The organism is Streptomyces roseofulvus, from assembly GCF_039534915.1.
GTDB lineage: Bacteria > Actinomycetota > Actinomycetes > Streptomycetales > Streptomycetaceae > Streptomyces > Streptomyces roseofulvus.
Genome location: NZ_BAAAWE010000001.1, coordinates 452,468 through 563,987, shown reverse-complemented (window position 1 = coordinate 563,987; position 111,520 = coordinate 452,468). Strand labels below are relative to the sequence as shown.

General features: G+C 73.9%; 109 protein-coding genes, 2 pseudogenes and 1 riboswitch (2 of these 112 cut by a window edge). Of the genes and pseudogenes, 46 read left to right on the top strand and 65 right to left on the bottom strand.

The features are described from left to right. The 6 genes from ABFY03_RS02750 to ABFY03_RS02725 all read left to right on the top strand — a co-directional run. On the top strand, positions 1–13 hold the 3' portion of the coding sequence (locus ABFY03_RS02750; RefSeq protein ID WP_346169046.1) for a class I SAM-dependent methyltransferase. The gene continues 701 nt to the left of window position 1, outside the view; only the last 13 of its 714 coding nucleotides appear in the window; its start codon lies off the left edge, out of view; it ends in the stop codon at positions 11–13. Positions 14–128: 115 nt separating this feature from the next. Next, complete coding sequence (locus ABFY03_RS02745) at positions 129–1,277, top strand: nucleotide disphospho-sugar-binding domain-containing protein (protein WP_319013396.1); 1,149 nt, start codon at positions 129–131, stop codon at positions 1,275–1,277. Positions 1,278–1,330: 53 nt separating this feature from the next. Further along, positions 1,331–2,140, top strand: coding sequence for a phytanoyl-CoA dioxygenase family protein (locus ABFY03_RS02740; protein ID WP_319013397.1), 810 nt, complete (start codon positions 1,331–1,333; stop codon positions 2,138–2,140). Further along, a complete protein-coding gene (locus tag ABFY03_RS02735; RefSeq protein ID WP_346169045.1) occupies positions 2,137–3,237 on the top strand; it encodes a cytochrome P450 family protein in 1,101 nt (366 codons plus the stop codon). Before ABFY03_RS02740 ends, ABFY03_RS02735 begins: the two co-directional genes overlap by 4 nt. Then, positions 3,234–4,523 (top strand): activator-dependent family glycosyltransferase, encoded by a 1,290-nt coding sequence (locus ABFY03_RS02730; RefSeq protein ID WP_319013399.1) that lies wholly within the window; start codon positions 3,234–3,236, stop codon positions 4,521–4,523. Before ABFY03_RS02735 ends, ABFY03_RS02730 begins: the two co-directional genes overlap by 4 nt. After that, the gene (locus ABFY03_RS02725; protein WP_319013400.1) at positions 4,520–5,488 is read left to right on the top strand and encodes an SRPBCC family protein; all 969 of its coding nucleotides are present in this window, start codon (positions 4,520–4,522) and stop codon (positions 5,486–5,488) included. The genes ABFY03_RS02730 and ABFY03_RS02725 overlap by 4 nt, the downstream gene beginning before the upstream one ends. Before the next feature lie 10 nt (positions 5,489–5,498). Here ABFY03_RS02725 and ABFY03_RS02720 read toward each other — a convergent pair whose 3' ends face one another. Continuing rightward, positions 5,499–5,795, bottom strand: a complete 297-nt coding sequence (locus tag ABFY03_RS02720) for a muconolactone Delta-isomerase (RefSeq protein WP_319013401.1) — start codon at positions 5,793–5,795, stop codon at positions 5,499–5,501. 142 nt (positions 5,796–5,937) lie between these two features. On the opposite strand from ABFY03_RS02720, the gene rfbB reads away from it, so the two are divergent. Both rfbB and rfbD read left to right on the top strand, forming a co-directional pair. After that, positions 5,938–6,933, top strand: coding sequence for a dTDP-glucose 4,6-dehydratase (gene rfbB / locus ABFY03_RS02715; RefSeq protein ID WP_319013402.1), 996 nt, complete (start codon positions 5,938–5,940; stop codon positions 6,931–6,933). Continuing rightward, positions 6,930–7,781 (top strand): dTDP-4-dehydrorhamnose reductase, encoded by an 852-nt coding sequence (gene rfbD / locus ABFY03_RS02710; protein ID WP_346169044.1) that lies wholly within the window; start codon positions 6,930–6,932, stop codon positions 7,779–7,781. The genes rfbB and rfbD overlap by 4 nt, the downstream gene beginning before the upstream one ends. Here rfbD and ABFY03_RS02705 read toward each other — a convergent pair. The 7 genes from ABFY03_RS02705 to ABFY03_RS02675 form a co-directional block, all read right to left on the bottom strand. Further along, complete coding sequence (locus ABFY03_RS02705) at positions 7,774–9,075, bottom strand: activator-dependent family glycosyltransferase (RefSeq protein WP_346169043.1); 1,302 nt, start codon at positions 9,073–9,075, stop codon at positions 7,774–7,776. The two genes, rfbD and ABFY03_RS02705, sit on opposite strands and share 8 nt — an antisense overlap. A 123-nt stretch (positions 9,076–9,198) precedes the next feature. Beyond that, complete coding sequence (locus ABFY03_RS02700) at positions 9,199–9,606, bottom strand: MarR family winged helix-turn-helix transcriptional regulator (protein WP_319013405.1); 408 nt, start codon at positions 9,604–9,606, stop codon at positions 9,199–9,201. A gap of 86 nt (positions 9,607–9,692) precedes the next feature. Further along, the gene (locus ABFY03_RS02695) at positions 9,693–11,003 is read right to left on the bottom strand and encodes an activator-dependent family glycosyltransferase (protein ID WP_346169042.1); all 1,311 of its coding nucleotides are present in this window, start codon (positions 11,001–11,003) and stop codon (positions 9,693–9,695) included. An 84-nt stretch (positions 11,004–11,087) separates the two neighbouring features. Then, positions 11,088–11,876: an SDR family NAD(P)-dependent oxidoreductase gene (locus ABFY03_RS02690; RefSeq protein WP_346169041.1), complete on the bottom strand. Its 789-nt coding sequence runs from the start codon at positions 11,874–11,876 to the stop codon at positions 11,088–11,090. A 114-nt stretch (positions 11,877–11,990) separates the two neighbouring features. Beyond that, complete coding sequence (locus tag ABFY03_RS02685) at positions 11,991–13,214, bottom strand: nucleotide disphospho-sugar-binding domain-containing protein (RefSeq protein ID WP_319013408.1); 1,224 nt, start codon at positions 13,212–13,214, stop codon at positions 11,991–11,993. A gap of 29 nt (positions 13,215–13,243) precedes the next feature. Beyond that, a complete protein-coding gene (locus ABFY03_RS02680) occupies positions 13,244–14,428 on the bottom strand; it encodes a class I SAM-dependent methyltransferase (RefSeq protein ID WP_346169040.1) in 1,185 nt (394 codons plus the stop codon). Between the two features lie 103 nt (positions 14,429–14,531). Beyond that, positions 14,532–15,350, bottom strand: a complete 819-nt coding sequence (locus ABFY03_RS02675) for an NAD(P)H-binding protein (RefSeq protein WP_319013410.1) — start codon at positions 15,348–15,350, stop codon at positions 14,532–14,534. Positions 15,351–15,536: 186 nt separating this feature from the next. Here ABFY03_RS02675 and ABFY03_RS02670 point away from each other — a divergent pair, with 186 nt between their 5' ends. Next, positions 15,537–16,322 (top strand): SDR family NAD(P)-dependent oxidoreductase, encoded by a 786-nt coding sequence (locus ABFY03_RS02670; protein WP_319013411.1) that lies wholly within the window; start codon positions 15,537–15,539, stop codon positions 16,320–16,322. Between the two features lie 59 nt (positions 16,323–16,381). On the opposite strand, the gene ABFY03_RS02665 is transcribed toward ABFY03_RS02670, so the two are convergent. The 3 genes from ABFY03_RS02665 to ABFY03_RS02655 are packed head-to-tail and all read right to left on the bottom strand — an operon-like array spanning position 16,382 to position 18,904. Further along, positions 16,382–17,080: a mycothiol-dependent nitroreductase Rv2466c family protein gene (locus ABFY03_RS02665; RefSeq protein ID WP_346169039.1), complete on the bottom strand. Its 699-nt coding sequence runs from the start codon at positions 17,078–17,080 to the stop codon at positions 16,382–16,384. A 58-nt stretch (positions 17,081–17,138) separates the two neighbouring features. Next, on the bottom strand, positions 17,139–17,912 hold the full coding sequence (locus ABFY03_RS02660; RefSeq protein ID WP_346169038.1) for an ABC transporter permease: 774 nt from the start codon (positions 17,910–17,912) through the stop codon (positions 17,139–17,141). Between the two features lie 2 nt (positions 17,913–17,914). After that, entirely contained in the window at positions 17,915–18,904 is a 990-nt protein-coding gene (locus ABFY03_RS02655; protein ID WP_319013414.1) for an ATP-binding cassette domain-containing protein, read from the bottom strand. A 344-nt stretch (positions 18,905–19,248) separates the two neighbouring features. Here ABFY03_RS02655 and ABFY03_RS02650 point away from each other — a divergent pair, with 344 nt between their 5' ends. Then, positions 19,249–20,934, top strand: a complete 1,686-nt coding sequence (locus tag ABFY03_RS02650) for an FAD-binding oxidoreductase (RefSeq protein WP_386723744.1) — start codon at positions 19,249–19,251, stop codon at positions 20,932–20,934. 56 nt (positions 20,935–20,990) lie between these two features. Continuing rightward, positions 20,991–21,941 (top strand): aromatase/cyclase, encoded by a 951-nt coding sequence (locus ABFY03_RS02645; RefSeq protein ID WP_346169037.1) that lies wholly within the window; start codon positions 20,991–20,993, stop codon positions 21,939–21,941. A 106-nt stretch (positions 21,942–22,047) separates the two neighbouring features. Here ABFY03_RS02645 and ABFY03_RS02640 read toward each other — a convergent pair whose 3' ends face one another. Both ABFY03_RS02640 and ABFY03_RS02635 read right to left on the bottom strand, forming a co-directional pair. Then, a complete protein-coding gene (locus ABFY03_RS02640) occupies positions 22,048–23,271 on the bottom strand; it encodes an acyl-CoA dehydrogenase family protein (protein ID WP_319013417.1) in 1,224 nt (407 codons plus the stop codon). Positions 23,272–23,388: 117 nt separating this feature from the next. Further along, entirely contained in the window at positions 23,389–24,132 is a 744-nt protein-coding gene (locus ABFY03_RS02635) for an NAD-dependent epimerase/dehydratase family protein (protein WP_346169036.1), read from the bottom strand. Positions 24,133–24,264: 132 nt separating this feature from the next. On the opposite strand from ABFY03_RS02635, the gene ABFY03_RS02630 reads away from it, so the two are divergent. From ABFY03_RS02630 to ABFY03_RS02605, 6 genes are read left to right on the top strand one after another with little or no spacing between them, the layout of a single operon-like run. Next, positions 24,265–25,749 carry a cytochrome P450 family protein gene (locus ABFY03_RS02630; protein WP_346169035.1) on the top strand — a complete coding sequence of 495 codons (1,485 nt, stop codon included), beginning with the start codon at positions 24,265–24,267 and terminating at the stop codon, positions 25,747–25,749. Between the two features lie 36 nt (positions 25,750–25,785). Beyond that, on the top strand, positions 25,786–26,997 hold the full coding sequence (locus ABFY03_RS02625; RefSeq protein ID WP_346169034.1) for a methyltransferase domain-containing protein: 1,212 nt from the start codon (positions 25,786–25,788) through the stop codon (positions 26,995–26,997). Between the two features lie 55 nt (positions 26,998–27,052). Beyond that, positions 27,053–27,667 carry a dTDP-4-dehydrorhamnose 3,5-epimerase family protein gene (locus ABFY03_RS02620; RefSeq protein ID WP_319013421.1) on the top strand — a complete coding sequence of 205 codons (615 nt, stop codon included), beginning with the start codon at positions 27,053–27,055 and terminating at the stop codon, positions 27,665–27,667. Next, complete coding sequence (locus ABFY03_RS02615) at positions 27,664–28,611, top strand: NAD-dependent epimerase/dehydratase family protein (RefSeq protein WP_346169033.1); 948 nt, start codon at positions 27,664–27,666, stop codon at positions 28,609–28,611. Before ABFY03_RS02620 ends, ABFY03_RS02615 begins: the two co-directional genes overlap by 4 nt. Next, complete coding sequence (locus ABFY03_RS02610) at positions 28,608–30,095, top strand: NDP-hexose 2,3-dehydratase family protein (RefSeq protein WP_319013423.1); 1,488 nt, start codon at positions 28,608–28,610, stop codon at positions 30,093–30,095. The genes ABFY03_RS02615 and ABFY03_RS02610 overlap by 4 nt, the downstream gene beginning before the upstream one ends. Then, positions 30,092–31,357, top strand: coding sequence for a class I SAM-dependent methyltransferase (locus ABFY03_RS02605; protein ID WP_319013424.1), 1,266 nt, complete (start codon positions 30,092–30,094; stop codon positions 31,355–31,357). The genes ABFY03_RS02610 and ABFY03_RS02605 overlap by 4 nt, the downstream gene beginning before the upstream one ends. An 83-nt stretch (positions 31,358–31,440) precedes the next feature. Here the strand turns inward: ABFY03_RS02605 and ABFY03_RS02600 are convergent, their stop codons facing one another. Then, on the bottom strand, positions 31,441–31,878 hold the full coding sequence (locus ABFY03_RS02600) for a nuclear transport factor 2 family protein (protein ID WP_346169032.1): 438 nt from the start codon (positions 31,876–31,878) through the stop codon (positions 31,441–31,443). Positions 31,879–32,053: 175 nt separating this feature from the next. Between ABFY03_RS02600 and ABFY03_RS02595 the strand changes: the two genes are divergently transcribed. Both ABFY03_RS02595 and ABFY03_RS02590 read left to right on the top strand, forming a co-directional pair. Then, positions 32,054–32,833, top strand: coding sequence for a cyclase family protein (locus ABFY03_RS02595; RefSeq protein ID WP_346169031.1), 780 nt, complete (start codon positions 32,054–32,056; stop codon positions 32,831–32,833). Positions 32,834–32,877: 44 nt separating this feature from the next. Further along, complete coding sequence (locus ABFY03_RS02590; protein ID WP_319013427.1) at positions 32,878–33,588, top strand: class I SAM-dependent methyltransferase; 711 nt, start codon at positions 32,878–32,880, stop codon at positions 33,586–33,588. Positions 33,589–33,599: 11 nt separating this feature from the next. On the opposite strand, the gene rfbA is transcribed toward ABFY03_RS02590, so the two are convergent. Continuing rightward, complete coding sequence (gene rfbA / locus ABFY03_RS02585; protein ID WP_319013428.1) at positions 33,600–34,481, bottom strand: glucose-1-phosphate thymidylyltransferase RfbA; 882 nt, start codon at positions 34,479–34,481, stop codon at positions 33,600–33,602. Between the two features lie 129 nt (positions 34,482–34,610). Here rfbA and ABFY03_RS02580 point away from each other — a divergent pair, with 129 nt between their 5' ends. Continuing rightward, entirely contained in the window at positions 34,611–35,720 is a 1,110-nt protein-coding gene (locus tag ABFY03_RS02580; RefSeq protein WP_346169030.1) for a DegT/DnrJ/EryC1/StrS family aminotransferase, read from the top strand. Here ABFY03_RS02580 and ABFY03_RS02575 read toward each other — a convergent pair. Together ABFY03_RS02575 and ABFY03_RS02570 are read right to left on the bottom strand one after the other, a co-directional pair. Then, entirely contained in the window at positions 35,704–36,132 is a 429-nt protein-coding gene (locus tag ABFY03_RS02575; RefSeq protein WP_346169029.1) for an antibiotic biosynthesis monooxygenase family protein, read from the bottom strand. The two genes, ABFY03_RS02580 and ABFY03_RS02575, sit on opposite strands and share 17 nt — an antisense overlap. 118 nt (positions 36,133–36,250) lie before the next feature. Continuing rightward, complete coding sequence (locus ABFY03_RS02570) at positions 36,251–38,323, bottom strand: AfsR/SARP family transcriptional regulator (protein WP_346169028.1); 2,073 nt, start codon at positions 38,321–38,323, stop codon at positions 36,251–36,253. Between the two features lie 775 nt (positions 38,324–39,098). Here ABFY03_RS02570 and ABFY03_RS02565 point away from each other — a divergent pair. From ABFY03_RS02565 to ABFY03_RS02545, 5 genes are all read left to right on the top strand, one after another. Beyond that, positions 39,099–40,391 (top strand): beta-ketoacyl-[acyl-carrier-protein] synthase family protein, encoded by a 1,293-nt coding sequence (locus ABFY03_RS02565; RefSeq protein WP_346169027.1) that lies wholly within the window; start codon positions 39,099–39,101, stop codon positions 40,389–40,391. Continuing rightward, positions 40,388–41,605, top strand: a complete 1,218-nt coding sequence (locus tag ABFY03_RS02560; RefSeq protein WP_346169026.1) for a ketosynthase chain-length factor — start codon at positions 40,388–40,390, stop codon at positions 41,603–41,605. Before ABFY03_RS02565 ends, ABFY03_RS02560 begins: the two co-directional genes overlap by 4 nt. Positions 41,606–41,651: 46 nt before the next feature. Beyond that, entirely contained in the window at positions 41,652–41,909 is a 258-nt protein-coding gene (locus ABFY03_RS02555; protein ID WP_346169025.1) for an acyl carrier protein, read from the top strand. A 65-nt stretch (positions 41,910–41,974) separates the two neighbouring features. Continuing rightward, the gene (locus ABFY03_RS02550; RefSeq protein WP_346169024.1) at positions 41,975–42,193 is read left to right on the top strand and encodes a hypothetical protein; all 219 of its coding nucleotides are present in this window, start codon (positions 41,975–41,977) and stop codon (positions 42,191–42,193) included. 10 nt (positions 42,194–42,203) lie between these two features. After that, positions 42,204–43,991, top strand: coding sequence for an ABC transporter ATP-binding protein (locus ABFY03_RS02545; protein ID WP_346169023.1), 1,788 nt, complete (start codon positions 42,204–42,206; stop codon positions 43,989–43,991). 102 nt (positions 43,992–44,093) lie between these two features. Here ABFY03_RS02545 and ABFY03_RS02540 read toward each other — a convergent pair whose 3' ends face one another. Further along, positions 44,094–45,350, bottom strand: a complete 1,257-nt coding sequence (locus ABFY03_RS02540) for a DUF418 domain-containing protein (protein ID WP_346169022.1) — start codon at positions 45,348–45,350, stop codon at positions 44,094–44,096. A gap of 260 nt (positions 45,351–45,610) precedes the next feature. Here ABFY03_RS02540 and ABFY03_RS02535 point away from each other — a divergent pair, with 260 nt between their 5' ends. Together ABFY03_RS02535 and ABFY03_RS02530 are read left to right on the top strand one after the other, a co-directional pair. Then, positions 45,611–46,297, top strand: coding sequence for a response regulator (locus ABFY03_RS02535; protein WP_346169021.1), 687 nt, complete (start codon positions 45,611–45,613; stop codon positions 46,295–46,297). After that, positions 46,294–47,415, top strand: a complete 1,122-nt coding sequence (locus tag ABFY03_RS02530) for a sensor histidine kinase (RefSeq protein WP_346169020.1) — start codon at positions 46,294–46,296, stop codon at positions 47,413–47,415. Before ABFY03_RS02535 ends, ABFY03_RS02530 begins: the two co-directional genes overlap by 4 nt. Positions 47,416–47,603: 188 nt before the next feature. On the opposite strand, the gene ABFY03_RS02525 is transcribed toward ABFY03_RS02530, so the two are convergent. The 3 genes from ABFY03_RS02525 to ABFY03_RS02515 form a co-directional block, all read right to left on the bottom strand. Then, positions 47,604–48,335 carry a phosphotransferase gene (locus ABFY03_RS02525; RefSeq protein ID WP_346169019.1) on the bottom strand — a complete coding sequence of 244 codons (732 nt, stop codon included), beginning with the start codon at positions 48,333–48,335 and terminating at the stop codon, positions 47,604–47,606. A gap of 9 nt (positions 48,336–48,344) precedes the next feature. Further along, a complete protein-coding gene (locus tag ABFY03_RS02520) occupies positions 48,345–48,488 on the bottom strand; it encodes a hypothetical protein (RefSeq protein ID WP_346169018.1) in 144 nt (47 codons plus the stop codon). Positions 48,489–48,625: 137 nt separating this feature from the next. Further along, positions 48,626–50,395, bottom strand: a complete 1,770-nt coding sequence (locus ABFY03_RS02515; RefSeq protein ID WP_386723758.1) for an ATP-binding cassette domain-containing protein — start codon at positions 50,393–50,395, stop codon at positions 48,626–48,628. A 521-nt stretch (positions 50,396–50,916) separates the two neighbouring features. Here ABFY03_RS02515 and ABFY03_RS02510 point away from each other — a divergent pair. After that, positions 50,917–51,978 carry a permease gene (locus ABFY03_RS02510; protein WP_386723742.1) on the top strand — a complete coding sequence of 354 codons (1,062 nt, stop codon included), beginning with the start codon at positions 50,917–50,919 and terminating at the stop codon, positions 51,976–51,978. After that, entirely contained in the window at positions 51,975–52,808 is an 834-nt protein-coding gene (locus tag ABFY03_RS02505) for a TIGR03943 family putative permease subunit (protein WP_346169016.1), read from the top strand. The genes ABFY03_RS02510 and ABFY03_RS02505 overlap by 4 nt, the downstream gene beginning before the upstream one ends. Positions 52,809–52,839: 31 nt before the next feature. Here ABFY03_RS02505 and ABFY03_RS02500 read toward each other — a convergent pair whose 3' ends face one another. After that, on the bottom strand, positions 52,840–53,811 hold the full coding sequence (locus ABFY03_RS02500) for a GlxA family transcriptional regulator (RefSeq protein ID WP_346169015.1): 972 nt from the start codon (positions 53,809–53,811) through the stop codon (positions 52,840–52,842). Between the two features lie 98 nt (positions 53,812–53,909). On the opposite strand from ABFY03_RS02500, the gene ABFY03_RS02495 reads away from it, so the two are divergent. The 7 genes from ABFY03_RS02495 to ABFY03_RS02465 all read left to right on the top strand — a co-directional run bounded on the left by ABFY03_RS02495 (position 53,910) and on the right by ABFY03_RS02465 (position 61,645). After that, a complete protein-coding gene (locus tag ABFY03_RS02495; RefSeq protein ID WP_346169014.1) occupies positions 53,910–54,314 on the top strand; it encodes a hypothetical protein in 405 nt (134 codons plus the stop codon). Between the two features lie 252 nt (positions 54,315–54,566). Next, complete coding sequence (locus ABFY03_RS02490) at positions 54,567–55,718, top strand: tetratricopeptide repeat protein (protein WP_319013440.1); 1,152 nt, start codon at positions 54,567–54,569, stop codon at positions 55,716–55,718. Positions 55,719–55,855: 137 nt separating this feature from the next. Further along, complete coding sequence (locus ABFY03_RS02485; protein WP_346172191.1) at positions 55,856–56,866, top strand: polyprenyl synthetase family protein; 1,011 nt, start codon at positions 55,856–55,858, stop codon at positions 56,864–56,866. A 513-nt stretch (positions 56,867–57,379) separates the two neighbouring features. Further along, entirely contained in the window at positions 57,380–58,135 is a 756-nt protein-coding gene (locus ABFY03_RS02480) for a (5-formylfuran-3-yl)methyl phosphate synthase (RefSeq protein ID WP_346172190.1), read from the top strand. An 8-nt stretch (positions 58,136–58,143) separates the two neighbouring features. Next, positions 58,144–59,553 carry an aldehyde dehydrogenase family protein gene (locus ABFY03_RS02475; protein ID WP_346169013.1) on the top strand — a complete coding sequence of 470 codons (1,410 nt, stop codon included), beginning with the start codon at positions 58,144–58,146 and terminating at the stop codon, positions 59,551–59,553. Next, the gene (locus ABFY03_RS02470) at positions 59,550–60,689 is read left to right on the top strand and encodes an NAD(P)-dependent alcohol dehydrogenase (protein ID WP_346169012.1); all 1,140 of its coding nucleotides are present in this window, start codon (positions 59,550–59,552) and stop codon (positions 60,687–60,689) included. Before ABFY03_RS02475 ends, ABFY03_RS02470 begins: the two co-directional genes overlap by 4 nt. Continuing rightward, on the top strand, positions 60,686–61,645 hold the full coding sequence (locus ABFY03_RS02465; protein WP_346169011.1) for an SAM-dependent methyltransferase: 960 nt from the start codon (positions 60,686–60,688) through the stop codon (positions 61,643–61,645). The genes ABFY03_RS02470 and ABFY03_RS02465 overlap by 4 nt, the downstream gene beginning before the upstream one ends. A 69-nt stretch (positions 61,646–61,714) precedes the next feature. Here ABFY03_RS02465 and ABFY03_RS02460 read toward each other — a convergent pair whose 3' ends face one another. The 8 genes and pseudogenes from ABFY03_RS02460 to ABFY03_RS02430 all read right to left on the bottom strand — a co-directional run. Beyond that, complete coding sequence (locus ABFY03_RS02460) at positions 61,715–62,248, bottom strand: EF-hand domain-containing protein (protein WP_346169010.1); 534 nt, start codon at positions 62,246–62,248, stop codon at positions 61,715–61,717. Between the two features lie 233 nt (positions 62,249–62,481). Next, complete coding sequence (locus ABFY03_RS02455; RefSeq protein WP_346169009.1) at positions 62,482–62,667, bottom strand: hypothetical protein; 186 nt, start codon at positions 62,665–62,667, stop codon at positions 62,482–62,484. A 76-nt stretch (positions 62,668–62,743) separates the two neighbouring features. Next, positions 62,744–63,394 (bottom strand): hypothetical protein, encoded by a 651-nt coding sequence (locus ABFY03_RS02450; RefSeq protein ID WP_346169008.1) that lies wholly within the window; start codon positions 63,392–63,394, stop codon positions 62,744–62,746. Positions 63,395–63,565: 171 nt separating this feature from the next. Further along, positions 63,566–64,552 (bottom strand): isopenicillin N synthase family dioxygenase, encoded by a 987-nt coding sequence (locus ABFY03_RS02445; protein WP_319013447.1) that lies wholly within the window; start codon positions 64,550–64,552, stop codon positions 63,566–63,568. A 266-nt stretch (positions 64,553–64,818) separates the two neighbouring features. Further along, positions 64,819–66,147 carry an amidohydrolase family protein gene (locus ABFY03_RS02440; protein WP_346169007.1) on the bottom strand — a complete coding sequence of 443 codons (1,329 nt, stop codon included), beginning with the start codon at positions 66,145–66,147 and terminating at the stop codon, positions 64,819–64,821. Next, positions 66,144–67,487: a uracil-xanthine permease family protein gene (locus tag ABFY03_RS02435; protein ID WP_346169006.1), complete on the bottom strand. Its 1,344-nt coding sequence runs from the start codon at positions 67,485–67,487 to the stop codon at positions 66,144–66,146. Before ABFY03_RS02435 ends, ABFY03_RS02440 begins: the two co-directional genes overlap by 4 nt. A 343-nt stretch (positions 67,488–67,830) precedes the next feature. Beyond that, positions 67,831–68,004, bottom strand: a pseudogene (locus ABFY03_RS37880) (hypothetical protein); the annotation flags it as partial. A gap of 1,118 nt (positions 68,005–69,122) precedes the next feature. After that, a pseudogene (locus ABFY03_RS02430) lies at positions 69,123–69,489 on the bottom strand (hypothetical protein); the annotation flags it as partial. Positions 69,490–69,807: 318 nt separating this feature from the next. On the opposite strand from ABFY03_RS02430, the gene ABFY03_RS02425 reads away from it, so the two are divergent. After that, the gene (locus ABFY03_RS02425; protein WP_346169005.1) at positions 69,808–70,560 is read left to right on the top strand and encodes a YqjF family protein; all 753 of its coding nucleotides are present in this window, start codon (positions 69,808–69,810) and stop codon (positions 70,558–70,560) included. Between the two features lie 544 nt (positions 70,561–71,104). Here ABFY03_RS02425 and exaC read toward each other — a convergent pair. Further along, entirely contained in the window at positions 71,105–72,628 is a 1,524-nt protein-coding gene (exaC, locus tag ABFY03_RS02420) for an acetaldehyde dehydrogenase ExaC (protein ID WP_346169004.1), read from the bottom strand. Positions 72,629–72,737: 109 nt separating this feature from the next. Further along, complete coding sequence (locus ABFY03_RS02415) at positions 72,738–74,033, bottom strand: GAF domain-containing protein (protein ID WP_346169003.1); 1,296 nt, start codon at positions 74,031–74,033, stop codon at positions 72,738–72,740. Positions 74,034–74,235: 202 nt separating this feature from the next. Here ABFY03_RS02415 and ABFY03_RS02410 point away from each other — a divergent pair, with 202 nt between their 5' ends. Then, a complete protein-coding gene (locus tag ABFY03_RS02410; protein WP_319013452.1) occupies positions 74,236–74,691 on the top strand; it encodes an SRPBCC family protein in 456 nt (151 codons plus the stop codon). A 32-nt stretch (positions 74,692–74,723) separates the two neighbouring features. Here the strand turns inward: ABFY03_RS02410 and ABFY03_RS02405 are convergent, their stop codons facing one another. The 7 genes from ABFY03_RS02405 to ABFY03_RS02375 all read right to left on the bottom strand — a co-directional run bounded on the left by ABFY03_RS02405 (position 74,724) and on the right by ABFY03_RS02375 (position 83,777). Next, positions 74,724–75,536 (bottom strand): ABC transporter ATP-binding protein, encoded by an 813-nt coding sequence (locus ABFY03_RS02405; protein WP_319013453.1) that lies wholly within the window; start codon positions 75,534–75,536, stop codon positions 74,724–74,726. After that, a complete protein-coding gene (locus tag ABFY03_RS02400) occupies positions 75,533–76,537 on the bottom strand; it encodes a FecCD family ABC transporter permease (RefSeq protein ID WP_319013660.1) in 1,005 nt (334 codons plus the stop codon). The genes ABFY03_RS02405 and ABFY03_RS02400 overlap by 4 nt, the downstream gene beginning before the upstream one ends. Before the next feature lie 86 nt (positions 76,538–76,623). Then, on the bottom strand, positions 76,624–77,676 hold the full coding sequence (locus ABFY03_RS02395; protein WP_346169002.1) for an ABC transporter substrate-binding protein: 1,053 nt from the start codon (positions 77,674–77,676) through the stop codon (positions 76,624–76,626). An 88-nt stretch (positions 77,677–77,764) separates the two neighbouring features. After that, positions 77,765–77,888: riboswitch (cobalamin riboswitch) on the bottom strand. 113 nt (positions 77,889–78,001) lie between these two features. Next, complete coding sequence (locus tag ABFY03_RS02390; RefSeq protein WP_319013455.1) at positions 78,002–78,664, bottom strand: deoxynucleoside kinase; 663 nt, start codon at positions 78,662–78,664, stop codon at positions 78,002–78,004. A 193-nt stretch (positions 78,665–78,857) separates the two neighbouring features. Beyond that, positions 78,858–79,454: a hypothetical protein gene (locus ABFY03_RS02385; protein WP_319013456.1), complete on the bottom strand. Its 597-nt coding sequence runs from the start codon at positions 79,452–79,454 to the stop codon at positions 78,858–78,860. Between the two features lie 84 nt (positions 79,455–79,538). Further along, entirely contained in the window at positions 79,539–81,533 is a 1,995-nt protein-coding gene (locus tag ABFY03_RS02380) for a calcium-binding protein (protein WP_346169001.1), read from the bottom strand. Positions 81,534–81,671: 138 nt separating this feature from the next. After that, on the bottom strand, positions 81,672–83,777 hold the full coding sequence (locus ABFY03_RS02375; protein WP_346169000.1) for a hypothetical protein: 2,106 nt from the start codon (positions 83,775–83,777) through the stop codon (positions 81,672–81,674). Positions 83,778–83,908: 131 nt separating this feature from the next. Between ABFY03_RS02375 and ABFY03_RS02370 the strand changes: the two genes are divergently transcribed. Continuing rightward, positions 83,909–84,178, top strand: a complete 270-nt coding sequence (locus ABFY03_RS02370; RefSeq protein WP_319013459.1) for a cold-shock protein — start codon at positions 83,909–83,911, stop codon at positions 84,176–84,178. A 42-nt stretch (positions 84,179–84,220) separates the two neighbouring features. Here the strand turns inward: ABFY03_RS02370 and ABFY03_RS02365 are convergent, their stop codons facing one another. Continuing rightward, positions 84,221–84,427, bottom strand: coding sequence for a VOC family protein (locus ABFY03_RS02365; RefSeq protein ID WP_346168999.1), 207 nt, complete (start codon positions 84,425–84,427; stop codon positions 84,221–84,223). A 297-nt stretch (positions 84,428–84,724) separates the two neighbouring features. Here ABFY03_RS02365 and ABFY03_RS02360 point away from each other — a divergent pair, with 297 nt between their 5' ends. After that, positions 84,725–84,853 carry a hypothetical protein gene (locus tag ABFY03_RS02360; RefSeq protein ID WP_346168998.1) on the top strand — a complete coding sequence of 43 codons (129 nt, stop codon included), beginning with the start codon at positions 84,725–84,727 and terminating at the stop codon, positions 84,851–84,853. Here ABFY03_RS02360 and ABFY03_RS02355 read toward each other — a convergent pair. The 10 genes from ABFY03_RS02355 to ABFY03_RS02310 form a co-directional block, all read right to left on the bottom strand. After that, the gene (locus tag ABFY03_RS02355; protein ID WP_346168997.1) at positions 84,850–85,545 is read right to left on the bottom strand and encodes a class I SAM-dependent methyltransferase; all 696 of its coding nucleotides are present in this window, start codon (positions 85,543–85,545) and stop codon (positions 84,850–84,852) included. The two genes, ABFY03_RS02360 and ABFY03_RS02355, sit on opposite strands and share 4 nt — an antisense overlap. A gap of 56 nt (positions 85,546–85,601) precedes the next feature. After that, complete coding sequence (locus tag ABFY03_RS02350; RefSeq protein WP_319013463.1) at positions 85,602–86,339, bottom strand: VOC family protein; 738 nt, start codon at positions 86,337–86,339, stop codon at positions 85,602–85,604. 120 nt (positions 86,340–86,459) lie between these two features. Beyond that, positions 86,460–87,374, bottom strand: a complete 915-nt coding sequence (locus ABFY03_RS02345) for a phosphatase domain-containing protein (protein WP_346168996.1) — start codon at positions 87,372–87,374, stop codon at positions 86,460–86,462. A gap of 2 nt (positions 87,375–87,376) precedes the next feature. Next, positions 87,377–88,594: an RNA ligase gene (locus ABFY03_RS02340; protein ID WP_346168995.1), complete on the bottom strand. Its 1,218-nt coding sequence runs from the start codon at positions 88,592–88,594 to the stop codon at positions 87,377–87,379. Positions 88,595–88,691: 97 nt separating this feature from the next. Then, the gene (locus tag ABFY03_RS02335) at positions 88,692–89,231 is read right to left on the bottom strand and encodes an SMI1/KNR4 family protein (RefSeq protein ID WP_346168994.1); all 540 of its coding nucleotides are present in this window, start codon (positions 89,229–89,231) and stop codon (positions 88,692–88,694) included. A gap of 173 nt (positions 89,232–89,404) precedes the next feature. Further along, positions 89,405–90,643, bottom strand: a complete 1,239-nt coding sequence (locus tag ABFY03_RS02330) for a beta-ketoacyl-[acyl-carrier-protein] synthase family protein (RefSeq protein WP_346168993.1) — start codon at positions 90,641–90,643, stop codon at positions 89,405–89,407. Then, positions 90,640–90,870, bottom strand: coding sequence for a phosphopantetheine-binding protein (locus ABFY03_RS02325; RefSeq protein ID WP_319013468.1), 231 nt, complete (start codon positions 90,868–90,870; stop codon positions 90,640–90,642). Before ABFY03_RS02325 ends, ABFY03_RS02330 begins: the two co-directional genes overlap by 4 nt. After that, entirely contained in the window at positions 90,870–92,507 is a 1,638-nt protein-coding gene (locus ABFY03_RS02320; RefSeq protein ID WP_346168992.1) for a prenyltransferase/squalene oxidase repeat-containing protein, read from the bottom strand. The genes ABFY03_RS02325 and ABFY03_RS02320 overlap by 1 nt, the downstream gene beginning before the upstream one ends. Positions 92,508–92,561: 54 nt before the next feature. After that, positions 92,562–93,098, bottom strand: a complete 537-nt coding sequence (locus tag ABFY03_RS02315; RefSeq protein ID WP_346168991.1) for an NUDIX domain-containing protein — start codon at positions 93,096–93,098, stop codon at positions 92,562–92,564. After that, a complete protein-coding gene (locus ABFY03_RS02310) occupies positions 93,095–94,405 on the bottom strand; it encodes a cytochrome P450 (protein ID WP_346168990.1) in 1,311 nt (436 codons plus the stop codon). The genes ABFY03_RS02315 and ABFY03_RS02310 overlap by 4 nt, the downstream gene beginning before the upstream one ends. A 36-nt stretch (positions 94,406–94,441) precedes the next feature. On the opposite strand from ABFY03_RS02310, the gene ABFY03_RS02305 reads away from it, so the two are divergent. Next, the gene (locus ABFY03_RS02305; RefSeq protein WP_319013472.1) at positions 94,442–95,755 is read left to right on the top strand and encodes a wax ester/triacylglycerol synthase domain-containing protein; all 1,314 of its coding nucleotides are present in this window, start codon (positions 94,442–94,444) and stop codon (positions 95,753–95,755) included. Beyond that, complete coding sequence (locus ABFY03_RS02300) at positions 95,752–97,080, top strand: cytochrome P450 (RefSeq protein ID WP_346168989.1); 1,329 nt, start codon at positions 95,752–95,754, stop codon at positions 97,078–97,080. The genes ABFY03_RS02305 and ABFY03_RS02300 overlap by 4 nt, the downstream gene beginning before the upstream one ends. 94 nt (positions 97,081–97,174) lie before the next feature. On the opposite strand, the gene ABFY03_RS02295 is transcribed toward ABFY03_RS02300, so the two are convergent. From ABFY03_RS02295 to adhP, 6 genes are all read right to left on the bottom strand, one after another. Next, entirely contained in the window at positions 97,175–98,014 is an 840-nt protein-coding gene (locus tag ABFY03_RS02295; RefSeq protein WP_346168988.1) for an aldo/keto reductase, read from the bottom strand. A gap of 17 nt (positions 98,015–98,031) precedes the next feature. Then, the gene (locus ABFY03_RS02290) at positions 98,032–98,397 is read right to left on the bottom strand and encodes a nuclear transport factor 2 family protein (protein WP_346168987.1); all 366 of its coding nucleotides are present in this window, start codon (positions 98,395–98,397) and stop codon (positions 98,032–98,034) included. Then, positions 98,394–98,816, bottom strand: coding sequence for a GlcG/HbpS family heme-binding protein (locus ABFY03_RS02285; RefSeq protein WP_319013476.1), 423 nt, complete (start codon positions 98,814–98,816; stop codon positions 98,394–98,396). Before ABFY03_RS02285 ends, ABFY03_RS02290 begins: the two co-directional genes overlap by 4 nt. A 45-nt stretch (positions 98,817–98,861) precedes the next feature. Continuing rightward, on the bottom strand, positions 98,862–100,064 hold the full coding sequence (locus tag ABFY03_RS02280; protein WP_346168986.1) for an MFS transporter: 1,203 nt from the start codon (positions 100,062–100,064) through the stop codon (positions 98,862–98,864). 131 nt (positions 100,065–100,195) lie between these two features. Then, positions 100,196–100,891, bottom strand: a complete 696-nt coding sequence (locus ABFY03_RS02275) for a CBS domain-containing protein (protein ID WP_346168985.1) — start codon at positions 100,889–100,891, stop codon at positions 100,196–100,198. A 58-nt stretch (positions 100,892–100,949) separates the two neighbouring features. Beyond that, the gene (adhP, locus tag ABFY03_RS02270) at positions 100,950–101,960 is read right to left on the bottom strand and encodes an alcohol dehydrogenase AdhP (protein ID WP_319013479.1); all 1,011 of its coding nucleotides are present in this window, start codon (positions 101,958–101,960) and stop codon (positions 100,950–100,952) included. A gap of 291 nt (positions 101,961–102,251) precedes the next feature. Between adhP and ABFY03_RS02265 the strand changes: the two genes are divergently transcribed. After that, a complete protein-coding gene (locus tag ABFY03_RS02265) occupies positions 102,252–103,949 on the top strand; it encodes a sensor histidine kinase (protein WP_346172189.1) in 1,698 nt (565 codons plus the stop codon). Between the two features lie 21 nt (positions 103,950–103,970). On the opposite strand, the gene ABFY03_RS02260 is transcribed toward ABFY03_RS02265, so the two are convergent. After that, the gene (locus ABFY03_RS02260; protein ID WP_319013480.1) at positions 103,971–104,435 is read right to left on the bottom strand and encodes a pyridoxamine 5'-phosphate oxidase family protein; all 465 of its coding nucleotides are present in this window, start codon (positions 104,433–104,435) and stop codon (positions 103,971–103,973) included. A gap of 147 nt (positions 104,436–104,582) precedes the next feature. Beyond that, complete coding sequence (locus tag ABFY03_RS02255) at positions 104,583–104,909, bottom strand: STAS domain-containing protein (RefSeq protein WP_319013481.1); 327 nt, start codon at positions 104,907–104,909, stop codon at positions 104,583–104,585. A gap of 254 nt (positions 104,910–105,163) precedes the next feature. On the opposite strand from ABFY03_RS02255, the gene ABFY03_RS02250 reads away from it, so the two are divergent. Then, positions 105,164–105,826 (top strand): response regulator, encoded by a 663-nt coding sequence (locus tag ABFY03_RS02250; protein ID WP_346168984.1) that lies wholly within the window; start codon positions 105,164–105,166, stop codon positions 105,824–105,826. Positions 105,827–105,917: 91 nt separating this feature from the next. Here ABFY03_RS02250 and ABFY03_RS02245 read toward each other — a convergent pair whose 3' ends face one another. Beyond that, entirely contained in the window at positions 105,918–106,130 is a 213-nt protein-coding gene (locus ABFY03_RS02245; RefSeq protein ID WP_319013483.1) for a hypothetical protein, read from the bottom strand. A 159-nt stretch (positions 106,131–106,289) separates the two neighbouring features. Next, a complete protein-coding gene (locus ABFY03_RS02240; RefSeq protein WP_319013484.1) occupies positions 106,290–106,472 on the bottom strand; it encodes a hypothetical protein in 183 nt (60 codons plus the stop codon). Between the two features lie 220 nt (positions 106,473–106,692). Between ABFY03_RS02240 and ABFY03_RS02235 the strand changes: the two genes are divergently transcribed. Further along, positions 106,693–107,877: a zinc-dependent alcohol dehydrogenase gene (locus ABFY03_RS02235; RefSeq protein WP_319013485.1), complete on the top strand. Its 1,185-nt coding sequence runs from the start codon at positions 106,693–106,695 to the stop codon at positions 107,875–107,877. Between the two features lie 65 nt (positions 107,878–107,942). Here the strand turns inward: ABFY03_RS02235 and ABFY03_RS02230 are convergent, their stop codons facing one another. From ABFY03_RS02230 to ABFY03_RS02220, 3 genes are read right to left on the bottom strand one after another with little or no spacing between them, the layout of a single operon-like run. Continuing rightward, positions 107,943–108,416: a hemerythrin domain-containing protein gene (locus ABFY03_RS02230; protein ID WP_346168983.1), complete on the bottom strand. Its 474-nt coding sequence runs from the start codon at positions 108,414–108,416 to the stop codon at positions 107,943–107,945. Between the two features lie 45 nt (positions 108,417–108,461). Continuing rightward, positions 108,462–109,097: a hypothetical protein gene (locus ABFY03_RS02225; RefSeq protein WP_346168982.1), complete on the bottom strand. Its 636-nt coding sequence runs from the start codon at positions 109,095–109,097 to the stop codon at positions 108,462–108,464. 12 nt (positions 109,098–109,109) lie between these two features. After that, a complete protein-coding gene (locus ABFY03_RS02220; RefSeq protein WP_346168981.1) occupies positions 109,110–109,670 on the bottom strand; it encodes a hypothetical protein in 561 nt (186 codons plus the stop codon). A 105-nt stretch (positions 109,671–109,775) separates the two neighbouring features. Here ABFY03_RS02220 and ABFY03_RS02215 point away from each other — a divergent pair, with 105 nt between their 5' ends. Continuing rightward, entirely contained in the window at positions 109,776–110,489 is a 714-nt protein-coding gene (locus tag ABFY03_RS02215; protein WP_346168980.1) for an HAD family hydrolase, read from the top strand. Positions 110,490–110,652: 163 nt separating this feature from the next. On the opposite strand, the gene ABFY03_RS02210 is transcribed toward ABFY03_RS02215, so the two are convergent. Both ABFY03_RS02210 and ABFY03_RS02205 read right to left on the bottom strand, forming a co-directional pair. After that, the gene (locus tag ABFY03_RS02210; RefSeq protein WP_346168979.1) at positions 110,653–111,390 is read right to left on the bottom strand and encodes a hypothetical protein; all 738 of its coding nucleotides are present in this window, start codon (positions 111,388–111,390) and stop codon (positions 110,653–110,655) included. After that, on the bottom strand, positions 111,387–111,520 hold the end of the coding sequence (locus ABFY03_RS02205; protein ID WP_346168978.1) for a PadR family transcriptional regulator. 511 nt of this gene lie beyond the right edge of the window; 134 of the gene's 645 nt are visible here — the last part of the coding sequence; the start codon falls outside the window, past its right edge — the gene reads right to left on this strand; it ends in the stop codon at positions 111,387–111,389. Before ABFY03_RS02205 ends, ABFY03_RS02210 begins: the two co-directional genes overlap by 4 nt.

The window sequence follows — 111,520 nt, the reverse complement described above, 5'->3', positions numbered from 1 at the left end:
AACCGCCCCGTGAGACCGGCCCCGCGAGACCGGCCCCGCGTCGCTCCGACCCGCGCGAGCCGGTGTGAGCCGGCCGGCTCCGTGAGGCCCCGACCAAACCCACCCGACGACTCCCGCCTGGGGGCAGCATGCGCGTCCTGTTCGTGACCTCTCCCGGCCTCGGCCATCTCTTCCCGACCGTCCCCCTCGCCCAGGCCTTCCGCGCCGCCGGCCACCGGGTCCGGTACGCCACCGGCGGCCTCAGCCTCGGCGTCGCCGACGCCGGCTTCGACGTCGTGGACGTCACCCCCGGCCTGGACTACCTGCCCGTCTACGTCCCCCAGGAGCCCGGGACCGACGGTCCGGCGGACCATCCGATGTTCGCCGAGGACCCCGACGACGCCGAGCTGGCCACGCTCTTCGCCCGGGTCTCCGGGGTCATGGTGGACGGTGCCCTGGCGGCGGCCCGGGACTGGCCCCCCGACCTGGTGGTCGCACCGCCCCTCCAGGGAGCCGGCCGGCTCCTCGCCGCCGCGGTCGGCGCGCCCCTCATCGAGCCCCGCCTGGGGTCGTACGACAGCGGCGCACGGCTCCGCGCCCTGCTCCGCGCCGGGATGGAACCCCACTGGGCCCGGCACGGCGTCACCGGCGAACCCCCGGCGACGATCCCGCTCACCACCCTCCCGCCGAGCCTCACCGCCCTCCTCCCCGACGACCGCCGGACCCCCGGGGCCCGGCCGATGCGCCCGCTGCCCTTCAACGGCGGGGCCGTGCTCCCCGGCTGGCTCGCGGAAGCGCCCCGGCTGCCGCGCGTCGCCGTCACCCTCGGCACCATCGAGGCCCAGTGGGGCGGCCTCGCGATCCTGCGCCCGCTCATGGAGGCGGCCCGGGGCCTGGACGCCGAGTTCGTGGTCACCCTCGGCGGCGGAGACCCCGCCCTGCTGGCCGACGTACCGCCCAACGTCCGGCTGGTCGACTGGGCCCCGCTCGATCTGCTCCTCGACACCTGCACCGCGATCATCCACCACGGCGGCAGCGGGACCATGCTCACGGCCGCCGCCGCCGGGCTCCCGCAGTGCGTCATCCCGCGCGGCTCCTACCAGCAGACGGGGGCCGACCTGCTGCCCGCCCGGGGCATCGGGATCGTGGCGGAGCCCAGCACGCTCGGCGCCGCCGAGTGCCGGGCGCTCCTGAAGGACGAGCGCCTCCGCGACCACGCCCGTCAGGTCCGTGACGAGCTGTTGGCGATGCCCACGCCGGCCGAGACGGTGGCCGGGCTCGTCGAGACCCTCGGATGAACGCCCTCCCCAGCCCTCCCACGCCCTCCCCTCCGACCAGGAAAGGCGATCACATGCTGACCACCCCCGATCTGACGGAGAGCGGCCTGCCGACCCAGGAGGTCCTCCACCGCTTCCACGACCAGGGCTTCGTCCACCTCCGGTCGGTGCTGTCCCCGGAGGAGGTCGCCGGGTTCCGGGCGGCCGCCGAGAAGCTCCTCGCCGAGGAGGGCCCGGAGATCTGGGGCGCCTCCGCGGACGAGACCCAGGTCCACTACGTCGAGGCGGCCTGGCGCAAACACCCCGACCTGCGACGTCTGGCCCTGCACCCCGTCGTCACCCGGGCCGCCGAGCACCTCGCCGGCGGGCCGCTGCGGCTCTACGGCACCGACGTGCTCAAGAAGGAGCCCGACGTGCACCTGCCCACCGTGGTCCACGACGACGAGCCGGGTCTCCCGCTCGCCGGGCTGACCCGCACCCTGACGGCGTGGATCCCCCTGGTGGACGTGCCCGCCGACCGGGGATGCCTGATCTACGTGCCGGGATCCCACCGGCGGCCCCTCGCGCACCGCCAGGTCCATCTCGCCGGGTTCCAGGACTACCGGCCGATGGAGGAGATCTGGCCCGACTTCCCGTTCAGCCCCCGCGTGGCGGTCCCCATGCGCGCCGGGGACGTGGTCTTCCACGACTTCCGCACCGTGCACATGGCCGGGGCCAACACCGACGGCGAACGCCGGCTCGCCTTCGCCTCCGTCTACATGGACTCCGACGCCACCTACCGGCCCGGCGTCCAGGACCATCCGGTGGCCCACCTCGCGCCCGGCGCGCCCGTCGACGGAGACCGGTTCCCCCTGATCGCCGCCGGCCCCGGCGCCACCCCGTGACCACGGAGCCCGTGGAGCCGGCGGAGCTGGGGGAGCGGTTGCAGCGCGAGCACGGGACGCTGTGGCTGCACCGGCTCAAGGGCGATCCGTACGCCGCCCTGCTCTGCGACATCGACGAGGACGCGGGGCCGCTGCGCGAACGCGTCCTGGCGGCCGGGCCGCTGTGGCGCTCCGGCGCCGGGTCCTGGGTCACCGCGGACCCGGCCACGGCCGCCGCGCTGCTCGCCCACCCGGGCATCGGGCCCGTGACGGTCCTGCCGGGGGAGGCCGCCGTGGCGGACGTACGGGTGCCGACGGCGCTCGACGCCCTCTGCGCCCGACTGCTCGACGCGGCGGGGTCCGAGTTCGACCTGGTCACCGAGGTGGCCGAGCCGCTGGCGGCGGGCGCCCTCGCCGACGTGTGCGGAATCCCGGAGGACGAGCTCGGCCGGTTCTCCGAGGCCCTCGCCGCCTGCGGCGTCGCCCAGGACGCGATCGTGTGCCCGCAGCGGCTCGCCACCACCAGGCGCCTGCGGACGGGCCTCGACGAGCTGCGGACCCTCCTCGCGGGCGCTCCGCCCGGCGCGCCGGGACCGGCGACCGTGGTCGTCGCCGCCCGCACCGGCGCCGACCTCGTCGCCCGGACCGTGCTGCGGGCCCGGCTCCCGCTGGCGGCCCACGAAGCCGGGCCGACGGCCGCGGCGGCCCTGCGCGCGGAACCGCCCGGCTGGATCGTGCCCCTGGTGGCCCGCACCGACGTGGAGACGGGCGGAGCCCGGATCGCCGCGGGCGAGCGGCTCGCGATCGTGCACGACGGCGGGCCGGGGGCGGCGACGGCCCCCGCCCACCGCGCACTGGCCCCGTTCCACCGGGCCCTGGTCGAGACCGCGCTCACGGCACTCGCGGACCGTGACGCCCGGCTCCGTCCCGCCGCCCCCGTGGTACGCCGCCCCAGAGCCCCGCTCACCCGAGGCCCGGCCCGCGCCCGGGTCACGGTCCCGACCAGCCCGACGGCCGACAGCGGGTCCGCCGGGACGACCACCCCCCAGGACCCCCCGAGGGCCACCGCGTTCCCCGCGGCGGTCGCCCCCGGGGCCGGCGGAGGAGAAGCCCGATGAAGGTTCTGTTGACCTCGCTGGAGGGCAGCCACTTCCAGCTGCTCGCCCCGCTGGCCTGGGCGCTGCGCACCGCCGGCCACGAGGTGCGGGCCGCCTGCGTCCCCGGCGTGGTGGAGACCGTCACCCGGTCCGGGATCACCGCCGTCCCGCTGGAGAGCCCGCCGTGGTACGAGGCGCTGGACGCCTTCCACCAGGAGGCCATCGCCCACTTCGGCACCGCCGACCAGGACCGGGAACCGGACCGGGAGGAGACCTGGGAGGAGCAGCTCGGCTACGAGAGCGTCATCGTCCCCGCCCTCAACTCGCGCCTGAACTCCGACACGTTGATCGACGAGGTGGTGGCCTTCGCCCGGCACTGGCGGCCCGACCTCGTCCTCTGGGAGACGCTCTGCCTGGCCGGCCCGGTCGCGGCGCTCACCGTGGGCGCGGCCCACGCCCGTCTGGTCTCCGGGCCCGAGCTGGCCATGCAACTGGGCACCCGTCGGGCCTTCCTGCGCCTCGCCGCCGAGCAGGAGCCCGAGCACCGCGAGGACCCCACGGCGGAGTGGCTGGACTGGACGCTGGAACGCCTCGGCGCCGGGGCCCGGTTCGACGAGTCCGTGCTCACCGGCCAGTGGACCGTCGACACCCGGCCGGCGAGCCTCCGCGAGGACCTGGGCGTCCCGACGGTCCCGGCCCGCTACATCCCGTACAACGGGCGCTCGGTCGTCCCCCGTTGGCTCCGCGAACCCCCGCTCCGGCCCCGGGTCTGTCTGACCCTGGGGGTGAGCATCGACAGCGGCTACGGCCTCTGGGACCTCGACACGGTCCTCACCGGCATGCTGGGCGCGCTCGGCGAGCTGGACGTGGAGGTGGTCGCGGCCCTCTCCGCGCGGCAGCGCGCCCACCTGCCGCCGCTCCCGGACACCGTGCGGGTCGTGGACCACGTGCCGATGCACGACCTGCTGCCGACCTGCGCGGCGGTCGTGCACCACGGCGGCTACCAGACCAAGGCCACCGCCGAGTTCCACGGCGTTCCCCAGGTCCTGCTCACCGGCTGGGAGTGGGTCACCGAGTCCATGGGCGTCGCCTACGAGAAGCAGGGCAACCTCCTGTCCCTGCCGCTGCGCGACTTCACCGCCGACCGCTTCCGGGAGAAGGTCGCGCGCGTGCTGGCCGAGCCGTCGTTCACGGCGAACGCGCGGCGCCTGCGGCGGGAGATCGAGGAGATGCCGACACCCCACGAGGCCGTCGCCGAGATCGAGCGGCTCACGGCCCGCTACGGAAAGGAACGGCGAGGAGCATGACGCTCACGGAGCTACTGGCGGAGCTGGCGGGGTACCTGGAACCGGACGCACCCGAGCTGAGCCTCTCCCCGGCGGCCTTCACCTCCACCGAGCTGTGGCGGGCCGAGCGGGAGCGCGTCTTCGGACGCTCCTGGCTGCTGGCCGGTCACGCCTCCGAACTCGACGTGCCCGGGCGCTCCTTGACGGTCTCGCCCGCCGGCCGGACCGTCACCGTGTCCCGGGGCGCGGACGGGGCGCTGCGCGCGCGTTCCGCGCCGGGCGGCCACCGTCCGGCGCCCGCCGTGGAGGAGTGGCGGGGATTCGTCTTCGTCAATCCCGACCCGGACGCCGAGCCGCTGGGACCGCACCTGCGGCGGATCGGCGAGGAACTCGACGCCTACCGGCTGCCGGAGATGACGCCGATCGCCGGCTGGACCGAGGAATGGCGGTGCAACTGGAAGATCGCGGTCCAGAACGCCCACGAGAACTACCACGCCATGGGACTGCACCCCACCACCGTGGCACTGATCACCCCGCCGGGCGGCGCCATGGAGGTGCGCACCGAGTCGCCGTGGGTCACCCGGCTCCTCAGCCCGTTCCGCGAACCCCTCGCGGCCACGGCGCTCCCGCTCTCCGCCGAACAGCGGGCCACCATGTACAACTGCGCCGTCTTCCCGTGCGGCAGCCTGGCGGCCTTCGGCGACTCCGTCGTCTGGATCACCATGACCCCGCTGACCATCGACCGCGTCGAGGTCCGGGGCGGAGTGCTCATGCACCCGTCCGCCCTGGAAGGCCAGGACCGCGACGCGCTCCGCGAGCAGAACGAGGAGGGCGCCGCGGTGGTCAACCGGGAGGACCGTCTCGGGCTGGAGGCGGTGCAGCGGGTGGTGGGGTCCCGTTTCGCGGAGCGCGGCCACCTCTCCCCGAAGGAACCCGGGGTGACCGCGTTCTACCGGAGCCTCGCCCGCGCCCTCGTCACCGACTGACCCCGGCCCCCTACCGGTTCTCGAAGGCCACCGGGTCGAAGCCGTCCACCCCGGCCAGCGGGATCACCTCGAAGCGGAGGTGCGGGCTGAGCGGGTTCCCGTACAGCAGGGTGTTCAGCTGCTCGTGGGAGTCCACGTCGTAGATGAGCAGGCCGCCCGAGGCGCCGACCCGGACCCAGTTGTGCCGGATGACTCCCTTGTCGACCAGGCCCCTGACGTACGCGAAGCCCTCGGGCAGCCGCCGCCGGAACTCGTCGGCGGGGATTCCGGTGGGGGACTGGGTCGCGAGGACTGCGAACAGCGCCATGATGCCTCCAGCGTTCGGGATCTCGACGCCCGAGTCTCGGCCGCCCCGGTCACCGACGGGTCGACGACGGATGGAGCCGGCGGAGAGCAGCCACCAGGGACCGTCGTCGGATGCTCGACCCGTACCGGACACAATGACTCGCGTGAATCTCCTGGTCACCGGAGCGGCCGGCTTCATCGGCTCGGCCTACGTCCGCACCCTGCTGTCCGAGGATCCGACCGTCCACGTCACCGTGCTGGACCGCCTGACCTACGCGAGCAGCCTCGACAACCTCGACACCTCCCACCCCCGACTGCGGTTCGCGCACGGGGACGTCTGCGACCCGGTGCTGGTCGACCGGCTGATGGCCGGCGTCGACCAGGTGGTGCACTTCGCCGCCGAATCGCACGTGGACCGCTCCATCGCCGGTGCGGAGCCCTTCGTGCGCACCAACGTGCTGGGCACCCAGACGCTCCTCGACGCGGCCGTGCGCCACGGCGTCGGCCCCTTCGTCCACGTCTCGACCGACGAGGTCTACGGCTCCATCCCCGAGGGCGCCTGGACCGAGGAGAGCCCGCTGAGCCCCAACTCCCCCTACGCGGCCTCCAAGGCCGCCTCCGACCTGCTCGCGCTGGCCCAGCACCGCACGCACGGACTCGACGTCCGGATCACCCGCTGCTCCAACAACTACGGGCCGCGCCAGTTCCCCGAGAAGCTGATCCCGCTCTTCGTCACGAACCTGCTGGACGGGGAGCACGTGCCGCTGTACGGCGAGGGCACCCACGTCCGCGAGTGGGTGCACGTCGAGGACCACTGCGCCGGCGTCGACCTGGTCCGCACCCGGGGCCGGGCCGGGGAGGTCTACCACCTCGGCGGCGGCACCGAACTCACCAACCGGGAGCTGACCGGACTGCTGCTCGAAGCCTGCGGGGCCGACGCCGGCAGGATCCGCCGGGTGGCCGACCGCAAGGGGCACGACCTGCGGTACGCCCTCGACGACGCCAAGGCCCGCGCCGAGCTCGGCTACCGCCCCCGGCACACGTTCGCCGACGGCCTCCGGGCCACCGTCGACTGGTACCGGCAGCACCGCGACTGGTGGGAACCGCTGAAGAAGCGCCTGCGCGAGCCGCTGGACACGGCGGCGCGGTTCCGGCCATGACATGGCTGGTCACCGGCGCCGGCGGACTCCTCGGCCGCGAGCTGACGGCGGCCCTGGCGGCCGAGGGAGCGGACGCGGTCGGCCTGGACCGGCGGGCGCTGGACGTCACCGACCCCGACGCGCTCGCCGCGGCCTTCGCCGCCCACCGTCCCCGCCTCGTGGTCAACTGCGCCGCCTACACGGCCGTGGAGGCCGCCGAGACGGACGGGGAGCGGGCCTTCCGCGTCAACGGCGACGGCCCCCGCCACCTCGCCCGCCTCTGCGCCCGCCACGGGGCCCGTCTGCTGCACCTCTCCACCGACTACGTCTTCCCCGGCGACGTCGCCGACCCCTACCCCGAGGACCACCCCACGGCCCCCCTCAACGTCTACGGACGCAGCAAGCGGGCGGGCGAGCGGGCCGTCCTCGCACTGCTGCCGGACCACGGCGCCGTCGTCCGCACCGCCTGGCTGCACGGCGCGCACGGGCCCAGCTTCGTCCGCACCATGACCGAGCGGGCGCGGGGCCGCGAACCCGTGGACGTGGTGGCCGATCTCGTGGGGCAGCCGACCTGGGCGGCCGACGTGGCGCGTTCCCTGATCGCCCTCGGCGGCACCCCCGGGGCGAGGGGCGTCTTCCACGCCACCAACGCCGGACGCGCCAGCTGGTACGAGCTGGCGCGCGAGGTCTTCCGGCTGGTCGGCGCCGACCCGGGGCGCGTCCGGCCGGTGCCGGCCGAGGCCTTCGGCGGGCGCGCCCCCCGGCCCCGCTGCACGGTGCTCGGTCACGACCGGTGGCGCGAGGTGGGCATCCCGGCGCCCCGGCCCTGGCGCGAGGCCCTGGCCGAGGCACTGGGCGGGCTCAGCTGATCCGCCGGTGGTGGGCGGTCAGCCGCTCCAGGACCGGGACCAGCTCGGCGGGCGAGGGGGTGGCCAGGATCTCGTTCCGCAGCCGCGCCGCGTTCCGCGCGTACGAGGGCTCGTCCAGCACCCGGCGCACCAGCCCGCGCAGCTCCGCCGGGCGCAGCGGACCCGGCCCGGTCGGGCGCAGCCCGGCGCCCGACCGCTCGACCAGCGCCGCCCGGGGGTGGATGTCCCACAGGTCGTTGGGGACGACGACCTGCGGCACGCCGTGCGCCAGCGCGTTCATCGAGGTTCCGAAGCCGCCCTGGTGCACGATCGCCGAGCAGGAGGGCAGCAGCGCGTCCAGCGGCACGAAGTCCGCCACCCGCACGTTCTCGGGAAGGCGGCCGACCCCGGCCAGCTGCCCGGCGTCGAGGGTCGCCACCACCTCGGCGTCCAGCTCGCCCAGCGACTCCAGCAGCGCCGGCACGGACGCCTGGTCCCCGCCCATCACCTCGCGGAACGAGAGCCCCAGGGTGAGGCAGACCCGGCGCCGGGCCGGCGGCTCGCGCAGCCACTCGGGCACCACGGACGGCCCGTTGTGGGGGACGTGGCGGACGGGTACCCAGGGAAGGACGGTGGGCGGGCGCAGCGAGGCCGGGGTGGGGTCGACGGTCCACTGGCCGGTCACCAGATCCTCCGTGAACCCGACGCCGTAGCGCTCCGCCGTCCAGCCGAGCCACTCGGCCAGCGGGTCCTCCCGCAGCTCCCGGGGCCGGGCGGCCAGCGAGGCCAGGTGCCGCTCCCGGGCCGCGCCCACCAGGTCGAGTCCGTAGAGGAGCCGCGCGTGGGCCGCCCCGGAGGCGCGGGCGGCGACCGCCCCGCCCATCATCAGGGTGTCCCAGATCACGAGGTCGGGGCGCCACCGCCGGGTGAGCGCCACCAGGTCGTCCACGGTCTCCTCGGCCGAGAAGTTCTGGAAGATGGCCGAGGTCATCACGGTGAACAGCCCGTCCTGGAAGTCGGGGGTCAGCCGTTCGGGCCGGTCCTCCGCGATCCGCATCAGGTCCTGGGCGTCCGGCGGCTCCGCCAGGCGTTCGGCCGCCTTCTCCTGCCGCCGCCGCAGCTTCTCGACGGACTCGTCCTGGGCGAGCCGCGGCCCCACCGGGGTCGCGGACAGCCCGGCGGCGGTGATGGCGTCCACGAGGTCGGGCTGGCTGGCGACCCGCACCTCGTGTCCGGCGGCGCGCAGGGCCCAGGCCAGCGGCACCTGGACGAAGAAGTGGGGTGAGGCGGCCAGGGTGACGAACAGCACACGCATGGCGACGAGGCTAGGGACCGGACCTCGACACGGACTCGACCGCCGGTGGTGCGGGCCGGGTCGGGCGCCGGTGCGGCCCGGGTCCTGGGACGCGCCGGGGCGCCGGCCGAGGCCGGCCGGTCGTCAGCGGGCGGGCAGCCATGCCTCGTCGTCGGTGGCGTGGGCCAGGACGCGCTGCAGCAGGCCGCGCAGCGTCTCGGCCTCCTCCGGGGCGAGATCGCCCAGCAGTTCCGCCTCCACCCGCTCCAGAGGTCCGTCGATCCGGGTGAGCAGATACTGCGCGGTGTCGGTGATCTCCAGCCGGCGCGAGCGGTCGTCGGCCCCCGGGCGTCGGCGTACGTGACCGGACTCGACCAGGTCGTTGACCAGCTGGTGCACCGACTGGCGGGCGATCCCCAGCTGACGGGCCAGCTCCGACATGGTCAGTTCGGGCTCCAGCGAGAGCTGGGCGAGCAGACCGTACTGACGTACCGTCAGATCGTAGTCCGCCAGCCGCTCGTCCACCCGACGCGTGGCGACGGTGCTGGCCACGGCCAAGAGATACGGAATGTGTGTCCGCAAGACGACTTCACCTCAACGCTCGGAGACCGCGGTCCTCTTGCTCCGACCGTATGCCATCAGCCCGTTCGCCGCGGCGCACGGTGGGCGGTCACCAGCCGTTCGAGGACCGGGACGATCCCGGCGGGGGTCGGCGTGCCGAGCATCTCGGTGCGCACCCGGGCCGCCGCACGCGCGAACGAGGGGTCGTCGAGCACCCGCGTCACCATCGCGCGCAGCCGGCCGGCGGTGAGCCGCTCGGGCGGACACGTCAGGGCCACGCCCGCCGCCCGGGCCCCCTCCGCGCGCGGGGTGTTGCACCACATCCGGGAGGGGACGACGACCTGCGGGACCCCGTGGGCCAGGGCGGTCAGGAAGGTGCCCGCACCGCCGTGGTGGATGACCGCGGCACAGCTCGGCAGCAGCTCGTTCAGCGGGACGAAGTCGACCGCCCGGACGTTCGGCGGCAGCGGGCCGAGTGCGGCGAGCTGCCCGGCGTCGAGGGTGGCCACCACCTCCACGTCCAGATCGGCCACGGCCGCCAGCAGCTCGCCGACCGACGCCTGGTCCTTGCCGACCACCTCCCGGAAGGAGACGCCGAGGGTGAGGCAGATCCGGCGCCGCCCGGCGGGCTCGTCCAGCCAGGGGGGCACGCTCGACGGGCCGTTGTACGGGACGTACCGCAGCGGAACCCGGGGGAGGGAGACCGGCAGGGCGAGGGAGGTGGGCACCGGGTCCAGCGTCCACTGGCCGACCACCAGCTCCTCGTCGAAACCGCGGCCGGGGCCCTCCAGACCGTGGCGTTCCAGGACGTGCCCCAGCCACTCCTCCAGCGGGTCGTCCCGCAGCTCCGGCGGCAGCCGGTCGAGGGCGGCCCGGTACCGCTCGCGCAGCAGACCGACCAGGTCGAGCCCGAACATCAGCCGGGCGTGCGCGGCGCCGCTCGCGCGGGCGGCGACCGGGCCCGCGTAGGTCATGGTGTCCCAGACCACCAGGTCCGGCCGCCAGTCCCGGGAGAAGGCGACGAGGTCGTCGATCATCCGGTCGGGCACCGTGTTGCGGTGGACCAGCGGCGTCCAGGCCGCGAAGACGCCCTGCAGGTGCTCGGGCGTCAGCCGTTCAGGACGCACCTCGCCCGGATCGAGGACCCGCAGCCAGGCGCCGTCGCGCAGCTCCTCCACCAGCCGCGCGTCGTCGGGGGCCATCTTGGCGGCGACGTGCAGGGGCTCGCCGACCGGTACCGCCGTCAGGCCGGCCCGGGTGATGTCCTCGACCACGTCGGGCTGGGTCGCGACCCGCACCTCGTGACCGGCCGCGCGCAGCGCCCAGGCGAGCGGGACCTGCGCGGCGACATGGGTCGCCGCGGCGAAGGGCTGGAACAGGACGCGCATCGGCGCTCCCCTCTCGGACGTACGGAACCGGTCGACGCGGGGTCGCGGCGCCGGGCGGGACGGCGGGCCGGCGGCACGGCCGAGTCAGGTCAGGGACAGCCCGCCGTCCACCGCGACCACCGTCCCGTTGGCGTATTCGGCCTCCGGCCGGGTGAGCTGCACGATCCACCAGGCCATCTCCTCGGGGCGGCCCACCCGGCCGCTCGGCGTCCTGGCGGCGATCCCCTTCAGGAAGTCCCGGTACGCGGGGTCGCCGGCGTCCGGCCCGGGACCGGCGCTGACGTCGGTCACCCCGGGGGCCACGCCGACCACCCGGATGCCGCGCGGAGCCAGCTCGACCGCCCAGGTGCGGGTGAGGAAGTCGAGGCCGGCCTTGGCGGCCCCGTAGAGGCCGTTGTCGGGCCAGGACCGCAGGCCGAGGGCACCGGCCGAGCCGATGTTCACCACCGTGCCGGACCGCTCCGCCAGGGGGTCCAGCGCGGCCCGGGTGAGCAGGACCGGAGCCAGCAGATTGGTGTGGAGCTGCCGTTCGGCCTCGGTCCGGTCCAGCGCGGCCAGCGGGCGGTACCCCATCGCGGCCGCGTTGTTCACCAGGACGTCGATCCGGCCGAGGACGCCCAGCGCCGTCTCGACGATCCGGTCGGGGGCGTCCGGCTCCGTGACGTCGGCGACGAGGGTCCGGATGCCGGGGTGCCCCTCGGCGGTCGCGTCGAGGGTGGTCGCCGTGCGGCCGACGACGAGCACCCGGTCCCCGCGCGCGGCGAACGCGCGGGCCGTGGCGCGGCCGATGCCGGTGCCGCCGCCGGTGACGACGATCCCGCGCGCGGCCCCGGGCCGGACCCCACTGTCGGTTCCTTCTGTTCGGGTGGTCATGTCCCGCAGGATCGGCAGCGGACCTCGCAGGCGCCTCGACCTTCGCGCACCGCGAGCCGCCGCCGGATCCGCCGCTGTCGGATCTCCGGCGGTGTCCCGCCGGTGTCCCGCTCCTCAGACGCCGGTCGCGAGCGCCTCCAGTTCGGCGGCGAGCGCGGCGGGGGCCGGGGTCTCCGCCACCTCCGCGCGGAGCCGGTCGGCCGCGGCCCGATGGAAGCCGTCCCCGATCAGCCGCTCCACGCCGGCCCGGATCGCCGCCTCGTCGGCGAGGTGCCCCGGGACGTGCAGCGCGGCCCCGGTGGCGGCCACCCGCTCCCCGGTCACGTGCTGCTCCGACGCGAACGTCGCGACGAACTGGGGGACCCCCGCCCACAGGGCCGTCAGCGTGCTGCCGCTGCCCCCGTGGTGGACGACGGCGGCGGAGCCCGGCAGCAGGGCCGCCAGCGGCAGGTTCTCCGCCACCCGGACCGAGGACGGCACCGGGCCGAGCGCGGCCACGTCCCGCGCGGTCGCGGTGAGCACGACCTCGCAGTCCAGCCCGTCGAGGGCGGCGACGATCCGGGGGAGCAGATAGGAGTCGGGCCCGGAGACGGTGGACAGGGCGGTGGACCAGGTGACGCACACCCTGGGCCCCTCCGGCGGCCGCGCGGTCCATGCCGGGGCCGGTCCGGCCCCGTTGTACGGGACGTAACGGACCGGCAGCCGCTCGGACTCGACCGGCACCTTCAGGGACGGCGGGTTGGGGTCCACCACCCGCTCGATCATGGCGAGGTCGAACGGCCCCAGGCCGTATCGGGCGAACGAGCCGCTGTGATCGGTGGGGACGATCCGCATGTGTTCGGGATCGTGCGGGCTCGCCGGACCCCAGAGGCAGAGCGCCGACGGCACGTCCAGGACCTCGGCCGCGAGCAGGCCCTCGAGGCTGCCCGGGTCGTGCAGCACCAGGTGCGGCCGCCAGTCCCGGGCGTAGGCCACGGCCGCGTCGAAGCTCCGGGCCGCCGACGCGTCCAGCTCCGGCGCGACCTCCCGGGCGAAGTGCCCGGTGTCGAAGGCGTCGAGGCGGTCGAGCCGCTCGCCCGTCAGCGGGTGCGGCGGCAGCCACGGGTACCGCCAGATCCCGTCCACCGCCTCCGCGTGGTACTGCAGCCGCAGCCGCAGGACCTCCTCCATCCCGCCCAGGACCGGCACGGGAACGAGACCGGCCCGGCCCACCGCGGCGGCCTGCGAGGCGGCGCACAGCACCCGGACCTCGTGGCCGGCCGCCTGGAGCGCCCATCCCAGCGGCACCATGGCCGCGTACTGGGTGGGCCACGTGGACACGGTGAACAGCACGCGCATGCCCGGTCCCCTTCCCTCTCCCCGGCGGTTCACTTGGCGCCGAGCGCGGTCCACACGTCCGCGTCCATCCACGTGGGCAGCGTGTCCTCCCCGTTCGTCCCCTTCTCCACGAAGACGATGTTGTGATAGGCGTGCACCGCCGTCACGGTGCCCTGGGTCGGGGTCGGACGGGTGACGGCGGGCTCGCGGTGCTCCCGGTGGTGCAGGTCGTCGATCAGCTCCTTGACGAGCCCGAGCGAGGTGTCGGGACCGGCCGTCCCGCCCGCGCTGCCCCCGAAGTCCGCGAAGTAGGACGTCTGGAGGTCCTCGATCACGTAGAGGCCGCCGGGACGCACGTAAGGGAAGAGGGTCCGGAACGAGGTCCGCACATGCTCGTTCACATGACTGCCGTCGTCGATGACGATGTCGAACGGACCGTGCTCCCGGGCCAGTCCGGTCAGGAACTCCGGATCGTTCTGGTCGCCGACGAGCGCCGTGAGCCGCGGCTCGGTCAGCGCCGTCTTGTCGTAGAGGTCCAGGCCGAAGACGGTGCCCCGGGGGAAGTAGCGCTTCCACATCTTCAGCGAGCCGCCGCCGAGGTCGTCGTCGAAGCCGCCGATGCCGATCTCCAGGACCCGCGTCGGCCGGTCCCGGTAGGGGGCGAAGTGGCGCTCGTAGTGGGCGGTGTACCAGTGGAAGCTGGCCCACTTGTCGGAGCCGTACCGGATCGACAGCTCGCCCAGGTCGGGGCTGCGCCCCGTGCACCCGGCCATCAGGGTGGCGGTGGCCTGGGCGGCCGCGCGCAGCACCGTGTTCATCTCGGCGAGCAGCTCCCGCACCTGCTCCGGGTCCTCCGGCGTCGGCACGAAGGAGTTGTGGAAGTCCCCGGTGCGCGGGGAGTCCGCCGGCCCGTAGAGCCGGCGGACCAGCCCGGCGGCCGTGAAGGTCACCCGGGAGCGCACCCGCGCGGAGTCGTCGCCGACCACGCGGATCGGTTCGTCGCGCACCATGCGCAGGACGGCCGAGTACCGCTCCCCGCCGTGGGTGACGTCCAGGGCCACGTCGACGGGCGCGGTGTTGACCGGGTCCGGGCAGCGGAACAGGACCTCGTCGACGAGGGCGCGTGCCACGGCGGTCAGACCGGCGTCCTTCAGCACGGCGTCGATCTCGTCGTCGGAGCCGGCTCCGGCCCGGACCAGTCGTCGGATCAGGGCGTTCAGTGCGACATCCACCATGAGGGCGTTTCCCATCGGTCCGCGAAGAGGGTCCCGACCACCCTCGGCGGGCCGCCTGGAGCCCCGCTCGACCGCCGCTGAACGCCCCTCGGGGAGCGGTTCGTCAGAAGTCCGCCCGGTGATCCGCCACCCACTGGGCGAAGGTGCGGGCCGGCCGCCCGGTGACCCGTTCGGCGGTGGGACCCACGGGCACGTCCACCGGGTCCTGGAGCAGCCAGTCGACCGCCGCGGCGGGCATGCCCTGGCCCAGCCACAGGGCGCGGGCCCCGTCCGTCGTCAGCTCCTCGAACCGGATCTCGCGGCCGAGGACCTCGCTCAGGACGCGTACCTGCTCGGTCTTGGCCAGGGACTCCGGACCGGCGAAGGAGTACGCCTTCCCCGCGTGCCCGTCCTCCAGCAGCGCCGTCACCGCCACGTCCGCGATGTCGGCCTCGTGCACGGGGGCGCTGCGGGTGGCGCCGAAGGGAGCGCGTACCACTCCCTCGGCCCGGATCGAGGGGGCCCACCAGTCCAGCAGGTTGGCCATGAACTCACCGGGCCTCACGTGGGTCCACTCGACGCCGGACGCCTCCACCGCCCGTTCCACCGCCGTGTGGTGGTCGCCGCTGTAGTCCCCGTCCGCGTACTCGGCCGCCACCGAGGAGAGCACGACGATCCGCCCCACCCCCGCCTTGACCGCGCGCGCGGTGAACTCCTCGGCGGTCCCGGGCAGGGGGAAGAGGTACACGCGGTCGACACCGGCGAGCGCCGCGTCCAGGCCGGCCGGATCGGCGAGGTCGCCCCGCACCGTGGCCACCCCTTCCGGCAGCGCGGCCGTCTCGGGGGAGCGGGTCATCGCGCGGACCTGCTCGCCGGCCGCCAGCAGCCCCGCCACCACGTGCCGGCCCACCTTTCCCGTGGCACCCGTCACCAGAACGGTCATGGTCGCTTTCTCCTTCGTCTCTCTTCGTGTGTCCGGCAGGCCCGTCCCGGACCCGCCGATGTTTCCGGTCCGTTCTCTCGAACGGCTCGAAAAGCGCTGTACGCGGCCCGTCGACCGCCTGTCGAGCGCCCGTTGCCACCCTCGGGCCGCGAACGCACATCCGATGTCACGATCCGGGAGGGACCAATGACCGGCACCGAAGGACGGGTCGCCGTCGTCACCGGGGCGACCAGCGGGATCGGCCTCGCCGTGGCCCGCTCGCTCGGCGGGGACGGGCTGCGGATCTTCCTCTGCGCGCGGGACGCCGACGCCGTCGCCGCCACCGTCGCACTCCTCCGCGAGGAGGGCGTGGACGCCGACGGGCAGGCCTGCGACGTGCGCTCCACCGAGCGGGTGGACGCCTTCGTACGCGCCGCCGTCGACCGGTACGGCCCCGTCGACGTCCTCGTCAACAACGCGGGACGCAGCGGAGGCGGCCCCACCGCCGGGCTGACGGACGAGCTGTGGCTCGACGTCCTCGACACCAACCTGCACAGCGTGTTCCGGGTGACCAGGGCGGCGCTGTCCACCGGCGGCATGCTGGAGAGCGGCCGGGGACGGATCGTCAACATCGCTTCCACGGGCGGGAAGCAGGGCGTGGTGCTGGGCGCGCCGTACTCGGCCTCCAAGCACGGCGTCGTCGGCTTCACCAAGGCGCTGGGCCTGGAACTGGCCAAGACCGGCATCACCGTCAACGCCGTGTGCCCGGGGTACGTCGAGACCCCGATGGCGGAGCGGGTCCGTGCGGGATACGCGGCCGCGTGGGACACCACGACCGAGGACGTCCTCGAACGCTTCCAGGCGAAGATCCCGCTGGGCCGGTACACCACCCCCGAGGAGGTGGCGGGCCTGGTCGGCTACCTGATCACCGACACGGCCGCGTCCGTCACCGCCCAGGCCCTCAACGTCTGCGGCGGTCTCGGCAACTACTGACCCCCGGAGCCCGGAGGAGCCCGCACGCCCCGCCCGCAGGCCCGCCGGCGTGGGCCCGTTCACGCCGGATCGACGTCCCGTCCGGTCACGTCCGGGTCCGGGTCGGCGGGCCTCCCCCTGAGCGTGTGGAAGCCGGGGGTGCCCGCCACCAGCAGCGTCCCGTCCCAGAGCCGTCCCGCCGCGTCCCCCGTCGGCACGCGGGAGATGACCGGCCCGAAGAAGGCCAGCGGGGGGCGGTACGGTTCCGCCGGCTCCCGGACGGCGACCACGGGCGTCCCGGGCCGCGGGCCGAGCAGCGCCACGGCCTCCGCGTGCGAGGCCCGCAGTTCCCCGTCGTAGGCGGTGGAGGTCCCGGCCGCCGCGAGCTCCGCCGGGAGGCCCGCGTCGGCCAGGGCCAGCGCCGGATCGTTGATCCACTTCCCGCTGTCCCCGCCGTGCTCCCCGGGGGCGCCGAGATCGGCCCACAGCGAGGCGTGGTAGCGCCCCAGGGCCTCCTGCCCGTGGTGGTGCCGGACGGCGGTGCCGATCCGCACCGGCACCATCAGGTACCCGTCGGGGTCGCCCTCGGGGTCGTCGTCCCGGCCCTCGTTGAGGAGGGTCAGGCTCATCAGGTGCCAGCGCAGTTCCAGCGGGCGGACCCGGGCGGCCTCCCGCAGCCAGCGGGCGGTCAGCCAGGTGTAGGGGCAGGCGGGGTCGAACCAGACGTCCACGGTGCGGGGTCGGGGACGAGGGGTGCCCGGACGGGCTTCGGCTGTCACGGTGCGGTGCTCCTTCGCGTACGGACTCGGACGGCGGCCGGCTGCCGCGGGCGGCGCGTCACACGGAGGCGTTGCGCATGCCGCGGATGCCCGCGACGACCCCCAGCACCGCGACGGCCGTCGCGGCGAGGAGCCCGTACAGCACGCTCGTCTCGGCGAACCGGCCGTCGAACAGGGCGCGTTCGGCCTCCACCACATAGGTCGCGGGGTTGATCCGGCTCAGCACGTAGAGCCACGTGGGCGCCGAGTCCTGGGTGATGGGCAGCAGGACGCCGGAGAGCAGCAGCAGCGGGAAGAAGATCATCTGCTGCACCCCGTAGAACAGGGTCTGCTGCTTGCGGGAGTGGAGCGCCAGGGTGAACGAGAGGGCCCCGATCCCGATCCCGAAGACGGCCAGCAGCGCGAGCCCCGCCAGGGCCCCGAGCGGCCGGAGCCGGAAGTCGGTCGGCAGCAGCAGGGCCATGAGCAACAGGGCCTGCGCCAGCAGGATCACGACCTCCTTGAGCGCGCGGCCGACGAGCATCGCGGCCCGGTTCAGCGGGGTCACGAGCATGCGCTCGAAGGCTCCCGATGACATCTCGTTGAGCAGCGAGGCCCCGGCCCCCGCGGTGGCGGAGAGGGCGAGCAGGACGAGCATGCCCGGCACGAACCACTGCCAGGGGGAGCCCGTTCCGGTGCCGCCGCCCGACGGGCCCATGCCCGAGAGCAGGGGCGCGAAGAGGGCGAGGAAGAGGAAGGGCAGCAGCATCGTGAAGAGGAGGCCGGCCGGCTGGCGCAGCTCGGGCCCCAGCTCGCGGGCGAAAGCGGTACGGGTGTCGTCGAGCACCTTCATCGTCAGGCTCCGTCGTGCGTGGTGGTCGGGGCGGGGGAGTCGGTGCTCTCCCGCAGGGTGCGGCCGGTCAGGCTGAGGAAGACGTCGTCGAGGGTGGGGCGGGTGAGCCGGGCGGTGAGCGCCCGTACCCCGGCGCCCTCCAGGTTCCGCAGCAGCACCGGGAGCCGGGCGTCTCCGTGCGGGGTGCGCACCCGCACCTCCGTGCCGTCGGTGGTGACCTCGTGGACGGCGGGCAGGGCGCGGGCGAGCTCGGCGGCCCGCTCGGCGTCGGCGCGGTCCGCGGTCCCCAGGGTGATGCGGTCGCCGGCCAGGTCGGCCTTGAGCCGCTCGGGGGAGTCGTCGGCGATGACCCGGCCGTGGTCGACCACCATCACCCGTCGGGCCCAGAGATCGGCCTCCTCCAGGTAGTGGGTGGTGAAGACGATCGTGGTGCCCAACTCCTTGTGCAGCCGCAGCACGTGCTCCCAGATGTTGGCGCGGCTGTGCGGGTCGAGCCCGGTAGTGGGCTCGTCGAGGAAGAGCAGTTCCGGCTCGTGCACCAGCGCCATCGCGATGTCCAGGCGGCGGCGCTGGCCGCCGGACAGCGTGCCCACCGTCCGCTTCGTCAGACCCTCCAGTTCGAGCGCGGCCAGCAGCCGCTCCGCCCGGACGCGGGACTCCGCGCGGGTCAGACCGTACGCGCGTCCCTGGGTGATCAGCTCGTCGCTGACCCGGAAGTTGCTGCCGGCGCTGTTGCCCTGGCCGAGGTAGCCGATGCGGTGGCGGACGCCCGACGGGTCGGTCAGCACGTCGTGACCGGCGACGACGGCGGTGCCCGAGGTCGGCGGGAGGAGCGTGGTCAGCATCCGCAGGCTGGTGGTCTTCCCGGCGCCGTTCGGGCCGAGGAAGGCGACCACGGAGCCGGCTTCGATGTCGAGGTCCAGTCCGCGCACCGCCTCGACGGTCTCTCCCTTGGCGCGGAAGCTGCGGGTGAGCCCGCGGGTGTGGATCATGGGTTCTCCCGTACGGGGTTCATGGGGCGAGCCAGGGGGCTCCCGGCCCGGGCCCGGACCGGCCGGGTCGGCCGCGGGCAGGGTGAGGGAAGCCAGATGCCCTGGGCTCTTGACTTCTTCGAGCTTAGAAGCGTTAATGACGTCTTTGTCAGCCTCCCTGACGGTCTCGATCCGCCTTTCGAGCCGCCCCTCCCACCCGCCTCCGAGCGGTGCGCCGGGCGGCCTTCCGGCCGCGGGTCCGGCCCGCCCGGCGCCGTACCAGCGCGACTCCACCGTCCTCCCAGCGGTCCCGCGCAGTCTGGCCGCCGGCTCGGCGACCGGCCACGGGCCGGACGGGAAGGCAGGTGTCCCCCTTGGCACGACTCACACGCAGACGGTTGCTGGAACTCTCGGCGCTCTCCGGAGGTGCCACCCTCCTCGGCGGCCCCGCCGCCTCCGCCTCCGCCGCCACGGACCCGCACGCCCAGGGAGCGGTGGTGCTGGAGCCGGACGACCCCCGCTACGGGGAACTCACCACCCGCGGACACAACGGCCGCTTCACCGGGTCCCCGGACGCGGTGCACCTGGTCGCCTCCGCCGGGCAGGTGGCCCGGGCCGTCGAGGAGGCGGCCCGCGCCCGCAAGCGCGTCGCGGTCCGCAGCGGCGGCCACTGCTTCGAGAACCTCGTCGACGACCCCGCCGTCCGCGTCCTGATCGACGTCTCGGAGATGACCGACGTCTCCTACGATCCGCGGCGACGGCTCTTCGCCGTCGAGGCGGGCGCCACGCTCGGACGGGTCTACCGCACCCTCTACCTCCGATGGGGCGTCACCCTGCCCGGCGGCGGCTGTCCGACGGTCGGCGTGGGCGGCCATGTCGCCGGCGGCGGCTACGGCGCGCTCTCGCGCCGGTACGGGCTGGTCGTCGACCACCTCCACGGGGTCGAGGTCGTCGTCACGGACCGGACGGGCAGGGCCCGCCTCGTGACGGCCACCCGTGACTCGACCGGCGCCGAACGCGACCTGTGGTGGGCCCACACCGGCGGCGGAGGAGGGAACTTCGGTGTCGTCACCCGCTATCTGTTCCGGACCCCCGGCGCCACCGGAGGCCCGGGCGAGCTGCTGCCCCGGCCGCCCGGCGCCGTGCGCTCCGTCTCCCTCGGCTGGCAGTGGCGGGACCTGGACCGCGCGGCCTTCGCCCGGCTCCTGCGCGCCCACGGCGACTGGCACCGGCGGCACATCGGCTCCGGCTCGCCCTACGGGGAGCTGTCGAGCGGACTCACCCTCGGCCACCGTGCGAACGGGCTGATCACGGTGGACGCCGCGCTCGACGCGTCCCACCCCCGCGCGGCGGAGCTCCTGGACGCCTTCGCCGCCGCACTCACCGGGCCGGTCGGGGCGCCGCACACCTCGACCACGACCACGACTCCCTGGCTGAAGTCGGTCCTCGGGGGCGTCCAGTGGCCCGGCGGCGCCCGTTTCAAGTCCAAGTCCACCCTGCTCCGCAAACCCTGGGACGACCGGCAGATCGGCGTGCTCCACGACCATCTGGGCCGGGGCGGCGAGGAGTTCGCCACCGCCGCCGTCTACCTCACCTTCCTCGGCGGACGGATCAACGACGTACCCCCGGAAGCCACCGCCATGGCCCACCGGGACTGCCTCTTCAGCAGCGTGCACGAGGCCCTCTGGGGCGACGAGGAGCAGACCGCGCGCCAACTCGCCTGGGTCCGCGACCTGTACCGGGAACTCCACGCCGACACCGGCGGTGTCCCGGTGCCGAACGACGCCAACAGCGGCGCCTACGTCAACTATCCGGACGCCGACCTCGCGGACCCCCGGCTGAACACCTCGGGCGTGCCGTGGAGCACCCTCTACCACCGCGACGGATACGAGCGGCTGCGCCGGGTCAAGGAACGCTGGGACCCGCTGGACCTGTTCCGGCACGCCCTCTCCGTCCGCCCGGCCGAGCCGGCGTCCGACGGCGCGGACCGCGGACCGTCGCGCGGCCCGCTCCCCGGGCGGTCCGGCGCCCAGCCGTCGTCGAGCGCCTGACGAGAGACCCCGCCGAAGCTGGCCCCGCTGCCCGAAGCCGAGTTGGAGGAGGGACCATGTCAGACCCCCGCACCACCCACCGCACCGAGCACACGATCACGGTGGCCGCCCCGGCGCGCCGCGTGTTCGAGCTCATCGTCGACGTCGGCCGATGGCCCGAGACCTTTCCGCCCACCGTCCACGTCCAGCACGTCGACCGGAGCGGGACGCGGGAGCGCATCCGGATCTGGGCCACCGCCAACGGCGAGGTCAAGACCTGGACGTCACGCCGGGAACTGGACCACGACCGCCTCCGCGTCTCCTTCCGCCAGGAGGTCTCGCAGCCCCCGGTGGCCGCCATGGGCGGGGAGTGGATCGTCGAGACGGTCGACGCGGGCCACACCCGGGTACGCCTGCTGCACGACTTCCGGGCCGTCGGCGACGACCCCCAGAACGTGGAGTGGATCGAGAGGGCGATCGACCGCAACAGCGGCGCCGAACTGAACGCCCTGCGCGTCGCGGCCGAACGGACCGGGGACGCCGAGGAACTCACCCTGACCTTCGAGGACACGGTGGAGATCACCGGTGCCGTCAAGGACGCCTACGCCTTCGTCGACGAGGCGGGCCGCTGGCCCGAACGGCTGCCGCACGTGGCCCGCACCGTCCTGCAGGAGGACGCCCCCGGGGTCCAGACGCTGGAGATGGAGACCCGGTCGCCGGACGGAGCCACGCACACCACCCGCTCCGTCCGGATCTGCTTCCCGGACGAGCTGATCGTCTACAAGCAGCTGCACACCCCCGCGCTGATGAAGGCCCACGTCGGACGGTGGGTGTTCGCGGAGGACGTGGCCGGGGGCCGGATCACCTCCGTCCACACCGTCGTCCTCGACGAGGAGGCCATCCCGGCCGTCCTCGGGCCGGACGCCACCGTCGCCGATGCCCGCGCCTTCGTCCGCGACGCCCTCGGCCGCAACAGCACCACCACCATGGAGCACGCCGCCGCCCATGCCCGCGGAACGGGCGTCTGAGCCGGGGCAGCCACCCGGCCGGCCTCCGGCGCCGGCCCGGCAGCCGCCGACGAAGGGGAGGGCCGGGAATCCCGGCCCTCCCCTTCCGGCATGCCCCGGCGGTGGCTCAGTCCTTCGGACCGGCCAGCGCCGCCTCGGAGAGCCAGTCCACCGCGTCGGGATAGGTGAACGGGTGCATGAACGAGCCCGCCCTGACGTCCCGGTAGAGACGTGCCAGGGGATGGGACCCCGCGTAGGCGGCGCCGCCGATCACCGTCACGCAGTCCGCGACGATCTCGGGCGCCAGCCGGTTGACCGTCAGCTTGGCCCGCTGGAAGTCGAACATCATGCGCCGGCCGCGCTCCAGCGGATCACCGTCGAACTCGTACGCCAGGTAGTCCGCCACCGACAGCGTGCCCGCCGCCGTGGTGCGCAGGGCGTGCAACCGCGCCTCGATCTCGGCGAGCAGCGTGCGCACCCCCGCCGCCGGCGCACCGCCGCGTCGCGTCAGCTCCGCCACCACGTGGTCCCGGGCGGCCTGGGCCACCCCCACGTAGATCCCCAGCATCGTGATCGAACTGACGGTCTGTCCGGCCAGGACCGCGTCGTCACGCTCCCCGAGCGGCCCGCGCAGGAACACGTCCTCCAGACGGACCGGGCAGTCGTCCAGGACGATGTCCACACTCCCGGAGGCCCGCATGCCGAGCCCCTCCCAGTTGTCCAGGACGGTCAGCCCCGGCGTCCGCCGGGGCAGCACGGCCGCGGCCGACCGCGTCACCCCCGCCACCTCGACCCGCGCCGAGACCACGAAGTCGGTGGCGATGGGTGCCATGCTCGCCAGCGTCTTGCGGCCCGACAGCACCCAGCCGCCGTCCGGTGCCGGACGCAGCCGGGTGACCACCCGGCCCCCGCCGGCGTCCTTCACCGTGGTGCACACCACCGCCTCGCCCGAGCCCATGCCCCGGAGCAGGCGCTCGGCCAGCGCCCGCGCCCGCTCGTCCCCGTGCCGCCACTCGTGAGTGAGCGTCAGACCCCGGCTGAGCTGCATGTGCAGGGCGAGCGCGGTCGACGCGTCCGCCTCGGCCACCGTCGTCAGGGCCAGACACACGTCGTGCAGCGAGGAGACGTCCAGCCCCCCGAGCTCCTTCGGCACGGTGGCCCCCAGCACCCCGCTCCCGCGGAGCCGCTCGAACACCTCGACCGGGAAGACGCCGTCCCGGTCCCCCTGCCGGGCCCCGTCCCGTATCAGGGGAAGGTGTTCGGCCAGCAGAGCGAGCAGCGCGCGCCCCGAGGAGGTCCTCGGCTCGCGCAGATCCGCCGTGGCCGCCCGGCCCCTGTCGTACGTCGCCATCGCGTTCCCCGCTTCCTTCGCTCGACTCCGGTCGCCCGGTGCGATCGGGACGCCCGATGATGACCCGAGCGGTTCGACGACCGTTGGAAAGCCGCTGTCCCACGGGTCCAGCACCGGTCACGCGCTTGTTTCGCGGAGATAGCGGTCCAGGGCGACCCGGTGGTAGCCCGGCCCGAACACCGAACCCGCCGGCTCGGGCACCAGGGCGCGCAGCTTCTCCACCGACGGACAGTGCGAGAAGGCGCTCTCGCCCCCGCCCACCACCTCCTCCTCCGCCTCCAGCCCCAGCCGTCGCTTGAGGTGGGCGACGAGGTCGACGACGTCCACGCAGTCCCCCGAGGCCACGTTCACCGTCTCGTCGCGCACCCCGGAGGCCAGCAGACGGTCGACGAGCCCGACGAAGTCCGCGACGTGCAGCAGATCGCGCCGCGCCCCGGCGTTCACCCGGACCCGCCCCGCGCGCAGCTGCGACACCAGCGCGGGCACCAGCCGGAAGTCGGGCCCGTGCGGCCCCAGCACATACGAGAGGCGCAGTACGAGGTGCGCCACGCCGGACTCGCGGATCGTGGTCTCCAGGGCGAACTTGTGACGCCCGTAGCGGGTGGTCGGGACGATCGCGTCGCCCTCGCGCCCCCGGCAGCCGGGACCGCCGTACATGCTGGCCGTGGAGAAGAAGACCAGCAGCTCGCCCCGGCTCCGGCAGCGCGCGATCGTGCTCCGCACCAGCGCCGCCTCCCGCTCGTGCTCGGAATCCGGCAGCTGCTGGCGCGGAACTCCCGCCGCCAGCACCGTCACCCCGGGATGCGCCTCGCGCAGCGGCCACAGATGCCGGGCGATGAAACCCTTGCCGATGATGTCCATGACCGCGTCACCCTAGGCGACCGGTGCCACGCCCCCCTCGTGTCCGGCTCGACGGGCCGCTCCGGCCGGAGCCACGGGAAGTCGAGAGGGGGTCGAGGGGGCACGCCTAGCGTTCCGGCCATGGTGGCGAGCATGACCGACAGTGCGCTGGGACGCGTTCTGCTGACCCTGCGCGGCGTCCAGTGGATCCTGGGCACGAAAGGCGACCCGTACGCGCTGCTGCTCCGCGCGGCCGGAGACGACCGGGCCGAACTGGGCCGGCGCGTCCGCGAGCGGGGCCCGCTGTACTGGAGCAGCGCCGAGGCATGGGTGACGGCCGACCCCGACGTGGTCGCCGCCGCGCTGGCCGACCGGCGCCTCACGCCCCGGCCCCCCGACGACGGCGCCCCGCCCGGAGGACCGGCCGAAGAACCCGCACCGTGGGACGTGCCGCCCCTGCGGGAGGCGCTGCCGCTGGCCGGGCTGCCCGTGGCGCTCGACCGGGAGGAGTACGAACGCCTGCGGGACTGGGCCGCGCCCGTGCTCGGCGAACCCGCGCTGCGCGGCCGGCACGCGGCGGCCGCACGGGCCTACCGGCACCGTGCGTCGGCGCTGGGGGAGCGGTTCGACCTGATGGACGACCTGATCCGGCCCGCCACGGTGGACGCCGGGCGCGTCCTGCTCGGCGTACCGGAACACCGGGCCGCCCGCTTCGCGGAGCTCTGCGGCGCACTCGCCGGCGTCCTGGACGCCACGCTCTGCCCCCCGCGCCTGGACACGGCCCGCCGATACCGTGCGGCCCTCCCGGAACTCCGGGCCCTGCTCACGGAACCAAACGGCGCGCCCGGGACCTCAGGCGCCTGGGGTACACCGGGCGCTCCCGGTACGCCGAGCACCTCTGGTGAGTCCGGCGCTCCCGGCACCTCCCGTGCGCCCGGGGCATCCCGTACCTCGGTCGGGTCCGGCACTCACCGCGCTCGTGACGCACATGACGCTCAGGGCGCGAGCCGCGCAGCGGGTGTCGGCGCCGGCGCGCGCGCCGGACTGCCTCGCCGTCTGTCGGCGACCCCCGCGGCCGACGGTCCGCCGTCACCCGACGACGTCCTGACGGTGTGCGCCCTGCTCGCTCTGGTCGGCATCGACGTCGCCACCACCCTGGTCGGCAACGCCGCCGCGCTCCTCCTGGACCACCCCGAGCAGTGGCGCGCCCTGTGCGCGGACCCCGGGCTCGCCCCGGCCGCCGTCGCCGAGACGCTGCGGCACACACCGCCCGTCCGCCTGCACCGGCTGTACGCGCGCCAGGACCTGGACCTCGCGGGGATCCGAGTGGCCGCGGACGAGGAGGTCGTCCTGCTCACCGAGGCGGCCCAGCGCGATCCCCGCCGCCACCACGACCCGGAGCGGTTCGACCTCCACCGCCCCGCCCACGAACGGCATCCGCTCCCCGGGGACGGCCACGCGGTCGACGCCCTCGTCGGCCCGGCGGCGCGCCTGGCGGCCGAGGCCGCCCTCAGGGTCCTGGCCGCGGAGGTTCCCGGCCTGACCAGGACCGGCGAGGTGCTGCGCCGCCTCCGCTCCCCGATCACCGGCGGCGTGTTCCGCTTCCCCGTCGCCCGCCAAGGAAACGTCCGGGGGTAGTTCGCCCCCGGACCCTATGAACCCGAGGAAGGCCCCATGTGCCGTGTCTGTGGAGGACCCGTCCGTCAGTTCTTCGACTTCGGGCGCCAGCCACTCTCCGACGCGTTCGTGCACCCCGAACGCGTCGACGACGAGTACTTCTACCGGCTCGCCGTGGGCAGCTGCGAGTCCTGCGGCATGACCCAGCTCATGGACGAGGTCGCCCGGGACCGGATGTTCCACGAGGCCTACCCCTACCACTCGTCCGGTTCGGCCCACATGCGGCGCCACTTCGAGCAGACCGCCGGCCGGCTCTCCCGCGCACACCTGCGCGGCCGCGACCCCTTCGTGGTGGAGATCGGCTGCAACGACGGGGTGATGCTGCGGGCCCTCGCCAAGGAGGGCATCCGGCACCTGGGCGTCGAGCCCTCCGGCGGCGTCGCCGACCTCGCCCGTCAGCAGGGGGTCCGCGTCCTCACGGAGTTCTTCGAGGAGTCGACCGCGGCCGCGATCGTGGCCGCCGACGGCCCGGCCGATCTGGTCTACTCGGCCAACACCATCTGCCACATCCCCTACCTCGACTCCGTCTTCCGGGGCCTCGACCGCCTGCTGGCGCCGGACGGCGCCTTCGTCTTCGAGGACCCGTACCTCGGCGACATCCTGGACCGCACCTCCTTCGACCAGATCTACGACGAGCACTTCTACTTCTTCACCGTGCGCTCGGTGAGCGCCGCCGCCGCCCGCTTCGGCTTCGAGGTCGTCGACGTCGAGCGGCTGCCGGTGCACGGCGGCGAGGTCCGCTACACCCTCAAGCGGGCCGGGCGGAGCACGCCGAGCCCGGCCGTGGCCGAACTGATCGCCGAGGAGGACCGCAAGGGGATCGGCACCCCCGAGGTCTTCGCCGCCTTCGCCGCCGGGGTCGAACGCGTGCGCACCGAACTGACGGCCCTGCTGCGGGGGTTGCGCGCCGAGGGAAAGCGGATCGTCGGCTACGGCGCCACGGCGAAGAGCGCCACCGTGACGAACTTCTGCGGCATCGGCCCCGAGTCGATCGACTGGGTGTGCGACGTCACCCCGGCCAAGCACGGGAAGCTCATGCCCGGTTCGCACATCCCGGTCCGCCCCACCGAGGCCCTCACCGACCCCTACCCCGACTACGCGGTGCTGTTCGCCTGGAACCACGCCGAGGAGATCATGGCGAAGGAACGGCTGTTCCGGGAGTCCGGCGGGCGCTGGATCGTGTACGTGCCCGAGGTCCGCGTCCTCTGACCGCGGAAGACCGCCGGCAAGGCCGGCACCACCACAAGCAACCGAGGACGGTGTCATGCAGTCGCGACAGCTCGCCGTGGACGGCGCGTTCGAGTTCCGGCCGAAGATCTTCACCGACGAACGGGGGCTCTTCGTCTCCCCGTTCCAGGAGACGGCCGCCCGACAGGCCCTGGGGCACCCGCTGTTCCCCGTGGCCCAGACCAATCACAGCCTGTCCCGGCGCGGAACGATCCGGGGCGCCCACTACACGCTCACACCCCCGGGGATCGCCAAGTACGTCTACTGCGCGCGCGGCCGGGCGCTCGACATCGTCATCGACGTCCGGGTCGGGTCGCCCACCTACGGCCGGTCGGAGACCGTCCTGCTCGACCAGGAGGACTTCCGCGCCGTCTACTTCCCCGTCGGCGTGGCCCACGCCTTCGTGGCGCTGGAGGACAGCACGGTGATGTCGTACATGCTCTCCGGGGAGTACGTGCCCGAGAACGAGCTGGCCCTCTCCGTCTTCGACCCGGCCCTCGAACTGCCCCTGCCGACGGACATCGAGCCGGTGATGTCGGAGCGGGACCTGGCCGCACCCACCCTGGAGACGGCGGAGAAGTCCGGCACCCTCCCGGACTACCGGCGGTGCCTGGAGGTCGAGCGGGCGCTGTGCGGCGGCCCGGCCCGGTGACCGCCGGCCGGGAGCCCGCCGTCGCCGTCCTCGGCGCGACGGGCTGCGTGGGCCGCGCGGTGACCGCCGCGTACGCCGAGGAGGGCCGTCCCGTCCTCGAAGTGGCGCGCCGCCGGCCCCCGCACACGCGGGGCCGCCGCTTCCTCGCCCTGGACGCGGCCTCCGCCGACCCGGGCGAACTCGCCGGGCTGCTGGCCGCGGCCGGCGTGGACACGGTGGTCAACGCGGCCGGCGGCTGGGTCACCGGCGAGGCGGAGAACGAGCGCGCCCACGTCGGCCTCGTACGGAACCTGCTCGACGCGCTGGCCCGGATGCCGGGCAGAACGCGCCTGGTGCAGATCGGATCCGTCCACGAGTACGGTCCGCTGCCCGCCGGCGCGGCCGCCGAGGAGACCCGCCCGCCCCGCCCCGACACCGCCTACGGGCGCAGCAAACTCGCCGGAGCCGAGGCCGTGCTCCGCGCCACGCGCGCGGGCCTCGTGGACGGGGTGGTGCTCCGCGTCGTCAACCTCTGCGGCCCGGAGGCCGCGGAGGTCGGCTTCCTCGGCGCCGCCGTCCGCCGGCTCCGCGCCGCCACCCCCGAACGGCCTGCCGAGCTGACCGTCGCCGACGCCCACCGCGACTACCTGGACGTCCGGGATCTGGCCGCCGCCGTCCTCGCGGCCGCGGCCGCCCCCGTCGTCGGGCAGGTGATCAACGTGGGCCGAGGCGAAGCCGTGCCGGTGGCCCACCTGCTCGACCTGCTCATCGCCGCGGCCGGACCGCCGCCGGGCGCGGTCCGGCTCCGTACCGCGCCCGTCGACTCGCGGGGCGGCGACTGGACCCGGGTCGACATCGGCCGCGCGGCCCGGACGCTGGGATGGCGGCCGACCGTGGACCTGCCCGAATCGATCAAGGACATGTGGGACGCGTTCCGCGCGGACCACGCCGTGGAGCAGCCATGACCGCAGCCATCACGCGACCCGCGAGCCGCTCGCGCGACGCCGCCACCCCGTTGCGCGTCGCCGCCTCGGCGTACGCCCGCGACGGGGGGCGCACCCCGCACACGGCGTTCCACGACTGGTACGCCGACGCCGCCGCCCGCACCTTCACCCGGGTGGAACGCGTCCCGCTCGACGCGCTCACCGGCTGGGAGACCGAGCCCGGCACCGGCAACCTGCGCCACCACACCGGCGGCTTCTTCACGGTGGAGGGCCTGGAGGTGCGGATGCCGGCCGGACCGGTCCCGGCCTGGAGCCAGCCCATCATCAACCAGCCCGAGGTCGGGGTCCTGGGCATCCTGGTCAAGGAGTTCGACGGCGTCCTGCACTGCCTGATGCAGGCCAAGGTCGAGCCCGGAAACGCCAACGGCGTCCAGATCTCCCCGACCGTCCAGGCGACCCGCAGCAACTACACCGGCGTCCACGGCGGGCGTCCCGTGCCCTACCTCGACTGGTTCCGGGACCCCGGTTCCCGCGGTCCGCTCGTCGACGTGCGGCAGTCGGAACAGGGCTCCGCCTTCCACCACAAACGGAACCGGAACATGGTCGTCGAGGCGGACGGGGAGGTGGAGGTCCGCGAGGGCTTCCACTGGCTGACCCTCGGCCAGCTCCACCGGCTCCTCGCCGAGGACGACGTGGTCAACATGGACGCCCGGACGGTCCTGTCCTGCCTGCCCTTCGCCCACGCCGACCTCGCCCGGGAGCTGGGTCCGCCCGCCGACCCCTTCCGGGCGGCCCTCTTCCGCTCCTGCGACCCCTCGGCCGAGGCCCGGCACCCGCTGGGCGCCGTCCTCAGCTGGATCACCGAGGCCCGCACGCGCACCGACGTCCACGCCCGTCGCGTCCCGCTGGCCCGGCTGCCCGGCTGGCAGCGCACCCCGGAACGCATCTCACACGTCTCCGGGGCCTTCTTCGACGTCATCGGCGTCCGGGTGGAGGCCGGCGGCCGGGAGGTCGCCCAGTGGTCGCAGCCGATGATCGAACCGCACGGCACCGGCGTCGTCGCCTTCCTCACCCGGTCGTTCGGCGGGGTCCTGCACGTGCTGATGAACGCCCGGGTCGAGGCCGGCTACATGGACGTGGTGGAACTCGCGCCGACGGTCCAGTGCACCCCCGCCTCCTACGAGCACCTGCCGAGGAGCGCCCGTCCGCGCTACCTCGACGCGGTGGAGGGCGCCGATCCCGCACACGTCCGCTTCCACTCCGTCCTCTCGGAGGAGGGCGGACGCTTCCACCACGCGCGCAACCGCTACCTGATCGTCGACACCGACGTCGACGTCCCGCCCGACGACCCCGACTACCGGTGGATGACCGTCCACCAGCTCGTCGAGCTGCTGCGGCACAGCCACTACCTGAACATCCAGGCCCGCAGCCTGGTGGCCTGCCTGCAGAGCCTGCTGATGCCGGGCGAACCGGCACCGACCACGGAGAGGAAGACCCGGATATGAACGCGGGGAATGTACGGCCCGTCACCGGCTGCCGGGTGTGCGGCGCGTCGGACTGGCAGGACGTGGTCTCGTTCGGCGAGGTGCCGCTGGCCAACGCGTTCCTGGAGCCGGCCGCCTCCTACGACGACGAGCCCTCCTATCCGCTCGGCGTGATCTCCTGCCGCTCCTGCCGGCTGATGAGCGTCACCCACGTCGTCGACCCCGAGGTGATGTACCGGACGTACAGCTACGTCACCTCCGACTCGGAGACCATCACCCGTCACATGGAGTTCGTCGCCGCCACCTGCCGGGAGCGCGCCGGGCTCGCCGCCGGTGACCTGGTGGTGGAACTCGGCAGCAACACCGGCCAGCAGCTGGCCGCCTTCGCCCGGCACGGCTGCCGCGTGATCGGCGTCGACCCCGCACGCAACCTGGCGGCCGTCGCCAACGAGCAGGGCATCCGCACCCTGCCCGAGTACTTCACCGAGACCACCGCCGGAGCCGTGCACCGCTCCCACGGCCCCGCGCGCCTCATCCTCGGCCGTCACGTCTTCGCCCACATCGACGACCTCGCCGGCGTGCTCGCCGGGGTGCGCGCGCTGCTCCACCCCGAAGGGGTGTTCGCCGTCGAGGTGCCCTACGCGGTGGACCTGCTGGAGAAGTACGCCTTCGACACCATCTACCACGAGCACCTGTCGTACTTCCTCGTCCGCACCCTCGACACCCTGTTCACCCGGCACGGTCTGAGCCTCTTCGACGTGGAGCGGCTCCCGGTCCACGGCGGCTCGCTCCTCGTCCTGGTCGGCCGCCCCGAGGCCCGACGGCCCGTCACCGACGCGGTCGGCGAGCTGATGGCGGCGGAGGAACGGGCCGAGCTCGGCACCGACGCCGCCTACCGGGAGTTCGCCCGGGGCGTCCGGGCCGTCCGCGAGGAGCTTCCCGCCCTGGTCCGCTCGCTGCTCGCGGAGGGGAAGCGGATCGCCGGCTACGGCGCCTCGGCCAAGGGCACCACGATCCTCAACATCTGCGGGCTCGGGCCCGACGAGGTGGCCTACTGCACCGACACCACCTCGCTCAAACAGGACAAGGTGCTGCCCGGCACCCACATCCCGGTCCGCAGCCCCGACCACGCCCGCAACGACCCGCCCGACGTCTATCTGATGCTGGCGTGGAACTACGCGGACGAGATCCTCCGCAAGGAGGCGGACTTCCTGCGGGCCGGAGGCCGGTTCATCCTGCCCTTCCCCAAACCGGCGGTCGTCTCGGCCGACACCGTCCGCTGACGGGCGCCGCGGGCACGCGCGAGCCCGGTGGGACGTCGCCACGACGTCCCACCGGGCTCGGCCGTTCCCGGGCGGCGCCCCGCTCAGGCCCGGTCGTCGCGGCTCACGTACCGCTCGCGCACCCGCCACTCCCCGTCCTCGACGACCAGGACGTCGTCGCACACGCACATGAGGAGCAGACGCGGCGCCTCGTCCCGCCGGGTCGCCACCACCTGCACGTACGAGCGCACCCGCACCGACCCGTCCGGTCCGGGGTCCTCCACCGCGGCCGTGGTCAGCAGGTGCCGGCGCACCTCGCCCTCGGCGGCCAGCTCCGCGTGCGCCGCGCGGACCCCGGCCGCCAGGGCGGCGCGCCCGCGGACCGGCTCGGGCAGCGACGGCGGTGCGAACAGGCCGTCCTCGGTGAAGGTGGCGGCCCACGCCTCGGCGTCGCCCGAGTCCAGCAGCTGCATCTGCCGGGCATGGAACCGCTGGATCTCGGCGCACAGCGACGCGTACGCCGGGCTGATGGTGTCCCTCACGGATCTCCCTCCTCGCCCGCGCCGACGCGGGCAGCTGCCGCCGATGGTGGCGCGCCGCCTTGGAACCGGGCTCGTGCCCCGTGGGCCCCGGACTCCAGCCCGGCTCGACCGTTGCTCCGGGCCCGGCCGGGAGGATGCCGACCCTGAACCGGCCCCGACCCCATGGAGGCGTGCCGTGAGGCTCATCGACCTGTCCTCGGCGGTGGACGCGACGCTCTGGGAACCCGACCCCGTGGAGCACCACGTCCTCACCCCCCGCGAGGGCGCCCTGCACATGAGCGAGGAGATGCGCGCCCACTTCGGCACCGGCCTGGACCCCGACGAGCTCCCCGGCGGCGAGTTCCTCTCCCTCGACCGCATCACCCTCACCAGCCACACCGGCACCCACGTGGACGCGCCCTCCCACTACGGGTCCACGGCGGGCTACGGCGACGGCGTGCCCCGGCACATCGACCAGATGCCGCTGGACTGGTTCCTGCGTCCCGGCATGGTGCTGGACCTCACCGACGCGCCCACCGGGGTCATCGGCGCGGACCGGCTGGAGAAGGAGTTCGCCCGCATCGGCCGCACCCCGCGCCCCATGGACATCGTCCTGCTGCACACCGGTGCGCAGCGCCACCGGGGGACCGAGCGGTACTTCACCGACTTCGCCGGGCTCGACGGCCCCGCCGTCCACCTCCTGCTCGATCTCGGCGTCCGGGTCATCGGCACGGACGCGTTCAGCCTGGACGCCCCCTTCGGCGACATCATCGCCCGCTACCGGGCCACCGGGGACCGCGACGTGCTGTGGCCCGCGCACATGATCGGCCGGGACCGCGAGTACTGCCAGATCGAACGGCTGGCCAACCTGGAGGCGCTGCCCGCACCGTACGGCTTCCGGGTCTCCTGCCTCCCGGTGAAGATCGCCGGCGCCGGAGCCGGCTGGACCCGCGCGGTCGCCCTCGTCGAGGACTGAGCCCGCCCCGCCCCATCACCCGTGCCCCGACCCGAAGGAGGCCGATGTTCGGCCACGACCTGGCGGACGTCTACGAGCTGGTCTATCGCGCCCGTGGCAAGGACTGGGCGGCCGAGGCCGCCGAGACCACCCGCCTGATCAGGAACCAGCTGCCCGCCGCCGACTCCCTGCTGGACGTGGCGTGCGGCACCGGCGCCCATCTGGAGGCGTTCGACCGCCTGTTCGCCCACACCGAAGGGCTCGAACTCTCCCCGGCCATGCTCGAACGCGCCGCCGGCCGGCTCCCCGGCGTGCCGCTGCACCAGGGCGACATGCGCGCCTTCGACCTCGGGCGCACCTTCGACGCCGTGGTCTGCCTGTTCACCGCGATCGGCTATCTGAGGACCGTCCCCGACATGCGGGCGGCGGTCGCCGCGATGGCCCGGCACCTGAGGCCCGGAGGGGTGCTCGTCGTCGAACCCTGGTGGTTCCCCGAACGGTTCCTCGACGGTTACGTGGCCGGTGACCTGGCGAGCGACGAGCACCGCACGGTCGCCCGGATCTCGCACTCCACCCGCGAGGGCCGGACCACGCGGATGGAGGTGCGGTTCGTGATCGGCGAGGCCGGAGGCATCAGGGAGTTCACCGAGGTCGACCTCCTCACCCTGTTCACCCGGGACGAGTACCTGGCCGCCTTCGCCGACGCCGGGTGCCCGGCGGAGTACGTCCGGCCGCGGTGGACGGCACGGGGGCTCTTCGTCGCGCGCCGCCCCTGACAGCCGGCGTCTCACACGGAGGAGGAGTGTTCGCCGGCGATGGCCATGACGTAGCGGCCGTAGTCCGAGTTCCCCAGCCGCGCGCCCAGCCGGTGGCACTCCTCCGGACCGATGAAGCCCCTCCGGAGCGCCACCTCCTCCACGCAGGCGATCCGCACCCCCTGCCGCTCCTCCAGGGTCCGTACGTACTGGGCCGCCTGGAGGAGGGACTCCGGGGTCCCGGTGTCCAGCCAGGCGAAGCCGCGGCCGAGTTCCCGCAACCGGGCCCGTCCGTGCTCCATGTACACGCGGTTCAGATCGGTGATCTCCAGCTCGCCGCGCGCCGAGGGCCGCAGGGCGGCGGCCCGGGCGACCACGTCGTTGTCGTAGAAGTAGAGGCCCGTGATCGCACGGTTCGAGCGGGGCCGGTCCGGCTTCTCCTCGATGGATATCAGCATGCCGTCCCCATCGGTCTCGCCGACCCCGTACCGCTCGGGATCGTGTACCTCGTACCCGAACAGCAGGCACCCGTCCAGTTTCTCCCGCTCCTGTCGGAGAACCTCGGAGAAGGAATGTCCGTGGAATATGTTGTCGCCCAGCACCAGTGCCACGGAATCGTCTCCGATGTGGTCGGCACCGATGACGAACGCCTCCGCGATCCCGTTCGGCTTCGCCTGCTCCGCGTAGTCGATACGCAGCCCCAGCTGGCTGCCGTCACCGAGCAGCCGACGGAACAGCGGCAGGTCGTGCGGGGTGGTGATGAGGAGGATGTCCCTGATGTCCGCGAGCATCAGCACCGAGAGCGGATAGTAGATCATCGGTTTGTCGCCGACCGGTAAGAGCTGTTTGGAAACGGCCAGCGTGATCGGGTGCAATCGGCTTCCCGTACCCCCGGCCAGAATGATTCCTTTCATGGACGCGATGCTAGCCACGCGGTATCGGGAGCCGCAAGGAAAGGAATTCCAGGTCGAGGTGGAATCGAGCTGGATACGAGTCCGATCCGCTGAACTCGGTGCCCATCCGAGCGGAAATGGAGAATTCCTGTGACCATTCGTGTGTGGGGATATCTGGACGAGTACGCGGCAGAACGCGAGGAGATTCTCGACGCGGTGGACACCGTCTTCGGCTCCGGCCGGCTGGTCCTCGCCGACAGCGTACGGTCGTTCGAGGAGGAGTTCGCCGCCCGGCACGGCGTCCGGCACTGCGTCGCGGTGGACAACGGCACCAACGCCGTGAAGCTCGGCCTGGAGGCCCTCGGGGTCGGCCCCGGCGACGAGGTGATCACCGTATCGAACACCGCCGCCCCCACCGTCGTCGCCATCGCCGGCGCCGGCGCCACCCCGGTCTTCGTCGACGTGCGCGAGGACTACCTCATGGACGTCTCGAAGGTCGAGGCCGCCCTCACCCCGCGCACCCGCTGCCTGCTCCCGGTCCACCTCTACGGCCAGTGCGTCGACATGGCGCCCCTGGAGGAGCTCGCCGCCCGGCACGGCCTGGCCGTCCTGGAGGACTGCGCCCAGGCCCACGGAGCCCGTCATCACGGCCGCGCGGCCGGGACCATGGGCACGGCCGCCGCCTTCTCCTTCTACCCGACCAAGGTCCTCGGCGCCTACGGCGACGGCGGCGCGGTCCTCACCTCCGACGAGGAAGCGGACCGCCGGCTGCGCCGGCTGCGCTACTACGGGATGGAGGAGCGGTACTACGTCACCGACCTGCCCGCCCACAACAGCCGGCTCGACGAGGTGCAGGCCGAGATCCTGCGCCGCAAGCTCCGGCGGCTCGACACGTATGTGACGGCCCGCCGGGAGATCGCCCGGCGTTACGCCGAGGGGCTCGGCGACACCGACCTCGTCCTCCCGGAGACCGCCCCGGGCAACGACCACGTCCACTACGTGTACGTGGTGCGCCACCCCCGCCGGGACGCGATCATCGAGGCGCTCCGGGAGCGGGACATCGAGCTGAACATCAGCTACCCCTGGCCGGTCCACACGATGACCGGCTTCGCGCACCTCGGCTACCGGGAAGGCTCCCTGCCCGTCACCGAGCGGCTGGCGCGCGAGATCTTCTCGCTGCCGATGTACCCCTCGCTGACCCCGGACGCGCAGGACCGCGTCGTCGAGGCCCTGCGCGACGTCCTCAAGACCCTGACCTGACCGTCCGTTCGCCGTGGCCGACGGCGGCCCCGGCCTCGTGGGGCTCGGCCGCCGTGACCGAGAGGCGGGCGGTGAAGAGCCCGTTCTCGCTCCGGCTCAGCGCCCGAAGGGCGGCGGCGTGCGGAGCGAAACCGGGCTGCCGCACCGCCCGCCGGAACGAGGCCCGGTCCGTCCACACGGCGAGGTTCACATAGCCCGCCGGATCGTCCACCTCCCGCAGCAGACTGTGCCGGACGAAACCCGGCTGCCGCGCCATGAACGCCGACGTCCGGGCGAACACCTCCTCGAACTCCTCGGGCGCCCCGTGGACGGTGAACCTGTTGACGAAGGTCACCTCCGGACCGGGCCCCTCCCGGCCGGCGGCACCCCCCGCGCCGACCACGTCGGACTCCTGCTGCTCCCCGTTCGGCATGGGCGGGACCCTTCTGCTCGTCGTGTCCGTCCGACACCTGCGGACGCGTGCCGGGGAGCCTGGCAGCGGCCCGTGGAGAACGTCTCGACACCGGCTGACCCCGGGCGCCGAACCCGCGTCACCTGGCCGCCACCTCCTCGGCCACGGGCGGCGCGGCGAGCGTCTCCTCCAGGCGTTCCCTGGCGTACGCCAGGGTCAGCCGGTCGAAGAAGTAGTGGCCGACGCCGTCGGCACAACGGTCCGTGGCCAGCAGGTGGTGGTCGGCGAGCACCTCGAGGGCGGACTCCAGCCCCTGGAGCGGCAGGCTCAGCGACTCGGCCGCCTGCGACGCCGTGAAGGGGGCCTCGCCCACCATGCTGAGCAGCCGGAAGACCCCCTGCTCCTGACGGCCGAGGACCGCGTAGCTCGCGGCGAACCGCGAGCGCACGTCCAGCTCCCCGAGCCGGGCCACGTCGAGGATCCGCGGCGTCGCCTCCAGCCGGTCGGCGAGCGCCGCCAGCGAGAGCCCGGGCCGGCCCGCGAGCCGCCCGCCCACGCACCGCAGCGCCAGGGGGTGCCGGCCGAGCAGCTCGACGGTCCGGTGCGCGGACTCCGGCTCCCTGTCCACCCGCTGCCGGCCGGCGAGGACCGCGAGGATCTCCAGGGCCTCCTCGGGCGAGGGCGGACCCAGCTCGACGCGCTCGGCCTCCACCAGGGCGGTCATCCGCCGGCGACCGGTGGCGAGGAGGGCGCAGCGCGGGTCGGCGGGCAGCAGGTGCCGGATCTGGGCGGAGGACGCCACGTCGTCCAGGAGCACCAGCACGCGGCGTCCTGCCGTACGGGACCGGAACAGCGCCCCGCACTCCTCCAGGCCCTCGGGGATGCGCGAGGGAGGGACCTCCAGGGCCCGCAGGAAGCCGCGGATCACCTCGGCGGGGTCGCGCGGTTCGGCGCAGGAGCCGCGCAGATCCGCGTAGAGCTGCCCGTCGGGGAAGTGCGGGCGGAGCCGGTGCGCCAGGTGGACGGCCACCGCGCTCTTGCCGATGCCCGGCGGTCCGGTCACGACCCCGATGTGCGCGGCCGTGCCCTCGGCAGCCGGTCCGCCGGGCCTGCGCAACGCCGCCTCCAGTTCCCTGAGGACGTCGTCACGGCCCACGAACCCCGCCAGCCCGGCCGGCAGTTGGGCCGGCGTCCCGATCGCGTCCCGCACGGCGACGGGTGAGGGGGCGGGGACGTGGGCGGTACCGGCGCCGGGCACCGGAAGGTGCGGCGCGGGCGACGGCGGGGCCAGGGAGGAGGGCGCGGCCGGGACCAGGGCCCCCGGCACGGGGACGGGCCGGAGCGGCGGCACGGGCGGTGACGGGGGAGCGAGAGGTGCGGGGTGCGCCGGGGGAGTGAGGGGCGCCGGGACGCCACCCGCCGGCGCGTCCGGGTGCGCGAGGACCTGGGGCACCGGAGCGGGGGCGGGGCCCGGCGGCGCGGCGGGCCCGCTCCGCGGCCGCCGCGGTGGCTCCTCGGGGTCGCCGGGGGAGTCAGACAGCAGGGTGTGCTGAAGACGCGCGAGTTCCTTGCCGGGTTCGAGGCCGAGTTCGTCGATCATCTTCTGCCGCAGGCTCTGGTAGACCTCCAGTGCCTCGTGACGCCGGCCGGACCTGTGCAGGGCCACCATCAGGAGTCCGTGGAGGTGTTCGTGCAGCGGATGGGCCAGCACCAACGCCTTGAGTTCACTGATGAGTTCGCGGTGCCGGCCGTGCTCCAGGTCGGCCTCGATCCGCAGTTCGAGGATGCGGAAGCGCAGCTCCTCCAGCCGGGTCACGTACGAGAAGAGCCGTCCCCCGGTCTCGACGTCGGCGAGCGCGGGTCCGCGCCAGACCGCCAGTGCCTGCTCGAAGCAGGCCAGCGCCCCCGCGGAATCGCCCCGCTGGAGCAGCTCCTGGCCTTCCTCCGCCCGACTTTCGAACCGGCTGACGTCCAGGCTCGACGAGGGAATGGTGAGGCTGTATCCGCCCGGCTGGGTCTGGAGCAGGTTCCCGAGTCCCTGCTTCAGGAGGAGCTTGCGGAACTTGTAGATGTACGTCTGCAGGGTGGTCACCGCACTCGGGGGCGGGAACTCGGGCCATAACTCGTCGATCAGCTCGGACGCCTGCACCACGGTGTTGTGCCGCAGCATGAGCAGGGAGATGACCTGACGCGGTTTGGGCGCGGTCGGCATGATGTTCCGGCCTCGCCAGAGGATTTCGACGGGACCCAAGAGTCGGAACTCCACGATGCTCCTTCCAATTCGGCGGAGACGCGCGCGGCCTGTCGTCGCCACACCGTGGGTGCCTCTCGCCGTCGCCGGTCGCCCCGACGTCACGTTAGGTCCTTGAAATCGACTGGTCAACGTCGGGTCGGGAGAGTGGAGGAGCGCCGATGAATGACCGAGGGGGAGGTGAAATGTCCCACTTGCCGGATCTCGATTCGGGGTCCTGGAAAAGTTCCCATAAAGCCGCGTTCATCGGTGACTGGCGAAGATTCGATCCCGCCGCGGTCCGCCGGCCGGGCTCGTATTCGGAAGGCGCCAACTGGTGGATCGCGGCCTCCGGCCTATGTCGGGGACCCATGCGCGAGGGGGTCGCTTCCCGCCACGTACGGCCGGAACATCGCCCTCCGGATCGACCCCGGATGGCGTCGGACGCGCCTCGGCCGTACGAATGAGCCAGGCAGATCGGCCGGTACGCGCCCTGCCCGGGGCCACGACCGGCCCCCCGGCTCCAGCGTTCCTCCAGCGGGACTCAAACGGAGGGACCGCTCCGCGACGCTCCCGGGCGCCCCGTCCGACACGCTTCCGGCGCCCGTGTCAAGCCTCTCGGCGCTCCTCCAATCGCCATTGAGTCCGCTGCGAGCCAATCCGCGCACGCTCGTCGCGTGGACACTTCCGATAAGGGCGACGCAAGGCTCTGCTCCGTCACGAACAGAGCTGAAAGCACCGGCGAAGGGGGACGCGGATGAATACGACGACGAATCGGCGTGTGGTCATCACGGGAATCGGGGTCGTGGCTCCCGGTGCCATCGGCGTGAAACCGTTCTGGGACCTTCTGACGGCAGGTCGCACCGCCACCCGCGCCATCACGGCTTTCGATCCCGCGCCCTATCGTTCCCGCATTGCCGCGGAATGCGACTTCGACGCCGCGGCGGCAGGTCTCACGCCCAGGCAGACGCGCCGAATGGACCGGGCCACGCAATTCGCGGTGGTCGCCGCGCGGGAGGGAATCGACGACAGCGGGATCGACCGCGAGGCCCTGGACGGCTCCCGGATCGGCGTGGTCATCGGCAGCGCGGTCGGCTGCACCACCAGCCTGGAGAACGAGTACGCCGTCGTCAGCGACAGCGGCAGCCGGTGGCTCGTCGACCACGCCTACGCGGTGCCCCACCTCTTCGACTACTTCGTGCCCAGCTCCATCGCCGCCGAAGTGGCCTACGACCGCATCGCGGCGGAAGGACCGGTCTCCCTGGTGTCCACGGGCTGCACCTCGGGCCTCGACGCCGTGGGCCGGGCCGCCGACCTGATCGCGGAGGGCGCCGTCGACGTGATGGTGGCCGGGGCCACCGAGGCGCCCATCTCGCCCATCACCGTGGCCTGTTTCGACGCGATCAAGGCCACGAGCCCCGACAACGACCGGCCGGCCGAGGCGTCCCGTCCCTTCGACCGCACCCGCCGGGGTTTCGTCCTCGGCGAGGGGGCCGCCGTCTTCGTCCTGGAGGAGCGGGAGCACGCCCGCCGCCGGGGCGCCCAGGTGTACGCGGAGATCTCCGGATTCGCCTCCCGCTGCAACGCCTTCCACATGACCGGGCTGCGGCCCGACGGGCGGGAGATGGCCGAGGCGATCAGGGTCGCGCTCGCCACCGCCCGCACCGAGCCGTCCGCCATCGACTACGTCAACGCGCACGGCTCGGGCACCAGGCAGAACGACCGCCACGAGACCGCGGCCTTCAAGGCGAGCCTCGGGGAGCACGCCTACCGGACACCCGTCAGCAGCATCAAGTCGATGATCGGACACTCGCTGGGCGCCATCGGCTCCCTGGAGATCGCCGCGTGCGCCCTCGCCATCCGCCACGACGCGGTCCCGCCCACCGCCAATCTGCGTGAGCCCGATCCCGAGTGCGACCTGGACTACGTCCCCCTGGAGGCCCGCTCCCTGCCGGTCGACAACGTCCTCACGGTCGGCAGCGGGTTCGGGGGCTTCCAGAGCGCCATGGTGCTGTCCGGATCCGGCGCCCGCGGCAGGGCGGCGGCGTGAACGCGGACACGGTGATCACCGGGATGGGGGTCCTGGCCCCCACCGGGCTGGGTCACGAGGAGCACTGGACGAACACCCTGAGCGGCGCCTCGGCGATCGGCCCCGTCACGCGGTTCGACGCCGAGCGCTACCCCAGCCGACTCGCCGGCGAGGTCGCCGACTTCGTCCCGGAGGAGCACCTGCCCAGCCGGCTCCTGCCCCAGACCGACCACATGACCCGGATGGCGCTGGTGGCCTCCGACTGGGCCCTCGCGGACGCGGGGTTCGACCCTGCCCTGCTCCCGGAGTACGGAGTGGGCGTCGTCACCGCCGCGTCGGCGGGCGGCTTCGAGTTCGGCCACCGCGAGCTGCAGAACCTGTGGGGCCGGGGGCCCGAGTACGTCAGCGCCTACCAGTCCTTCGCCTGGTTCTACGCCGTGAACACCGGACAGGTCTCCATCCGGCACGGACTGCGCGGCCCCGCCGGAGCCCTGGTCACCGAACAGGCGGGCGGCCTCGACGCCCTCGGGCAGGCCCGCAGGCAGCTCCGGCGGGGACAGCCCATGGTGCTCGCCGGAGCCGTGGACGGATCCCCCTGCCCCTGGGGCTGGGTGGCCCAGCTCAGCACCGACAGGATGAGCCGGGAGTCCGACCCGGCCCTCGCCTACCGGCCCTTCGCCGCCGACGCGGCCGGCTACGTGCCCGGGGAGGGCGGCGCCCTGCTCGTCCTGGAGAGCGAGGAGTCCGCACGGGCGCGCGGCGCCCGCCGTCGGTACGGTCGGTTGGCGGGCTACGCGGCGACCTTCGACCCGCCGCCCGGCTCGGGCCGCCCCGCGAACCTCGAACGGGCCGCCCGCGCCGCCCTCGACGACGCCGGGCTCGGGCCCGAGGACATCGACGTCGTCTTCGCCGACGCCGCGGGCACCCCGGAGCAGGACGCCGCCGAGGCCGACGCGCTGCGTTCCCTCTTCGGACCCCACGGGGTCCCGGTCACCGCGCCCAAGACCATGACCGGCCGGCTGAGCGCCGGAGGCCCCGCCGTCGACGTCGCCACGGCCCTCCTGGCGCTGCGCGACGGCGTCATCCCCCCGACCGTCCACGTCGCCCGACCGCTGCCGGACCACACCCTCGACCTCGTGACGGCCCCGCGCCGGGTCCCGCTCGCCGCGGCGCTGATCCTCGCCCGGGGACAAGGAGGGTTCAACTCGGCCCTGGTCGTCACGGCCCCGAACTGACCCCACCCGTCCCACCCCCACACCCCTGACAGGAGACATGGCGATCATGGACCGACTGACGACCGACAGGCTCATGGAGATCCTGCGCGAGTGCGCCGGCGACGGCGACGCGATCGAGACCGACCGCAGCCCCGAGGACATCGAGTTCGCCTCGCTCGGCTACGACTCCCTGGCCATGCTGGAGACACTGAGCCGTCTGGAACGGGAGTTCGGCGTGGCCCTCGACGAGCAGGAGTTCGCCGCGGCCGGGACCCCGGCCGAGCTCACCACCCTGGTCAACCGCGTCCTCGCCGAGGCCGCCTGACGGCGGGGGCGCACCCGCCGATCGGCGGATGGCCGACGGAGCGCCCCGGCTTCCACCCTGGAGGCATGACCCGACGCACCCAGGAGAAGGCGCCCTCCACCATCCGCCGGTCCCCGGCCGCCACGGTGACGCGAGAACCCGTCCGGCGGCCCACGAGCGGGTTCGGGGAGCTCCTCGTGACGGCGTCGGTGGCGTGCGGCCTCTGTCTGGTGGCCGCACGCCCTGATCTCCGCGAGGCCGTGGTGCACCTGATCGTCGCCACGGCCGCCGGACCCCCTCGCTGAAAGGAATCCTGTGAACACCGCATCCGCCCCGGAGGCGACGGGTGCCGAGTCCCTGCGCGTCCGCGAGACGCTCAGGGCGCTGTACACGTACATCCGCCCGCACCGCCGGACCGTGGCCCTGGGCCTGCTGTCGACGCTCGTGGGGGCGGCCGGCGGGCTGCTGCAGCCGCTGGCCACGAAGGCGCTGGTCGACCGGCTCTCGTCCGGCGGCACGCTCGCCACGGTCCTGTGGGCGCTGACCGTGCTGGTGCTGCTGAGCGCGGTGGCCGAGGCGTTCGGCGCGTACGTCCTGGAACGGACGGCGGAGTCGGTGGTCCTGGCCGCCCGCCGCAGCCTCGTCGGCCGGCTGCTGCGGCTGCGGCTCACCGCGGTGGACCGGACGCAGCCGGGCGATCTGATGTCCCGCGTCACCTCCGACACCACGCTGCTGCGGGCGGTGAGCACCCAGGCGGTGGTCAACGCCGCGACCGGGACGGTCACGCTGATCGCGGCCGTCGTGGTGATGGCCTTCCTCGATGTCGTCCTGCTCGGCGTCACGCTCGGCGTGGTCGCGGTCGTCGGCGCGGGCGCCGGCCTCGTGATGCCGAGGATCGGGCGGGCCGCCGAGCGCTCCCAGGCCGCGGTCGGCGAGATGTTCACCGACCTGGAGCGGGTCTTCGGCGCGTTCCGCACGGTGAAGGCCTCCGGCGCCGAGGAGCGGGAGACCGCCCGCGTCGAGGCGTCGGCCCGGCGGGCATGGCGGCACGGCGTGCGCGGCGCCAAGTGGGAGGCGCTGCTGGGGACCGCGGACAACCTCGCCGTCGAGTTGGCGTTCCTCGCGGTGCTCGCGGTCGGCGGGGCGCGCGTGGCGTCCGGCGACATTCCCGTCTCCACGCTCATCGCCTTCCTGCTGTACCTCTTCTCCCTCATGGAGCCGGTGTACAGGCTGGTCGAGGCCGCCACCGCGTACCAGGAGGGCGCGGCCGCGATCGCCCGGATCGCGGAGGTGGACCGCCTGCCGGCGGAGCCGCCGCCGGCGCACGAGCCGGTGCGGACCGAGGCGCGTCCGGCGTCGGTCCGCTTCGAGGACGTGTCCTTCCGGTACGGTCCCGGGCTGCCCCCCGTCCACCGCCAGGTGGACTTCGAGGTGCAGGGCGCCGGGATGACGGCCTTCGTCGGGCCGTCGGGCGCGGGCAAGTCGACGGTCTTCGCGCTCATCGAGCGGTTCTACGAGGCGACCGGCGGCCGCATCCTCGTCGACGGCAGGGACATACGGCAGTGGCCGCTGTCCGAACTGCGGTCCGTCATCGGGTACGTCGAGCAGGACGCACCCGTCCTGGCCGGCACGCTGCGCGAGAACCTGGTCTTCAGCGCACCGGGCGCGACGGACGACGACGTCCGCGCCGTCCTCGCCCGGACCGGACTCGACACCCTCGTCGACCGTCTCCCGCACGGCCTGGACACCCTGGTGGGCCACCGCGGCTCCAAGCTGTCCGGCGGCGAGCGCCAGCGCGTCGCGATCGCCCGCGCCCTGCTGCGCAGGCCCCGGCTGCTGCTCCTCGACGAGGCGACCTCGCAGCTCGACGCGGTCAACGAACTGGCCCTGCGGGACGTCATCGCCGAGACGGCACGGGAGACCACCGTCCTGGTCGTGGCCCACCGCCTGTCGACGGTGACCGACGCCGACCGCATCGTCGTCATGGACGCCGGCCGGGTCCGCGCCATCGGCACCCACGACGAGCTGGTGGCCGAGGACGCCCTGTACGCCCGACTCGCCGCGACCCAACTCCTGACCCCGGCGGGCGGCGCCGCCGGCTGAGGGGCCGGCCCCGGCGCTGCCGCCTCGTGAGCCAGGCCGAGCGCCGGTCGACGGGAGGCGGAGACGGGGCGGGCCATCGAAGACGGCCCGCCCCGGCCGGCGTCAGCGCACGTGCTTCGCGGGCTTCGTCGCGGCGTTGAGCAACGCCTCCAGCGGTCCGCGGCGGAAGAAGCGGGACCATACCGCGGCGAAGGCGATCGCCCCGAGGACGAACGTGAGCACGGGGATCCAGGACGTCTGGGTGCTCTCGCCGGCCGAGACCCCGAGCAGGGACTGGGCGACGAAGTGGCCGACGTAGGCCGTCAGGGACATGGTGCCCACGGCGACGACGGGCTTCGCCAGGGTGCGCAGGCGCGGCAGGCGGTCCATGAGCACCGCCGCACCGACGATGACGAGGATGGCGACGCCGACGCTGCCGATGATGTCGAAGGTGGTGCCGCTGTGCGGCCCGGCGGAGAGCAGTTCCGAGGCCGCCCGCCGCGGGGCCTCGAAGGATCCGCTGCCGGACGACGACGCCTTCTCGAACCCGGCGGACGACTTCCCGTCCTCCGCCATGCTGCGCAGCGCGTTCGGGCCCGCCAGCAGCAGCGACAGGCCGTACGCGCCGGCGGTCAGGGCGGCGCCGAGCGCGGCCAGGCACCGCTGGACGGGGACGGCCGACAGGTCGAGGCGGGCGAGCGCCATGCCGGCGACGACGAACGACATCCAGGTGATCGTCGGGTAGAAGCCGGTGAGCAGCAGGTCGAGCACGCCGACCTCGCTGATCCTCTTGAGCGGGTCGTAGGCGTCGACGGTCTGCCGGACGGACTCGCCGAGCAGCGCGTTCAGGAAAAACGCCAGCTGCGGCGTGACGAGCGCGAGCCCGGCCGCGGTGATCGCCAGTGCCTTGGCGGACAGCCGCAGCAGGGGCAGGGCGAGGAGGAAGTAGACGCCGTAGAAGCCCAGGATGATCACGCCCCCGTACTCCCGCGCCAGCACCGTTCCCAGCGCCAGCAGGATCACGGCGCGGAGCGCGATCCGGGCCTTCGCCTGCCGGCCGGCCAGGCCGGTCTTCGGCTCGCGGCGGCCCGCGATCAGCATCAGCGAGAACCCGGCGAGGGTGGCGAACAGGACCGACGAGTGTCCGTCGGCCAGATACCGGACCCAGGTGCCGACGCCGTGCGTGGACGACAGGGGCGGGCCGATGTGGACGACGTACATCCCGGACACCGCCAGGGCGCGGGCCAGGTCCACGCCGACCAGGCGCCCCGTCGACGAGGCGCCCGAAGGATTCCCGGCGGGGCCGGGCGAGGCTGCGGGTGGGGGAGCCGGGTGCTCCCGCGGAGCTGGGGTCGCCTGCGGAGGCTGTGTCTGTGTCATACGAGGAATCTCCCGGCGCGGTACCGAGGCGGACCATCCGGCAGCTTTCGGCGGCGCCCCCGCCGACCGGCCGGAGCACACCCCCCGACCGGCTGGAGCCGACCCGCCGGGTGTCCACGGGCACCGGGTGATCACGTCACCACGTACCCTGCCGGACGTACGGTCGACGTCAGGCGAGCCCGTACGAGCACGCGAAGCCCCGGGTGTACGGGTCGCCGAGCGGCGGGACAGCGCAGACGAGAGTGTGAGGCGGGACGCCGGTGGTCCGGGTGGTGGTGGTCGACGACGAGGCCCTGGTGCGGTCAGGCTTCGAGATGATCCTGAACGCGGCCGACGGGATCGAGGTCGTGGCGACCGCCCAAGGCGCCCAGGCAGCCGACGTGATCCGGCGCGAGCGGCCGGACGTCGTCCTCCTCGACATCCGCATGCCGGACGTCGACGGCCTGACCGTCCTGCGGCAGCTCCAGGAACTGCCCGACCCGCCGCACGTGGCCATGCTGACCACCTTCGACACCGACGAGTACGTCCTCACCGCCCTGCGCTCGGGAGCGTCTGGCTTCCTCCTCAAGGACAGCGAGCCGGAACAGCTCGCCCAGCTGGTCCGCACCCTGGCCGCGGGCGGCGTCGTGATGTCCCCGAAGGCGTCGCGCGCCCTGCTCCGCGGCCACCCGGGAGCCGGAGCGCCCCCGGACGCGGACGTCGCGCGCGTCGGCCTCCTCAGCGACCGGGAACGCGACGTCCTCGTGCTCGTCGCGGAAGGACTCTCCAACGCCGACATCGGCACCCGCATCCACCTGAGCGCGGGCACCGTCAAGGACCACGTCAGCTCGATCCTGACCAAGCTGCGGGTCTCCAGCCGCGTCCAGGCCGCGCTCCTCGCCGAGCGCGCCGGCCTGCTCACCCACGACGACGCCGCCGACGGCACGGCACGGGGCGACGGACGATGAGCACGGTCCGGACGGTCTGGCGGCGGCTGCCGCCCTGGGCCGTCGACACGGGACTTGTGGTGCTGGCCGCGCTCGACGCGTGGATCAACCTCGTGGGCGAGGGCACCCCCGTGATGTGGGCCTGCGCCGCCGCCGGCTCCGCCGGCCTGCTCCTGCGCAGACGCTTCCCGCTGGCCGTCTTCCTGCTGACCCTCCCCATGACCCTGTTCATGGACGTGGCCGTCGCGCCGATCGCCGCCCTGTACACGCTCGCCGCGGCCACCAGGAACCGCCCGCTGCTCGCCGGCTGCGCCCTGCTGAACGCCGTGGCGGCCACCCTCCTGTGGCCGATGTCCGACGCGTCCGACGGCGAACGGGCCTGGACGCTGGTTCAGTTCGTCTACACGTTGGCCACGGCCGTCGCCCCCGTCCTCTTCGGCCAGCTCGTCCAGGCCAGGCACGACGTGGCCCGCCAGCTCGTCGAGGTCGAGGAGGCCCGTGAGCACGAACGAGCCCTCCACGCCCAGACCGTCCTCGCCCGCGAACGCGCCCAACTGGCCCGCGAGATGCACGACGTCGTCTCCCACCAGGTCAGCCTCATCGCCGTCCAGGCAGGAGCCCTCCAGATGGCCGCCAAGGACCCCGACGCCCGCGAGGCCGCCCGCACCATCCGCACCCTGAGCGCGAACACCCTCGACGAACTCCGCCACATGGTCACCCTGCTCCGCGCCTCAGGCGGCAACGCCACCGAACTCACCCCCCAGCCCACCCTCGCCGACCTCCAGCAGCTCATCGCCAGCAGCGGCATCGAGACCACCCTGACCGGACGGCTCCCTTCCGAGATCAGCACCACCGCCCAGCGCACCGTCTACCGCACGGTCCAGGAAGCCCTCACCAACGTGCGCAAGCACGCCCCCGGAGCCCGCGCCGACGTACGCCTGTGGCACGACGCGCACCACTTCGGCGTCACCGTCACCAACACCGCCCCCACCCGCCCGTCCGTCGCCCTGCCCAGCGCCCGCCACGGCCTCATCGGCCTGAAGGAACGCGCCGAACTCCTCGACGGCACCCTGACCGCCGCCCCCACCCCGGAAGGCGGCTACACGATCGAACTACGGGCCCCCGCCCGGTCCGACTGACACCGCACCGGCGGGCCGCTCGCCTGCCGGGCCGAGGGTACGCGTGAACGCACCGTAGAGGGTCCAGACGGCGGCGATGTGCTTCTCGATGTCCAGCATCAGGTGTTTCGTTCCGTTCGAGGGGCTAGGTGGTCAGGGCCGCAGGGCGCAGCGGCGCGGCACGTCGAGGTCGGCCGCGCGGGCGTCGCTCACGGTCGGTCCTCCCTCATGAGCCGGTCGAGGGTTCGCCGGCCGCGGGCGGTGACCTCGGGGTGGTCGTTATCCGGGCCCCAGGCCAGGCAGTTGACCGCGTCGAGCGCGGTCAGGCAGCGCAGCGCGTGCCGTTCGGCGCCGGTGAGGTCTCGCCCGTACGCCTGGAGGAAGGCCTGCCGGCGGTCGGGGTGGTCGAGCCACTCGGTGGCGGCGAGGATGACGAGGTCCTGTACGCGGGCGGCGGGGCGCGTGCGCTCGAAGTCGACGAGCGCGAGCCCCGTCTCGGACCACAGCCAGTTCCGCGGCTGGTTGTCGCCGTGGATGGTGCCGAGCGGCACCGGTCCCACGCGGCGGAGCCGGGCCGCGTAGTCGCGTACCAGCTGCCGCTCGTCGCCGGTGAGCCGGTCCCCGGCACGGCCCAGGTACGTCTCCGCACCGTCGGCCGCGGCGGTCAGCGACGCTTCGGCCTCCGTCCGGTCGCGGGGGTCGAGCGGACCGGCCTCGTGGAGCCGGGCGGACAGCTCGCCGGCCTGTGCGTGCACGGCCCGCCACGTGGCAGCGGTCAGGTCCAGGCCCGGCGCCGGAGCACCGGGCGCCGCGGTGAGCAGGAGCGCCAAGGCGTCCGCACGGCTGTCGAGGAACTGGGGCGCCCGGTGGTGCCCGAGCGCGGGAACGACGTCTCGGTAGGCCCTCGTCTCGCGGGTGAAGAACTTGACCGAGGGCGACACCTTCACGTACTAGCGGCCGCCGCCCCCGCCCGCCAGCTCCCACACCCGGGAGCGGTGCCAGTCGTGCGATGCGTCGCGTACGGCCACGAGCGGGCCGGTGCGCCGCTCCGCCCAGCGCCGCACGAAGACGGGCAGGGATTTCGTCCGCCTCACGCCGAGCACCTCGCGCTCGGGTGCGATGCGGACGAGGAGCGGAAGGGGACGGCGGGGGCAGCGGTGAGGGACGGGGGCACGGGTCCTCCTTGACAGGCCCCGTCCCGCCGGGGCGGGACGGGGCGGGGCGGGGTCGGTCAGCGGTCCTGCGACAGTGTGAGGAGTTCGGCGAAGGTCCCGCCTCCGTGGGCCAGTTCGTCGTACCGCCCCTGTTCGGTGATCCGGCCGTGCTCCATCACGATGATGTGGTCCGCGATCCGGGTGTTCTCCAGGCGGTGGGTGACCACGAGGGTGATGCGGTCGGCGGCGATGGCCTTGATCTGCTCGAAGATCTGGTGTTCGCCGCGGGGATCCATCTGGGAGGTGGGCTCGTCGAGGATCAGCAGCTCGGGCCGGCGGTACAGGGCCCTGGAGCAGGCGATGCGCTGCCACTGGCCGCCGGAGAGTTCCGTGCCGCCCCACAGGTCCCGGGCGAGGAGGGTGTCGAGGCCGGCGGGGAGGTCCTCGACGGCGTCGCGCAGCCCGACCGCGTCGACGGCCTCCCACACCGGGGCGTCGTCGTGCGTCCGGGGCTGGCCCAGGGTGACGTTCTCGCGGACCCGCAGCGGCCACTGCGCGAAGATCTGCGGCACCAGTCCGGTGTGCGCCCACACCGTGGCGGGGTCCACCCCGGAGAGGTCGGTGCCGTTCCACGAGACGGTGCCCTTGTCCGGCAGGTAGACACCGGTCAGCAGGCGGGTGAGGGTGGACTTCCCCGAGCCGTTGGCCCCGACGATCGCGAGGATCTGGCCGCGCCGCAGGGTCAGGGACACGCCGTCGACGGCGGGCTTGTCCTTGCCCGGGTACTGGTACCCGACCTCTTCCAGCCGGATCTCGTCGACCGGGGCGGCGAGACGACGGGGACCGCGCCTCGGGGCACGGGCGGCGGCGCCGTCGAGGAAGGACTGCATGTCGCCCAGGTACAGGCTGGTGTGGAAGACCGCGGCGGCGCCGACGACCACCTGGGACAGCGCGGCGAGCGTGGTCTGCACGGCGATCACGGCCGTCGCCGCGACCGCGAGATCGATCCGACCGGACACGGCCAGCCACGCCAGCGCACCCCAGGTCGCCAGCAGGAAGACGCCACCGGCCACCGCCGACAGCAGGGCGATCCTCAGGGTCCGGGGCGCGGCGGCCAGACTGCGCCGGTCACACCGGTCGGACAGGGCCCGGTACCAGTAGACGAGGTAGTCCGTCATCGAGTTCGCGCGGACCTCGTCGCTGTACCGGGACTCGGTCGCCCACCAGCGCATCATCCCCCTCACGTTGCGGTCCGCCACGTTCGCGTAGTGGATCTCGTAGTCGACCCGCGCGCTCAGCACCGCGCCGGCACCGGCCGGAAGAACCGCGAGCAGGAGCAGCGGCAGCAACAGCGGGTTCAGCACCGACAGCACGCCCCCGGCGGTGACCATGCGGATCAGCGCCGACACGAACCGCTGGGCGTCGGTCACCATCACATGGGTCCGCGTCACCCCCATCTCGGCCGCCTCGCGCCGGTCCGCGAACCCGTCCTCCGCGTACGCCACCGCCTCCACCCGGCACACCGCCTCCACCAGCGCCGAGTCCGTCTCCGTCGTCAGCCGCGGCGTGACCCGCCGTTCCGCGTACGAGGACACGGCCCCGGCCGCACGGGCCAGCGCGGCGGCGACGGCCACCACCAGCAACGCGGGCAACGCGCCCCGCAGCCGCTCCCCGGCGGAGCCGGCCCCGAGGACGGGCACCATGGCGCGGGCGGTGGCCGTCAGCAGCACGGCGGCCGAGACGCCCGTGACCAACTGGCAGCCGACGAGCAACTGGACGGCCCGCCGGTCGGCCCGCCACGAGAGCCTCGCGATACGGCCCAGGACGGAGGGGATCTGCCCGCACATGCGCCGGAAGGACGCCGCGGCGAGCGGATTGACGCCGTGCGGCCCGCTGTAGGTGATCTCCGCGGGAGGGGGCGGGGGTGGTGCGGTCTGCTGCGCGTTCACGGGAGTCGAGGTCAACGGCGGGTCCTCCTGAGCGGTCGTGCGGCGCCTGTCGAGAAGCTCAACGACCCCCGCCGCAATATCGAACTGGTGTTTTTCGGACTCCGTCGGATCCCCGAGATTCGGCGCGTGTCGGAGGATGGAGGATGCACCGACCCGCGTCCCCCAAGGGGGCGGGTGGACAAGGCGGTTGGCCGAAACGCCGATGCCGCCGCCATCGGGGCGCGGGTGAACGACGGCCCCGCGATCCGGTTGCGCCGCTGCCTGCCGCGCCCCGGTGGCCGCAGGGAGAAGAGGTCACCCCGAGGGCGTAGATGAACATGATTGTCGTCGGCTATTGTGTGCCCGCTCGCGCCGGGTGACCTCCGGGCGGGCTGGACCCGTTCCGCCGACCACGGCGGACCAGAGCGAGGGGGCGCGGCGTGGCCGAGGGCTCGACGAGTACGGCGACGGCATCACCACCACCCGCACCACCCCGTCGCCAGGGAGCTCCCGCTGACGGGAGCGGCGCCGGGGAGCGGCGTGCGGTGCGCAGCGGCCGGGTGGGTTCGGTGCTGGTCGGGGTCGCGTTGGTGATGGTGCCGGTCGGGCCGTGGCTGGAGCGGCTGTTCGGCTGGGCGGCGCTCGGGGCCTGGCGGACTCTGCTGGTGGCCATCGTCGTCCAAGGCGTACCGTTCCTGCTTCTCGGCACCGTCGTGTCGGCGGCCATCGGGGCGTTCGTCCCCGCCCGGGTCTTCTCCAAGGCGCTGCCGCGCAACCCCGTGCTCGCCGTTCCGGTGGCCGGTGCCGCCGGGGTGGTGCTGCCGGGGTGCGAGTGCGCCTCGGTTCCCGTCGCGGGCAGCCTGATGCGCCGGGGCGTGGCGCCGGCCGCCGCCCTGACCTTCCTGTTGGCCGCGCCCGCCGTCAATCCGGTCGTACTCGTCTCGACCGCCATCGCGTTCCCCGGCAGTCCGGAGATGGTGGCCGCGCGGTTCGGCGCCTCGCTCGTCACGTCGGTCGTCATGGGCTGGCTCTGGATCCGGTGGGGGCGCGAGGAATGGCTGCGCCTGCCGACGGGCCACGCCGACCACGCGCCGGGCGGCGGTCGGCTGGTCGCCTTCCGGCGCGGGCTGCAGCACGACTTCCTGCACGCCGGTGGCTTCCTGGTCGTCGGCGCCATGGCGGCGGCGACCTTCAACGTCCTCGTACCGCCTTCCGTCCTCGAGGTGTTCTCGGGTTCCCCGTGGCTGGGTGTCCTCGTGGCGGCGGTGCTCGCGGTGCTGCTCTCGGTGTGCTCGGAGGCGGACGCGTTCGTCGCGGCCTCGTTCACGGGCTTCTCGCCCACCGCCCGCCTCGCCTTCATGGTGGTGGGGCCGATGGTCGACATGAAGCTGATCGCCCTGCAGTCGGGCGCCTTCGGGCGGGCGTTCGCGGTGCGCTTCAGCGCCGCCACGTTCGTCGTGGCCGTCCTGACCTGCGTACTCGTCGGAGGTGTACTGCTGTGACCGGACGACCCGCCCGCGCGGCCCGCCCCCGCCCGCTCGGCGAGCTCGGCCTGCCGCTGCTCCTCGTGCTGACCGGCGCCGGCCTGCTGCGCGCCACCGTGCGCAGCGACATGTACCTCCGGTACGTGAAGGAAGGGCTGTGGCCCTACCTCGTCGCGTCCGGCGTCCTGCTGGTGCTCCTCGGCCTCGCCGGCGTCGGCGCCGAGGTGGCCCGACGCCTGCGCCGGCCGGTGTTGCGGCGCGACGCGTCCGGGCACGGGTACTGGCACGATCCGGCGGACGACCACGTCGCAGCGCACGACGGGCACGGACACGGACACGGGCACGGCGGCGCCTCGCGGGTCGCGTGGCTCCTCGCCGTACCGGCCCTCACCCTCCTGTTCGTCGCGCCGCCGGCGCTCGGCTCCTTCACGGCCTCACGGGACGGCGGGGCGGCCCGCGTCGAGCGGACCGCCTACGAGGAGCTGGCGGACGCGCCGACCACGCCCATGGCGCTGGAGGAGTTCATCGGACGCTCCGTCTACGAGTCCACGAGCCTGCGGGGCCGGAAGATCCGGCTGCTCGGGTTCGCCACCGCCGGCAAGAGCCCGGACACCTGGTACCTCAACCGTCTGAAGGTCGGCTGCTGCGCGGGCGACGCGCGGACGCTGCGGGTGGAGGTGCACGGTGTCCGGGCCCCCGGCGACGACACCTGGGTCGAGGTCACGGGCGTCTGGCGGCCGGAGGACGTCACCGTCGAGGACCCCGTCCCGGCCATGGACGCCGGTGCCCTGAAGCCGGTCGCCGAGCCCCGCAACCCCTACCAGGACGCCCCGCCCACGGGCAGCTGAAGCCGGCCCCGCCCGCCCGTGTGCTGCCGCTTCAGCCCGTGACGCCGTCCCGGTACCGGGACGGAGAGACCCCATAGCGGTCCAGGAACGCCTTGCGCAGCGCCTCCGGAGTGCCGAGGCCGCACCGGGAGGCGACCGACGCCAGCGGGAGCGAACTCGTCAGGAGGAGGTGGGCGGCCGCCTCCGTGCGTACACCCCGGACGTACCGGCCGGGCGGCACCCCCAGGCACCGGGTGAAGAGCCGGGTGAGGTGACGGGGCGTCATCCCGGCGCGGGCGGCGAGGGCGGGCGTGCTCAGGTCCTCGTTCGGGTGTGCGGCGATGTAGGAGGCCAGGACCCGGACGGTGTCCTCGCGCGGTGGCGGCGCGGCGGTGAACACGCTCATCTGCCGCTGGTCACCCGGGCGTTGCATGTGGACGACGAGGTGCCGCGCAACCTGGCGCGCCGGCTCCGGACCGTGATCCTCCTCGATGAAGGCCAGGGTCAGGTCCAGCGCGCTGGTGATGCCGGCCGACGTGTACACGTTGCCGTCGCGGATCCACAGGGGCGCCGCGTCCACCCGGACCTCCGGGTATCCGTCCGCCAGGAGCGGCGCGAACTGCCAGTGGGTGGTGGCCCGTCGGCCGTCCAGGAGACCCGCCGCGGCGAGCACCGCCGCGCCCGTGCAGACGGAGGCGACGCGGCGGCTCTCCCGGCTGAGGCGCCGGACATGGCCGACGAGGCGGGGATCCGCGGCGAACCGCTCGACACCCAGTCCGCCCGAGACGACGAGCGTGTCCAGCGGCCCCTTCGTCCGCTCCAGGGACTCGACGCCGGCCAGCAGGAGCCCCGTACCGCATCGGATCGACGCCCCGCCCGGCGCGATCACCCGCACGCGGTACGGCGTTTCGGGGTCCCCGAGAGCGTTGGCGAGGGCCAGGCCCGTGGTGACGCAGGCGATGTCGAGCAGTTCGGCCGACTCGAAACCGACGACGGCCACCACCCGTTCCGCACGATCCCCCATGCCTCGACCCTAGCCCGCACGGACCTCCATCCCAAGACGACGGACATCCCGGGAACGAACCGGCGACCTGAGGGGGCCCGCGCCGGACAGTGGGACGCATGACGACGATCCGCTTCCTCGCCCACCGCTGGCCGACCTGGCTCGCCCTCGCCCTCGCCGTGGCGACCTTCGCCGACGGGCTCCCGCCCACCGCCTTCCTCGCCGTCCTCCTCGTGGTCATGCCGCTCTGCTACCTGGCCTTCGGAGCCGCCCGCGGCGAGCTCGGCGACCGGCGCGCGCTCACCGTCCAGACCGCCGGGCTCGTCGCCTTCTGCGCATGGGCCGCGGCGGTGCTCCTCCTGGACGGCAGGACCGCGCTGTACGTCGTCGCCGCCGGCTGGTTCGCCCACGCCCTCTGGGACCTCTCGCACCACCTCACCGGCCGGGTCGTCCCCCGCGCCTGGTCGGAATGGTGCGGCGTCGTCGACGCGTCGGGCGCCCTGGCGATCGTCCTGCTGGTCTGATCGCTTCCAGGGCTCTCGGGGGCCCTGGGGAGCCGAGCGAGCGTGGGGGCGGCCGGTGACCGTCGAGTCGGGCCGGGCCGGTACCGCTGGGCGTCCATCTCGCTGACGAGTCGTCGGCGACCGCGTAGCACTTGAGGACGACCCCGCGTCCATAGGGAGGCGGACATCTCGGCCGGGAGGGAACCTCGGCCTGCGGTCACCGTCTTGGGATTCGTGTCGACTTGATCGTCGAGTCGACCGAGGAGGGGTGTGATGGCAGGTCAGGTGAGTGGGACGACGCGGGCCAAGGCGACGGCACCGGAGTACCAGGGTGCTCTCGGATCGTTGTCGGTGAACGCCTCGCTGCCCGAGGTGCTGGCCCGGGGCATGGAGGAGCTGCGGACGGCGGAACGGGCCGGGGACCGGCGGGAGGAGGCGCGCTGCGGGCTGGCCGTCGCGGAGGCCTGCCGCAGGCTCGGGCGCATCGAGGAGGCCGACCGCGCGTGGAAGGCGAGCTACCGGGCGGCGCGTTCGGCCGGCCACGAGGGGGCCATGGCGTGGGCTCTGTGGAGCGGCGGCACGCTGGCCCGGCAGCGGGGTGCGTTCAGGCTGGCGTACCGGTTGCTGCGGCTGGCCGCCGAGACGGGCGAGCGGGGTGGTGACGTCGTCGTGCGCGGCTACTCACTGGCGGGACTCGCCGAGACCGGGCGCATCCAGGGCGATTACCCGGCGGTGAGGAGACTGCACGAGCAGCTGCTCGCCGAGGCCCGCCGCCGAGGCGAGGCCCGTCACACGGTGTGGGCGCTGGAGGGCATCGCGCAGATGCACCGCAACACCGGCGAGTACGACGAGGCCCTGGCCCTGTTCGAGGAGGCGGCCGACACGGCGGCCCGAGCCGAGGACCGGCGCGGGTGGGCATGGGCACTGCGCGGCATCGCGGACGTGGTGTCCGTGCGCGACGGCGACGTGGAACGCGCCCTGGCACTGCTGTCCCAGGCGGAGCGGGCCTGCCGGGAGATGCGGCTCTCCAGCGCCCTCGCCTACAACCACAAGATGCGCGGCAACGTGCTGTACCGGGCGGGCCGCCACGAGCAGGCCCGTGAGATGTACGCGCTGGCCCTTGGGGAGTTCCAGGAGATGGACGAGCCGCGCGGGACGGCGCTGTCGCGGCTGGGGCTGGTCAAGGCCTCCGCCCGTCTGGGGCGCGACGCCGCGCACACGGCCGCGGACCTGGCCGAACTGCGCTCGACGCTGGACCGTATCGGGCTGCGGCATGCCCGGGACATGGTGGACAAGGCAGCGGCCGAACTGGGGGTCGGGCCGCTGCCGGACCACGCCGGCCGCGAGCAGGGCGCAGCGACGCCCCTGCTGCCGCCGGTCGGCGCCGAGGCGCTTCAGGCCGCCGATGTGGAGGGCCTGCGGTGAACGCCGTCCCGACAACCTCCGCGCCGGGTGCCGCGGTCGTGGCCACGGTGCGTTCCTCTCGTGATCACGCCACGGATCGCGAGAGGGATGACAACGCCTGTCACGACGTCGATCACGACGCGGCGCCGGCCCGTGTCCTGAAGCGTTGTCGTGAACTCGTCCGACCCGCGCTGGTAGAGGCGGTGGGCAGCCTCCATCCGTGGGCCGGTGAGATGGCGGCGTACGCGCTGGGCTGGTCCGACGTGGTCGGTACGCCGGATCCCGGCGGATCCGAGGGCAAGGGAGTGCGCCAGGCGTTCGCCGTGCTCGGCGCCGAGGCGGTCGGGGCCGATGGCGCGGAGGCCGTGCCCGGTGCCGTGGCCGTCGAACTCGTGCACACCTTCTCGCTCCTCCACGACGACATCATGGACGGTGACGCCCTGCGTCGGCAGCGGCCGGCGGTGTGGAAGGCATACGGGACCGGCCCGGCCGTTCTCGCGGGCGACGCGCTTCTCGCCCAGGCCGTGACCACCCTGGCCGAGGCCCCGGGCCGGCACGCGGCGTCCGCGGTCCGCTGCCTCTGCCGGACCCTGAATGCCCTGGTGTCCGGCCAGGCGCAGGACCTGCGCTTCGAACGCCGCTCGTGGTACGGCCCCGGCGCGGTCGGACTGGAGCAGTACCGGTCGATGGCCGAACACAAGACCGGAGCCCTGCTGGGCTGCGCCCTGGCACTCGGCGCGGTCCTCGGCGGCGCCCCCGAACCGACCGTGAACGCGCTCGAACGGGCGGGCCGCCATATCGGCCTCGCCTTCCAGGCGGTGGACGACATCCTCGGCATCTGGGGCGACCCCGCGGTGACCGGGAAACCCGTCCACGCCGACCTGCGCAGGGGCAAGAAGACCTACCCCATGCTCGCCGCCCTGGCCGGCGGAGGCCGGGCCGCGCACGAGCTGGCGGCGCTGCTCGACCCTCCCCGACCGCTCGACCACGAGGCCGCCGCACATGTCGCGGCACTCGTGGAGGAGCTGGGCGGGCGGACCGCGACCCGCGAGGAAGCGCGCCGGCACCTGGACACCGCCCGCCGCGCTCTGCGCGAGGCGTCCCTCACGCCCACCGCCGTACAGCACGTGGACATGCTGTTCACGTACGTGCTCGACAGGACCAGGTGAAGACCGTCTCGCCCTTCTGACCACCCCGCCGGTGACGGCCCGACGCCGATCGGACCGGACGCACCGAGACGGGACCACCGCCGGTCGGCCGGATGACGCGGTCGAGAGGCGCTCGACGGGCAGAACCCGGCGCAGGCGCCTCTCTCCGCGTCCAGCGCGCCTTGTAGGGCCTGCCGACCGGCTGACGGCCCCCCGGGGCGTACCGCCACGGCGGACTTCCGCGGGACGGGGGCGTGCGACTCCCGTGGGGCCTTCCGTGCCTGAGGTGGGGGCAGGGCCCCGGAGCACGCAAGTGGGCATCGGGGGCGGTCGGCAGGTCGGGCGTGCGCCGACAGGCGCCGGTGCACAGCGGTGCACACCGCAGCATGAGCGTGCCTTCACGCACCTCCCGTGAGCTCCGTGCGCCCTACCGGTGCCCGCGGAGCGGCGGAAAGGATGGGCACCCCGCACGTGAACCAGGTGATCCGCACCCCTGTCCTCGGTCAGGTGGACATGCGGCGGAAGGAGTTCATGGTGTTGCTTCTCATCTCCCCGGACGGTGTCGAGGAAGCCCTCGACTGTGCGAAGGCCGCGGAACACCTCGACATCGTGGACGTCAAGAAGCCCGACGAGGGCTCGCTGGGCGCCAACTTCCCCTGGGTCATCAGGGAGATCCGTGACGCGGTGCCGGCCGACAAGCCGGTGTCCGCCACCGTGGGGGACGTGCCGTACAAGCCCGGCACGGTGGCGCAGGCCGCGCTCGGTGCGGTCGTGTCCGGCGCCACGTACATCAAGGTCGGTCTGTACGGCTGTACGACTCCCGAGCAGGGCATCGAGGTCATGCGAGCGGTCGTCCGCGCGGTGAAGGACCACCGCCCCGAGGCGCTCGTCGTCGCCTCGGGCTACGCCGACGCCCACCGCATCGGCTGCGTCAACCCGCTCGCCCTGCCCGACATCGCCGCCCGCGCGGGTGCCGACGCGGCCATGCTGGACACCGCGATCAAGGACGGCACGCGACTCTTCGACCACGTTCCGCCCGACGCCTGCGCCGAGTTCGTCCGGCGCGCCCACGCCTCCGGCCTGCTCGCCGCCCTCGCGGGCAGCGTCAAGCGGGACGATCTCGGTCCGCTGACCCGCATCGGCACGGACATCGTGGGCGTGCGGGGAGCGGTCTGCTCGGGCGGCGACCGCAATGCCGGGAGGATCCAGCCGCATCTGGTCGCCGCCTTCCGGGCGGAGATGGACCGGCAGGCCCGGGAGCACGCCGTCGGCACCCCGGCCGTGAACTGACCACCGGAATGCCGACACCGGAAGCCGCTCGTGTCCCCGGGCCGCGTGCCGCACGCCTCGCCGTCGTCGACCCGGCCACCGGGGAGCCGTTCGACGAGGCCCCCGACCGGAGGCCGGAGGAGCTGGACGAGGTGGTCGCCCGGGCCCGGCGGGCCTGGCACGGCTGGCGCTCCGACCCCGCCGCCCGTACCACTGCCCTGCGCGCCGCCGCCGACGCCGTGGAAACGGCCGGCGACGCCCTCGCCCGGCTGCTCACGCGCGAACAGGGCAAGCCCCTGGCCGAGTCGTACGCCGAGATCGCCCGTACGGCGGCCCGGCTGCGCTACTTCGCCGACCTGGCCCCCAGGACCCACCGCATCGACGACGGCCGGCCCGTGCACAGCGAGGTCCGCTGGCGGTCCCTCGGGCCCGTCGCCGCGATCGTGCCGTGGAACTTCCCGATCCAGCTCGCGGCGGCGAAGTTCGCGCCCGCGCTCGCGGCCGGCAACACCGTGGTCCTCAAACCGTCCCCCCACACCCCGCTCGCCACCCGGCTGCTCGGCTCCGTCCTCGCCACCGTCCTGCCCGACGACGTCCTGACCGTCGTCACCGGCCGTGAACCCCTCGGTGCCCGTCTCGCCGCCCACCCGGGCATCCGCCACGTCACCTTCACCGGCTCGGTGCCCACCGGCCGGGCCGTCGCCGGGGCCGCGGCGGCCTCGCTGGCCCGGGTCACCCTGGAACTGGGCGGCAACGACGCCGCCGTCCTCCTGGACGACGTCGACGTCGACCGGATCGCGGACCGGCTGTTCTGGGCAGCGTTCCGCAACTGTGGACAGGTCTGCATGGCGGTCAAACGCGTCTACGCCCCCGCCCGGATCCACGCCGAGGTCGTCGAAGCCCTCGCCCAGCGCGCGAGGACCGTCGCGGTCGGATCCGGACTCGACCCGGACACCCGGATCGGTCCGGTCAACAACGCTCCCCAGCTGGCCCGGGTCGAGGAGGTCACGCGACAGGCCCTGGCGGTTGGCGCCCGGGCCGCGGCCGGCGGCCGTCGACTCGACGGAGCGGGCTACTTCTTCGCTCCCACGATCCTCACCGACGTCCCGCCCGACAGCCCGGTGGTGACCGAGGAACAGTTCGGACCCGTCCTGCCGGTACTGCCGTACCGCAACCTCGACGAGGCACTCACCGCGGCCAACGGCACCGGCTTCGGCCTCGGCGGCTCCGTCTGGGGCACCGATCTCGACCGGGCCGAGGCGGTGGCCGACCGGCTCGAATGCGGGACGGCCTGGATCAACCACCACGCCGCACTCTCCCTCGGCCAGCCCTTCGCGGGAGCCAAGGACAGCGGCGTCGGTGTCGCGGGCGGACCCTGGGGCCTCTACGGCAACCTCCGGCCGTTCGTCGTCCATCGCCCGTGGGAGGAGCAAACGTGACGAGGAGGTTCCAGGCGGCCGTACTGCGCTCGTACGAGGACCCGTTCACGGTCGAGGAAGTGGCCCTGAGCGCGGAGCCCGCACCGGGCGAGATCCTCGTCGAGATCGCGGGAGCCGGGATGTGCCGAACCGATCTCGCGGTACGCCGATCGGCGGGCCGCAGCCCGCTGCCGGCGGTCCTGGGCCACGAGGGCGCAGGGGTCGTGGTGGCGACCGGCGGCGACCCCGCCGACGGGCTCGCCGTCGGCGACCACGCCGTCCTGAGCTTCGACTCCTGCGGACACTGCGGGAACTGCCGCGCCGCCTCCCCCGCCTACTGCGACTCCTTCGCCTCTCTCAATCTCTTCGGTGGGCGCGAGGAGGAACCACCACGGCTCACCGACGCGACCGGAAAAGCACTGGCTCCCCGGTGGTTCGGCCAGTCCTCCTTCGCCGCGTACGCGCTCGTCCCGGCCCGCAACGCCGTACGGGTCGACCCAGCGCTGCCACTCGAACTGCTCGGGCCGCTCGGCTGCGGCTTCCTCACCGGTGCCGGAGCCGTCCTGAACACCTTCGCGGCAGGACCCGGCGACACCCTCGTGGTCCTCGGCGCGGGAGCGGTGGGCCTGGCCGCCGTGATGGCGGCCACCGCCGCCGGCACGCGGACGGTGGCCGTCGACCGGCATCCGGAACGCCTCGATCTGGCCGAAAGGTTCGGCGCGACCCCGCTGGCCGCGGGAACGCGCGGACTGGCCGAACGGATCCGGCGACTGACCGACGGCGGAGCCCAGTACGCCCTCGACACCACGGCCTCGGCCCCACTCATCAACGACGCGCTCCGAGCGCTGCGCCCCACCGGCGCCCTCGGCCTCGTGGCACGCCTCCACACCCCACTGCCGCTCGAACCGGGCACGCTCGACCGGGGCCGAAGCATCCGCCACATCTGCGAAGGCGACGCGGTACCCGGACTGCTGATACCCCGGCTGATCGGCCTGTGGCAGGCCGGCCGCTTCCCCTTCGACCAGCTGATCCGCACCTATCCGCTGGCCGACGTCAACGAGGCCGAACGCGACTGCGACGGCGGGCGCGTGGTCAAACCCGTCCTGCTGCCGGAAAGACCGGAAAGACCGGAAAGACCGGAAAGAGGAGAGCGATGAGCGAGACCTTCACCACCGAGGAGTCCCCCCGCCCCGCCACCGGAGGAGACGGGGCCTCCCCAGCGGCTCGGCAGGCCGACGCGGAGGGCGTGGACGGCGGGGTGGGGCTGACCGCGCTCCTGGTCGCCGCGGCCCGGGCGATCGAGACCCACCGCCGCGACAGCCTCGCCCAGGACGTCCACGCCGAACACTTCGTGCGCGCCGCCGCGGCGTGTGCGGACTGGCCGGTACGCATCGGGCAGGTTCCGGAGGGGGACGAGAACCCGCTGTGGGGCAGGTTCGCCCGCTACTTCGGGCTGCGGACCCGGGTCCTCGACGACTTCGTCCTCGGGTCGGTACACGACGGCGCCCGTCAAGTCGTCCTGTTGGGAGCGGGGTTGGACACGCGTGCCTTCCGCCTCGACCTGCCGTCCGACCGCGTGGTCTTCGAGATCGACAGGGCGGGTGTGCTGGCCTTCAAGCAGCAGGTGCTCACGGACCTGTCGGCCGCCCCGAGGGCGAAGCGCGTCCCCGTACCGGTCGACCTGCGCGAGGACTGGGCGACGGCGCTGACCTCCGCGGGCTTCGACCCGGCCGTACCGAGCGTCTGGCTGGCCGAGGGGCTGCTCTTCTACCTGCCGGGGCCCGTGGAGACGCGCCTCGTCGACACGGTGGACCGGCTGACCACCGGGGGCAGCGCCCTGGCCTTCGAGGCCAAACTGGAGAAGGACCTGCTGGCGTACCGCGACAGCGCGATCTACACGGCGACGCGGGAGCAGATCGGCATCGATCTGCTCGACCTCTTCGACCTGGGACCGCGCCCCGACTCGACGGGCCACCTGGCGGCCCGGGGATGGTCCACGTCGACACGCACGCCCTTTGACTTCACCCGCCGGCACGGACGCGGTCCCCTTCCCGAGGCGAACGACGCCTTGGAGGGGAACCGGTGGGTCTTCGCCCACAAGCCCGGGCCGTGACGCCCGGCGATCCGACGCCGTCCCGGGTCGGCGGACGCCGCCCCGGGACGCGCGCGTGACCGGGCGGTGTCAGACGGCCGGAGCGCCCACCAGCCGGTCACCGGGAATCCCGGCCAGGTCCGGCGCGTAGTAGTCCTCGATGCCGGTGGCCCACGTGGCCACGGTGATGCGGTCCTCGGCGTCGGGGCCGAAGGCGTCGAAGAGCGCGTGGATGTTCGCCTCCTCGAAGCCGATCGCCGTCATCAGCGACAGGAAGAGCGGGCGCTCGATCAGACCGTCCCCGTCCGGGTCGCCGAGTGCGGAGAGCGCCTCGGCGAACTGGCTGACCGTGGGGCCGAAACGCTCGGGGTCGAGCACGAAGGGGCGGAACTCGTCGAGGGTGACCACGCCGTCGCCGTTGGCGTCCAGCTCGGTGGCCAGCGTCGTCCACCACTGGCGGAACGCCTTCCGGATGGCCTCCTTGGCACCGGCGTCCGATGCGACTGCCGCCTCCAGGACGCGTCCCGTCATGAGGTCGAAGTCGTCGGAGTCGATGACTCCGTTGCCGTTGGCGTCGAAGAGGGAGAAGACCAACTCGACTCGCTTGGCGGCCTCAGTACGCATGTTCGTCACCTGTCTCGTGATGGGGCCCGTCGGTCCGGACCCGGCTCAGTGAGTGCTCCTGCACAACCGCGCGGGGAAAGAGCCGTGACGGTGAGGCGGTCGCCGCTACCGGAAGGAGTGAGTTCTCCGACCATCAGTCCGATCTGCTCGTGCCGGGCACCGCCGACAACCGCGGACCCGGCGGTCTGCGGCATGCGCGGGGCTCGGGACGCGCCTCTGGCGCCAGACGGCCGTCAGCCGCCCAGGATCTCGTCGTTCGGATCGAAGGTGTGGTCGTCGACCGGCAGCTTGTCGAGGACGGCGGAGCGCATCCCGCCCGTGAACGGACAACACGAACCGGGCCGGCCGTGACCGTCACCGCCGCCGGCGTCCACGACTCCGCCGCCGGCACTCCACTCCTGGCCAAACTGCGCCGGCAACACCCCGCCATCACCAAAGCCTGGGCCGGCAGTCGACGGGCGCTCCCGGCCGGGGAGTGCCACGGGCGGTTCGGGGTCAGCCGCTGCCCGAGCCGACCGAGGCCGAACCACCGGAGGCCCAGCCGGAGTTGCGCCGAGGCCGATCGCGCGTGCTGCGCTCGGTGCGCAGCACCACCATGACCCCCGCCGGGCCGAGCAGAGCCTTCAACGCGGCGGTGAGCCGCTGCGGGTCCCCGCCGAACGGGAGCGTGAGGTGCTCCGGGGTGCCCTGTAGGGCGAGTTCCAGCGTGAGGGTGGAGACGGCCGGCTTGTAGTCCCCCTGGTACGGCTCCACCACCTTGTGCGTCAGCCGCACTTGGCGCAGGGCCTCGACGGGCAGCCAGGCGTCCGGCCCGGCGGCCCGGACCAACCGCAGGGACGCGGGCACCCCGGCCGGCGTGAACTCCACCCGCAGGACGTCCCGGGCCCGGGACAAGGCCAGCACCGGCCAGCCGATCAGGTACTCCAGCCCGACGATGATCCCCACCACCACGAACACGGTCGACGCCCGCGCCCCGGCCAGCGCCATCCAGAAGGCGACGATGAGTGTCGGCGCGCCCAAGGCGAGGGGAACGAGCAGCGCCGGCCCCGCCGAGGTCAGCGCGTTCCACACCCGCCCGGTCGGCCCGGCGCGCAGGACCAGCTCCGTCGAGTCGGGGCCTTGTCTCAGCGCTGGATCGGTGGCCATGCCTCCAGCGTAGGACCGGCCCGCAAGAAGGCATCGCCCATATCCGGCCGATGGGGCGCGGCTTCCGGTGTACATCACGAGCACGTGCTGGAGCCCCAGCACCGCGAGCCGTCCGAAGCCGGTCCGCCGTCCGTCCTTCGCGGGCATCGTCACGTCGACCACCGGGCCGGCCTATCGGGCGAAGTTGGCGGCGATCCGTTGCTGGATGTAGTCGGCCGCGGTGATCGGCGGGTAGCGGCCCTCCGGGCCCTCGATCACCACGTCGCGGTCGGCCTGGGCAAAGAAGGCGATGCTGTGGCGGGCCGACCGGTCGTCGTCGGGGCCCGGTGACCGGACGCGGTGGAAGTTGGAGGGGAGCCGGTCGTCGCTCCACCGCATCAGCATGTCGCCGATGTTGCAGGTGATCACGGAGTCGGCCGGTTCGACCGGTGTCCACTCCTGGGCCTCCGCCTCCTTGCCGGGGCACACCTGCAGGCCGCCCTGGCCGTCCCGCTGGAACAGCAGGGTCAGGCAGTCGAAGTCGGTGTGGGCGCCGGCCCGCCACACGTTCGCGGGGATCACGGCGTCGGCGGGGACGGCGAAGTAGTGCAGCATCCGCAGGGTGGACTGGTAGTTCGGGCTCGCCGGGTCGTGGGCGCGGGTGAAGAACCCGTCGGGGAGCCCCAGGCCGTCGGCGAAGCAGGACAGCACCCGCATCGCCAGGTCCCGGCAGCGCGCCTCGAAGTCCAGGACGCGCCGCCGGAAGCCGGGCAGGGTGTCGTCGGGCCACAGGCCCTCCATGTGCGGGCGGGTGACCTGGTACGACTCCTTCTGGTCGGGCGTTCTGACCGAGGGGCGGACCTGGGTCATGGATTCCCAGCCGGAGTTGAGGCCCTTCTTCAGGGCGTGCCGGGCCTTGGCGTGCTCGGGGAGGGCGAAGAAGGCCTCGGCGTCGGCGAAGGCGCGGTCCACGACGTCGGGTTCGATGCCGTGGTTGACCAGCTGGAAGAAGCCGATGTCGGTGGCGGCGGCCCACAGTTCCTCGGTGATCTCCCCCTTGCGGCGGTCGAAGTCGGTGAGGTCGATGCGGCGGATCTCCCGGGCGGACGTCTCCGTCCCGGCCCCGCCCATGCGGGTCTCCTTGGCCAGCTCTTCGAGTGTGTGGGTGGTGTGGGTCATGGCGGCTGTCGCTCCTCGGACAGGGAGGGATGTACGGGATGCAGTCACCGCCCCTGCGATCCCCAGCGCGGGTGCTCAGAGACCCGCGTGCACGGTCGCGGCGGACCTCTTCGTGGGTCCGGCGCCGTGGGCTGGCGCGGGTCCCGGTCGCCGGGGCCCGCGCGCGATGGGTTCAGCCTGCACGGTGGGTGTTACCGGTGGGGGGTCGTGCTGTTACGCGGTGGTAAAGCTCGCGGGGCCCCGGCCGGGGTCGTGGGCCCCGCCGGTCAACTGCCGCGGGGGCCGGAGCGGGTGAGGCCCGCCGCCAGCTCGTGCGAGGGGAGGCGGACGTGTTCTCCGTCGCGTACCAGCACCTCGCCGCCGACCAGTACGGCCGCCACCGTCCTGCTGCCGGCGCACGTCAGCAGCGTGGCGCCCGGATCGCGGACGGGCAGGCAGCCGTAGTCGCGGTCGAAGCGGTGCAGGACGAGGTCCGCCCGCATGCCCGGCCGCACGCCGCCGTCGGGGTTCTCCTCGATGCCGAGGACCCGGTTCGCGCCGCCCGCCGCCATGGCGAACATCTCGGGGAACCCGAGCAGGTCCGCCTTGCGGTGTGCGGCGCGCTGCAGATAGGCGCCGATGCGCAGGGCCTCCAGGATGTCCTGGGTGTCGTTGCTGGCGGCCCCGTCGACGCCGAGGCCGACGCCGAGGCCGGCGTCGAGCATCTCGGGGACCGGCGCGATGCCACTGCCGAGCCGCATGTTGCTCAGCGGGTTGTACGAGACGCCGACGCCGTGCCGGGCGAGGGTGGCGCGTCCGGCGGCGTCGAGTTCCACGCAGTGCACGGCGAGGAGGCGGTCCCACAGGAACCCGGCGCGTTCCAGATACTCGACGGCGCCGGCTCCCGTGCGGTCGCGGCACAGCACGTCGTCCGTGGTGGTCTCCAGGAGGTGCAGCGAGACGGGCAGGGCGCGCTCCTCGGCGTACGCGCGTACGGCGCCCATGCCCTCCGGGGTCAGGCACCGGGGATTGGGCACGGCGACGCCGATGTCCACCCGGCTGCCGCGGGTCCGCGCGATCAGCTCGTCGGTGTGGGCGAGGGCTTCCTCCAACGGCTGCATCAGCCTCGGGTCGTAGCCCCATCTGCGGCTGGGGTCGGCGCGGTCGGCGACGCCCCGGCACAGCACGGCCCGTACGCCGCTGTCCTCGAGGGCCCGGAGCACCGCGTCGTGGACCGCGGGCGACGGGTGGGGCCACATGTGCTCGACGAGCGTGGTGGTGCCGCTGCGCAGTGCTTCGGCCGCGGCCGCGGCGGCGGTCGCGTAGGCCCGCTCGGGAGTGAGGAGCGCCGCCTCCTCGCCGACGGCGCCCAGCCAGGCGAGGAGCCCGAGGCCCTCGCCGATGCCGCGCAGTCCCGCCTGGAAGAGGTGGGTGTGGGTGTTGACGAGGCCGGGCGTCAGATGGCCGCCGTGTCCGTCCAGGACCGCGCCGGAGTGGGGGAGTTCGCCATGCTCCGAGATCGCCGTGATCCGTCCGCCGGCGAGGTGGACGTCCCTCCCGGGCAGCCAGCGGTCACCGGTGTGGACGGTGACGTCGGTGATGGTCGCGGGGTTCACCGGGCGGTCTCCTTCGGGTGGCGGGCCGCGCCCGTGTGGTGGAACAGGAGGTTGAGCAGGAACGCCACGATCCCGGTGACGGCGATGCCGCTGTCCAGGACGGTGCGCAGGTGGGAGGGGAGCGGCGCGTAGAAGTCCGGTGCGCCGACGGGGATCATGCCGAGCGCGAAGGCGAGGGCGACGGTCAGCAGGTTCCGCGGCTCGGTCAGGTCGGCGCGCGCGAGGATGCGCAGCCCGACCGCGCCCACGGTCCCGAACATGACGAGCGAGACCCCGCCGAGTACAGGCCCCGGGACGGCGGCGACGGCGGCTCCGAGGACGGGCACGAACGCGAGCACCACCATCAACGCGCCCGACAGGGCGACCACATGGCGGCTTTTCACCCGCGTCACGCTCACCAGGCCCACCGACTGGCCGAACGTCACGATGGGGAAGGAGGCGAGCGCCCCCGACAGCACCGTGGCGGCCCCGTCCGCGCGCAGTGCCCGTACGACGGTGGGCGCGTCGTCGCCGCGGCCGACGATCTGGCCGACCGCGAGGGTGTCGCCGACGGACTCCACCATGTTCACGAGTTGCACGACGAGCATCGCGGCGATGGCGGGCACCACGAAGGTGGGGGCGCCGAAGACGGTCGGGTCGGGGGCGGTGACGAGGCGGGCGTCCGCGACGCCCGATCCGTCGAACAGTCCCAGCGGCAGCGCGGCGGCGGTGCCCGCGGCCATGGCGAGGAGCACGGAGAACCGGGCGAGCGCGGGCGGCGCGAGGCGTTCCACGAGGACCGCGAGCAGCACCGTCCCGGCGGCGAGCGCGAGCCCGCGGCCGCCGCTGCCGGCGGGCTCGTGCCCGGCGACGAGACCGGCCGCCGAGGGCACCAGCGAGAACCCGATGACGGCGATGACCGTCCCGGTGACCAGCGGCGGGAACAGGTGCAGACAGCGGCCGAACCAGGGGGCGACGGCCAGCGTCACCAGACCGGAGACGACGGTCGCCCCGAACACGGCTGCGAGACCGTGCTGCCCGCCGATGAGGATGGCGGGGGTGATCGCGGTGAACGTGGAGCCCATCACGATCGGCAGCCGCGCCCCGAACCACTTCAGGCCCAGCGACTGCAGCACGGTGGCGACTCCGCTGACCAGCAGGTTCGCGCTGATGAGCAGGCGTATCCGGTCCTCGGGAAGGTGGAGTGCGGTTCCCACGAGCAGCGGCATCGTGGCCATGCCGGCGTACGCGACGAGCAGGTGCTGCAGGCTCAGCGGCACGAGCCGTCGCCACGGGGGTCGTACGTCGACGGGGTGGGGCGCTCGGGGTGCGGGCGCGACGGCGTGCTCGACCACAGCCATCGTTCCTCCTCGTAGCTCGGCGGAAGACGGCTGGTTAGCGCCCGGGCAGCTCCGTGTCCGGGCGCGCACCGGCCGTTGCAGCCATGACCGGTGTGGGACTGACGGTAGGGAGGGGGTGTTTCGGCGGCATTGCGCTCAGGAAACCGGGGCGTACCCGAAGGGCGCGGGCGGGCGGAAGGGTCGGGCGGGGCCGGGGAACGCCGGGGGTCCGGTCCGTCCGCGTGCCGGTGCGGCCCGGTGATCGCGCGGTTCCGGGGCGGCGGCCTTTCGGCTCCGCAGGCCGGGCGCGGTGCGTTCCCCCGGGGTGCCGGCGGGCTCCTCCCGGGCGTCTCGTGGGCGACCGTCACCGGCTGCGGGAGCGGCTGGGCGCCGGCGGCAGGTGCTCCCACGGAATCCCGGCGCGATCGACGTAGGGGATCGCGGTCACGATCTCCCTCGGATCATGCGCCCGCGCCGCCGCCCCGGGCCCGGAGCGGGCTGCCCGCCAGGCGACGAACACGGGCTCGACCAACGCCCGGCGGGCATCGGAGACGTCAACCGGGACGGAAGCGTGGACCTCGGTCCTGCAAGACCCGGGCCGAGCCCTGAGTCGTGCCCATGTTCACGATGCGTCGTGACGGAGCCACGGATCAGGCGCAGCACAGCTTCGTGAGCGTGTCGTCGAAGTCAGCCCTTGCGCGGCCCACACGATGGCCTCTGCCGGCGGGCCTGGTCCGGTGCCTGGCCGGCCCCAGGATGTGGGGCCGGCCGCGGGGTGCCGGGGATACCCGCGCACCTGTCACCTGGTCGGAGTTCGCGCCGTAGGGTGTTGGCCGGTGCGAGCCTCCTGCCGGGGATCACCCGGACGCCATGACGATGGCAGGACGGCGTTCCCCGGGCGAGAGGCCGGGCATCGTCACGCACGTGTTGAGCGTGGTTCACTCGGTCCGTAACGAACGAGGAAGCATTCGGCGCGGCGGCCGGTCCGGCAGCGCGCTGCGCATCAGACCGTTCAGCACCGTCGTCCAGGACAGCGTCTGGCGCCGCACTGCCGGCAGCCGAGCCCCGGCCGAACCCGCCGGCGCCACCGCGACCACCTGCGCGGAGGCCGACTGCGCTGGAAGACGGCCCCGCCCGCGGAGTGGGCGCCGAGGGCGGCGGCCGCGGCCTACGCAGGGGAGACCAGCGACAACGCCGTCCCGATGACGATCGCCCCCAGCGGCCGCACGCGGCGCGAGCAGGACTTCAGCCGTAGCTCCTCGACCTTGACCCCGGATCGCACGACTTCCCCGCAGGCCCGCCGCCACGTCACGGGTGCCCATTTTCACTTGGTCGTGCCGGTATCCGACGGCCGCGCGATGCACGGACGGCAGTCGTACGGAGGCGACCGCCCAGGCCGGCCGTCCGTGGGGTGAAGAGCGGGCCCGCCTCCACCGTGCACAGGTGCGAGCGGCGAGGCGCCATGGTCTGGCCCCGGCTGTGTTCGGGCCCTGTCACGCGCCACAGAGAGCCCGGCGACCGGAAAGCGGGTGGAGCGGCGAGCGCGAGCCATGGATGCTGCCGATCCACTGGGGCACGTTCACCTGGCTTCGCACGCGCCGGCGGAGCGGACGGAGGACGGGGCTGAGAAGCCGGGCAGCCGTTGGCGTTCCCTCGCTACGTCGCGTCCCAGTGGTTGCCCTCGTCGGCGTGGACGTTGCCGCTGGCGGACTGCCACTGGGGAGAGCCGTCCCCGCGAACGCCGATGTACGTGAAGTTGTTCTGGACGTAGGTGGAGAGGCACTTGGCCTTGCCGAAGTCGAGCTTGTAGCCGTTCCAGTGGGAGTAGGTGCCGCTCGCGTGGCCGGTCTCGGTACCGCCGGTGATGTTGAGGGCGCGACCGCTGGCGCTCTTGAGGGTCTGGGCGCCCTGGGCGGTGGCGAGGTTGAGCTGCCAGAAGGAAGTAGGTGGGGGTGTTCCGATCGGAGTAGTTGCCGGACGAGGACCACGTGATCCCGGACGCGGTGAACATCGAGGTCGCGGTCACGAGCGTGGTGAACGCCGACTGGTCTTGATCATGGCGAACACCTCCGGTGCGGTGAAGAGGTCCGAAGTTCACCGCGCACGGGAGTCCTCGCGTCGCACGGTGACGCCCGGGCGATCACGTGGGGCGGTCCTGGGAAGCCTGGCGACTTCGATGCACGACCGATGCGACTTGTCGGTGCGCCGTGCTTGCCGAACGCTGGGGCGTAGGGCGAGGAGCACCCCGCCCCGGGGCCCGGCTCGGCCTCTGTCTGCGCTTCCGGGCGGAGAGGAGAAGGAAACCATGGCGACGTCCTGCCACGGTTCCGAGGGCCCGTCCGTGCACCGGGAGGAGCACGACGCGGCGCCGCGACCCGTGTCGGCGGCCGGTCCCCAGCCGTTTTCCGGCAGCGTCTTCCGCCAGCGGTGGACCGACCTGGTGTTCGTGCACTGGGAGGTGTCGCATGACGCCGTCGCGGGCCTGTTTCCCCCGGGAACGCGGCCGGACGTGCTCGACGGGAAGACCTACGTGGGCCTCGTCTTCTTCGGCATGAGGGATCTCCGTCTGTCGCGCGGTCCCGCCCTGCCCTTCGCGGGCCGGTTCGAGGAGATCAACGTACGCCTCTACAGCGTCGATGCCGCCGGCCGGCGCGGGGTGGTGTTCCTGAGCCTGGACTGCAACCGTCTGCTTCCCGTCATCGCCGCGAACGGAGTGTTCGGGCTTCCCTACCGCTGGGCGTCCGCCCGCTGCGACCGCTTCGAAGAGAGGATCCTCTACGCCGTTCGACGTAAGGGCCGGCAACGTCCTCGCTCCCGCCTCTGGGCTGCGGTCGAGGGCGAGGAGCGCGGCCCGGACGCGTGGGAGAACTTCCTGACCGCCAGATGGGGTCTTCACGCCCGGGCCTGGGGGCGGACGTTCTACTGGCCGCTCCACCACGAGCCATGGCGCTTCAAGGACGCGGCGCTGCTCCTGCTGGAGGACGAACTCGTGCAGGCCGCCACGGGTTTGACGGTGGCCGCGTCCTCACCGGCGAGCCTGCTCTACTCGCACGGCCTGTCCGTACGCTTCGGCCGTCCGTTCTGGATCTGTTAGGCGACCGCGAGGTGCCCTCGCGGAGCCCGGAGTCGCGCACGGGCCCGTACCGACCAGAGTCCACGCGGGCTCTCCGTCGATGTCGGCTCGTACCAGACCCTCGACCCGGCAGAGGGAGTGGTCACCACGGACTCCGCCGGCCTCGAGTCCGTGCTCCTCCAGGTTCCCCACCCCGTGGCCCTGCGAGAGCTGAGCCCGGGCCGGGATACCGATCGATGTCGACGTCGCCGCACGCGATGCGTTCTCCGCCGGTCGTCGCCGCGACCCGGCGGAGAACCGCATCCGAGGCAGTCGGCGTCCGCTGCGTCGGGGACTGCCCTGCGTGGAGAGGCCTCGGAGGAGCGCCGACCCGCGCCTTCGCTCCTCTCCGGAGCTTCCCCTGTGACACCGCTCGACGCGGTCGCCCCCCCGTCCGCTCCCCGGCGCACCGGCACCTCATGCGCCTGGGCGGGAATCCGGTCCGTGACCGGTCCGGAGGGGAATCCGGGCGGCCGAGTCGACCACGCGACGCGAGGGATCGGAGCCGGTGTCCAGACCTGGGATGCTAGAAGAAGCCGAGCTTCTTGGGGGAGTAACTCTGGAGGATGTTCTTCGTCTGCTGGTAGTGCTCCAGCATCATCTTGTGGGTCTCCCGGCCGATGCCCGACTGCTTATAGCCTCCGAAAGCACTGTGGGCCGGGTAGGCGTGGTAGCAGTTGGTCCAGACGCGGCCCGCCTGGATCGCGCGGCCGGCGCGGTAGGCGGTGTTCGTGTCGCGGGTCCAGACGCCGGCGCCCAGGCCGTAGAGGGTGTCGTTCGCCGTGCGGATCGCGTCGTCGAAGTCCGTGAAGGAGGTCACCGCGACGACCGGGCCGAAGATCTCCTCCTGGAAGATGCGCATCCGGTTGTCGCCCTCGAAGATCGTCGGCTGGATGTAGTAGCCGCCCTCCAGATCGCCGCCGAGACCGACCTGCTGACCGCCCGTCAGGATCTTGGCGCCCTCCTGCTGGCCGATCTCGAAGTAGGAGAGGATCTTCTTCAGCTGCTCCGCCGACGCCTGCGCGCCGATCATCGTCGCCGGGTCCAGCGGGTGGCCCGCCACGATCGCCTCCGTGCGGGCGACCGCCGCCTCCATGAACTCGCCGTAGTGGCCCCGCTGGACGAGCGCCCGCGAGGGGCAGGTGCAGACCTCGCCCTGGTTGAGGGCGAACATCGTGAAGCCCTCCAGCGCCTTGTCGCGGAAGTCGTCGTCCGCCGCCCACACGTCGTCGAAGAAGATGTTCGGCGACTTGCCGCCCAGCTCCAGCGTCACCGGCTTCAGGTTCGCGGCGGCGTACTCCATGATCAGACGGCCCGTCGACGTCTCGCCGGTGAAGGCGATCTTCGCCACCCGCGAGGAGGAGGCGAGCGGCTTGCCGGCCTCCTCGCCGAAGCCGTTGACGATATTCAGCACGCCCGGCGGCAGCAGGTCCGCGACCAGGCTCAGCCAGTAGTGCACCGACGCCGGCGTCTGCTCGGCCGGCTTCAGCACCACCGCGTTGCCCGCCGCCAGCGCCGGCGCAAGCTTCCACACCGCCATCAGGATCGGGAAGTTCCACGGGATGATCTGCGCCACCACCCCCAGCGGCTCGTGGAAGTGGTACGCCACCGTGTCCTCGTCGATCTCGCTGAGCGCGCCCTCCTGCGCCCGCAGCGCCCCCGCGAAGTAGCGGAAGTGGTCGATGGCGAGCGGGATGTCGGCCGCGAGGGTCTCGCGGACCGGCTTGCCGTTGTCCCAGGTCTCCGCGACCGCGAGCGCCTCCAGGTTCGCCTCCATCCGGTCGGCGATCCGCAGCAGCACCCCCGCCCGCTCGGCCGGCGCCGTGCGCCCCCACGCCGGGGCGGCCGCGTGCGCCGCGTCCAGGGCGCGCTCGACGTCCTCGGCCGAGCCCCGCGCGATCTCGGTGAACGGCTTGCCGTCGACCGGGCTCGGGTTCTCGAAGTACCGGCCGCCGGCCGGGGCGACGTACGCACCGCCGATCCAGTGGTCGTAACGCGGCTGGAACGCCATGAGCGCGCCCTCGGTACCGGGAGCGGCGTAGCGGGTCATGGGCAGACCTCCTGGGGGTCGGACGGAGCCGGGCCGCCGGGCCCCCGGAAGCGGGGCGCGCACGGGCGGCCGGACACGGCGGGCGCCCGGCGTCCCGGCCGGCGCGCTCTCACCGCCGAGTGTGCGGAAACGGACGTTGCAACCCCGTTGCACCCGAGGACAGTTCCGCCTCCAGCGCGTCGAGCCGCGCGCGTACGGGCGCCAGCTGCGCCGCCGGCACCGCCGCGCACAGCGCCCGCCACACCTCCACGTCCTCCTCGCCCCACGCGCTGTACGCCCAGTCCGCCAGCAGCCGCGGATCCGCCCGCGCCACCAGCGCCGCCCGCAGCCGGTCCGCCAGCCGTTCCCGCAGCCGTACGACGCCGGGCGCGGCCGACCCCGGCAGCAGCGGGCCCGCGTACGCGTCGGCCGCGGCCGCCACCGCCCCCGAGGCGAGACGCCGGTCCACCGCCGCGAAGTCCGCGTCCACCGGCGCGGTGAGCCGGTACGGCCGCGAGCACAGCAGCTCCGGACCGAGCAGGGACCGCAGCCGCGACAGTTCCGCCCGCAGCGTCACCGGCGTCACCGACTCGTCCTCGTAGAGCAGCGTCAGCAGCTCCCCGCCCGTCACCCCCTCCGGACGGTGCGCGAGCACCACCAGGATCTCGCTGTGCCGCCGGCTCAGCGACAGCCGCCGCCCGTCCACCGTCAGCAGCGCCTCGTCCCGGCCCAGCGCCGTCAGCCGGAGCCGCCCGGACGGCGGAGGAGGCGCGAGCAGCGCCAACTGGGCCTCCGCCGCCCGCGCCACCGCCCGTACCAGCCCGAGACTGTGCGGATGCGCCAGGGGCTCGCCGCCCGTCAGGTCGACCGCCCCGAGCAGCCGCCCGCTGCGCGGGTCGTGCACCGGCGCCGCCACACACGTCCAGTCCTTCACCGGCGGCCGGAAGTGCTCCGCGGACACCACCTGCACCGGTCGGCCGACGGCGAGCGCCGTCCCCGGCGCGTTCGTCCCCGCCGCCGCCTCGGCCCACCCCGCACCGGCCACGAAGTTCATCCGCCGCGCCTGCCGCAGCGTCGCCGGATCCCCCTCCACCCACAGCAGCCGCCCGCCCGCGTCGCACACCGCGAGCAGGTGCCCGCCGTCCCGGGCGTCGGCGCCGAGCAGCTCCCGGATCACCGGCATCGCCGCCGCCAGCGGATGCCCCTCCCGGTACGCCGTCACCTCCGCCTCCTCCAGCTCCGTCGGCGCCGCCCCGTCCCGGCTCACCCGGGCCCGCTCGGACCGCCGCCACGACTCCGCGACCAGCGCCCGCACCGCCTCCCGCGCACCCGACCCCGGCTCCGGCTCGCGCGGTCCGCTCCTCCGCGTCGTCGCCTCGCTCAACTCGGCCTCCCCATCGAGGACGTACGGCTTCCAGGCGCACATCGTCGTGGCCGCACCCCCTGCCGACAAGGACCCGGCGGAGACCGCATATGCCGCCTGTCCGGGAGTCGCCGACCTGGGCCGCGCGGCGTGCCGCGCGCCGGCGACACACGGCCCGCCGTCCGCGCCGGAAGGGCCCCCAGCCGTTAGCGTCGGCCGAGGCGCCCCCGCGCCGCGTGCCCCCGGACGAAGGAAGGCCTGCAGAGTGTCCCGGAACCGCCGCTTGATCCTGAGCCCGCCTTCCCGCGTGTGGGGCCTGCTCTCCGACGGCCGCCGCTACGGGGAGTGGGTCTCCGGTACGCAGCAGGTCCTCGCCGCCGATCCGCACTGGCCCCAGGTCGGCGCCCGCCTCCGCGTCCGGGTCGGCGTCGGCCCGGTCACCCTGGACGACACCTGCGTCGTGCGCATCTGCGAGCCCGAGCGCCGCCTGGAGCTGGAGGCGAAGGCGGACCCCTTCGGCGCGGCACGGATCGCGATGAACCTGATCCCCTGGGGCGAGCACACCCTCTTCCTGCTGGAGTGGCACCCCCTGCGCGGCCCCGGCACCCGCATGCACGGCCTGCCCGTCGACTACCTGGTCTCCATCCGCAACGGCATGATGCTGACGAAGCTCGCCCGCATCGCCGTACGGGAACAGCGGAACGCGGCGACACCCGTGTGACGCACCGCCGGACCACCGGGCGGCACGGCTGCCTAGGAGCCCCCGGGCGACGTGCCGAGGAAGCGGATGTGCGGGCGGCCGTCCGGGCCGGGATGCGTCACCTCGGACCGGACGCCGTAGACGTCCGCGATCAGGTCTTCGGTGAGGACCTCGGTCACCGGGCCCGCCGCCGCGATCCGGCCCGCGCGCAGCACCACCACGTGGTCGCAGTACATCGCCGCCAGGTTGAGGTCGTGCAGCGCCGTCACGCAGGTGAGGGGGAGGTCCGCGACCAGGGCCATCAGGTCGAGCTGGTGCTGGACGTCGAGGTGGTTCGTCGGCTCGTCGAGGAGGAGTTCGCGCGGCTCCTGGGCGAGGGCGCGGGCGAGCTGGACGCGCTGGCGTTCGCCGCCGGAGAGGGTGCGCCAGGTGCGGTGCGCCCGGTCGGTCAGGCCGGTGCGGGCGAGCGCGGAACGTACCGCTTGCTCGTCGGCGGCCGTCGCAGGGGACCACGCCCGGCGGTGCGGGATCCGCCCGAGGCGCACCGCGTCGGCCACGGTGAGATCGACCTGCGTGTCGGCGTGCTGCTCGACGACGGCGACCCGCCGGGCCAGCGCCCGGCGCGGGACGGCGCGCAGGGGGTCGCCGTCGAGGGTGACGACCCCGAGGTCCGGCGTCAGGACGCCCGCCAGGACGCGCAGGAGGGTGGACTTCCCCGAACCGTTCGGACCCAGCAGCCCGGTGAGCGTGCCCGGCCCGGGCGCCAGGCTCACGCCGTCCAGGACGAGAGCGCCGCCGGCGGTACGGGAGACGTGCGCGGCGCGGAGCCCCGTCCCGACGTCGGCGCGCGGACGCGTGTCGGTCATCGCGTGCTCCTGGTGCGGTACAGGACGAGGACGAACGCCGGGACGCCGATCAGCGACGTCACCACCCCGACCGGGACTTCCTGGGGATCGAGGACCGTACGGGCGAGGGTGTCGGCCCACACCAGGAAGACCGCGCCGGCCAGCGCCGTCAGCGGCAGCAGCCGGGCGTGACCGGGGCCGGCCAGCGCCCGGACCGCGTGCGGCAGGACCAGCCCGACGAAGCCGATCGCACCCGCCGCGGCGACGAGGACGGCGGTCAGCAGGGCCGTGACCGAGAGGAGCACCAGCCGGGTCCGCGCCACCGGCACCCCCAGCGTCGCCGCGGCGTCCTCGCCGAACGCGAAGGCGTCGAGCGTACGGGCGTGGCCGCCGCACACCAAGAGCGCGAGGGCGAGCACCGCCGCGCACACCCCGGCGTCGGCCCAGTCGGCGCCGCTCAGCGAGCCGAGCAGCCAGAAGAGCACGCCGCGGGTGGTCTCGGCGTCCGCGGCGGTCATCACCACGAACGAGGTCAGCGCGGAGAAGAGCTGCATCGCCGCCACCCCCGCCAGGACGACGCGGTCCGTCGAACCGCCCAGCGTGTGGCTCAGCAGCAGGACCAGACCGAAGGAGCAGAGCGCGCCGAGGAACGCGCCCCCGGCGACCGACACCGCGCCGCCGCCCACGCCGAGGACGACGACGGCGACCGCGCCGGTGGAGGCGCCCGAGGAGACGCCGAGGACGAAGGGGTCGGCGAGCGGATTGCGCAGCAGCGACTGCATCACCGCCCCGCACACCGCGAGCCCGGCACCGCACACGGCGGCGAGGAGCGTACGGGGCAGTCGCAGGTCCCAGATGATGCCGTCCCGGATCGGGCTCAGGCCGGACGGACCGCCGCCGAGACGGGAGACGACCACGGACCACGCGTCCCCGACGCTGATCTCGGCCGGACCGATGGTGACGGCCAGCGCGACGGACGCGCACAGGAGGAGGACCCCGGCGGCGCCGGCGACCGGCGGCAGCGCGCGGGAGGAGCGGACGCGCGGCGAGGCGGGGGCGACGGCCCGCTCCCGTGCCTCGCCGGCGACGGTCCTCAGCCCCGGCCGGGTCACTTCGCGAGCCCGTACGTCCGCAGCGCGGCGGCCACCTGCTCGACGCCCTCGACGGTGCGGATCGTCGGGTTCATGGCCTGGCCGCTGAGGATCACGTACCGCTTCTTCCGCACCGCCGTCATGCTCCGGGTGACGGGGTGGGACTCCAGGAACTCGATCTTCTTCGCGGCGCTCTCGGCCGACTGGGCCTTGCGGGTCAGATCGGCGATCACCAGCACGTCCGGATCGCGGTCGACGACCGTCTCCCAGTTGATCTGCGGCCACTCCTCCGTGGTGTCGTCGAAGACGTTCCTCACGCCGAGCTCCCGGCTGACGATCCCCGGCGCGCCACAGCATCCGGCCATGTAGGGGCCCTGGGAGTCGGAGAACCAGTAGAGGACGGACGCGTCGCCGAAGTCGGCGTCGGCCTTGGCCTTCGCCACCCGGGCGCGCAGCTCCCCGACGAGCTTCTCGCCGCGCTCCGGGACGCCGAAGATCCGGGCCAGGTCGCGGACCTCGCCGTACACGGTGTCCATGGTCAGCGGCGCGGTCCGGACGCCGTCGCCGTCGCCGCTGTTGTCCTTGCCGACGCAGTCGGCGGGGGAGAGGTAGGTGGGAACGCCGAGTTCGGTGAACCGCTCCCGCGGTGCCACGCCGCCCTTGCCGAGCGTGTAGAGGAAGGAGGCGCTGACGAAGTCCGGCTCGGTGTCGAGGACCTTCTCGAAGGACGGGTAGCGCTCGGCGAGCCGGGGAACCGTGGCGTTCGCCTTCTCCAGGCCCTTGAGGACGGGGTCCGTCCAGGTGGCGGTGCCCACCATCCGGTCGGCGAGACCCAGCGAGAGCAGGATCTCGGCCGAACCCTGGTCGAGCGCCACGGCGCGGCGCGGCGCCCGGGCCACCTCGACGCGCTGCCCGCAGTTGTCGAGGCTGACGGGCCCGTGGCCGGAGTCCGCCTCCTTCCCGCCGGCCGGAGCGGCCGGCGAGGCCGGACCACCGTCGGCGCAGCCGGCCACGAGGAGACATCCGGCGAGGAGCAGCACGGCGGAACGGACGGGAGGTGCGAAGGGCACGGTGAGGAGTCCTCTGCGTCACGGCTCATGCGCGGAGCCTGTCGTACGGTGCACCCCGGACGACGACCGGCGCCCCCCGGGTGCCAGCAGGTCTTCGGACTCGGGGTCGTCCGGACGGAACGCCTTCCCAGGCCCCTCGGGGCCCAGTGGCCGATGTCCCGCCCGTCACCCTCACCGCTGCGCGTCAGTTCCGGATTCCCACCGGATTCCCTGACCCGTGCACGTGCCGTGGCGGCCCGTACAGAGGTACGACTGGCCTGGGCAAGCTACCACAGACGGATCTTGGACCCGCCGGCCTCCCGTCGGGGCCGCCGCGGGCGCGGCCTCACCGCCGGCCCGCGACCTCCGCCAGGGCGTTCTTGACCTCCTGGGCCACGCGGGCCGCGTCGTCCGGGTTGTTCACCACGTCCGTGTGGTTCATGTCGACGACGAGGACGTCGCTGGCCGAGTAGTGCCGGTGCACCCACTCGTCGTAGCCCGACCACAGCGTCCGGTAGTACTCGACCAGGCTCTCGTCCTGCTCGAAGTCGCGCCCCCGCAGCCCGATGCGGTGCAGCACGGTCTCGAAGTCCGCCTTGAGGTAGACCATGAGGTCGGGCGCCTTGCGGTACGGCAGGCCCTCGATCTCCTTCATCATCTCGTCGAGCAGCCCCTCGTACACCTGCATCTCCAGGGAGCTGATCCGACCCAGGTCGTGGTTGACCTTGGCGAAGTACCAGTCCTCGTAGATGGACCGGTCGAGCACGCTGTCGTCCTGCTTGTACGCCTCCTTGATCGCGGCGAACCGCGTCTGGAGGAAGTACAGCTGGAGGAGGAAGGGGTAGCGCTTCGCCTGGATCTCCTCGGGGCTCGCCGAGTAGAACAGCGGGAGGATCGGGTTGTCGTCCACGCTCTCGTAGAAGACCTCGGTGCCCAGCTCCTTGGCGAGCAGTTCGGCCACGCTCGTCTTGCCGATCCCGATCATGCCACCGACGCAGATCACCGGCATACCTCACTTCTCCCTGGGGTTCTTCTGTTCGTGGACGGGGAGCCGGCCTCCCGTACCTCGCGGAACCGGAACGCTGTCGTCGACCGGTGGGCCGGGCCGTACCGCGGTCGCCGCTCCGAGCGACGGGTCGCGGCCCCACAGCCGCCATGAATCCTAGATGACGATCCGACGGGGGCGGGCCGGTGCGGGACGGCTACCGGCGGAAGAACCCGAGGCTGCCGGTGTGCCGGGAGCGGTCGCCGCGTGGATGGGCCGCGTCGGAGCGGTCGGCGGGGGCCGAGAGCGCGGCGAGGGACCGCAGGGTGGCCAGACCGGCCAGGACCTCGCGCCGGTTCCCCGCGGACTTCATCCAGGCGGGCAGCCGGGCGAACATCGACAGCGTCGGGGAGGCGTGCTTCACGCGGTGGTGCGCGCCGACGTACGCGGCGAGGGCGTCGACGTGCTCCTCGTCGTAGGCCCAGAGGATCCGTCCCGCGCAGCGCGTCTGGAGCCACAGCGGCTGCCGGAAGAAGGGATCCTCGGTGCCGCCCGGGCGGGCGCCGACGACGGCCCCGTCGCGCCGTTCGGGTGGGTGGTCGGCCGCCGTCCCACACCCGGGGCAGGCGAGCCGGCGTGGGTGGAAGAGCAGTTCGCCGAGGTGCTTCGGCGGGGTGAGACCAGGCTGGGGGACGACGAACGCGCGCCCGCCGCAGCGCGGGCAGACGACGAGGATCCGGCCGGTGAAGCGGGCCAGGTGGACGCCGTGGTCGTGGTGCCGGAGGGGTGCGGGGTGCGCGGACGAGGTGCCCATGGCGGCCATCCTCGCCAGCGGCCACCGGTCGGGGCAAGCGAGTTCGGGGCGGATCCCGTGCGGATCCGCCCCGCTCGCGGCCGGTCAGGGGCAGCTGACGCGGACGTCCGAGGGATCCGTGGTGCAGGTGTCCGTGTTGAGGCCGCCGTTCGCCGTGTCGTTGCCGGCCACCCCGTCCACCGTGTTCAGCGAGTCGTTGCCGTAGTTGCCGAGGAGCGTGTCCGCTCCCGGGCCGCCGATGAGGGTGTCGTTGTGGTAGCTGCCGTCCGCCCGGTCGTTGCCGGGGCCGGCGTGGACCGTGTCGTTGCCGAAGCCCGCGTTGATCGTGTCGTTGCCGCTGAGCGCGCAGATCACGTCCCCGCCGTACGTGCCGTTGAGGGTGTCGGCCCCGCTCGTCCCGATGATCGTGCAGCCGCGGGTGTTGGTCACCGTGGTGGCACGGGTCGCGGTGTTGTTGCCGGGTGTCGGGTCGTTCTGGGCGGCGGTGACGGTCGCCGTGTCGGTGAGGGTGCCGGTCCGCGACGGCTCGGCGACGATCGTCACGGTGGCGGTGGAGCCGGAGGAGCCGCCGGTCGGGGCGAGCGTGCCGATCGCGCAGGTGACGCGGCCCGGGACGGTCGTACACGTCCCCCGGTCGGTGGTGGCGGACAGGATGGTCGCCGTGCCCGTCAGGGTGTCGGTGAGCTGCACCTCCGTCGCCGTGGTCGACGTGCTGTTGTTCGTGACCCGGACGGTGTACGTGGCGGTGTCGCCGATGCTGACGGTGCCGGGCCCGGTCTTCGTCACCGACACGTCGATGCCGGCCGGCGGCTCGACGCCGCCCCCGCCCAGATACCGGGCCAGGCCGCGGTGGCCGTCCAGGCTGTAGGCGGTCCCCGCGAGCCCGGCGGCGACGATCCTGCCGTCGCTCTGCAGTGCCACGCGCGCGGCGCCGTCCGAGGAGCCGCCGAAGTCGGTGGTCACCTTCCCGTCGCCGCCGAAGTCCGGGTCGAGACCGCCGCCGGTGTTGTACCGGGCCAGGGCGAAGTCCCCGCCGTAGGTGCCGGCCGTGACGATCCGCCCGTCGGATTGGAGGGCGACGTCCATCGCCCCGCCGTCCTCGGGACCGAAGGAGGTGAGGACCCGGCCGTCGCCGTCGAAGCTCGGGTCCGGGGCGCCGCCGGTGGTGAACCGCGCCACCAGGAAGGAGTTGCCCTCCTTGCCGGTGACGACGATCCGCCCGTCCGACTGGAGCTCGACGCCCTCGCCGGTGCCGAGCCCGGTGGTGACCCGCCCGTCGCCGTCGAAGCTCGTGTCGAGGCCGCCGTCCTCGTGGTAGCGGGTCAGGGCGAGACCGCCGGCGTGACCGACGGCGACGATCCTGCCGTCCGCCTGCGGCACCAGGTCGCTGACGCCCTGACAGCAGCCGGTGCCGAAGGTGGTGGTGACCCGGCCGTCGCCGTCGAAGCCGGGGTCCGGGACGCCGGAGGCGTCCCAGCGCACCAGCGACCACAGGCCGTTGCTCGACCCGCCGGCGACGATCCTGCCGTCGGACAGCACGACGACCGACTCGGCCGTCTCGATCGCGTCGACGTCGATCTCGGTGAGGACCTTCCCGCCCTCGCCGAACGTCGGGTCGAGGCTGCCGTCGGGGAGGTAACGGGCCGCCGCCCACGCGCCGTTGCCGCCCCAGTCGGTGGACCCGCCCACCGCGACGATCTTCCCGTCGGGCTGCAGGGCGAGACCGCGGCCCTCGTCGTTGTTGGCGCCGACGAAGTCGGTGGTGACGATGCCGTCGCCACCGAACGTCGGGTCCAGGCTGCCGTCGGTGTCGTACCGCGTCAGCGTGAAGTCCCCGGACGTCTCCGTCGTGTAGCTGTACCCGATGGTGACGATCCTCCCGTCGGGCTGGATGACCATGCCCTCGGCCCCCGCGTACCCGCCCAGGTCGGTGACGACCCGGCCGTCGCCGTCGAAGGTGGGGTCCAGGTCGCCGGGCGCGGCCTTCGCCGCCGCGGGCAGGCCGAGGACGAGCGCCAGCGCGGTGGCGCCCACCGCGCCGGCGCGTGCGGCCCGGAGCCAGGGAGATTGCAAGGACATGCGGGACCACTCCGTCCGTCGGATCCTGGGGCCCACAGCTTTCTGCGACGGCGGCGGGCGCCCGGCTCCCGACGGGCCGCACTGCGCCTACTGGACGGCGGTGCTCCACCCCCACGGGTGAGGGGACCGGGACACCTCTCACCCGTCGTCGTGTCGGCGAACCCACTCCAGTGCCGCGGCCCGCTCGGCCTCGGTCGGCGGCGGATTCAGCTGGTCCGGGTAACGGACGAGGCAGTGCTCGCGCGCCGTCCGCACGCCGATCGCCCGGGCTGCGGGGGAGAGGCCGGGGTGCTCGGCCACCTCCTGGGCACGCTGCCACCACCCTCGGCTGCGCCCGTCGACGGCGTAGTGCCACAGCGGCTGCCCGGCGTCGGCGACCCCGACGAGGACCTGCCGGAGTTTGTGCTCGTGGACGCCGGGCGTGCCGAGCAGCCGGTCGGCCACGAACAGCGGGTGCACCCCGTCGAGGCGGGCCCGGACCAGCACCCAGGTCGTCAACTGGCCCACGTCATGGGCGCGGGAGGTCACGAACTCCCACAGCGCGGCGGCCTTCGACTCGTCGGGCGCGCCGAGGTGGGTGAGGAGCCGCAGCTCGTTCTTCCAGACCGGCCGAGGGCCGTCCCACCAGGAGAGCAGCTTCTCCGCCGCCGGGTGCCCCAGGTCGAGGGCGAGGCAGGTGAGGGTGACCAGGGGGTGGCGCCATTCGGTGTACGTGGTCCGGTACTTCTTGGTGAGGTCCTTCATCCGGCGCGGCAGCAGCGCCTCGACCTCGGCAGGACCGGCCAGGCCGTGGGCGTAGAGGAGTTCGAGGCAGAACCCGAGCCCCTGGAGGTCCGTGTCCGGGTCCGCGATCCGCTCCCGCAGCCAGCGCACGTCGCCCTCGGTGAGGGTGCGGTACCGGTGCCACACCCGGCCCAGGACGCCTTCGGGAGCGGTCAGGTCGGGACCGGTGCCGGACAGGAGCCCGTCCCGCGCCGCCTCGTAGCGCGCGATCGCGGCCAGGGCTTCCGCCGGGTCGGTGACGAACGCGGTGGCGGTCGGAGGGGCGCCGTCCGTTCCGGGGAGCGGCGCGGCCCCGGCCCGGTGGGCCGCCTCGCGGACGAGCTCCACGTGGTCGCGCGCGGTCTGGGCGACGAGGACCCGCAGGGCCCGCGGCAGCCGCTCGTCGGTGGCGAAGCGGACGGCCAGGAGCCCGGCGTAGGACCGGTCCGCGAGGCCGCTCGCGCCCGTCTCCGCGCGCCGGTCGGCCGCGACCGCCCCGGTCAGCGCCGCCGCCAGCCCCCGCAGGGCGGCCTCCGGCGCGTCGTGGGCGTCGAGTTCCGCCGCGAGAGCGCGCACGGCACGCACCGCGTCGGGCTCGTGCACCGCCCGGTGCAGCTTCAGCCAGGCGAAGGCCGTGCCCGGGGCGCCGGCGAGCGCGTACGCCCGTACGACCGCCAGCCCCCGCTCGGACGGCACGTCGGCCACGACGCCGGCCGCCCCGGGTCCGAGCGCCGCGACGGTCTCCCACGCCTCCTCCCGCCCGTGCCGCAGCAGGGCGTGGAGCACCTCCCGCCACCCCGTCCAGTGCGCGAGGCGCCCGTCGTACTCCTCCCGCCACGCGCGCAGGAGCCGCAGCGCCTGGGCGGACGTCAGCCCGTCGCGCCGCTCCAGCGCGACCGCGAAACGGGTCGCGTCCGCGAGGTCCTGTGCGGCGTCGAGCCGCTCCCGCAGCCACGCGGCCTCAGCGGGGGACAAGGGCCGGTACCGGACGTGGCCCGGGCCGCGGCGTACCGGCTCGTCGAGTGCGGCGAGGAACTGCCGTACGCCGTCGGGGTCCGCCGGATCGGGCAGCCCGTCGTCGTCCCGCCGCGTGATCCGGTCCAGCTGGAACGCGCCCTGCGGCCCGCCGTCGACGACACGGAACCCGGCCGGCCCGGCGCCGAGCCCGGCGGCGACGACCGCGTGGTCACCGCCCCAGTGGAGCAGCAGCCCGCCCGTGAGCGCACCGGCCCGGTCGAAGGCGCGCCCATGCGACTGCCAGTGCCAGTACGCGAAGGAGACGGGTCCGCCGAGGCCCCGCGCCCCGATCAGCTCGGCGGCGTCCGTGTGCCCGTCCGACTGCGTGTACCGTCCGCGCCCCGGCGGCGGCAGCACGACGAAGCCGTCACCGCCGAGCCCCCGCCACCAGGCCGAGATCACGGCGAGGTCCGAGCGCCGCCGTGCCGCACCGCGGCCGGCCTGGCCGCTGCCGGTGTCGTTCACGTCCCTCTCCCTGGTCGGAGGCCGCCACGAGACCCGGTCGCGGCTGGCGTGCACCCTACACAGGTGTGCGAAGGTCAACGGGTGGGCGGGGGAGAGGGCATGAGCCGCGTCGCCGAGGAGGAGAGGGAAGCATGACCAGGGCCAGGAGCAGCAGGGCGAAGGAAGCGGACGTGTCGGTCGGCCGTGTCCTCGAATGGCACGGCGAGGAAGGGTGGGGCGTTCTGGCGTCCGACGCCGTGCCGGGCCCCGTATGGGCGCATTTCTCGGACATCGAGGCTGAGGGGTTCCGCGAGTTGACGGTGGGCGGGCGCGTCACCTTCACGGTCGAGGAGGCCGAGCAGGACGGGTACCACTGGCGTGCGGTGCGCGTCTGGACGGAGGGCGACGGACGCCGTCCCTGAAGCGGTGCCGATGCGGTGCCGATGAGGTGGGACGGCCTGACGTCAGTTGGCGAAGCCGCCCTTCGGTTTGATGATCTCCAGGTTGGTGCCGTCGGGGTCGTTGAAGTACGCCACCTTGGTGCCGAGGGCCGCGTCCGGGGTGACCTCGCCCGCGACGAAGGTGTAGTCGTCGCCCAGGAAGTCGTACCCCGCTGCCCTCATCCGCCGGTACACCGCGTCGAAGTCGTCGACCTCCGGGGCACCGTCCACACCACCCTGACCCTGACCACGCCGAAGGCGGCCCCCACCCACGCCATCACCGCCGACCGCTCGACACTCCGCCGGCGCGCGACGACCACCCTGACGTACACGGTCCGCCGGGACAGCGAGGAGGGCGACGGCAGCGCGCGCTTCGGCCTGATCGGCGAGGAGGAATCCGGCGTACGCCTCGCCACCGACGACCCCCGCTGCGTCAACCCGCTCGTCGGCGGCCACCCCGGGGAGACCCGCCTGCGGCACGCGCTGGACTGCGCGCTGACCACCCTCCAGCCCGGGAACCCGCAGAAGGTGACGGTCCGCGTCACGGTGGGCTCCACGTGCTCCACCGTGGTCTCGAAGCTCGGCTACTGGATGCCGGACGGCCAGGCCCTCTACACGGGCGGGATGCTGCCGGGACCGACCCTGACCTGCCGTTAGCGTGAGCGGCCGCCGTCGTCGTCGCGTACGGCGGTGCCGAGGACGTGGACGCCGGCCGGCAGCGGGATCCGGCTCGGGGGGAAGGCGAAGCGGTCGACGGTGGTCAGGCGGAAGCCGGCCGCGGTGATGGTCCGCCGGGTGTCGCGGCCGGTGTGGCAGCCGCCCATCAGCCGGGGCCAGACGGTGGCGTCGAGGACGCCTTGGACGCCCCGCATCGCGCGGGTGTCGGCCTGGACGTGCTCGAAGAACCGCAGGCGTCCGCCCGGACGCAGGACCCGGTGGAGTTCGACGAGCGCGGCGTGCGGGTCGGCGATGGAACAGAGCGTGAGGCACGCGACGGCCGCGTCGAACGAGGCGTCGGGGAAGGGAAGTCGCTCGGCCCGGGCGTCGCACAGGTCCACGGGCACGGGAACGTCCTGGCTCCGCCGCCGGGCCAGGGCACGCAGGTTCGGTTCCGGCTCGACGGCGACGAGCCGGGTCACCTCGGGCGGGTAGAAGGGGAAGGTGAGACCGTCGCCCGCGCCGATCTCGATGACCTCGCCCGACAGGCCGGCGAGGAGCCGCCGCCGGTGGGCGGCGATGCCCGCCCTGTCCAGCGCCGGGCCGGCGAACCGGGCGTAGAAACGGGCGAAGCGCGGGTGCGGCGTGAAGGGTTGCGGCGTGCCCGGACGCGGATCGATGGGTGGCGTCATGGCGACCTCTCCTCTGCGACGGACCGGGAACCCGGCCGCCGGGTCGTGGCCCGATGTCAGCTGGGGCTGAGGAGGCAGAACTCGTTGCCCTCCGGGTCGGCCAGCACCGTCCAGTGGATCGCGGACCGGTCGAAGTCGGGTGCGGTGGCGCCCAGGGCGCGCAGCCGGGCCTCCTCCGCCGCCACGTCGTCACCGGGGTAGGGGCGGATGTCCAGGTGGACGCGGTTCCACCCGCTCTTGGGGTCGGGCGTACGGACGAACTCCAGGTACGGGCCGACGCCTCGGGCGGAGCGCATGGTCGCGAGGTCGTCGGTGACCTCGTGCACCGTCCAGTCCATCGCCTCGCCCCAGAACCGGGCCATCTCCCGCGGGTCGGCGCAGTCGACCACGACGGCCGCGACCGGCCCGGTGTCCTGGTAGACCGGACGGGGCTCCAGGACGCAGAACTCGTTGCCCTCGGGGTCGGCCATGACGGTCCAGGGGACGTCGCCCTGCCCCACGTCGGCGAGCGTCGCGCCCCGGTCCTTCAGGCGCGCGACCAGCTCCGTGTGGTGGGCGGCCGAGGAGGTGGCCAGATCGAGGTGCACCCGGTTCTTGACCGTCTTGGGCTCCGCGCTCGCGACGAGGTCGACGCAGACGGCCACGGGGTCCGGATAGACGAAGCCCACGGGTTCGAGGTTGGTCACACCGGGCGCCTCGCTGTCGACGCCCCAGCCGAGCGCCTCCGCCCAGAACCGGCCCAGCGCGGCGTCGTCGTGGGCCTTCATGTTGATCTGTACGAGTCGGGTCGCCATGCCGGCCATCCTAGGAGCCCCCCGGCCCGGGCGCCGGACATGCGGGCGTCGGCCGCTGCCGGGCACGCGCGGCTCCGGTTCGGGACCGGGGCGCCGTGCTTCTGCCGCCCGCCTGCCGTATCAGAAGTTGCCGTAGTTGACCTGCCAGGTCGGCAGGCCCATCCGGCGCCACACCGCGACCACCCGGTCCCGGTCGTCGAGCGACACCCGCACCGCGTGACGGTGACGGACGTGTGCGTCGAACAGCTCCGCCTTGACGACGTCGTCGGAGCGGCTGTCGCCCGAGGCGCGCATCCACAGCTCGTCGTACGGCACCTCGTACCGCTCCAGCCACGCCTCCGTCAGCGCCCGGTGGTCCTCGCTGCGGCCGGAGAGCAGCACGATCCGGTCCTGGTGCGCGGCGCGGAAGGCGCGCAGCGCCTCGCGGACCGGGACGTTGAGCAGGTCCAGGTCGCAGCGGCTGAAGTCGTACGGACCGCGGTCGCCGCGCAGCGCGAGCGTGCCGTCGATGTCGCACAGGACGGCCGACGGCAGGGCCGCGTCGGGGACGTACGGGGTCACCGCCGGCCGGTCGTTGAGCCAGTCGTCGGTGAGCCGCCAGCCGCCTCGGGTGGCCTTGGCGTGCTTCTCGGCCAGGATGCGGATGATCTCCTCGCCGACGGGCCGCTCGCGGGCCGCGTCCCGGCGGACGCACTCGTCCACCGGCACGGCGGTGAAGTCGTGCACGACGAAGGTGGCCTCGCGGCCGGCCAGGGCCGCCTTCAGCCGGCGCGGGACGTGCGGCGTGAGATGGGTGTTGTCGACGACCACGTCGAAGCCGTCGTCGACGGCCGTGCGCAGGGCGACGTCCTGGATGTCGAGCACGGTCTGCTCGTGGGCGCGCGAGCGGCGGTCGCCGCTCGGCAGGTCGAGCATGCTGCGCAGGTCGTCGAGGTTGACCCGGCGCATCCGGCCCTCGGAACGTTCCTGCAGGGCGCGGGCGGCGGTCGTCTTGCCGGAGGCCGGCAGTCCGGTCATCACATGGACCACGGGCACGGTCAGTTCTCCTCGTCGGTGGTGAAGGGGTCGGCGGTCTCGGGACGGAGGCTACGCCACACGAACAGGTCGGTGGGACGGTCGTCGAGGCGCAGGAACATGGCCGAACGCAGCGCCGGGTCCGGCAGCCCCTTCACGGCCCGGGCGAACGCGCCCCGGTCGCCGGCCAGCGGGGCGAGCCGCGCGTACGCCTCGTCGATCGCGCGCTCACGGGCGGCGAACGCCTCCTCCAGACCCGCGATCACGGACCGCACCCAGGCGTCGAACTCGTCGGGCACCTGCTCCAGGAGCGCGTCCAGCGGACGCCCGCCCTGCGAACGGACGCCACCGAGCTCCGCGACCGACAGACCGAGTCCCTGGGCGAGTCGCTTGGCGGCGACGCCGGCGAAACGCTGGACGCCGTGCCCGCGCCAGATGTCGCGCTCGGTGACCCCCGTGAGGACCTTGTGCAGCCGTACGTACTCCGTGAGCTTGGCCTTGGCGCGCACCCCGGACGCGAAGCGCAGCACGAACCCCTCGGCGTCGGTGCCGGTGGCGGCGGAGCCGTCGGGCAGCGTGTTCGTCCGGGTCAGCTTGACGAGCGCTTCGAGCGGCATGGGCGGGTGCACGGTGACGACCGACCCGATGCCCTCCCACGCGGGCGCCGCCTCGGCCAGACCGATCTCCGTGCCGTCGGCGCCGAACGCGGCGAGCAGCACCAGGTCCCGCCGGTCGCCGTAGTCCACGACGATCCGGTTCCGCGGGTAGACGATCTCCATGAGGTACGTCACCCCGGGGACGAGCCGCGCGGTGTCGGCGGCGTCGAGCCGGCGCTGCGCCCACGTGGCCTGGGCGCTGACGAAGGAGCCCTTGGACGCGACCCGCCAGCGCCCGTCGTAGTGGAAGACCAGACCGAGGCTCCCGTCGACCTTCTCGTACACCTCGAACGGCTCGTCGGGCAGCGCGGGCGCGTAGGGCCGGCCGGACTCGTGCTCGGAGACGTTGAAGAACTTCGGCAGCGGGAGCGCCACGATCCGCCCGGTGCGGTCGTCGGCGACGAGACCGCGGCAACGGGTGGTGACACGGGTCCAGACGCCCTCGTACTGACAGCTCCGCGTGTACGTGTACAGGGACAGCGGCAGCTCGGGATGCGACTTGCGGGTCACATGCCCGGCTTCGATCGCGGCGGCCAGCTCCTGGGGCGGCAGCAGCGCGTCGAGAGTCAGGTACGCCTGGCTCATTGGATTCCCTCCCGTGTGCGAGAGGCTCATTCTTCCGTGCGAACAGCGGCTCCGACCAGCGAATTCGCACGCCCTCACGGTCCGGGAGGGGCGGCGCTCACTCCTGTCCGCCGGGCAGGAACGCGTAGAACGGGCCGTCGGGCGCGCGGTCGCGGACGCAGACCGTGACGTCCCTGCCCTTGAGATAGGCGAGCAGCCACTCGCGGAAGGTGAGTTCGTAGAGCGTCCACGCCGGACTGTCGAACTCCTGCACCACGACGCGCCACTTCGCCGAGGCGTCGTCGGGCACGCACAGGAAGACCGCTTCCCCGGTCACGCAGGTCGCCACGGGGATGAGCTCGCCGGGCCCCGCACCCACCGGGCTGGGCAGGTACTCCGCCATGTCCTCCTCGCGCCACATCTCCAGGTCGTCCCGGACATGGCGGTCGAGACTGTGCAGGAGGTGCCGGGCGGGGTGCATGAGGTAGACCTGGTCGTTGACGAGGATCGACCCGTACGCGTCGACGATCGCCCGGAAGTCGTCGGGGAACCGCATCCCGAACTCCCGCTCCATCTCCTCCCACGGCCCCGGGTCCGTCCAGTGGAAGCGGGGCTCGCCCAGCAGCTCCGCTATCTCCGCGACCACCGTCTTCTCCATGCGAGACCCCTTCGAACGACCGGCTTGATCGCCACCCTCTCAGAGGTCCCGCGCGATCTCCAATCGCCAGGGACGGGGACCGGGTTGACCGACCGGACGGCCCGCCGCGCGCCGGGACCTCGCGGGTGGGCGGCGCACCCTTCCCGCGAGGTGCCGGCGCCGGCCGTCCGCGCCTACGGGGCGGTGACGACCACGGCGGCGTTGTGGCCGCCGAAGCCGACCGAGGTCGACACGGCGGTACGGATCCGGGCCCCGCGCACGGTGGTCGGGACGTCCAGCGTGATGTCCTCGCCCGCCTCCGCGAGGTTCGCGGTCGGCGGCACGGTCCCGTGGGCCACCGACAGCACCGTCAGCGCCGCCTCCACCGCGCCGGCGGCGCCCAGGAGGTGGCCGGTGACCCCCTTCGTGGACGTGACCGGCGGCCGGTGCGGGAGGAGCGCGGCCAGGGCGGACGCCTCGACCCGGTCGCCCAGCGGCGTCCCGGTCGCGTGCGCGTTCACCAGGTCGACGTCGGCCGGCTCGCGTCCCGCTTCGGCCAGCGCCTCCCGCACCGCCGTCCGCAGCCCCGCCCCGTCCGGTCGGGGCGCGACCACGTGGTGGGCGTCCGAGGCCGCGCCGTACCCGGCGATCAGCGCCCGGACCCTCGCTCCGCGCGCCGCGGCGTCCGCCGCCCGCTCCAGGACCAGGAAGCCGGCCCCTTCGCCCATCACGAAGCCGTCACGGGCCGCGTCGAAGGGGCGCGAGGCGCCGGCCGGGTCGTGGAACCGGTGCGACAGCGCCCGCAGCCGGTCGAACCCCGCCACGTAGAAGGGGGTCAGGCTCGCCTCCGCGCCGCCCGCGAGCACGACGTCGCACCGCCCGGCCGCCAGCAGGTCCAGGGCGACCCCCAGCGCGCTCGCCCCGGCCGCGCAGGCGGTGGCCACCGCGAGCGACGGGCCGCGCAGGCCGAACTCGACGGCGAGCTGTCCCGCCACCCCGTTCGGGAGCGCCCCCGGCACCGCGAACGGCGACAGGTCCTTCGGCCCGTCCGCCCGCAGCACCGCCAGTTCCCGCTCGTACGTCTCCGCGCCGCCCGCGCCCGTCCCGACGACCACGCCGGTCCGCGCACCGTCCCGGACCGCCTCCGTGAGGCCCGCGTCGGCGAGCGCCTCGCCCGCCGCGCACAGGGCGAACAGCGCGGCGCGGTCCGGCCGCCGGGACACCGCACCCCTCGGCACCCGCGGTTCGGGCGCCCGGCAGGCCACGAACGGCACGCCGCCCGCCTCCCCGAGCACCGCGGTCGGCTTCCCGGCGCAGACGGCCTCCCAGGTCGTGGCCCGGTCCGCGCCCGCCGGGGTGAAGAGCCCGATCCCCGTGACGGCGATGCCCGCGCCCGTGTCCGTGACCGCGCGCCGGGCGCCCGCCGCCGTCACACCGTCTCCGAGGCGCGGGCGACCAGCCGCTCGATGTCGCCGACCGTCGCCGCCGCGTACAGCGCCTCCTCCTCGACGGGCACACCTCGCTCCTTGCGCAGCACCAGCGCCAGCTCGGTCAGCAGCAGGGAGTCGAGCCCGGCCTCCTCGCGGCCGGTCTCCCGGGTCAACCCCTCGGTGTCCAGACCGAGTTCGGCGAGCAGCAGGGTGAGTTCCTCGAAGGTCATCAGGTCTCCTCGATGGGACGTACGACGCGGTGCCCGGCGGCAGCCGCGTGATTGAGGCCGAGCAGCACGCACACGTCCGTCAGGATCGGCACGTGGTACGCCAGCGGGCGCGGGCCCGCCTGATCGGGGCGGGAGTCGAAGCCGCCGTCGGGCCGCTGCCGCTCCAGCAGGTACCGGACGGCGCGGCGCGCGGGGTCCGCTGTCGCGGGCGTGCGGGCCAGCGCGATCAGCGCGTACGCCGTGCTGATCGGGTCGGCCGGCTCTCCGGGCACATGCCCCCAGCCGCCGTCCGGCAGCTGGGTGGAGACCAGCCGGGCGACGGCCCGCGCCCGGGCCCGGGCGGAACCGGGAAGCGCGGGATGGCCGGGGGGCGCCGCGGCCCGGAAGGAGTCGTGGGCCAGGACGACGCGGAACAGGGCGTTGCTCTCGTTGAGGCTCCAGCTCCGCTCGTACGGGCCGCCCGCGGCCTCCCGGTCGAGCAGGAACCGCATCGCCTCCGCGACCACCGGCCCCAAGTCGGGCCGGGGCGCGAGCGCGTGGAGGGCGGCGGCGGTCATCGCCGTCTCCGAGTCCGTGCCCCTCTCGAAGGTGGGCAGGCCGCCGTCCGCGTTCCGGCGAGCGAGCAGATACCCCTCACCGCGATCCACGGCCCGTCCCAGGGCGGGCCGTTCGTCCCTGGCGCGGTGCGCCACCGTGCGGAGGAACTCCACGCAGTACGCGGTGTCGTCGACGTCGCTCTGCGCGACGGACCGGTCGAACCCCCAGCCACCGTCGGCGTTCTGCTGCCCCGTCAGAGCGTCGGCGAGCACCACCAGGGTGTGCGCGGGGGCCCCGGCCCCGGTCAGGGCGAGGCCGCCGGTGGCCGTCGCGAAGACGTCCAGGCCGGTGATGTACGGCACGCCGCCGTCCGGGCGCAGCCAGCGCCGCACCTCCCCGGCCCGCTCGCGGACCGCCTCCGCGTGCCGGGGGCTGTGCCGCAGGGCGAGCAGGGCGAGAAGCCGGGCGAGGTGGTTGGCGTACGGCGGCGGGCCGGGCCGCGCGCTGGGCGCGAGCGTCCACCAGTCCTCCTCCGTGACCAGGCCGGGGAGGCCGGCCCGGAAGCAGTGGAGGACCTTGAGAGCCGTCATCTCCGTGATGAGCCAGCGTTGTTGGTCACCGGCGTCGAAGGCCGCCGTGGGGTCGTCGAGGGGCGTGTGGGGGTGGGCGCCGAGCTCGGTCAGCACCGTCCGGAACGTCAGCAGCTTGCGCCCGGCGGTGAAGTGGGCGAAGCCGCCGAGCAGGCGCCCCACGGCGGTGGCGCCGTCCGCGTACTCGCCCAGCGCCGCGCGGGCCACGGCCTCCTGGAACGGATCCGGTGCGCCCTCGTCCACCCCCGTCTTCAGCCGTCGGACCAGGCGGTCCTGGGCGGCGGGGTCCACCCCCACCGTCGTGAGCAGGCGCAGGGCCAGCGCCGACTCCAGGAGGCGGCTGTCGCAGGGGGCGCGGAGCAGCCCGTCCGGGGCGGCCGCCATGGTCAGCCGGGCGGCCAGCCGCGCCCGGGCCCGGTCGAGCGCCCGGCCGTCGGGCCCGGGGGAGTCGCGGCGGACACCGGGAACGGCGAGGGAAGCACCGCTTAAGGGCGGCGCGCAGGAGGTCATGTCGGTGAGTCCTCGAAGAGAGTGGTGTGGGGTGTGCGAAGAGCGGTCGGAAGGTCAGAGGGCGCGCGAGGCGTGGGGGAAGAGGCGCCGCAGCGCTTCCGCGCCCGTCGGCACCAGCGGCGTGTACCGGTCGCCGAGCGCGGCGGCGGGCTCGACGAACCCGCACCAGGCGATCTCGCCCGGATCCGGCCGGGGTGCGCGGTCCGCCCGCCACTGATGCACCGCCAGGAAGGCGGCCCCGTGCGGATCGTCGACCCGGTGGCGGTACGCCTCGGTGAGGCCGGACACCGTCTCGTAGCCGAGCTCCTCGCGCAGTTCGCGCAGCGCGGCCGTCCGGTACTCCTCGCCGGCGCGCACCGCGCCGCCGATCAGGACGTCGTAGTGCGCGGGGTAGGCGCGGGCCCGGGCGGAGCGCCGGTAGAGCAGCACCCGGCCCGCCTCGTCGGTGCAGACGGTCGCCGCGTACCGGCGCAGCAGCCCCCGAGGGGCACGGCCCTCCCGGCTGCCCCGGGCGACCACCCGGTCGCCGGGGTCGACGAAGTCCACCCGTTCCCCGCCGTCGGGTGCGAGCGGTCCGGTGCGGGGGCTCATCCGCGCGCGCGGACGCGGGCGAGGAACGGGCCGTCCGGCCGGAGGTTCAGCCCGAAGACGGGCTCGCCCGCCGGCGCGGTCGCCGCGATCGAGAAGCGCGGCAGGAGCGCCCCGAGCAGCACCTCCATCTCCCGCATCGCGAAGCGGGTGCCGAGGCACGCGCGCGGACCGATGCCGAAGGGGAGGTACGCCCCCGGGGGCGGTGGCGTCCGCGGCGGGAACCGGTCGGGCGTGAACGCGTCGGGGTCGGGCCAGACGTCGGGGTCGCGGTGGGTGAGGTACGGGCAGACGAGGACGTCCGTGCCGGCCGGGATCCGCACCCCGTCCAGCCACTCGTCGGCCTCGGCCTGCCGGGGGAGCAGCCACCCCGTCGGATACAGGCGCAGCGTCTCCGCGATCACGCCCTCGATCACCGCCGGATCGCCCGCCGCCCGCGCCGCCACCTCCGGATGGCGGTCGAGCTGGACGAACACCCAGGTCAGCGTGCGGGCGCTGCTCTCGTATCCGGCGACGAGGAGGGTGACCAGCTCGTCGCGGATCAGCCGGTCGTCGTAACGGGGGTCGGTCTCCGCCGCGTCGAGCAGCCGGAACAGCAGCCCGGTGCCGGCCGCCCCCGCCGTGTGGCGGGCGCGGGCGTCCGCGATGGCCCGGTGCATCCGCGCGTCCAGTGCGGCCAGCGCCGCCGCTGCCGGCGCCGGCAGCTCCCCGCCGCCACCGACGTCGGCGGGGAGCGCGGCCACGATGTCCTGCACCCCCGCCAGATCCCCGTACGTCGCCAGGTCGAGGGGATGGTCGGTGAGCGAGCGCCAGATGGTGTCCACCGTGAAGAACTGGGCGTCCTCGGCGAGGTCCGCCGGCTCGCCGGTGCGCGCCCGCTCCGCCCAGCGGTCCGCGATCACCCGCGCCGCGCCCGCGATGTGGTGCTCCCAGCGCTGGATCCCGCGGCCGGTGAACGGGGCCTGCAACAACTTCCGTTGGGAGCGCCACTCCTCCCCGGTGGCGCCGATCATGCCGTCCCCGATGAGCGGCCGGGCGCGATGGGTCCGCTTCACGAAGCGGTCGCCGCCGACGCCGAGGACCTGGTGGACGTGGCGCGGGTGGGTCACCAGGACCGCGTCCCGCCCGCCGCGCCGGAAGCCGGTGAGCCGTCCGGGGACCCAGGCGCGGCGCAGCAGTTCGAAGAGCGGGGCGCCGGACGCCGCCCACGCGGCCACCACGTCGTCGTCGAGGAGGTCGGGCAGCCGGCCGACGGCCGGGCTGTCGGGGGACGGAGGGGCGGGAAGGGTGCCGAACGAAAGTGAACTCACGTTGGGTGACTGCATGATGACGTATCGTAGCGGCCTGTGCGATCTTCAGTTTCTCCGCGACGGGCCGACGCCCTGCCCCTCGCCCTCCTCGACCGGCTCTCCCTCGACACGGCGGCGCTGCATCCCAGCGACACCGCCCTCCACCTCGGCGGATTCGTCACCCTGGAGGGGGAGCCGCCGCCCCGGGAACAGGTGGCGCGGTGGCTGGAGCGACGCGTGGCGGACCTCCCCGAACTGGCCCACCGACTGGGCGGCAGCACCCGGCGCCCCCACTGGGAGCCCGATCCCGGGTTCGATCCCGCACGTCACCTGTACGAGCTACCCGGTTCACCCGATCCGGCGGCGGCCGCCGCCGAGGTCGTCCGACAACCCCTGCCCCGGGACCGGCCGTTGTGGGGGCTGTGGCTCGTCCGCCGGGTCGGCGCCGGCTACGGGCTCTGCTACCGCGCCCACCATGCCTTCCAGGACGGGGCCGCCGCCGTCGCCACCCTGGAGCACCTCCTCGGCGACGAGGAGGGCCGTCCGGCACGCACCCAGGCCGGACTCGCCCGCCGCCGGCCGGTGCGCTGGCGCGCCGTCCTGCCCGAGTTCCGCCCGCCGGGCCGGACCACCTGGTGGTCGGCGCTCGACACCCCGCCCTCCCACCGCCCCGCCGTCGCCCTCGCCGACACCCCGCTGGCCCGGCTCCACGCCCTCGGCCGCCGCCTCGGCGCCACCGTCCCCCAGCTGTGCCTGGCGCTCACCGCCGACACCCTCCGCGCCTGGCATCCCGACGACTGGGCGCCCGGCGGACCCGGGCACGGGCGCGGCCTGCGTGCCGGCATGGGCATCGGCGTCCGGGACCCCCGGGAGCCGTTCCCGCTCCTGGGCAACCGGGTCGCCGTCGCCGGCCTGGACCTGCCCTGCGGCGAACCGGATCCGGAGCGGCGGCTCGGCGCGCTCGGCCGGGCCGTCGACTACGGGCGCCTCGCCGCGCTGGCCGACGCGCAGGGAGCGGTGCTGCGCCGCCTCCCGTACCGGCTCGGCAAGCTCTCCCTCGGCCGTGCCGTGGACGCCCGCTACACCCCGGTGATGGTCGCCGACCTGCGGATCCGCCGTCCCCTCGGCTTCGACGGGGCGCCGGCCACCGCCGTGTACCCGCTGCCCGTCCGCGTGCCGGGACAGCCGCTCTTCGTCGCCTGGGCCACCCACCGGCGCCGCCTCCACACCACCTTCGTCGCCGACGCCGCCCTCGCCGGCGCCGACCGGCTCCCGGAGCACTGGGAGGCGGCCCTCACGGCCCTCGAACGGCTGGCCGAGGAGCGGGAGCCGGGAGCGGCGGAGCCCACCGCGCCGCGGCACACCCGATGACCGCCACCGCCGCCTTCGGCGACGCCCCCGGAGCGTGGCCGCTGCTCGGACACCTCCCGCAGCTCGCCGGACGGCCGCTCGCCTTCCTCGACGCGCTGCCCGCCCACGGCGACGTCGTCCGGGTCCGGCTCGGCCGGCGCACGATGCACGTGGTGCACGAGCCCGGGCTCGTGCGGCAGATCCTCACCGACCGGCACGTCTTCGACCGGGGCGGGGTGCTCTACGACAAGGTCCGCGCCGTGATCGGGAACGGGCTCGCCACCTGCCCGAACGCCGAGCACCTCTGGCAGCGGCGGGCACTCCAGCCCGCCTTCCGGCGGTCCCTGACGGAGCGGTACGCGGCGACCATGGCGGCCGAGACCGAGGCGCTCACCGCCCGCTGGCGGCCCGGCCAGGTCGTCGACCTCACCCGCGAGAGCTTCCGGCTCACCACCGCCGTCGCCGTCCGCACCCTCTTCTCCGCCGGGATCTCCGACCGGGCCGCCGAGGAGCTCCGCGCCGCCCTCGACGTGCTGATGTCCGGCGTCTACACCCGGGTCGTGGCGCCCGCCGTGGACCTCGTCCCCTCGCCCGCGCGCGGTCGTTACCGGCGCGCGCTGGCCGCCTGGCACACCGGCGTCGCCGAGATCATCACCGCGTACCGGGCCGCCGGCACCGACCACGGCGACGCCCTGTCGCTGCTCCTGTCCGCCCGCGACGCCGACGGGCGGCCCCTGACCGACGCCGACCTGTGCGACCAGGTCGCCACCCTGGTCCTCGCCGGCGCCGAGACCACCTCCTCCACGCTCGCCTGGGCCCTGCGCCTGCTCGCCGCCGATCCCCGGTCCGGGGACCGGCTGCACGCCGAGGCCGACACGGTCCTCGACGGGCGCCCGGCCCGGTACGCGGACCTGCCCGCCCTGCCCTTCACCGCCGACGTGATCCGCGAAGTGCTGCGGCTCTACCCGCCGGCCTGGGCGATCACCCGCACCGCCGTCCACGACACCGAGCTGGCGGGGCGACCCCTGCCCGCCGGATCCGTCGTCATGTGCTGCCTCTACCTCGTCCACCGGCGCGCCGCCCTGTTCCAGGACGCGGACCGCTTCCGCCCGGCCCGCTGGACGGACGGAGACATCCCCCGAGACGCCTTCCTGCCTTTCGGCCTGGGGGCGACCAAGTGCATCGGGGACGTCTTCGGCATGACCGAGGCCACCCTCGCGCTGGCCTCCATCGCCGCCCGCTGGCAGCTCACCCCCGCCACCTCCCGCCCGCCCCGGCCCGCGCCGCGGCTCGTCCTCTCCCCGGGCCCGCTGCCGATGCGGCTCACCGCCCGGCGCGCGGCCTGAGCCACCCCGACGGTCGCACCGCCCCGGGTCCGGATGCGACGGGGCCCCGTCCCGGGCGGACTGCCCGGGACGGGGCCCCGTGGGGGCGTCCGCGTCAGTTGAGTTCGTCGGGGTGGGGGCCCGTGCGCAGATCGCGGTCGAGGGCGGCGACGGAGCGCATCTCCTCGTCCGAGAGGGAGAAGCCGAGGACGTCGAAGTTCTCGCGGATGCGGTGAGGGGTGACGGACTTCGGGATGACGACGTTGCCGAGCTGCAGGTGCCAGCGGATGACGACCTGCGCCGGGGACCTGCCGTGGCGGGCGGCGACGGCCGTGATCGCGGCCTCGTCGAGGACCGCGCCCTGGGCGAGCGGGCTCCACGCCTCGGTGGCGATCCCGTGCTCGGCGTGGAAGGCGCGCAGCTCGGCCTGCTGCAGGCCCGGGTGCAGCTCGATCTGGTTGACGGCCGGAGTCAGCGTCGCGCCGTCCAGCAGCCGCCGCAGGTGGTCGGGCTGGAAGTTGGAGACGCCGGCGGCACGGATGCGGCCCTCCTCGGCGAGGCGCTCCAGCGCGCGCCAGGACTCCCGGTAGAGGTCGCGGGCGGGAGTGGGCCAGTGGATGAGGTAGAGGTCGACGTGGTCGAGGCCGAGCTTCGCCAGGCTCGCGTCGAAGGCGCGCAGGGTGGCGTCGTAACCCTGGTCCGTGTTCCACAGCTTGGTGGTGACGAACAGTTCCTCGCGGGGCAGCCCGGAGGCGGCGAGCGCGCGGCCGACGCCGGCCTCGTTGCCGTAGACGGCGGCGGTGTCTATGGAGCGGTAGCCGGTCTCCAGGGCGGCCGTGACGGCGGCGGTCGTCGCGTCGTCGGAGACCTGGAAGACGCCGAAGCCGAGCTGGGGGATCTCGACGCCGTTGTTCAGCGTGACGGTGGGGACGGCGGGCGTGGCGGAGGTGGTCATGGGGTGCGGATGTTCCTTCAGCGGGTGCGCGGTGCGAGGGTGTAGCGGACGGTCTGGGCGGTGATGAGTCCGTCGCGGAAGACGAAGGTGTCGACGCCGTCGAGGACTTCGTGGGTGGGCGTGGTGGCGGTCCACTCCAGGAACAGCACGTCCCCGGCGAACCGCTCGCGGAGCTGCCATTCGGCGTCGGGCAGGTCGGCGAGGAGCCGGCCGATGCCCTGCTTCACGCCCTCGCGTCCGGTCAGGACGCCGTGGGGGGTGACGAAGACCGCGTCCTCGGCGTAGTTGAGGCTGAGGGCGTCGAGGTCGCCGCTGCCCAGCCGGGCGCCGTGGTCGGCGAAGACCTCCCGCGGTGTGCGGACCGGCCGCCGCGGGGCGGTCATCGGCCCAGCTCCGCGAGGGCGGCCGCCGCGAAGGAGTGGTCCTGCTCGGGGGCGCCGCCGCCGACGCCGATGGCGCCGACGAGGCGGCCGTCGCGGTGGACGGGGATGCCGCCGGCGATGAAGAGCAGCGGCCGGTCGAGAGCGGTCGTGAGGCTGTGGAAGGGGCCGTCCGGCTTGACCAGGTCGACGAGGTCGGCGGTGGGGGCGTCGAGCTGGAGCGCCGTGTACGCCTTGCGGGTGCTGGTCTCGCCGGAGATCAGCACGGCGCGGTCGTCGCGGCGGAAGGCGAGCAGGTGGCCGCCGGCGTCCAGGACGGTGACGCTGACGGTGACCCCGGCGGCCTCGGCGGCACGGGCGGCGGTGGCGACCAGGATCTCGGCGTCGGCGATGGTCAGCGGGGTCAGGGTGGTGGTGCTCATGGCGCCTTTCCTTGGGGGGAGGGGTGGGTGTCGCTGAGGGAAGGGTCAGTGGTGTACGGCGACCGGGGCGGCGGTGGCGGTCGCCTCGGCCGGTGCGGTGGCGGGGGCCCGGCGCTCCAGCGCGGCGGACCAGAAGGCGAGGCCGAGCGCGGCGGCGGCGAGGAGGGCGCCCACCCAGTTGGGGGAGGTGTAGCCGAACCCGCCGGCGATCACGAGGCCGCCGAGCCAGGCGGCGAGGGCGTTGCCCAGGTTGAAGGCGCCGATGTTGACGGCGGACGCCAGGGTCGGGGCGCCGTGGGCCTGGTCGAGGACCCGCTTCTGCAGCGGGGGCACGGTGGCGAAGCCGAGCGCGCCGATGAGGAGGATCGCGATCGCGGCGAGGATCTTGTACTCGGCCACGACCGTGAACAGCGCGAGGACGGCCGCGAGCCCGGCGAGGGTGACGTACAGCAGGGGCATCAGCGCGCGGTCGGCGTACCGGCCGCCGATCAGGTTGCCGAGGAACATGCCGACGCCGAAGAGGACCAGGAGCCAGGTGACGGCGCCGTCGGAGTAGCCGGCGACCTCGGTCATCATCGGCGCGATGTAGGTGATCGCGGCGAACACGCCGCCGAAGCCGAGGACGGTCATCGCCATCGCGAGCAGCACCTGCGGGTTGCGGAAGGCGCCCAGCTCGCCGCGCAGACGGGCGCCCGCGGGGCGCGGCATGGCGGGTACCAGCCGGGCGATGCCGAGCAGCCCGATCACGCCGAGGGCCGCGACGATCGCGAACGTGGTCCGCCAGCCGACGGCCTGCCCGATGAAGGTGCCCAGGGGGACGCCGACGATGTTGGCGACGGTCAGGCCCGTGAACATGGTGGCGATGGCGCCGGCCTTCTTGTCCGGGGCGACGAGCCCGGCGGCGACGACGGAACCGATGCCGAAGAACGAGCCGTGCGCGAGCGAGGCGACGACCCGACCGGTCAGCATCATCCCGAAGCTCGGGGCGACGGCGGAGACCAGGTTTCCGACCACGAACAGGCCCATCAGCACCATGAGCATCCGCTTGCGGCTCACCTTGTTGCCCAGGACGGTCAGCAGGGGAGCGCCGATGACGACGCCGAGCGCGTAGCCGGTGACGAGGAGGCCGGCGGTGGGGATGGTGACGCCGTAGTCGGCGGCGATCTCGGGCAGCAGGCCCATGATCACGAATTCTATGGTGCCGATGCCGAAGGCGCCGACGGCCAGGGCGAGGAGTGCGAGCGGCATGGCTCAACCTTCCGGATTGCTTGAGTGAGCTCTTTGCGTGCCTCCACAATAATTGCATGCGCGGCATAACCGCAAACGCGGGTATGGGTTGGTTGTAAGTTCTTTGCCTCTCGCGCGGCGCGCGGACGTCCTCAGCGGCGAGGCGGCGACGGGGGTGCGGACGGGCCGTCTCGCCCGTCGGCCGTCAGCCGGCTGACCACGCCGACGACGCCGTCCACCCGCCAGGCGGCCCGGAGCGGCACGGTGGTGTCGATCTCCGGTCCGGCGGCACCCTCGATGGTGACGATTCCGTCCCGGACGTCGATGCGGAGCCCGGCGGCGTCGAGGCCGGGACCGTCGGCGCGCACCGCGACGGCGACGGCTTCGCGGATCTCCTCGTCGGTGCGCAGGAAGACGCGCAGGAGGTCACGGCGCGTGGTGATGCCGATGAGACGGTCCTCCTCGTCCACCACCGGCAGTCGGTCGATGTGGCGGCGCTCCATGATCCGCGCAGCGTCGACCACCCGTTGTCCGGGGTGCACGGTGACCGCGGGGCTGGACATCAGTCCGCCGGCCGTCACGGCCGGTCCCGCGACGGGGCGAACGCGGACGATCCGCCCCAGGGCCCCCCGCACGCGGCCACGCCCGGGCCGGCCGTGGGCCCCCTGTCGCCGGGTCAGGTCGGCCAGGGAGACCAATCCCACGACCTTGTCGTCGTCGTCCACCACCGGCAGACCGCCGATGTGGTGGGTCGTGAGCAGGCGGGCCAGCTCCTTGAAGGAAGTGCCGGGGTGCGCCCGGACCACGTCGCCGGTCATCACCTCGCCCACGGTCCGGTACTGCACCACGTTCTCCCCCTTCCTGCGTCCACAGGACCCTCGGGTGTCGCGCACGGCATCGCCGGCGTCACATGTCGAAGACGATCCGGGCCCGGACGCGCCCGTGGAGCACCTCGTCGATGCACTCGTTGACGGACGAGAGCGGGCGGGTCTCGTAGACCACACGGGTGCGTCCCGCGGCGTGCAGCCGGAACACCTCGGCCAGGTCCTGGCGGGTACCCACGATCGACCCGATGACGGATGTCCCGCCGAGGACGGTGGAGAAGACCGGTACCTGGACGATGCCGTCCGCGGGCAGGGCCACCATGACCAGCTTGCCGCCGCGGCGCAGGCCGGCCAGCGCGGTCGCGAAGGTCTCCTCGTTCACCGCCAGTGCCAGGGCCGCGTGGGCTCCGCCGTGCTGCTGGAGCACCGCCGCCGGGTCCTCCTCGCGGGCGTCGATGAGGATGTCGGCGCCGAGCTCCTCGGCGAGTCGGAGCTTGTCGTCGGAGATGTCGATGGCGGCGACCGTCGCACCGGCGATCTTCGCGTACTGCACGGCCAGGTGCCCCAGGCCGCCGACGCCGGAGATCGCCACGAGGTCGGCCGGTCCGACTCCGGCGACCTTCAGGGCCTTGTAGGTGGTGACGCCCGCGCAGGTCAGCGGGGCCGCTTCGCGCGGGTCGACGCCGTCGGGGACGGGTAGGGCGAAGTCGGCGTGGGCGAGCATCTTCTCGGCGTAGGCGCCGTCGGTGCCGTAACCGGTGTTGATCTGCTCCTCGCAGAGCGTCTCCCAGCCGGTGAGGCAGTGCTCGCAGCGCCCGCAGGCCCAGCCGAGCCACGGTACGGCCACGCGCTGTCCGGGCGACAGGTGCGTGACACCCTCCCCGAGGGCCTCGACGATGCCGACGCCCTCGTGCCCGGGGACGAACGGCGGCGTGGGCTTCACCGGCCAGTCACCGTGTGCGGCGTGGATGTCCGTGTGGCACAGCCCGGACGCCTCGACGCGGATGCGGACCTGCCCGGGACCGGGCAGGGGATCGGGGCGCTCTTCGAGTACCAGAGGCTCTCCCAGGGACTTCACCACAGCTGCCTTCATGACCCGCTCCTCCTGTCGTCGCTGGTTCCACAGTGGTGCGGGAGACGAGAAGGGACCAGGACCGGTCAGGTCCCGCGCCGGGGGCCGTTCGGCCCGGGATCCGCCGGGCCGCTCGGCACGCGGGCGGCGAGGACCGACGGTCCCGGGCCGTCGGCCTCCGCGCCCCGCGCACGCCGCAGGTCCGGCCAGGGCCGTCGCCGGCGGCCGGACCACCCGCACGGCCGATAGGGTGGCGCCCACGAACGGGCGGCGAGGTCAGGAGAAGTGGTGGGCGAGGAGCCGCTGTCGCGGATGCCCCAGTTGCGGCTCGACGAGCTGCTGGAGGAGCTGCAGGCGCGCATCGACGCGGCGCGCGGGACCCGGGACCGTGTGCACAGCCTGCTCGAGGCCGTCGTATCGGTCGGCCGGGAGCTGGACCTGTCCCAGGTGCTGCGGCGCATCGTCGAGGCCGCGGCGCTTCTGGTCGACGCCCAGTACGGCGCCCTGGGGGTGATCGGCCCGGACGGCCGGACGCTGTCGCGGTTCCTGACCGTCGGGCTCACGGACGACGAGATCACGAGGATCGGTCCGCTGCCGGCGGGGCACGGCATCCTGGGCGAACTGATCCGCAATCCCGAGCCGCTCCGGCTGACGGACCTCGGCACCCATGAGGCGTCCTACGGCTTCCCTGCCCACCACCCGCCGATGCGCACCTTCCTCGGCGTCCCCATCCGCGTCCGCGACGAGGTCTTCGGCAACCTCTACCTGACCGACAAGCGCGGCGGTCTGGACTTCGACGCCGAGGACGAATCGGTGATCTCCACCCTGTCCGTCGCCGCCGGCGTCGCCATCGACAACGCGCGGCTGTACGAGGCGTCGCAGCGCCAGCAGCGCTGGCTGCGGGCCAACGCCGAGATCACCAACAGCCTGCTCTCCGGCAGCCCCCGGCTCGAGGTCCTGGAACTGATCGCCCGCCGCGCCCAGGAGATCACCGGGGCGGCGCTCGCCGACGTCTCGGTGCCCGTCACCGGGACGGACGACCTCGTCGTCGAGCTGGCCATCGGTGCCGACGGCGATACCCGCCGCGGTCTGGTGGTCCCGGTCGCCGGCACCCTGTCCGGCGCCGCCTTCCGGGCCGGAGCGCCCGTGACCACCGCCTGCCTCCCGGGGGACGACCGGTACACCGCCGGGCCCCGCCGCTTCGACGGACTGGGCCCGGCGGTCGCCGTCCCGCTGGGAACCGCCGCCAAGGACACCCGAGGCGTCCTGCTGCTCGCCCGCCACCGCACCGAACCGGTCTTCACCGACGGGGAAATGGAGCCGCTGCTCGCCTTCGCCGGACAGGCCGCGCTCGCTCTGGAGCTGGCCGCGCGGCGCAGCGACGCCGAGCAGCTCGCCCTCCTGGAGGACCGCGACCGCATCGCCCGCGACCTGCACGACCTCGCCATCCAGCGGCTCTTCGCCACCGGAATGACGCTACAGAGCGCCGCCCGGCTCGTCCAGCACGAGGGCGCCGCCGAACGCGTCTCGCGCGCCGTCGACGACCTCGACGAGACCATCAAGATCATTCGTTCCACGATCTTCGGCCTGCGCGCCCGTGACGAGGACGCGGGACCGAGCCTGCGGGCCCGCGTGGCCCGCGCCGTCGGCGAGACGGCGACGACGCTCGGCTTCCCGCCCCGTCTGAGCATGGAGGGCCTGCTGGACACCGACGTACGGCCCGAGGTGGCCGACCACGTCACGGCGGCCCTGACCGAGATGCTCAGCAACGCCGCCCGGCACGCACACGCCACCCGGGTCGAGGTCGTCCTGCGGGCCACCGCGGACGAGGTCGTCCTCACCGTCACGGACAACGGCCGGGGAATCCCGGAAGGCGGCAGGCGCAGTGGCCTGAGCAACCTGGCGGAGCGGGCTCGCGGCGTGGGGGGCACCCTGACGACAGAGCGCCCGGAGCGGGGCGGCAGCCGGCTGGTGTGGCGCGCGCCCCTCGGCGTCGACCACGCCGGATGACCGCCGGAGCCCCGGGACGGCCTACACGGTGAGCCGCAGGCCCGTCACCAGGTCCGGCCGGATGCGCACCGCGGTGTTCATGGCGGGGTGTCGTGCCCAGGGGCGCAGACGGGCGGCGAAACGCGCGAGTTCGTTCTCATCCGTGACCTGGCGCGCGTACCCGGTGACCACCACGCTCCACCCGAGGTGGGTCTCGGGGTCGATGACGTCGGCCTCGTAGGCCACGACGACACCGGCGGCCTGGGTGGGCGTCACGAGGGAGGCGAGCGTGGCGCCGTCGTGCAGCCGGACGATGACGTCCTCACCGTCCATGAGGTGGTTGACCGGGCGGATGGCCGGCAGGGCCTGATGCGTGAAGACGATGCGTCCGAGCGAGACGGTGCCGAGCAGCCGCAGGGCCTCGGCCCGGCCGAGCTGCCCCGTTCGCCGGGGCGCCACCGACTCACGGCGGTCGTCCACCGTGGTACGCGTGGCTTCGTCCTTCATCGTGCTCACTTTCTGTTCCGGCTCGGCTCCGGACGCCGTCGCCGCCTTCAGCCAGCGTCTCCCCGCGCACGCGGGCCCAGTAGGGCCGAACGGACCCTTTCGGCCGTGCCGGTCGCCCCGTCCCGTGGGCCGGACCCGCCTGACGCGTCACGCGAAGGAGCACGCCACGGCCCGGTCCACGCCCAGGGTGCGGATCACGCGAGCGGGAAGCCGCTGGACGCGGCACAGGCGCAGACGCACACCGTCGGCCACGCACCGGCGGTGCATGCGCAGGAACAGCGCCGCCCCGGAACTGTCGCAGAACGTGACGCCCGCCAGATCCAGCAGCAGTTCGCGCTCGGTCCGCCGAGCCAGGCGGGTCAACTCCGCCTCGATCTGCGGGGCGGTGTACACGTCCAGCTCCCCGGCGAGGGCGACTCCCGTCCTGCTGTGGTCGAGTGGCGCCGTGGTCAGGCTGATCGGGGGCGTCGTCATGGCGGCTGCCCTGCTTTCTCGGTCCGGACGGTGTCCCGGAGCCCGGATGCCCCGGCCGTGCTGGTGCGGGAAGTCCACCAGAGCGCGAGCGCGGGCAGCAGGTCCGGCGGGCCCGCGCCCGGGGGCCGAAGGTCCCGAGCCGACGCTCTGCTCGCCACTGAGGGCCATCCGGCCCTGTCGATGGTCCCGCTCCGCGCGGCAGGATGCGTGGGAAGCCCATGGGGGCGGAGAACGCGGCGAACACGGAGCGTGTGATGACGGACAGCAGGGGCGGGCTCACGGAGCAGGAGCCGATCAGGGTCTTCCTCCTCGACGACCACGAGGTGGTGCGCCGCGGTGTGCACGATCTGCTCGATGCCGAGTCCGACCTGTGTGTGGTCGGGGAGGCCGGCACGGCCGAGCAGGCGCTGGTGCGGGTGCCCGCGCTGCGTCCGCAGGTGGCCGTTCTCGACGTGCGCCTGCCGGACGGGGACGGCGTGAGCGTGTGCCGCGAGCTTCGCTCGCGCGTGCCCGACCTGGCCTGTCTGATGCTGACGTCGTTCGACGACGAGGAGGCTTTGCTGGACGCGATCATGGCCGGCGCGTCCGGCTACGTCCTCAAGCAGATCACCGGTACCGACCTGGTCCACGCCGTGCGTACGGTCGCCTCCGGCCTGTCCATGCTTGACTCCGGCGCCACGGCCCGCGTCATGGCCCGGCTGCGTGGCGGATCCCCGCAGGAGGAACAGCGGCAGGGTCTGCCCGGGTTGACCGAGCGGGAGCGCGAGATCCTGGCCCTGGTGAGGGAGGGACTGACCAACCGGCAGATCGGCAGCCGGCTGTTCCTCGCGGAGAAGACGGTCAAGAACAACATCTCCCGGCTCCTCGCCAAGCTGGGCGTCGAACGCCGGGTGCAGGCCGCCGTCATCGCCACCTAGGCGCTGGCTGCCCCGGGAGGGACGGCAGGGCGGGACGGCCGCATGTGAGCCGTCCCCGCGGGAGGTACTCGGCGGGCGCGTCGGGGGCGGTTCAGGCGGCGACGTACTGGTGCGGATGCCCGCCGCGCCACTCGATGAGGTGCGAGTCGGCAGCGACCAGGCCCTCGGGGTCCTCGATGCCGGCGCCGCGCAGCAGCTCGACGAGGTCCCAGTCGTCATAGGCCAGGCCCAGGATCATGCCGCGCAGGGTGACGCGCCGTCCCCCGGTCGGGGACGGCCGGTGCACGGTGACCACGCTGCCCATGACCCTGCGGTGCCCGCGAGCCGACGGTCCATGCGCGCCGGCCGGACGACGCGTCACCGCCCGCCGGGCCGGCGCGGCAGCAGCGCCTTGGCCGTGAGCCCCTGCGGCGGCCCCGTCGCCGACCAGCACGACCGCGCGCCGGACCGGAAGACAGGGGCGTCAGTCCTCGCCGCGGATGATGTTCCGCTCTTCGCGCGGGGCGCCGCTGCGGTCCTGCTCGCCGTCTTCCTGCTCGTCCGGCTGCCCCGCGTCCGGGGTGGCGACGGCGGGCCGGTGGGTGGACAGCGTGCTGTCGTGCCAGAAGATCTCGTCGGCGGCTTCCGTGTCGATCCGCGTGTCCATCGCGGCCATCTCCTCGTTCCGGGTCCGGCCCGCGGCCGGTCGTGTGGAGAAGCGCCTACCCGGGACGCCGACGCTGAGTCGCCCGCGCGGGTGCCGTTCCCTTCGAGGAGTAGCGCGGCTCGGCCCGGGTAGAGGCGGGTCCGGTTCCCGGCCGCTGTTCTCCCGCGCGGAGGAGCGACGTGCAGCGGCACCACCGCCGTACGGAAGGAAGGTGGCCGAGATGAAGGCCGTCACGTGGCAGGGCCGGCGGAAGGTCTCGGTGGAGACCGTGCCCGATCCGGAGATCCGGGAGCCCACGGACGTGATCGTGCGGATCACGACGAGCGGGCTGTGCGGATCGGACCTGCATCTGTACGAGGTGCTCGGACCGTTCCTCGACCCGGGCGACGTGCTCGGGCACGAGCCGATGGGCGTGGTCGAGGAGGTCGGCCCCGACGTGCGGCGCCTCGCCCCCGGCGACCGGGTCGTGGTGCCGTTCAACATCTCCTGCGGCACCTGCGCGATGTGCGGGCGCGGCCTCCACTCCCAGTGTGAGACGACGCAGGTGCGGGCCTACGGCACCGGCGCCTCGCTGTTCGGCTACACCAAGCTGTACGGGCAGGTGCCGGGCGGCCAGGCGGAGTACCTGCGCGTACCGTTCGGCGACACCCTGCCCATCCCCGTCCCGGAGGGACCGCCGGACGACCGCTTCGTCTACCTCTCGGACGTCCTGCCGACGGCCTGGCAGGCCGTCGAGTACGCGGACGTGCCGCCCGGCGGCTCGGTCGCGGTCCTGGGCCTCGGGCCCATCGGCGACATGGCCGCCCGCATCGCGCTGCTGCGCGGCGCGGGTCTCGTCGTCGGCATCGATCCGGTGCCCGAACGCCGCGAACGGGCGGCGGCCCGCGGCGTCCACACCGTCGACCCGTCCGACGACGACGGCGAACCGATCGAGCGGGTCCGGGACGTCACCGAGGGCCGGGGCCCCGACGCCGTCATCGACGCCGTCGGCATGGAGGCGCACGGCGCGCCCATCGCCCGCGGCCTGCACTCGATGGTGGCCCGCCTGCCGGACTCCGTCGCGCGGGGCCTGATGCGCCGCTTCGGCGTCGACCGGCTCTCCGCGCTGCACCTGGCCGTGGAACTGGTGCGCCGCGGCGGGACGGTGTCGCTGGCCGGAGTGTACGGGGGAGCGGCGGACCCGATGCCCCTCCTCGTGATGTTCGACAAGCAGCTGACGTTCCGCATGGGGCAGGCGAACGTGCTGCGCTGGGTCGACCGGCTCCTGCCGCTGCTGAACGACGACGACCCCCTGGGCGTCGACGACTTCGCCACCCACCGACTGCCGCTGGCAAAGGCTCCGGAGGCGTACGAGATGTTCCAGACCAAGCGCGACGGCGCGGTGAAGATCCTCTTCAAGCCCTGAAGAACCGGCCGATCGCGCGCCGCGGCCCGGGCCTTCCGGCCCGGGCCGCGGCGCGGCGGTCGCCGTCAGGAGTTCGCGCTCGGTACGTCGAGCGGACTCTCCGGCGCGTTCTTCCGCTCCTCCGCCATCCGCTCGCCGAGCTCGACCAGCCGCTTGCGCCCCATGGCCTTGCGCACCTCGGGGAACCAGTCGCTCTCCTCCTCCTCGACGTGGTGCCGGACGTTCTCGATCAGCACCGTCATCTTGGCGTCGAAGCGCTCGTCCTCCGGCTCGAGCCCGACGAGTTCCGACAGCATCCAGAGCACCGCGTGGTGCTCCTCGACGCTCTCCAGGACATGGTCCTTGGTGTCGGGCGCCGCTTCCCGTGCCGCTGGGTAGAAGACCTGTTCCTCGATCCAGGCGTGCGCGGTGAGCTCCCGGATGATGTCGTCGGCCAGCTCCCGCTTGCGTCGCTGGGCGTCGTCGCCCGCCCGCTCGAACTCCTTGAACAGTTTCTCCACGGTCTTGTGGTCTTCGCGCAGCAGCACGATGCCGTCCATGGGGTACTCCTCCGTAGCGGTCGGCGGCCGTCCGGGCCGCGTCTGTCAGTCGGCGGGGCGTTCCCGCCCGGGGGTGTCGGCTCCGCCGGATCCGGCTGTCTCGCGGTCGGCGCCGGTGTGGAGCAGCCGATGGAAGAACGAGCGGTAGCGGACCAGCGCCGTCCGCAGGCTCTCGGTGTCGACGTCCTCGCCCTGCCGCCACTGGCCTTCGAGGCTCCTGCGGTGGTCGGCGAAGGTGGCGGCGAGCTTCTGCATCACGTCCGCCACCAGCGCGTCGGCCTCGTGCACGGCGCGGCGGGGGTCGTCCACGAACAGGCTCTGCAGCTCGTGCCAGCGGTTCTTGAAGTCCTCCTCGTCGCCCGGGTCCATCAGCCGCGGCGACTCGTCCGCCGAGCGGTCGGCGGCTGTCCCGGTGCCGGTCCCGGTGCCGGTCCCGGTGGCGCCGGCCGTTTCGGTCTCGGTGCCGGTGGAGTCGCCGGAGACCGCGTCCGTCCCCGTGTCCCGGCCGCCGCCGTCCGGCGTCTGGATGGCCTCGCCCGGATACAGGGGCGGCCTGTCGGATCCCTGGCCGCCCCGCTCGTCCCGGTCCCCGCCGGGGTCCGCCCCGGCGGTGGAGGAGCGGGCGATGTCGTCGGTCGAGAGGCCGGTGCCGGAGCGGTCGGGGGTGTCGTTCTCGTGCATGGCGTGCGCCTCTCAGGACCGGCCGGAGCCGGACTGGCTTCCGTCGGAGAGCAGTTCGTCGAAGAGGACCCGGTAGTGGATCATCGCTCCCCTGAGCTGCTCGGTGGTGGCCCGGTGTTCGGAGCTCAGCCGGTCGACCTCGTGTGCCGCCCGGTAGTGCTCCAGGGTGCGGCCGTGCTCCACGGACAGGTCCCGCGCCCGCTGCTCGAAGTCGTCCGTGGGATAGCCGCGCTCGCACATGAGGGCGGTCACGAGCCGGTCCGCGTCGTGGACCGCCGCCTCGGGACGGTCGACGAACTGCTCCTGCACCCCGCTCCACTCCCGTGCGTAACGGTCGGCGAGCCCGGGGTCGAGCGGCCGTACGTCGAGGGAGTCGTGCCGTTTCTCGCGGCGCTCCAGCTCGTGCTCGGCGGCCCGCCGGCCGCCCGCCTCCTCGACCGTGCGGTCGTACTCGGAGCCGAAGCGCTCGCGCAGTCGGCGCCGCCGGCGCCGGTCGAGGACGATCGCCACCGTGGCCAGGACGATCACCACCGCGACCGGGATGATGATGGCCAGGAGAGTTCCTGTGGACATGTGTCGACCCCCTTGACTGGGACGGGCCCCGGACTCCCGCGCCTGCCCAGCGACGCTGCGGTGAAACGGCCTCCGGCCCCGCGGCCGCCCGCGTATCCTGCGGAAATGATCAAGCCGATAGAGCTGGTGATATTTGACTGCGACGGTGTGCTGGTCGACAGCGAGCGCATCGCCGTGCGTCTCCAGGTGGCGCTGGGATCGGAACTCGGCTGGCCCCTGACCGAGGCGGAGGTCGTCGACCGGTTCATCGGGCGGTCCAGGGAATCCATCTGCGCCCAGATCGCCGAACGGCTGGGGGAGGAGACCTCCCGCCTCTGGTGGGACCGGCTGATGCGCCGGCACCGGGAGGAGGTGGACGCCGGCCTGGAGGCCGTCGACGGGCTGCCGGAGGCGCTGCGGGAGATCGGTCTGCCCGTCTGCGTCGCCTCCAGCGGGTCCCACGAGAAGATGCGGCACACGCTCGGAGTCACGGGGCTGTACGACCGCTTCGCGGGCCGCGTCTTCAGCTCCAGCGAGGTCGCCCGCGGCAAGCCGGCCCCCGATCTCTTCCTGCACGCCGCACGGCGGATGGGGGTCGAGCCGGCGGCCTGCGTGGTCGTCGAGGACAGCCGCCCGGGCGTCGAGGCCGCCCGCGCCGCCGGCATGCGGGCCCTCGGCTACGCGGGCGGGCTCACCGCGGCCGAGCGACTCGCGGGACCCGGCACGACCGTCTTCCACGACATGCGCGACCTCCCCCGTCTCCTCGACGAGGCGCAGTCGGGCGGCCGGGAGCGAACGCCTGTTCCCCAGGCCGCCCCGATGGCACCATGCGCCCCATGACACCCATCGCCAAGGGCGCCGACACACCCGTCCCCACCGCCCCGTCGCGGGCGGCGGTCGGACGGCTCCAGGTGCCCGGCGCGCCCGGAGTGAACGCCGCCGCCCTGCTGCTGGACGCGACGGGCGCGGTGCGCCGGGATGGCGACCTCGTCTCCCGAGGGGGTCAGGACGTGGTCGCGGCCAGTACGGCGAGGGCGGCGGCGCCGAGGAGGACGAGCGCGGCCAGCCACCCCACGGCGGCGGTCCGCCCGCGCCTCCCGCCGGACGACGGCCGGTCCTCGGCGGCGTCGAGGCGTTCCCGGAGCCCCTCGTCGGGCCATCCCGGGCCGGCGCCGGACAGCAGGCGGACCGGATCCGTGTGCCGCCACCGGTGGAAGTCCGCGACCAGAGCGTCCAGCCGCCCGCCGGCCGCCGTCGTCCGTCCCGCGTCGAGGCGGGCCAGGTCCGCCAGGGTCTCCTCGAAGTGCGTGCGGACACCGCTGTCGCCGCCGCCCGCGAGCGCCTCGGTCCTCAGGAGCACAAACGGACCGAACCGGGCGTCGACGAGTGCGGTGAACGCGTCGTAGACGGGCGCGTACCGCGCGCCGATCCGGCCGGTGAGTTCCTCACGCCGCGCGCGCAGTCGTGCCACCGCGGTCCGCTGGTCGACGACCAGGTACGGGTAAGTGGCCTCGCCCCAGTCGCTCAGCAGCTCCGCGTGCTCCTCGGTGCCGGCGTCCTCGGTGTCGGCGATCCTCGCCTCGGCGAGGTCGTCCGGGCCGAACATCGCCCACCACAGCAGTGGCGGCCAGTCCTTGGCCACCAGTTCCGCCGCCCCGTCGAAGAAGCCTGCCCATTCACCCGCCGACCCGTCGGGCGTACGCGGGACGCGGGCGCTGTTCAGATGGAGGCGGGTGCTCACCGGGCATCCTCGTCGTCCGGCCGCGGTCCCGTCGCGTACGGGTTCTCCTGACCGTCCGCGAGGACGCCGACGAAGGGGTCGCCCTCACCGGCGAACGTGTACGCGCCGCCTTCGATCCGTTCGATCAGTC

Bases quoted from the DNA above. Each gene is read 5' to 3' on its own strand.
- ABFY03_RS02745 (WP_319013396.1), top strand. From the start codon at position 129: ATGCGCGTCCTGTTCGTGACCTCTCCCGGCCTCGGCCATCTCTTCCCG.
- ABFY03_RS02740 (WP_319013397.1), top strand. From the start codon at position 1,331: ATGCTGACCACCCCCGATCTGACGGAGAGCGGCCTGCCGACCCAGGAG.
- ABFY03_RS02730 (WP_319013399.1), top strand. From the start codon at position 3,234: ATGAAGGTTCTGTTGACCTCGCTGGAGGGCAGCCACTTCCAGCTGCTC.
- ABFY03_RS02725 (WP_319013400.1), top strand. From the start codon at position 4,520: ATGACGCTCACGGAGCTACTGGCGGAGCTGGCGGGGTACCTGGAACCG.
- ABFY03_RS02720 (WP_319013401.1), bottom strand. From the start codon at position 5,795: ATGGCGCTGTTCGCAGTCCTCGCGACCCAGTCCCCCACCGGAATCCCC.
- rfbD (WP_346169044.1), top strand. From the start codon at position 6,930: ATGACATGGCTGGTCACCGGCGCCGGCGGACTCCTCGGCCGCGAGCTG.
- ABFY03_RS02705 (WP_346169043.1), bottom strand. From the start codon at position 9,075: ATGCGTGTGCTGTTCGTCACCCTGGCCGCCTCACCCCACTTCTTCGTC.
- ABFY03_RS02695 (WP_346169042.1), bottom strand. From the start codon at position 11,003: ATGCGCGTCCTGTTCCAGCCCTTCGCCGCGGCGACCCATGTCGCCGCG.
- ABFY03_RS02690 (WP_346169041.1), bottom strand. From the start codon at position 11,876: ATGACCACCCGAACAGAAGGAACCGACAGTGGGGTCCGGCCCGGGGCC.
- ABFY03_RS02685 (WP_319013408.1), bottom strand. From the start codon at position 13,214: ATGCGCGTGCTGTTCACCGTGTCCACGTGGCCCACCCAGTACGCGGCC.
- ABFY03_RS02680 (WP_346169040.1), bottom strand. From the start codon at position 14,428: ATGGTGGATGTCGCACTGAACGCCCTGATCCGACGACTGGTCCGGGCC.
- ABFY03_RS02675 (WP_319013410.1), bottom strand. From the start codon at position 15,350: ATGACCGTTCTGGTGACGGGTGCCACGGGAAAGGTGGGCCGGCACGTG.
- ABFY03_RS02670 (WP_319013411.1), top strand. From the start codon at position 15,537: ATGACCGGCACCGAAGGACGGGTCGCCGTCGTCACCGGGGCGACCAGC.
- ABFY03_RS02660 (WP_346169038.1), bottom strand. From the start codon at position 17,912: ATGAAGGTGCTCGACGACACCCGTACCGCTTTCGCCCGCGAGCTGGGG.
- ABFY03_RS02655 (WP_319013414.1), bottom strand. From the start codon at position 18,904: ATGATCCACACCCGCGGGCTCACCCGCAGCTTCCGCGCCAAGGGAGAG.
- ABFY03_RS02645 (WP_346169037.1), top strand. From the start codon at position 20,991: ATGTCAGACCCCCGCACCACCCACCGCACCGAGCACACGATCACGGTG.
- ABFY03_RS02640 (WP_319013417.1), bottom strand. From the start codon at position 23,271: ATGGCGACGTACGACAGGGGCCGGGCGGCCACGGCGGATCTGCGCGAG.
- ABFY03_RS02635 (WP_346169036.1), bottom strand. From the start codon at position 24,132: ATGGACATCATCGGCAAGGGTTTCATCGCCCGGCATCTGTGGCCGCTG.
- ABFY03_RS02630 (WP_346169035.1), top strand. From the start codon at position 24,265: ATGACCGACAGTGCGCTGGGACGCGTTCTGCTGACCCTGCGCGGCGTC.
- ABFY03_RS02625 (WP_346169034.1), top strand. From the start codon at position 25,786: ATGTGCCGTGTCTGTGGAGGACCCGTCCGTCAGTTCTTCGACTTCGGG.
- ABFY03_RS02620 (WP_319013421.1), top strand. From the start codon at position 27,053: ATGCAGTCGCGACAGCTCGCCGTGGACGGCGCGTTCGAGTTCCGGCCG.
- ABFY03_RS02610 (WP_319013423.1), top strand. From the start codon at position 28,608: ATGACCGCAGCCATCACGCGACCCGCGAGCCGCTCGCGCGACGCCGCC.
- ABFY03_RS02605 (WP_319013424.1), top strand. From the start codon at position 30,092: ATGAACGCGGGGAATGTACGGCCCGTCACCGGCTGCCGGGTGTGCGGC.
- ABFY03_RS02590 (WP_319013427.1), top strand. From the start codon at position 32,878: ATGTTCGGCCACGACCTGGCGGACGTCTACGAGCTGGTCTATCGCGCC.
- rfbA (WP_319013428.1), bottom strand. From the start codon at position 34,481: ATGAAAGGAATCATTCTGGCCGGGGGTACGGGAAGCCGATTGCACCCG.
- ABFY03_RS02575 (WP_346169029.1), bottom strand. From the start codon at position 36,132: ATGCCGAACGGGGAGCAGCAGGAGTCCGACGTGGTCGGCGCGGGGGGT.
- ABFY03_RS02570 (WP_346169028.1), bottom strand. From the start codon at position 38,323: ATGCCGACCGCGCCCAAACCGCGTCAGGTCATCTCCCTGCTCATGCTG.
- ABFY03_RS02565 (WP_346169027.1), top strand. From the start codon at position 39,099: ATGAATACGACGACGAATCGGCGTGTGGTCATCACGGGAATCGGGGTC.
- ABFY03_RS02555 (WP_346169025.1), top strand. From the start codon at position 41,652: ATGGACCGACTGACGACCGACAGGCTCATGGAGATCCTGCGCGAGTGC.
- ABFY03_RS02550 (WP_346169024.1), top strand. From the start codon at position 41,975: ATGACCCGACGCACCCAGGAGAAGGCGCCCTCCACCATCCGCCGGTCC.
- ABFY03_RS02540 (WP_346169022.1), bottom strand. From the start codon at position 45,350: ATGACACAGACACAGCCTCCGCAGGCGACCCCAGCTCCGCGGGAGCAC.
- ABFY03_RS02530 (WP_346169020.1), top strand. From the start codon at position 46,294: ATGAGCACGGTCCGGACGGTCTGGCGGCGGCTGCCGCCCTGGGCCGTC.
- ABFY03_RS02515 (WP_386723758.1), bottom strand. From the start codon at position 50,395: ATGTGCGGGCAGATCCCCTCCGTCCTGGGCCGTATCGCGAGGCTCTCG.
- ABFY03_RS02500 (WP_346169015.1), bottom strand. From the start codon at position 53,811: ATGGGGGATCGTGCGGAACGGGTGGTGGCCGTCGTCGGTTTCGAGTCG.
- ABFY03_RS02495 (WP_346169014.1), top strand. From the start codon at position 53,910: ATGACGACGATCCGCTTCCTCGCCCACCGCTGGCCGACCTGGCTCGCC.
- ABFY03_RS02490 (WP_319013440.1), top strand. From the start codon at position 54,567: ATGGCAGGTCAGGTGAGTGGGACGACGCGGGCCAAGGCGACGGCACCG.
- ABFY03_RS02475 (WP_346169013.1), top strand. From the start codon at position 58,144: ATGCCGACACCGGAAGCCGCTCGTGTCCCCGGGCCGCGTGCCGCACGC.
- ABFY03_RS02465 (WP_346169011.1), top strand. From the start codon at position 60,686: ATGAGCGAGACCTTCACCACCGAGGAGTCCCCCCGCCCCGCCACCGGA.
- ABFY03_RS02460 (WP_346169010.1), bottom strand. From the start codon at position 62,248: ATGCGTACTGAGGCCGCCAAGCGAGTCGAGTTGGTCTTCTCCCTCTTC.
- ABFY03_RS02450 (WP_346169008.1), bottom strand. From the start codon at position 63,394: ATGGCCACCGATCCAGCGCTGAGACAAGGCCCCGACTCGACGGAGCTG.
- ABFY03_RS02445 (WP_319013447.1), bottom strand. From the start codon at position 64,552: ATGACCCACACCACCCACACACTCGAAGAGCTGGCCAAGGAGACCCGC.
- ABFY03_RS02435 (WP_346169006.1), bottom strand. From the start codon at position 67,487: ATGGCTGTGGTCGAGCACGCCGTCGCGCCCGCACCCCGAGCGCCCCAC.
- exaC (WP_346169004.1), bottom strand. From the start codon at position 72,628: ATGACCCGCTACGCCGCTCCCGGTACCGAGGGCGCGCTCATGGCGTTC.
- ABFY03_RS02415 (WP_346169003.1), bottom strand. From the start codon at position 74,033: ATGTGCGCCTGGAAGCCGTACGTCCTCGATGGGGAGGCCGAGTTGAGC.
- ABFY03_RS02405 (WP_319013453.1), bottom strand. From the start codon at position 75,536: ATGACCGACACGCGTCCGCGCGCCGACGTCGGGACGGGGCTCCGCGCC.
- ABFY03_RS02390 (WP_319013455.1), bottom strand. From the start codon at position 78,664: ATGCCGGTGATCTGCGTCGGTGGCATGATCGGGATCGGCAAGACGAGC.
- ABFY03_RS02385 (WP_319013456.1), bottom strand. From the start codon at position 79,454: ATGGGCACCTCGTCCGCGCACCCCGCACCCCTCCGGCACCACGACCAC.
- ABFY03_RS02380 (WP_346169001.1), bottom strand. From the start codon at position 81,533: ATGTCCTTGCAATCTCCCTGGCTCCGGGCCGCACGCGCCGGCGCGGTG.
- ABFY03_RS02370 (WP_319013459.1), top strand. From the start codon at position 83,909: ATGACCAGGGCCAGGAGCAGCAGGGCGAAGGAAGCGGACGTGTCGGTC.
- ABFY03_RS02355 (WP_346168997.1), bottom strand. From the start codon at position 85,545: ATGACGCCACCCATCGATCCGCGTCCGGGCACGCCGCAACCCTTCACG.
- ABFY03_RS02350 (WP_319013463.1), bottom strand. From the start codon at position 86,339: ATGGCGACCCGACTCGTACAGATCAACATGAAGGCCCACGACGACGCC.
- ABFY03_RS02340 (WP_346168995.1), bottom strand. From the start codon at position 88,594: ATGAGCCAGGCGTACCTGACTCTCGACGCGCTGCTGCCGCCCCAGGAG.
- ABFY03_RS02335 (WP_346168994.1), bottom strand. From the start codon at position 89,231: ATGGAGAAGACGGTGGTCGCGGAGATAGCGGAGCTGCTGGGCGAGCCC.
- ABFY03_RS02325 (WP_319013468.1), bottom strand. From the start codon at position 90,870: ATGACCTTCGAGGAACTCACCCTGCTGCTCGCCGAACTCGGTCTGGAC.
- ABFY03_RS02320 (WP_346168992.1), bottom strand. From the start codon at position 92,507: ATGACCTCCTGCGCGCCGCCCTTAAGCGGTGCTTCCCTCGCCGTTCCC.
- ABFY03_RS02315 (WP_346168991.1), bottom strand. From the start codon at position 93,098: ATGAGCCCCCGCACCGGACCGCTCGCACCCGACGGCGGGGAACGGGTG.
- ABFY03_RS02300 (WP_346168989.1), top strand. From the start codon at position 95,752: ATGACCGCCACCGCCGCCTTCGGCGACGCCCCCGGAGCGTGGCCGCTG.
- ABFY03_RS02295 (WP_346168988.1), bottom strand. From the start codon at position 98,014: ATGACCACCTCCGCCACGCCCGCCGTCCCCACCGTCACGCTGAACAAC.
- ABFY03_RS02290 (WP_346168987.1), bottom strand. From the start codon at position 98,397: ATGACCGCCCCGCGGCGGCCGGTCCGCACACCGCGGGAGGTCTTCGCC.
- ABFY03_RS02285 (WP_319013476.1), bottom strand. From the start codon at position 98,816: ATGAGCACCACCACCCTGACCCCGCTGACCATCGCCGACGCCGAGATC.
- ABFY03_RS02280 (WP_346168986.1), bottom strand. From the start codon at position 100,064: ATGCCGCTCGCACTCCTCGCCCTGGCCGTCGGCGCCTTCGGCATCGGC.
- adhP (WP_319013479.1), bottom strand. From the start codon at position 101,960: ATGAAGGCAGCTGTGGTGAAGTCCCTGGGAGAGCCTCTGGTACTCGAA.
- ABFY03_RS02265 (WP_346172189.1), top strand. From the start codon at position 102,252: ATGCCCCAGTTGCGGCTCGACGAGCTGCTGGAGGAGCTGCAGGCGCGC.
- ABFY03_RS02260 (WP_319013480.1), bottom strand. From the start codon at position 104,435: ATGAAGGACGAAGCCACGCGTACCACGGTGGACGACCGCCGTGAGTCG.
- ABFY03_RS02255 (WP_319013481.1), bottom strand. From the start codon at position 104,909: ATGACGACGCCCCCGATCAGCCTGACCACGGCGCCACTCGACCACAGC.
- ABFY03_RS02250 (WP_346168984.1), top strand. From the start codon at position 105,164: ATGACGGACAGCAGGGGCGGGCTCACGGAGCAGGAGCCGATCAGGGTC.
- ABFY03_RS02245 (WP_319013483.1), bottom strand. From the start codon at position 106,130: ATGGGCAGCGTGGTCACCGTGCACCGGCCGTCCCCGACCGGGGGACGG.
- ABFY03_RS02240 (WP_319013484.1), bottom strand. From the start codon at position 106,472: ATGGACACGCGGATCGACACGGAAGCCGCCGACGAGATCTTCTGGCAC.
- ABFY03_RS02235 (WP_319013485.1), top strand. From the start codon at position 106,693: ATGAAGGCCGTCACGTGGCAGGGCCGGCGGAAGGTCTCGGTGGAGACC.
- ABFY03_RS02230 (WP_346168983.1), bottom strand. From the start codon at position 108,416: ATGGACGGCATCGTGCTGCTGCGCGAAGACCACAAGACCGTGGAGAAA.
- ABFY03_RS02225 (WP_346168982.1), bottom strand. From the start codon at position 109,097: ATGCACGAGAACGACACCCCCGACCGCTCCGGCACCGGCCTCTCGACC.
- ABFY03_RS02220 (WP_346168981.1), bottom strand. From the start codon at position 109,670: ATGTCCACAGGAACTCTCCTGGCCATCATCATCCCGGTCGCGGTGGTG.
- ABFY03_RS02215 (WP_346168980.1), top strand. From the start codon at position 109,776: ATGATCAAGCCGATAGAGCTGGTGATATTTGACTGCGACGGTGTGCTG.